The sequence below is a fragment of the Novosphingobium rosa NBRC 15208 genome, from assembly GCF_001598555.1.
Taxonomy (GTDB): Bacteria; Pseudomonadota; Alphaproteobacteria; order Sphingomonadales; family Sphingomonadaceae; genus Novosphingobium; species Novosphingobium rosa.
This window is the reverse complement of record NZ_BCZE01000031.1, coordinates 1-99,333: the sequence shown is the minus strand read 5'-3', so window position 1 is coordinate 99,333 and position 99,333 is coordinate 1. Positions and strand designations below refer to the sequence as shown.

Genomic DNA, 99,333 nt, shown 5'->3' with positions numbered 1-99,333 from the left:
AAGGTCAAGGGGCTGGGGCGGGGAAACCTGCCCCGGCGTCACCTAAGCGGCGATCGCGCCTTCCACCGCCGGAACCGGGCGGGCCATGGGAAACAGTGGCGTGTTGAGCCGCAGCGCCAGCAGGGCCACCACCACCAGCAAGGCCTGCAGGCCGAAGATCGCCATCAGCTCCTTGGGATAGCCCCATGATCCGCTGTCGGCGAAATAGGGCTGCACGATCAGCACGCTGCCCAGCACCATCCCCATTTGCTGGCCCAATCGCAGCAGGGCCGAGGCCATGCCCGCATGCTGCACATGAACCCAGGCCACGGCCACCGGCCCCAGACAGCCCGAAGACATGCCGCCGCCAATCCCCGCCACCACGCAGCCGGGAATAGCCCAGAGCAGCGGCATGTCGCTGCTGCCCAGCACCGCCATCACGCAGGAGGCGCCAAAGGCCATCAGCAGCGCGCCCAGCGCCAGCACCCGCCGCCCATGCTGCACCAGAAAGCGGCGCCCCAGCAGGATCAGCCCGATCAGCACGCCGCAGCCAAAGGGCAGATACATCAGTCCGGCATGGAAGGCCGAATGGCCGCGCCCATGCTGCATGGCAAAGTTGAAGATCACCAGAAAGCTGCCATGGCCGGCGGCCAGCCCCACGGTCATCAGGGCGCCGGTCAGCAGATTGGAATAGCCGGTCAGTTCGGGCGAAAAGATCGCCTCGCGCGTTCTATCCGCCGCCAGCCACTGGCGGCAGGCCAGCCCCAGCATGACGGCCAGCGCCATAAAGCCGACGGGATAGTTGAAGCGGCTTTCCCGGCCCCAGCACATGAAGGCCATCATCAGGCAGGCCGCCGCGCCGGAGAGCAGCAGGGTGCCGATCACGCTGGCCGGGCGCCTGCCTTGCGCGGTGCCCTTCGGCAGGAAGGCCAAGCCGCACAGCAAGGCCGCCAGCCCGCCCGCCAGATCCATGGCGAAGACAGCGCGCCAGCCCAGCCCGCCTGCATCCGGCGAGATCAGTCCGCCGCCCAGCACCGGGCCCAGCATGGTGCCCATCGCCGCCGAAACGCCCAGATAAGGCAGCTTGCGCACCCGCTCGACCGGGGAGAACAGGATCTGCATGAAGGCCAGCATCTGGGGCGCGACCATGGCATTGCCGATGCCCTGACCCATACGCGCCGCAATCAACGAAACGATGCCCGGCGCCAGCATGCTCCATGCCGAACAGGTGGTGAAGATCGCCATGCCCAGCAGATAAATCAGCCGGTGCCCCCAGGTGTCCGCCAGATTGCCCGCCAGCAGCAAGGTCATGCCGAAACCGAAGGCATAGCCCGAAATCAGCCAGCGCACGGAAAGGGCATCGGCATGGAAATCGGCCTTGATGCTGGGGATGGCGACATTCATCAGCGAGGCGTTCAGCATTTCCATGAACATGGTCAGCACGATGGTGAACAGCATCAGCATCCGCGCACGCTCGGAGATGCCTGTCTGCATGGTCGCCTTTTCCTCCCCGCCTTTGTCGGCATGCACCGGTCTGCGCCGGAGTCCTTTCACGCACCATAGACGCGATGAGGCCCGGTGGCCATGCGCAAACTGCGCGGTTTTCTTGCCTTGAAGGGCAGGGCAGCCTTGTGCCGACGTTCAGGAAAGAGCCCACCGGCAAGACCCCGGGGAATGCGACTCCGACGCCGTGCTCGCCTCCTGTCTGGCCGGGGATGAGGCGGGCCATATGACCGGCGCCAGCCTGACCATCGACGGCGGCTATGCGCTGTGAGCGGAGCCTACAGTCCGCTTGCGGCGTTGTCGCCCAGCTGATCGGGGAAATGCTCGCTGGTGTTCTTTTGCCAGGTTGGATCGGCGCGGGGCGAGACTTCGATCAACCGCGCCTCCAGCCCGACATTCTGCATCGCATGAATGCCCAGCAGCGCCTCGAAGGCCTTGGCCTTGCCGATCCTGCTTTCAAGGATGGCCAGCGTTTCGGGCCGGGTGACATAGTCGGCGGCCTGCATCAAGGCGGCGTCACGCGTGCCGGCGATGATGATGATGCGGTTGCCGCCGACCCCGGCAAAGGAGCTGATCAGCGCATAATCCTCCCCTTCGGCATCGCTGTTGTCGAGATGGCTGCTGGCCATGTAATGGCGTCCGCTGCGCTGATCGATGATCTCGTCATAGCTGGCGCCCACGGCAAAGCGCGAATGATCGAACACCGCGTCGCGCAGACTGCCCAGACCGCTGAGATAGCCCAGATAGACCAGCCCGTTGCTTTTCAGCACGCCGACATCCAGCCGTGATGTCGGCACCACCGTCACCATCCCCATGCCATTCCTGCCGAAGCGCAGCATCGGTGTCACAGAGCGGATCGCGGCGCCCACGCCCAAAGGCAGATAGCTGAGGCCCAGATCGGTGTAATTGCGCCGGTTCGGCTCATCCATCGCCTTGAATGTGTCGAGATCGCGCGGGGAATTGACATCGAACTCACGGATAAGCCGTGAAACGTCGCCCTCCGGTTTGCTCTCGCCGAAGATGTAGTAATCCCCCACGACAATGGCCGCGCGACGGCTATGCGCAAACAGGGGCTGCCACAGGGCGGAATTCTGGATGTCGCGCAAATGGCCGGGATCGTCCTGCCAGCGGCCGATCTGCCAGCCCGCGGCCAGCGTCACCAGCGGGGCGAGGAGGGCCGCCGCCAGCCACAACCTCCTGCGGCGCGGCGCGGCAGGGGGCCCGGAGGGTTCGGTGTTTGGCGCGATGGCCGTTTCAGGCGCGGGCGGCGCGGCTTCCGGCATGGCCAGCGGTTCGAGCGCCAGCAGATAGCCGCCCTTCGGCAGGATGAGCCGCGAAGGCTGATCCTTGCCCGGCCCGGCATAGAACTCGTCCAGCTTGCGGCGCAGGCGATGGACATAGACCCGCACCGAGGAATCCGCATCGCTTTCACCGCCGGACCGGGCGAAGACGGCCTCGGCGATCTCGATCTCCTTGGGCGCGCGGCCGCTGCGGGCCCGGGCCAGCAGGAAGCGCAGCAATTGCTCCAACACATGCGATCGGCCCAACCCCTCGGCGGCGAGCACGAGGGCGACCTGTTCGTCAAGAGCAGCAGAAGAGGTGGAGGGTTCGATCATCGTCTCTGCGCGAGTTGACGGCATATCAGCCGTTTCAGCACTGTAACATTATCTGTAACGTCGCCTCAACCGTAAAGAACTGGGTCTGTGGCCAGAGATTTGGGCAGGTAGGGGCAGGTTCATAAAGAAGATCGCAGGGAGATCGATGTGTTCGTTTCGAAGGTGGGGGCAAGAAGGCTTCTGATATCAACCGTACTTGCCGCCGGAGCGATTGCCACGCCTGCTTTTGCCGCATCCGATGCGGCGGATGCCGATGCGAACGGCGGGCATCCCACGATCGTCGTCACGGCCTCGCGTCAGGATCTGCTGGGCAAGGCGTCCACCGCCAGCGAGGGCACGGTGACACGCGCCGAGGCCGAACTGCGCCCCATCTACCGCCCCGGTCAGCTGTTCGAGGCAGTGCCGGGACTCGTCGTCACCATCCATTCGGGCGAGGGCAAGGCGCAGCAATATCTGATCCGCGGCTATAATCTGGATCATGGCACCGATTTCGCCAGCTTTGTCGATGATATGCCCGTCAACCGCCCCACCAATGCCCATGGGCAGGGCTATTCCGATCTCAACTTCCTGATGCCGCAGATCGTGGCGGGCATCGATTACACCAAGGGGCCCTATACCGCCGGGATCGGTGACTTTGGCTCGGTGGCCTCGGCGCATACAAGGCTGCTCGATGAGATGCCCGCGCAACTCGCGGTGACCATCGGCACCGATGGCTATCAGGAGCTGTTCGGCGGCGGCACCGTCCATTTCAGGAACGGCGGCAAGCTGCTGGCGGCCGTCGATCTGGGCCATTACGATGGCCCGTGGCAGCCCAAACAGAACTTCAGGAAGATCAACGCCGCGCTGCGCTATTCGCAAGGCAGCGCCACCGATGGCTTCAGCCTGACGGGCCTCTATTACAAAAGCGGCGGCGGGCTCATCACCGACCAGCCTGAACGCGCCATCGAACAAGGCGTGATCGGGCGTTATGGCACGCTCGATCCCACCGATCACAGCTTGTCGGAGCGTTTCAGCGTCTCGGGTCATCTGGAGAAGGGGTTGGGCAGCGGCCAGCTTTCGGTCAGTCTTTACGCCATCCATTCCACCATGACGCTGTGGAACAACTTCACCCATGATCTGCTCGATCCGGTCAATGGCGATCAGGAAGAGCAGGATGAGCGCCGCACCACGCTGGGCGGTGCGGCCAGCTATAAGGTCAAAAACGATCTGGGCGGGATCAGCCTCGAGACCGTGGTGGGCCTCAACGCCCGCTATGACGGCGCTTTTGTCGACCGCAAGCATACGCTGCGGCGCACCACCATCCTGCCCTACTGCAACGCGCAGGACGATGACGGCAACATCACCAGTTTCAGCGCGGTGAACGGCAATTGCACCGCCGATCACGTGCGGCTGCTCGATCTGGCGCCCTATGTTCAGGAGACGGTGCGCTTCACGCCATGGCTGCGCGCGGTGGTGGGCCTGCGCGAGGAATATTACCACGCCACCGACCGCAGCGATATGGATGGCGTCCATTATGCCGGTCAGCAGTGGCTGGCCCAGCCCAAGGCCAATCTGATCCTGGGGCCTTTCGCCAAGACCGAGTTTTACGCCAGCTGGGGCAAGGGGTTTCATTCCAACGATGTGCGCGGCGTGTTCGGCACGGTCGCTGCCGAGGGCGTTCAGGCCAGCGGCGTGGCGACGCCCATGCTGGCCTCGACCACCGGTGTCGAGCTGGGCATGCGCAGCAATCTGATCCCCAGGGTTCAGCTGCAGCTGGCGGTGTTCCAGCAGGATTTCGGTTCGGAACTGACCTACAATGCCGATACCGGTCAGGATGAGGCAGGCGCCCCCAGCCGCCGTCAGGGCATCGAGGTAGGCGGGCAGTATCATCCTTTCAAATGGCTGGAATTGAACGCGGATCTTGCCTTTTCCAAGCCGCGCTATCACACGAAGGATCTGGCCGCCTATGGGCTGGACCAGCCCTATATCGCCGATGCGCCCAATTTCATCTATTCGCTGGGCGTGCTGGTCAATGGGCTGGGGCCGATCTCGGGCGCGCTGCAATGGCGGCGGCTGGGCACCCATTCGCTGAGCGATGGCGAGAAATATCCGCAGGATGGCGGCTACAGTGAGTGGAACCTCGATGTGTCCTATGCGCTGCCGGCCGGGCTGAAGTTCACCGCCAGCATCTTCAATCTGCTGGGCAGCAAGGATGCGGCGGCGGATTATTACTACACCAGCCGCCTGCCGGGCGAACCCGCCGAGGGCATCACCGGATTCCAGACCCATCCGCTTGAGCCGCGCTCCGCCCGTTTTACGCTGTCCAAGACTTTCTGAAGAAGCCTGAAGCGCCCCGGGCGGGATCATCGCCCGGGGCGCTTCGTCAGGCGCTCAGGAAGGCCGCGATGCTGGCGGCAATCTCTCGGGCATGGGTTTCCAGCGCGAAATGCCCGGTATCGAGCAGATGCACCTGCGCATCGGGCAGATCCCGCCTGAAGGCCAGCGCGCCAGCAGGCACGAAGATGGGATCGTTCTTGCCCCAGATCGCCAGCAGGCGCGGCTGATGCTGCCGGAAATAGCGCTGGAAATCGGGGTAGAGCGCGGCGTTGGTGCGATAGTCACGGAACAGGTCGAGCATGATCTCATCAACGCCGGGGCGCTGGGTGTAAAAGGCGTCCAGCGTCCAGCCATCGGGGGAGATCAGGCTGGGATCCGGCACGCCATGGACGTATTGCCGGCGGATGCCTTCCGTGCCCAGTTCTGCGCGCAGGGCTTCGCGGTTGGCCGGGCTGGGATCGCGCCAATAGCGCTGGATCGGTTCCCACACCGCGCCGAAACCGTCATCATAGGCATTGCCGTTCTGCGAGATGATCGCGATGATGCGTTCCGGATGGCTCAGCGCCATGCGCAGACCGGTGGGCGCGCCATAGTCGAAAATATAGATGGCGAAGCGCTGCAGGCCGATCACTTCGGTAAAACGCTCGATCTTTTGGGCAATCGTAGCAAAGCTGTAGTGAAAGCTGCCCTGCGCCGGAGAGGCTGAGCCACCAAACCCGGGCAGATCGGGCGCCACCAGATGAAAGCGGTCCGCCAGCAGGGGGATCAGATCACGGAACATATGGCTGGCGCTGGGGAAGCCATGCAGCAGCAGGATGGTCGGCCTGGCGGGGTCGCCCGCCTCGCGGTAGACAATGTCGAAGCCATCGACATCGACGGATCGATAGGTTGGATGATGGTCCATGCTCTCTCTCCTTGGGATCGGGCCGGTTGCGGGCGCGGGGGTGGCCTGCGCCAGCGCGGGGGCCGCCAGCAGGGCGGCGGTGAGGCTGCGCCGGGTCAGAGTGTATCCGGTCATGGCGGCTCCTTTCTCGAAAAGCTGTGGCTGCCGTGCGGCGCCATGCCTGAGAGGTAGCTCTTGTTCAGAAAATCTATAATATGGTGATTATGGCGATCATCCTTCCAGTTTATGAAAGTGTGCCATGGACCGTTTCGAAGCGATGTCCGTTCTGATCGAGGTGGTGGAGCAGGGCAGCCTGTCAGCCGCCGGGCGGGCGCTGCGCATGCCGCTGCCCACGGTGAGCCGCAAGATCAGCGATCTGGAGACCATGCTGGGCGCCAGGCTGCTGATCCGCAGCACAAGGCGGCTCACGCTGACCGATGCCGGCGAAACCTATGTTGCGGCGGCGCGGCGTCTGCTCGACGATCTGCGCGCCGCCGAGCAGGAGGCTGCCGGGGAGATGCTGGCCCCGCGCGGCGATCTGGTGGTGACCGCGCCGGTGATGTTCGGGCGGCTGCATGTGCTGCCGGTGGTGACGGCGTTTCTGGGGCTCTATCCGCAGATCAATGTCAGCCTGATGCTGGGTGACCGCAATCTGACCTTCGGCGACGATCCGGTGGATATGGCGGTGCGCATCGGCGCTCTGGCGGACAGCAGTCTGGTGGCCACGAAACTCGGCACGATGCGCAGTCTGGTCTGCGGTAGCCCGCGCCTGTTCGCGCGCCATCCCCGGCCAGCGCGCCCCGCCGACATCGCGGGCCTGCCCTGCATCCTCAATGATACGGCGATGAACCGGGGTGGCTGGGCCTTCCGCCTGCCCGAGACCGGCGCGACGCTGAATGTGGATTGCCACCCCCGCCTGCGCGTCTCGACCGCCGAGGCGGCGATGGAGGCCGCAAGGGAGGGGCTGGGGCTGGTGCGACTGTTCCACTATCAGGTGGCCGATGCGCTGGCCGATGGATCGCTGGAGGCGGTGCTGGAGGATTTCGAAACACCCCCCGTGCCCGTTCATGTCGTGCATGCGCCGCGCGGGCGGCTGCCGCTGAAGATGCGCTGCTTTATGGATCACGCCGTGCCGCGGTTGCGGCGGCGGCTGGCGCAGGCGTGAGCCCGGGCCGCCGCTTCCTGCCCGGGCGGAACGGGGCGAAGAGCGATGCGATCTATTCGACGGAAATATTTTCCAATACGAAATCGATGAAGCTGCGCACCGAGGGCAGCATGCCGCGAGGGCGCGCGTAGATCAGGAACATGCTGTATTCGGGCGCGTGCCAGTCAGGCAGAACCCGAACGAGGTCTCCATTGGCAAGCAGGGTTTTCACCAAGGGAGCAGGTAGAAGAGCGACACCAATCCCCTGTTTCGCGGCGCTCAGCTGGATTTGCAGATCGGTTGTGACCAGCCTCGGGTTGAGCTGTAAGCGATGCGTGGACTCCTCATCGTTGATGATGCTCCAGCGCGCTTGCTCATCCTGCATATCCGCCTGCCGGGCGATGACAGGCAGGCCTGCAAGGTCTTCCGGACTGTCCGGCGCGCCGAATTCGCCCAGCAATCCGGGTTTGGCGACCAGCAAACGCCTGATGCGCCCGATTTCCCGCGCGACAAGACTGGTTGAATCCGGAACATGGGATTGCGCGGTGATGATCGCGTCAAAGCCCTCTTCAAAAGGATGAAGGAGGCGGTCGGTCGCTTCGACGACGACGGAGACCTTGGGGTGGGCCTCCATGTAATGGGGCAGGATGGGGGCGAGGTAATTCTGTGCCACGACGACCGGGCATCCGACCCGAATGGTGCCTGTCGGTTCCTTGGAGAAGGCCAGCGCGCTGTCATAGGCGATGCGGGCGCCGTCCAGCATGACGAGGCACCCTTCATAGAAGCTTTTGCCGGCTTCGGTCAGCGTGATGCTGCGGGTGGAGCGTTGCAGCAAACGGATGCCGAGCCGCTCTTCGAGCTGGGCGACATGGCGGCTGAGGCGCCCTTTATCGACACCCGTGGCGCGGGTTGCCGCTGTAAACCCACCATGTTGCACGACAGCGGCAAAGAAGGCGAAGTCGTTCATATCCATCATGGGTCGTCTCGGGCCGTTGCTGGTTGGTCGCCGCCCTTGCGTCATCTTCTGGAGAAGGCTCGGGCGGGTCTGTTTGAGAGCGCGCGGGAGTCCCGCAACGCTTCCTGCCCGGCTGTATAGGAGGGGGCCGTCTGTCGGGATACCCTTGCGAAGGTGGGGGCCCCGCGCGCCACGCCTGACCGTGCGCTGAATGCAGCATGCGCGTGGCCGGCCTGCTGCGCTGTCGATGTCGCAATAACCAAATTCGCGGTCGGCGGCTGATCACAGCCGCCGACCGCGAGGTTCCGCGCTCCATACGGGGGGATGGGGACGGAGCGCGGGAGGGACGCTTTGAAGCGTTAGAAGCGGTAGGAAACGCCCAGCAGAACCTGATGGCGATCAAACTTGCCGTTGCCTTCGCTCAGATCGGTGTAGCGGTATTCGACGCGGGCCGAGACCTTCTGGGTCAGCTTGCGCTCCACGCCGCCGCCCAGCAGCCAGCCGTTGCGGTCGGTCGAGGTGTGGATCGCCGGGCCGACATCGGTGCCATAGAGGCCGTTGCTGTAGCCGCCACGGACATAGACCAGCGTCTTGGGCTGCACCAGATAACCGGCGCGCAGCGAGAGATCGACAGAGCGCTTGGGGTTGATGCTGGCAACGCCATTGCCGAAGCGCGAGTCGATGGGGAAGTTCAGTTCAGCCTGAGCGCCAACCACGATGCGGGGGGCCACTTCCTTGTCATAACCCGTGTAGACGCCGAGCGTGCCGGTGTCCGACTTCTGGGTCAGCGGGGTGATGGAAATGGCGTTGTTGGGGTTGCGAACGCTGTTCTGTTCCCAACCGCCCTGCACGCCGACGAAGGGGCCGGTCCAGCCATTGTCGGTGCTCTGGGCATGAGCGGCGGGGGCGACAGCCAGAGTCAGAGCTGCGGCGGCGCTATAGATGGCAGTTTTCATTCTATTCCTCCTGACACCCGCTGTCTGTTCTTCGCGCCGACGCTCAAGATTTTTTAACGGGGGGTCAAAAAAACCTTGAAACCATCGTGCTTTGGCAGCGGGTGTGAGGGCCAGATGGACCTCTGGGGGAGGAATGATAAGTCGGTATACCTAATATGCATTGTTGTTGAAATGCAGCTAATCCACCCCTTGAATTTGACAGTTTGATGACCAAGAGGCTGGCGCGCGCCTTCAGCCCTGCGCGGGCGGCACGCGCAGGGTGGTGGTCAGCGTCTGGGCGCTGCTGCCGCCGACGAACATACGGTAATCACCGCATTCCAGGCGCCAGTGAGCGCCATCGCGCCAGCGCAGGCTGTCCAGCGGCACGCTGAAACGCACCACCTTCATCTCGCCGGGTGCCAGCGCCACACGGGCGAAGCCCCTGAGTTGCTTCACGGCGCGCTGCGCTTCCACGCCCGGGGCGCCGATGTAGCATTGCGCCACCTCCTCGCCCGGCAGCGCGCCGGTGTTGGTGACGGCGGCGGTGACCTCGATGCTCCGCGCACCCAGCCTTGCGGTGATCGCGCGATAGTCGAAGCTGGTGTAGGACAGGCCGTGGCCGAAGGCATAGCGCGGGGTGTTTCCGTCGCGCTCCAGCTTGGTGTAGCCGTGCCACAGGTCATAGGTGATTTCGTCGGCGTCGCGGTCGAAGAAGGGATAGTGCTCGGTGTCGCGCGCTACCGAGAAGGGCAGCTTGCCCGAGGGGTTGACCAGACCCAGCAGCACCTGCGCCAAAGCGGTGCCGCCTTCCATCCCGGCGTAGAAGCTCATCAGGATGGCGTTCACCTCCTCGCGCCATTCCTCGACCATCACCGCCGAGCCGGCCACGATCGACACCACCACCGGCTTGCCGGAAGCGACGGCGGCGCGGATCAGCGCCACCTGATCCTCGGGCAGGTCCAGCGAAACGCGGTCGCCGCCGATCGGCACGGGCGAGAGGCTGGGGCGGCCCGGCACCTTCTTCTGGTCGGCGCCAAGGGCGATGTCGCCCATGATGTATTCGCCTTCCTCCTTGGCGGTGTAGCCCACCACCACCAGCGCCACATCGGCCTGAGCGGCCACGGCGGTGGCCTTCGCCAGATCCGACTCATCGGCGTGGGTGATGGCCTCCTCGCCCAGCAGGCGCTGCAGGCCCTGCAACGGCGTGACGACATAGGAGGGGCGCACGCGGCTGGAGCCGTTGTCGCCGGTGTTCTCCATCGCGGCAAGGCGGCCCAGCACGGCGATCTTCGCCGTTTTGGCCAGCGGCAGCGTGCCGTCGTTTTCCAGCAGCACGGCGCATTTCTGCGCGGCTTCCAGCGCGAGGGCGCGGTGCGCTTCGCTGGCGATCAGATCGGGGCCATAGGCGGGCAGGGGATCTTGGCGGGCGGCAAAGCGCAATTGCGTGCGCAGGATACGGCGGCAGGCGCGGTCGATCACCTCGGGTTCGACAGTGCCGTCCTCCACGGCGGCGACCAGCTTTTCGCCGAAGACCAGCGGTTCGGGGTTCTCGATATCCAGACCCGCCGAAGCGCCATAGACCTTGTGGACACCGCGCACCCAGTCGGAATGGACGAAGCCTTCGAACTTCCATTCATCGCGCAGAATATCGGTCAGCAGCACGCGGTCCTGCCCCGTGAATTCGCCATTGACCTTGTTGTAGGCGCTCATCACCGAGGCGATGCCCGCATCGAGGCAATGTTTGAAATGCGGCAGATAGACTTCATGAAGCGCGCGCTCATCGGCCTTCACATTGACCTTGAAGCGGGCGTTCTCCATCGAATTCAGCGCGAAATGCTTGACCGTGCCGATCACATTATGCGTCTGGATGCCGGTGCCCATGGCCGCGCCCATCACGCCGAGGTGATAGGAGTCCTCGCCATAGGTTTCCTGAGCGCGGCCCCAGGCCGGGTGGCGCAGCAGATTGATGCAGACCGCGCCGGAGAAATTGCAGCCCTGCGCGCGCGCTTCCACGCCCATCGCCTCGCCGATGCGCAGTTCCAGATCGGCGTCGAAGGTGGCGCCGCGCGCCATGGTGCAGGGGAAGCAGGTGGAGTTGCCGCGCGTCACACCGCGCGGGCCATCGGTGAACCACAGGGGCGAGAGGCCAAGGCGCTCATTGCCGCCGCCCGCGCGATAGGGGCGGGCGCCCCACACGCGGTCATCCTCCTGCAGGGCCTGAAAGAAGCCGGTGCCGGACATCATGGCGACTTTTTCTTCCAGCGACATCTGCGCGATCAGGGATTCGACCTGCGCCTCGATGCCCGCCTGCCCGTTGCCTGCCTGCGGCGCATCTGCGTGGGCGCTGGTGGTGGAGCCGGTCATTCTCAATCCCCTCGAATCGTGCGTGCAGGGCCTGCGGGCCTCTGATCTTTCGTGATTAGCGCTAAACCAAACTTTGCGCCCTGTCGAGAGGGGCGTTTGCATGCTGATCTTGCAGGAAATCGTCGAAATCCCCGAAAAGTGGCGGAGGGCCGTTACGGGTTATGCCGCAGTGCAGCGCATTTTCCGGCCTTGACAGCGTCCCGGAAAAGCGCGAAATGCGGCTCAACGGTATAGCGCTAATCCACGTTGGATGCGAAAAGCGAAACCGAAAAGCACAGTTTAGAGGCCTTGGGAGAGGCTTATGGGATTGGCCTGAAGGCCGCCGTCATTCTCTTCCAATGCCTCCCAGGGAGGTATAGTCGCATGAAGAATCGGGTCGTCTCCAGCCATCTGGCCTGCGTTGCCAGCGTCTTGGCCATGGTCGCCGCCGCTCCGGCGCTGGCCCAAACCGCGCCCGCGGCCGAGCCTGCCGCCGCTGCCGCCGAGCCCGCCCCCGGCGATATCGTGGTCACCGCCAACAAGCGGTCCGAGCGCCTCGTCGCCGTCCCCGTCGCCGTCACCGCCGTGTCGAGCCAGACGCTCAGCCGCCTGCAGATCAACGACACCGCCAGCCTGACGCGCGCCGTGCCCTCGCTCAGCTTCCAGGCGGGCAATGGCCCGGGCAACTCCAGCTTCCGCATTCGCGGCGTCGGCACGCAGCTCTTCAGCTATGGCGTGGAATCGGCCGTGGCCGTGGTGGTCGATGGCGTGGTCGCGCCCCGTCAGGTGCAGGGCTTTGCCGATCTTGCCGATATGGAGCGCATCGAAGTGCTGCGCGGGCCGCAGGGCACGCTGTTCGGCAAGAACGCCACGGCTGGCGTCATCAACATCGTCACCGAAGCGCCCAGCAACCATCTGACCGGCCATTTCGACGCCACTGTGGCTGAAAAGGGCGAGTATCGCGTCAAGGGTTCGGTCTCCGGCCCGATCACCGACAATCTCAAGGCGCGCGTCAGCGGCTATTACAACGATGTCGGCGGCTTCATCTACAATGCCAACACTGGCAAGATGACCAATGGGTACAAGAGCTGGGGCGTGCGCGGCAAGCTGCAGTGGGATGCCACCAGCAACCTGACCTTCAAGCTGCTGGCCGATATTGCCAAGAACAACGCCGATTGCTGCTCGCGCGTGCCGGTCTCGATCACCACGCCTGCGGTGCAGACGCTGCTGGGCGGCATCAATGCCACGCCCACCAACCGCACCGTATCGAATGACGATCAGAGCTTCTTCAAGACGAACACCAACATCGTCTCGCTGCAGGGCGACCTGAATCTGGGCGCGGCCACGATCACCTCGATCACCGCCTTCCAGCGCTTCACCGACACCGACCAGTTCGAGCCCGATCAGATCGCCTCGATCCCCAATCGTTATGTCGGCGCCTCGGCCTATTCGGCGTGGAACAACAACCTGAACCATGTCGCCTACAGCAATTGGTCGCAGGAACTGCGCATCGGTTCGAACGGCAACAGCGACTTCACCTATGTCGCCGGTGTGTTCTACAATCACATCAACCTCAACCGTCAGCAGTCGCGCACGCGCTATACCTGCTCGGCGGGGGCTTCGATCGGTTCGCCCTGCACCGGCACCTCGGTGTCGCAGTCGGCGGGCATGCAGGGTTCCTATGCGGGTGACAACATCGCCGGTTTCGGCCAGATCGACTGGCGCGCCATCGGCAAGCTGCATGTCATCGCAGGCCTGCGCGAGCAGTATGAAACCCAGAGCGTGACGGGCCGCAACTATGGCGCCCTGACCAGCACCGATGTGACCTTCCCCGGCTCGGTGATCTCCAGCGGCACCACCCACCGCAGCGGCAGCGCGCTGACCGGCAAGGCCGGCCTGCGTTACGAGTTCAACCGCAATCTGCAGGCCTATGGCAGCTACACCCGTGGCTACAAGGCCTTCGCGCTGGACATCGACATCGGCACCAACTTCGCCACCCAGACGGGGCTCGCGCCCGAGCATGTCAACGCTTACGAGCTGGGCCTGAAATGGCAGGCGCCCGGCGGCAAGTTCGACATCAACACCGCCCTGTTCCGCAGCGATTTCACCAATCTGCAGGTGCAGGCGCTGGTGACCGACGTTGTGAACAACTCCTTCAACACCGTGCTGGCCAATGCGGGCAAGTCGCGCTCGCAGGGCTTCGAGGTCGAGGCCAATTTCCGCCCCGACGATCACTTCTCGCTGGCCGCCAACTTCACCTATCTGGACGCCACGATCGACGTGCCCGGCCAGACCTGCGGCATCCAGCAGCAGACGGGGCTGACGACCTATACCGCCAACTTCCCCAGCAACACCTGCTACATCAAGCGCACCGGCACCACCAATTCGGGCGCGATCATCGATGTCGTGGGCGGCCAGCTGCCCGCCACGCCGAAGTATCGCGTGGGCTTCACGCCGCGCTGGGAGCATGAGATCGGCAATCTGACCGGCTCGATCATGATGCCGATCAACTATCAGAGCGCCACCAGCCTGTCGCTGAACCAGGATCCTCTGCTGACGCAGAAGGCCTATACGCTGGTTGACCTGACCCTGGGCCTGACCGGACCGGACAAGCGCTGGAACGTCAGCTTCTTCATCCGCAACCTGTTCAACCAGAACTACTACAGCCAGCTGAACCACGGCACCATTCTGGCCACCACCACCAATGCGACCGACCTGTGGGCCAACGTCAACAAGGACTCGCGCCGTTACGTGGGCGGCACGATCGGTTACCGCTTCTGATGATACGGGGTTCTTCCCTGCCCCGTATCTCTTCCTCGCGCGCCGGGCTCCCTCGCCCGGCGCGTGTTTGGCTTTCGGCTGCGCTGATGGCGCTGGGTCTGCCTGTGGCGCATGGCGCGCAGGCGGCGTCCGCGACGGTGAAGGCCGATCCGGCACCGGCCAAACCGCGCATCATCGTGCTGAGCGACATCGGCAATGAGCCCGATGATTCCGAAAGCCTTGTGCGCTTTCTGCTCTACACCAACGAATTCGATGTCGAGGCCCTGATCGCCACCACCTCGACATGGCAGCGCGACAAGGTGCGGCCCGATCTGATGCTGGAACGCATCGCGGGCTATGCTCAGGTGCGCGACAATCTGAACCATCACGCCCAAGGCTACCCCACCGCCGAAGCGCTACGCGCGAAAGTGATCGCGGGCGCGCCGCTCTATGGCATGGCGGGCGTGGGGCAGGGGCATGACACCGACGCCTCGCGCGCGATCATCGCCGCCGCCGACAAGCCCGATGCCCGCCCGGTCTGGGTGCTGTGCTGGGGCGGAGCGGTCGATCTGGCGCAGGCGCTGTGGTCGGTGCGCGCCACCCGCAGCCCGGAGCAGGTGAAGCAGTTTGTCGCCAAGCTGCGCGTCTATTCCATCTCCGATCAGGACGATGCCGGGCCATGGGCGCGGCATGAATTTCCGCAGCTGTTCTGGATCGCCAGCATCCATGGCTGGGGCCAGTACAATATGGCGGCATGGTCGGGCATTTCCGGAGACCGCCGCACCGCCGAACGCTGGCCCGACCGCGAGACCGTGCAAGACCCATGGCTCTCGGCCAACATCCGGCGCGGGCCTTTGGGCAGCCTCTATCCGCTGCCTGCCTTTATCATGGAGGGCGACACGCCCGCCTTCCTCTATCTGATTCCCAACGGTCTCTCCGATCCCGGGCATCCGGAATGGGGTTCTTGGGGCGGGCGCTATATGGTGCAGTCGCCGGGCATGGGCTTGCACGCCGACACCAAGGATATCTTCGAGCGTGACGGCACGCTGTTTTCGGGCAATCAGGCGACGGTCTATCGCTGGCGCCGCGCCTTCCAGAACGACTTTGCCGCGCGCATCGGCTGGACGCTGACGCCCGATCCCAAGCAGGCCAACCATGCGCCACAGGCCGTGGCACAAGGGCAGGCGGGGCGCGGCGTGCTGCACCTGACCGCCAAAAGCGGCGAGACCATCATGCTGGACGCCAGCGCCTCGCGCGATCCCGATGGCAACCCCATCCACGCCCATTGGTGGCAATATCGCGAGGTCGGCGGCATTCCGCCCCAGCCTCCCGTCACCTTTGCGCAGGCCGATGCCCTGACCACGCAGGCCACCATGCCCGGCGTGACCAAACCGGCCACGCTGCACATCATTCTGGAGGTGTCCGACAATGGCACTCCCGCGCTCACCAGCTATCGCCGCCTTATCGTGGATGTTCAGCCCTGAACGCTCTACGGTGATGCCACTCAACCTTACAGGAAGCCTTGATGTCCGAACCTGTTTCCGCTCCTGAAAAGCCCTGGCCCTCGCCGGGGCGTGCCTGGTGGGTGGCCATCGTGCTGATGCTGGCCAACACGCTGGCCTTTGTCGACCGGCAGGCGCTGGCGTTGCTGGTGCAGCCGATCAAGAAGGATCTGGCCATTTCGGACACGGCGATCAGCCTGCTCTATGGCCTGTCCTTCACGCTGTTCTATGTCGCGGTGGGCCTGCCCATCGCGCGCATCGCCGACCGCTCGAACCGCCGCAACATCGTGGCGGGCGCGATTCTGGTGTGGAGCGTGGCGACCAGCCTTTGCGGTTTCGCGCGCAGCTTCACCAGCCTGTTTGCCGCCCGCATCGGCGTGGGCGCGGGCGAGGGCGGGCTGACCCCCGCCGCCTATTCGCTGCTTTCGGACTATTTCCCCAAGAGCCGCCTGCCGCTGGCCATGGGCATCTATCAGATCGGCATCTATCTGGGCAGCGCCTCGGCGCTGGTGATCGGCGGGGTGATCTTTGCGCATCTGCCCCCGGGCGGTACGGTGATGGTGCCGCTGGCGGGCGCGATGAAGGGCTGGCAGCTGGTCTTCCTGCTGCTGGGCATCCCCGGCCTGCTGCTGACGCTGGTGACGCTGACTCTGCGCGAACCGGCCCGTCGCGGCGAAGCGAATGACACCACCGCCGCGCAGGACAGCGTGCCGCTTTCGCAGTTTTTCGCGCATGTCGGTGCGCGGGCCAAGGCCTATATCGGGATCATGCTGGGCTTTGCGCTGATGGTGCTGGTGGGCAATGGCACGGCGGTGTGGATCCCCGCGTTCCTTGAGCGCTCCTATGGCTGGACGACGGCGCAGGTGGGCAGTCTCTATGGCCCGGTGGTCTTTGTCTGCGGCACGTCGGGCGCGCTGGCGGGCGGTCTGGTGGCCAGCTGGCTGCGCAAGCGCGGGCTGGCGCATGGCAATCTTCAGGCCTCGATGATCGGCTTTGTCGCTTTGGTGCCCGTCACAATCGCCTTCCCGCTGATGCCCACGGCGGGCATGGCGCTGGTGCTGATCGGGCTGATGAATTTTCTGGCCGGTTTCAACTTTGGCGGCGGTCTGGCCACCCTGCAGGAGCTGACCCCGAACCGCATGCGCGCGCTGATGTCGGCGGCCTATATGCTCACGATCAATCTGATCGGTGCGGCGCTTGGTCCCACGGCGATTGCGCTGGTGACCGACTATGTGTTCCACGATCCCAAGGCGCTGCATTACGCGATCTCGATCGTCTGCGCCGTGGCCTCGCCGCTGTCGGTGGTGCTGCTGTGGATGGGGATGAAGGATTATCGCCGGATCATCGCGCTTTAATCAAAGCAATGAAGCGTGAACCGGCTCGGCCAGGAGGTTTCCGCCTCCCGGCCGAACGCGTTTTCAGGCGCTTTCGCGCAGGACGATCGTATAAGGCACCCATTGCGACAGGGGCGCCTTGGCGGTCCCTTCATCCTCGCGATGGCGCTGGATCAGCCAGTCGGTGGCCTGCGCCGCCATCAGATCGACATCCTGACGCACGGTGGTCAGCGGTGGCCAGATCTTCACCGCGATGGGCGCATCGTCGAACCCCGCCACGGCCACATGCTGCGGGATGCTCAGCCCCCGGCGATGGGCGCTCAGGATCACGCCCGCGGCCATATCGTCATTGCTGGCGAAGATGGCATCGGGCGGCTCGGGCAGGTCGAGCAGGGCAGAGCCCGCGCTCAGCCCCGATTCAAAGCTGAAATCGCCCATGGCGATCAGCGCCGGATCGATGCCGATCCCGCGCGCCGCCAGCGCCGCGCCATAGCCCTCGAAACGCGCCTTGCTGCCCGAGTGGATCGAGGCGCCCATCACAAAGCCGATGCGCTTGTAACCACGGTCGAGCAGATGCTCGGTCATGGCCTGCGCCGCCGCCTTTTCATCGACGCCCACCGTGTCCATGTCGGCCAGCCCCCGCCCGCAGGCGATGGCCGCCATCGGCACATTCAGCTTGGCCAGCGCCGCGCTGCCCGAAAGCAGCTCATTGTAGGGCGGGGCGAAAAGGATCGCATTCGCTCCGCTGCGCACCAGTCCGGAAACGGCTTCCATGGCGGCGCTGGCGGAAAGATCGTCGCATTTGCGGATGATGATCTGCACCCCGGCCCGCGCGGCGGCATTCAGCGCGCCCACCAGCATGGCGGAAAGGAAGGCATTCTGCGCGTTGCGATAGACGATGCCGATCCGCGTGCTGCGCGCCGAAGCCAGCGAGCGCGCGGCGGCATTGGGCACATAGCCCAGCTCTTCCACCGCCTTCATCACGGCGGCGTGGGTCGCCTCGCGCACGGGCTTGGTGCCGTTGAGCACATGCGATACCGTCATCGGCGAGACGCCCGCCGCATCGGCCACCGAGGAAATGGTGACCGCCTGCCGGGAGCGGCGTGAGGAACGCGTTACTGTGGTCATCCGTTGTCCTGTGTTGTCACGGTTTCTGGGGCGGTTTTCGCGTCACCTCCAGCGCTAAATGAACGGGGCGGGGGGTGGCAAGAGTTGTTCTGGTATAGCGCTACAATTTTTTGGTTGCGCGGGGGGCGTGGTTGCTCCACATGAAGCTGCGCGCAGCCCGTAAGAGCTTGCCCCGAGTCAAAGAGATTAGAGGATCGACGAGATGGCCCCTTCCAACGATCGGCCCAACGACCAGAGGTCGCAACTCGAAGCGCTTTATGCGGAGATGGCGCCCGCCAATCTGACGCCCTTGTGGGAACTGCTGGCTGGCCTCGTCAAGCCGCAGCCCAACTCGCCTGCCCATGTTCATCGCTGGAACTACGATCAGGCGCGCGACTATCTGATGCGCGCGGGCGATCTGATCAGCGCCGAGCAGGCCGAGCGCCGCGTGCTGATCCTCGAGAATCCCGGCCTTGAAGGCCAGTCGGCCATCGTGCCCAGCCTCTATGCCGGGCTCCAGCTGATCCTCCCCGGCGAGATCGCCCCCTGCCACCGCCACAGCCAGTGCGCCCTGCGCTTCGTGATGGAGGGCGACGGCGCCTTCACCGCGCTCGATGGCGAAAAGGCGATCATGCGCCAGTACGATCTGGTGCTCACCCCCGGCGGCCAGTGGCACGATCACGGCAACACCACCGACCGGCCGATGATCTGGCTCGACGGCCTCGACATTCCCACCGTCCGCCTGTTCGACGCGCAATTCGCCGAACATTTCGACGGGAAAGCCTTCCCTGAAAGCGCGCCCGCCGGCGATACGCAGGCCCGCTATGGCCACAACATGCGCCCGATGCGCGGCACGGCGGCGGATCGTCGCCCCGCGCATCAGCCCTTGTTCCACTATCCCTATGCCCAGTGGCGCCCGGCGCTGGACGCCATGGCCAAGTCGGCCGAGGTCGATCCCCATGTCGGCCATGCGCTGGAGTTCACCAATCCGGCCGATGGCGGCTCGATCATGCCGACGATCTCGGCCCATGTCCGCCTGATCCCGGCCGGCTTCGAGACCAAGGCCCGCCGCTCCAGCGATGGCACGATCTTCGTCGTCTGCGAAGGCATGGGCACGGTCATCATCGATGGCGAGGAAATCCAGCTCCTCGAACGCGACACGTTCTGCGTGCCTTCGTGGAAGGAAGTGCGTTTCTCTGCCGACACCGATCTCGTGCTGTTTGCCTATTCCGACAAAGCTGCCCAAGAAAAGCTCAACCTCTACCGCGAATGGAACGCCTGATATGACCCTCTTCACGCTGCCCGCCCCGATTGTGGCCAAGACCTCCGACGGGAACGAGTTCCCCGTGCGCCGCCTGTTCTGCATCGGCCGCAACTACGCCGCCCATGCCCGCGAAATGGGCAAGGATCCCACGCGCGAGGCGCCCTTCTTCTTCACGAAGTGGGCCGAGACGGTCGTGCCCAGTGGCACCACCATCGCCTATCCTTCGGAAACCTCGAACTTCCACTTCGAGGCCGAGCTGGTTCTGGCCGTGGGCAAGGGCGGCCGCAACATCGCCGAAGAGAACGCCGCCGATCACATCTACGGCTATGCCACGGGTCTGGACATGACGCGCCGCGATCTGCAGCTCGAAGCGCGCGACAAGGGCCGCCCCTGGAGCACCGGCAAGAATGTCGAGCAGTCCAGCCCGCTCGGCCTGATCCACCCGCAGAGCGAGACGGGCGTGCTGGAAAGCGGCAGCATCAAGCTGACGGTCAATGGCGACACCAAGCAGGACGCCGATCTGGCCGATCTGATCTGGGACGTGAAGGAAGTGATCGCTTACGTCTCGCGCTTCTACCGTCTGGAGCCGGGCGATCTGATCTACACCGGCACGCCTGCCGGCGTGGGCGCGGTGGTGTCGGGCGACGTCATCAACGTCTCGATCGCGGGTCTCACCGACTGCACCGTCACCGTTGGCCCGGTGGCAAATGACTGACTCTGGGACTAAGCTGCACGGCTTTTTCCGTTCGGGCGCATCCTACCGGGTGCGCGTCGCGCTGGCGTTGAAGGGCATCGACTATGACGGTGCCTTTTACCGCCTGCGTGCGGGCGAGCAGCGCGCTCCGGCCTATCTGGCGCTCAACCCGCAGGGGCTGGTGCCCGCGCTGGAGATCGACGGCGTGGTGCTGACCCAGAGTCTGGCCATCTGCGAGTATCTCGACGAGACGCATGACGGCCCGAAGCTGCTGCCGGAAGACGCCGTGATGCGCGCCCGCGTGCGCGCGGCGGCGCAGGTCATCGCTTGCGACACCCATCCGATCCAGAATCTGAAAATTCTGGGCCGGATCAAGGCGCTGGGTCATGACGAGAACGCCTGGGCCGCGCAGGTGATCGAGGAAGGCTTCGACGCTTATGACGCACTGATCGCGCCCTATGCTGGCCAGTTCAGCTTTGGCGACACGGTGTCTCTGGCTGACATCTGCCTGATCCCGCAGCTGGTCAATGCGCGCCGTTTTGGTGTCGTTGTCCAGCGCTGGCCGCGGCTGCTGGCGGTGGAAGCGGCCTGCCTTGCGCATCCCGCCTTCATCGCCGCCAATCCGGCCACGCAGCCGGACGCCGAGTAACAACACAAGGATAGCGCCCATGAGTTTTGATCGTCGAACACTCATGGGCGGTGCCGGTGGTGCGCTGCTGGCCTCGCTGCTGCCGCACGTGGCGCGCGCGGTCACGGGATCGCGCCCCAATCTGATCCTCTTCTTCCCCGACGAGCTGCGCGCCGATGCGCTGGCCTGCTATGGCAATCCCGTCACGCGCACCCCCAACTTCGATCGTCTGGCCAAATCGGGCACGCGCTTTGCCAATGCCCATGTGCAGTATCCGGTCTGCGCCGCCTCGCGCTGCTCGATGCTGACGGGGCTGCCCACCAGCGCCACGGGCCATCGCGGCTTCTCCTATCTGATCCAGCCGACCGAGCCCAACCTCTTCGCCCTGCTGCGTCAGTCCGGCTATGACACCTTCTTCTTCGGCAAGAACGATGTGCTGGCCCCCGAAACCTTCGCCACCAGCCTGACCGCCTGGGCCGATCCGCCGGCACCGGGCGCGGCGGCTGGCGACCATGCGCCCGGCGCGCGGGCCGGGGCGACCAGCAGCACCGTCACCATGCTGCTCCCCCCGATGGGAGACCGCCGCGCCACCAGCGATTACGGCATCATCCAGCGCGCCATCGAGATCATCGAGCGCAAGGAGAGCGACAAGCCCTTCTGCCTGTTCCTGCCGATCTTCCAGCCGCATCCGCCCTATCGCGCGCCCGCCGATTTTCAGGCGATGTACAAGCCGGACGATATCCCCGCCCCGATCCCGCCGGGCCTGCCGAACAAGCCCGCCTATCATGAGGCGATCCGCAAGGCCTATGGCCTCGACAAGGCCGGGCCGGAGGTGTTCCGCCAGGTGCGCGCCACCTATTACGGGCAGGTCTCCTACACCGACTGGCTGCTGGGCGAGTTGCTCGATGCGCTGGACCGCACCGGGCGCAACAAGGATACGGCGGTTTTCGTCGGCTCCGACCATGGCGATTACGCGGGCGATTACGGGCTGGTCGAGAAATGGCACGGCGGGCTGGAAAGCTGCCTGACCCATGTGCCGCTGATCGGCCGCGTGCCCGGCGCGCCCGAGGGCATGGTCGCGCAGGATATGGTCGAGCTTTACGATATTCTGCCCAGCTTCCTGAACCTTGCGGGCACCGCGCCGCATCATACCCAGTTCGGGCGCAGCCTTCTGCCGCAGATCCACGGTGGCCCCGGCGATCATAACCGCGCGGCCTTCACCGAGGCAGGCCTTGGCATCTACGAACCGCAGGCTTTCGACAATCCCACCGGCGGGCTCTATCGCTACAAGTCGCAGCTGCCCGCGCAGCATCCCGAACTGGTCGCCCGCGCCGCCAGCGTGCGCACGCAGCGTCACACCTATATCCACCGCCCGCAAGGCGTCAGCGAACTGTATGACCGCATCGCCGATCCGGGCGAGACGCGCAATCTGATCGGCACGCGCGCGCTGGCCAAGGATCAGGCGGCGCTGGAGGACCGGCTGCTCAACTGGTACATCAACACCAGCGGCGTGCCTCTGGACACGCGCAACAGCCGCGATGTGCCCAACTTCAGCCCGCCGCAAGCGCCGGTGGCCACGCCGGATGCAGTGCAGGCTGTCCTGGATTCATGAACTAGCCCAGCTTCAGGCCCAGTTCCGCCAGCAATTGCGCGGCCTGCTCACGCGAGATGGTCGCGCCGCGAAACAGCGCGGCATCGACAAGGCGCAGGCCGCCCAAATCCGCCCCGCGCAGGTCGGCCTTGTCGAAACGCGCGCCGGTCAGCATGGCGTCGCGCAGGCTGGATTGCTCGAAACTGGCGTCGCGGAAATCGGCCTTGCGCAGATCGGCCTGACTGAAATCCATCCGCTGCAACCGCTGCTTGCGAAAGCTTAGCCCCGCCAGCTTGGCGCCGGACATCAGCACCTCCTCGCACTGCAGATCGATGATCCGCGCGTCGGTCAGGTCTGCTCCGGTCAGCTTGCTGCCGGTGATCCGGGTGCCGGTCAGCCGTGCATGGCGAAAGTTGGCATTGTTGACATCGCAGGAGCGGATCACGGCATCGCTCAGATCGGCGCTCAGCAGGCTGGCAAAACCCGCGCGGCAGGAAAGCCACTGCGTGCGCTCCAGATTGGCCTTGGTCAGATTGGCGCGGCGCAGGCTGCACCGCTCGAACCGCCATCCGGCCAGATCGAGGTCGGACAGATCGGCCTCGTCCAGATCGCATTCGACACACTGAACCGCCCCAGCGCCGATCAGCGCCTGCACATCCGCACGGGTCAGCGTCAGGCCGGAAAGCGTGCGGGCGAAGGAGAGGCTGGCTGTCATCCCGCCTGACTAGGTCATCTTCCGGGCGCAGGTAAAGCCTCACGACAGAGCCCCGTGCATTTCTACAAGTCTTTCTGTCGCAAGGCCGTATAACAGGCTTCCCCGCCGATCGCAGAGGCTGCGTGACCATGAACCTGCTGCCGATGCTTCTTGCCCTGACCGCCGCCGCGCCGGGGGCTGTCTCGTCCAGCGATATCGCTGCTTCGGGCCCCAGGGGCGACCTCAAGGGCACGCTGGTGACGGTGGCGGGCAGTACGCAACCCCCGGTGCTGATCCTGCCCGGCTCCGGCCCGACGGATCGTGACGGCAACAGTCCGCTGGGCCTCAAGGGCTCGACCTATCGCCTGCTGGCCGAAGGGCTGGCGCAACAGGGGATCCCCAGCACCCGCATCGACAAGCGCGGCAGCTTCGCCAGCGCGGGCGCGGTGGCGGACCGCAGTGAGCTGACCCTGCCGGGTTACGTGCAGGACACCAGAGCCTGGATCGCGGCGACGCGCGCGAAAACCGGGGCCACCTGCGTCTGGCTGCTGGGGCATAGCGAGGGCGGGCTGGTCGCGCTGCAGACCGCGGCGGACAGCCCCAAGGATATCTGCGGGCTGATTTTGGTCTCCACCGCCGGGCGCCCGCTGGAGCAGGTGCTCAAGCAGCAATTGCGCGCCAACCCCGCCAACGCCCCCCTGCTGCCCGATGCCGACCGCGCCATCGACACGCTGTCCGCCGGGCGGCGCGTGGACCCTGCCACGCTGCCGCCACCTCTGGCGGGGCTGTTCCGATCCGAGGTGCAGCCCCTCTGGATCAGCGAACTGGCGGTCGACCCGATTGCGTTGATCGGCAGGCTGAAGCTGCCGGTGCTGATCATGCAGGGCGAGAAGGATCTGCAGGTCAGCGTGGAGGATGCCCGGCGGTTGAAGGAAGGCCAGCCCGCTGCGCGGCTGACGCTGTTGCCCGATGCCAATCATGTCCTCAAATCCGTGGCGAGCGAGGAACGCAGCGCCAACTTTGCCACCTACGCGGATCCCAACCTGCCTTTGGCCCCCCATATCGTAGAGGGGATCGCGGCTTTCATCACCGCCAAACGGTAAGGGGATTGTCCATCCATGCGTCAGGGGGGATCATGACCGGACTTGTTATTCTTGCCTTTTTCGCGGCGGTCTGGGGAGCAGCCGGGCTGTCGCAACTCGGCTTTGCCGCCGTCTGGTTTGCGTTGCCGGTGGCGATCTCGGTCTTGCTGCTGCTGGCGGCGCGCTTCGGTTCCGGGCCTCTGCAGGCCTATCCCGACCCGCAAAAGGTCAACCGGCTGGTTGGCGCCTGGAGCGGGATCGAGGGTGTCGCCATCCTGATCGGCACCAATCTGGTGGCCAATCTGGGCCATCCCGAATGGGTGATGGCGACGGTCAGCCTGATCGTCGGCCTGCATTTCCTGCCGCTGGCGCACGGCTTTCCCCAGCCGCTCTATTATGGCACCGGGCTGGGGCTGATCGCGCTGGCGCTGGCGGGCTTTGCCGCGCCCGGACGGGTCAGCCCCGGCGTGGTCGGGGTGATCGCGGCCCTGCTGATCTGGGCGACGATCGCCGCCTTGCTGAGCCGCTCAGCGCGCGCCCAGCGTGGCAAAATAGGCGCAGAACATGTCGGCCAGGGCTGAGGCGTAGCGCGTGATCTCCTCCTCGCTGCGGGGCTGCTCGGAATAGCTGCTGCCCACGCCGGAGAAGGTGCGCTGGATCAGATCCGAGACCAGCTCCCGCTCGGCCTGCGGCTTGTCCGGCAGGGTTTCATCGATGAACTGCTGGAACAGCCGCGCTCCCTCGGCGCGGGCCTCGCCGGTTTCCGGGGCGTCGCGGTAGAGCGGCGCGGCATCGGCCAGCGCCAGCCGCACCTCGGCCTCGTCGCATTCGGACTGGATGAAGGCATGGACCATCGCGCGCAGCCGCGCTTCGAGCGGCTTGCTGCGGTCATTCAGAATGCCGGACAGCATGGCGGTGTTGCGCCGCCATTCCTCGGCCTGCACGCGGAAGAGGATCGCGGCCTTGTTGGGGAAATACTGGTAGATCGAGCCGACGCTGACCCCGGCCCGCTCCGCGACTCTGGCGGTGGTGAAACGCTGCGCGCCCTCCTTGCGCAAAACCTGAACAGCAGCGTCCAGAACCGCCGAAACAAGATCGGTGGAGCGGGCCTGTCTGGGTGATTTGCGCGCGGAAATCCGGGGTTTCGGGATGTCGGCCATAGCTCTTCCAGCCAATGCGATTAGCGAAGCTGACGAAGTAGTCGTATTTTTCGGGCTCCACAACCAACCCCTGCCATCAACCTTGCGAGAGACCCGATGACCACTCTGAACACCGCCCCCGTCGCCCCTCTGCTCGACCGCCTGTTCGCGGTGAACGATGCCGCCGATCCGGCCTCCGATCCCGCGCTGGCGGCCTATTGGAGCAGCCTTGATCCGCAGCAGCGCAGCGCGCTGATGCAGACCCGCACCGGCTATGTCGATTTCTACGCCCGCATGAAGGACATCCCGCTGGCCGTCTCGCGTGAGACCGGCAATCTGCTGTACATGCTGGCCCGTGTCAGTGGTGCGCGCAGCATCGTGGAGTTCGGCACCTCCTTTGGCCTTTCCACGCTGTGCCTTGCCGCGGCGCTGCGCGACAATGGCGGCGGGCGGCTCATCACCAGCGAGTTCGAGCCCTCCAAGGTGGCCCGCGCCCGCCAGCATCTGGCCGAGGGCGGCCTTGCCGATCTGGTCGAATGCCGCGAGGGCGATGCGCTGGAAACGCTGTCGCGCGACCTGCCCGCCACGGTCGACCTGCTGCTGCTCGACGGGGCCAAGGGGCTCTATCCCGATATCCTTGCCCTGATCGAGCCGCATCTGCGCCCCGGCGCGGTGATCCTGGCCGACAATGCCGATCACTGCCCGGCCTATCTGGAGCGTGTGCGCGGCGGTGAGGGCTATCTTTCGCTGCCCTTCTCCGATGAGGTGGAGTTCTCGATCCGGCTGGGCTGATCCGGCGATTGCCGGGTTCCGGCAGCGGCATCCCAAATTGGAAGGCTATCTTGCAAGATTAACTTGCAAGATAGCCTTCCAATGTCTAAGTCATCCCTATGCCAGACCATGAGTCCCCCTCACTCGATTCTGTCGTCGCCGATCTCACCGTCGCGGTGGGCGGGCTGATCCGCCGCCTGCGCGCCGAGGTGCGGGCCAGCGATCTCAACCTGTCCGAAGCCGGCGTCATCGCCCGGCTGGAGCGCGAGGGACCGCTGACCACCGCCGCTCTGGCCCGCGCCGAGGCGATGACGCCGCAGTCGATGGGCACGCTGGTCCTTCAGCTCGAACGCCGGGAACTGGTGCGGCGAGAGGCCCATCCCACCGATGGGCGGCAGATGCTGGTGGCCCTGACACCGGCCGGTCTTGCCGCGCGCCACCGCCAGCAGGCCGCCAAACGCGCATGGCTGGCCGCGGCCATGCGGCGGCTGGAACCTGCCGAAATAGAGCGTCTGCATCATGCGATTCCCCTGATCCGCCGCCTCGGTGAGGATTGATCCCCCAACCACGGAGCCCCCCATGACCGTGACCACCCTCGATCCCAAAACCGCCCTGATCGTCATTGATTTGCAGAAGGGCATCGTCACCTTGCCTTGCGCGCATCCGATGGCGGATGTGGTGGCCCAATCCGCCACGCTGCTTGCCGCCTTCCGCCAGCGCGATCTGCCGGTGGTGCTGGTCAATGTGACGGGCCTTGCGCCGGGCCGCGCCGAACACAGCATGGGCGCCTTTGCCTTCCCGCCCGATTTCGCCGATCTCGTGCCCGAGCTGGACCGGCAGCCGCAGGATATTCTGATCACCAAGCGGACCTGGGGCGCCTTCACCAACACCGCTCTGGAAGCGGAGCTGCGCGCGCGGGGCGTGACCCAGCTGGTGCTTTGCGGCGTGGCCACCACCGCAGGCGTGGAATCCACCGCGCGTTTCGCCCATGAGCTGGGCTTCAACGTCACGCTGGCCACCGACGCCATGACCGATATGAGCCTTGAGGCTCATGAGAACAGTCTGGCGCGCATCTTCCCGCGCCTTGGCGAAAGCGGCACGGTGGCGCAGATCATCGCCCTGCTCGAGGCGCGAGGCTGAATTCATGGCCTCTGCCGTCAGCGAAGCACCGGAAAAGCTTGATCCTTCGGTTTATAAAATCTGCTTTGTGGCGGTGTTCGGGCCGTTGCTCTCGCAGGTGGACGCCACCATCGTCAATGTCTCGCTGTCGGGGCTGGCGAGCGAGCTGCATGCCTCGCTCTCGACCATCCAGTGGGTGACCAGCGCTTATCTGCTGGCGCTGACGCTGGTGCTGCCGCTCAATGGCTGGCTGCTCGAAAGGATCGGCGCGAAGCGGCTGTTCCTGATCTGCCTGACGAGTTTTACGATCTCCTCGGCCCTGTGCGGGTTGGCGTGGTCGGCGGGATCGCTGATTGCGTTTCGCGCCTTTCAGGGGATCAGCGGCGGGCTGATGGCGCCCATGGCGCAGATGCTGGTGGCGCGCGCGGCGGGCAGGAACATGAGCCGGGTGGTGGGCTATATGTCGCTGCCGGTGCTGTTCGCGCCCATCGCCGGGCCGATGCTGGCGGGGGTGATCCTGCAATATGCCACATGGCGCTGGCTGTTTCTGGTGAATGTGCCGGTGGGCCTGCTGGCGCTGGTGCTGACCTTCGCCATCCTGCCTGAGGATCGGCAGGATCTGCGCCCCCGTGGGCTGGACTGGAGCGGTCTGGCGCTGCTTTCTCCCGGGCTGGTGCTGTTTCTGTTGGGCACGCAGGGTATCGCCGGGGCCATCGGGCGGCTGGAGGTGGTGGCCGCCGCGGCGCTGATCGCCCTGTTCCTGTGGCATGCACGCGATAAGGGCGATGCCGCGCTGGTTGATCTGAAATTGTTCGGGAGCCGCGTGTTTCGCACCTCGGCGATCACGCAGTTTCTTTCCAACGGGGCGCTGTTTGCCGGGCAGATGCTGGTGCCGGTGTTTCTGGTCGATGCCTGCCGTCGCGCGCCCACCGAGATGGGCTGGATGCTGGCCCCGCTGGGCCTTGGCATGATGGTCAGCAGTCTGGCGATGAGCACGCTGACCCGGCGCCTGGGCACGCGGCGGCTGGTGCGCAGCGGCACGGCGCTGGCCACGCTCTCGACGCTCGCCTTCGTCTGGCTGGCGTGGCGGTGGGGGGAGGGGCATGGCCTCGATCTGCATGTGCTGTTGCCCGCGCTGTTTCTGCGCGGCATGGGGCAGGGCTCGGTTGGGTTGCCCACCATGTCTGCGGCCTACACCGCCATCGACAAGCGCGAGCTGGCCATGGCGACCACCTCGATCAACATCGTCCAGCGCATCGGCGGCCCGACCATGACCACGCTTTGCGCCACGCTGCTGGCGTGGCGGCTGGAGGCTGACGGGCAGGCGGGGGTTCATGCCGGGCTCAACGCCTATGGCTGGGCCTTTGCCACTCTGGCGCTGATGCATGGGCTGATCTGGCTGGTGGCGCGGCGTCTGCCCGCAGGATTTGACGGCAATCCGAAGCGTTAACAACAAGGGATGCAACGATGACGATGCTGCACGCAATCGCATGGTTCTTCGGCGGCGCGACGCTGACCAATGCCATGCCGCATCTGATCTCGGGCCTGATGGGCCGGGCGTTTCAGTCACCCTTCGCCAGCCCGCCGGGCGAGGGCCTGTCCTCAGCGACGGTCAATGTGCTGTGGGGGTTCACCAATCTGGCGATGGCCTATGGGCTGCTGTGCCATGTCGGCAGCTTCGATCTGCGCCAGCCGCTGGACGCTTTGGTCTGCGGGCTGGGCGGACTGGCGCTCGGCCTGTTCACGGCCCGTCATTTCGGGCGCTTTCATGGCGGCGATCTGCGCTGACCAGTTCTGGCGCTTGCCGGATGAACAGATCCAGCACGCCATCGCCGAGCCGGATCGTGCCTTGCGGTCTTGTGGTGCCGGGCAAGGTGCGGATGGCCCCGGCCCTGGTGGCCAGCGCGGCGGCATCGGCGAAATGCCGCGCTGATGCGGGCTCCTGAACCAGCGACGCGATCAGCCCCGCCGTGCTGGCCTGCAGCGCCTGGCCCCATAGCGCCATCGCATCGAGCCATGGCCCGCTCTGGGTGAGGAAGCCCGCGTCGTTGACATGCGCGCGGATGATCGCCGGGGCGGCGGCGATGCTGTCTGCCTCCGCCGCCAGGGCGCGCAAGGCGGTCAGGCTCTCGCCCGCTGCGCCATGGGCCAGCCTGTCGCGCACAAGGTCCAGCTTTTGCTTGAGCAGGGGGGCCTGCGGTTGCCATGGCAGCGCGCCGAAGGTGGGCGCCAGATGTTCGAGGTCGAACAGCAGCAGCAGGGCATCGGTGGTCGCCGCGTGATCGCCGCTCAGCATGCGGGCGGCGAAAGGCAGCGTGCGCTCCGGGTCATAGTCGCGGTCGTTCCAGGCGAAGGCGGCGCTGCCGGTGACGGCGATGCGGCTGGGCGCCTCCTGATTCATCGGATTGGCGAGGATGCCGCTCAGCGCATCGGCCAGACCCGCAGCCCGCCCGGCATAGGGGGCCAGCAGCAGTCGGCCGGTCGATTCAGGATAGTCGTTGACGGGGTAATTGTCCCACAGCAGCGGCTTGCGGCCGAAGGCCCTGGCGGCGGCCTTGGCATCGCGCAGGGCGATGGCGGCGGGCACCACATCGGTGCCGGTCCATTGCACCAGCACGCGCGGATCGATGGCGTGCAGCGCGGCCTTGTAGGGCGTTTCGACCGCGTCGTAATATTCGGTCGGCACCACCATCAGCGTGGCTTGCGGATCGCGCGTGGTCAGCCATTGCATCGTGTCGTTGACCAGCGCCGCCTGAGCGCGGCCCGCCGCCTCCTTGCCCGGCGGGCCGAAGGCGGCGGCATCGCCGGGGCAGTTCCATGTGGCATAGGCGATATCGTCGAAGGCGATCAGGAAGGAGCGCAAGCCCAGCGCCTGAAACCCCTCGATCTTGCGGCGCAGCGCGGCGACATCCGCCGGATCGCTGTAGCAGATCGTGGGCCCGGGAGAGATGGCATAGGTGAAGCGTACATGCTGGCGCCTTGCCGCGTCGATCAGCAGCTCCAGCTCGGCCAGCCTGTCCGCAGGATAGGGGGTGCGCCAGTTGGTGCGGGCATAGGGATCGTCCTTGGGGCTGTAGATATAGGTGTTGGCCTTGAGACGGCCCAGAAAGGCGATATGCGCGAGGCGGTCCGCGCTGGACCATGGGGCGCCATAGAAACCCTCGATCGTGCCGCGCACCGGCATGCGCGGGCGGTCGGTGATGGAGAGGGCGGGCATGGTGCCGCGCGCGGCGATCTGCGTGAAGGTCTGGGCGGCGTAATAGAGGCCGTCCGCGTCGGCTCCGGCCAGGACGATCAGCGGCGAACCGCCCGCAGCCGTGCTGGCCAGCGCATAACCTTCCTGCCCGGTGACCGGGGCGCCGCCAGTCTCGGCCAGCGCCTTGGCGGTGGTGGCGTCGCCGGCCAGACCGAGGACGATGGTGGTGTCTTTGCGCCTGGCGGGCAGATGGCGGGCGATGCGGATATGGGTGACGCCCAAAGCGGCGAGGCTTTCGCGCGCAAGGCGAATGGTTTCGGGATCGCTGTCGCGCTGGATGACCATGGTCGCGTTGGGTCCGATGGGCAGCAGGCCGCCGGTGAGGTGCATCGCCATTGGTTGCGGCATGATCTGGGGCAGCGTGGCGACCGGCTGGGCTTGCGCCGCCCCCGCAATGCCAAGGGCCAGAAGCGCGGCGTAACGAACAGGCGCATAACGGACAGGCATGGGTTTCACGCGCGCGGGTCTCCTGCTGCGATGACGGCGAGAATAGGGGCGCGACAAGCGTCATGACCAGAGGGCAATTAAAAAATAAAATTGTTTGATTTAATCGCTCGACCGCGTAGGGAGGCCCTGTCGAGCTTCGCGGCTTTCCCGTGCGGACTGGCGCTGATTTCAAGAACACCGAAGAGAGGCATGATGAGGCGTATCGCTGGCGTCGAACTGGGCGGCACCAAATGCATCGTGGTTCTGGCCGATGAGCAAGGGCGGATCGCCGCGCGCGACACGATCCCCACCCTCGATCCGGCAGGGACTCTGGCGGGGATCGAAGCCGTGCTGGACGGCTGGTGGCATGATGGTGGTTTCGAGGCGCTGGGCATCGCCTCCTTCGGGCCGCTGGATCTGGATCGCGCCTCGCTTACCTATGGCAACATCACCAGCACGGCCAAGCCCGGCTGGCGCGATACGCCGGTCGCCGGGCGGCTGGCCGCGCGCTATGGCGTGCCGCTGGCCTTCGACACCGATGTGAACGGCGCCGCCTTTGCCGAGCGCCGCTGGGGCGCGGGGCAGGGTTTCGACGATCTGGCCTATGTTACCGTGGGCACGGGTGTTGGCGTCGGGCTGATCGTCAATGGGCGGACCACGCGCGGCCTTGGCCATTGCGAGGCAGGGCATATGCGGGTGGCGCGCCTGCCGGGGGCGATGTGGCCCGGCCATTGCCCCTATCACGGTGATTGCGTGGAAGGTCTGGCCGCCGGCCCGGCCATCGCGGCCTGTGCCGGGCGGGATGGCGCCACCCTGTCCGACGAGGATCCGGTGTGGGAGCAGGTGGTCGAGGCGCTGGCCCAGATGAGCCAGGCGCTGGTCTCGATCGCCGGGCCGCGCCGCATTCTGTTCGGTGGCGGGGTGATCGTGTCGCGGCCTGTGCTGATCGCGCGAATCGAGGCGCGTTTGCGGTCGTTGATCGGCGATTACCTCAAGCTGCCGGAGGCGGATTTCGTGATGGCGCCGGGGCTGGGCGCGCTGGCGGGGCCGCTTGGCCCGATCGCTTTGGCGCTGGATGTGATGGGCGAAGATCGCCTTTAAGTTATTTGAAATCAAATAGATAATTCGGCGGTGCGGAGATGTTTTGCCTGTTGTGACGGGTTTCGCACAGGCCGTTTCTTTAATAAAGAAAATTGACGAATTTAACTTGTGAAGCGCGCCGCTTTCGACTTATGAAAATGAAATGCGGAAAACCGATGGCTGGGCAGATGGTGCCAGCTGCGAAAAAAGGGGGATTTCAATGAGGCTTGTCACCACCAAGACGATCATGCGTGTGGCGCTGGCGGCGTCCACCATGCTGGCCACACCGGCCCTGGCCCAGCAGGCGGAAGGCGCGGCCCAGCCCGCTCCGGCCGCTGCGCCCGAACCTGCCGCCGCGCCCGCTCCCGAGGCCGGCCGCGACATCATCGTGACCGGATCGCGCATCACCAGCAGCGGCTTCAGCGCGCCGACACCGACCCAGGTGCTCAATTCCGAGGCGATCGCCAAGAACGCCCAGCCCAATATCTTCACCACCATCGCCCAGCTGCCCTCGCTGACCGGCAGCACTGGCGCGACGGTCGGCGCGAACGGCACCTCGACCGGCGTGCAGGGCCTTTCCACGCTCTCGCTGCGCGGCCTTCAGCCGATCCGCACGCTGACGCTGATCGACGGCCAGCGTGTCGTGGGCGCCAATGTGACGGGCGTGGCCGATGTCAGCCTGTTCCCGCAGCTGCTGATCGAGCGTGTCGATGTGGTGACCGGCGGCGCTTCGGCCTCCTATGGGTCGGACGCGGTGGGCGGCGTGGTCAACTTCGTGACCAACACCCGCTTCAAGGGCTTCAAGGCCAATGTGCAGGGCGGCATCAGCCAGTATGGCGACGATGGCAATTACACGGTGCAGATGGCCGTGGGCAAATCCTTCTTGGCAGATCGTCTGCATGTCATCCTGAGCGGCGAATACAGCCATGAGGGCGGCATCCCCTCGGCAGGTTACGGTGTGGGCAACGATCCCAACGGCAGCGGCCCCAACGGCCGCGACTGGCTGGTGGCGCGCAACCTCATCAACCGCGGCATCACCAATGACGGCCTGCCGCAGTATCTCGACCGCAACTTCACCCAGACCTATCAATCCTCGCTCTATGGCCTGATCACCGCCGGGCCGCTGCAGGGCACGGCCTTCGACAAGAACGGCAATCCCTATCAGTTCCAGTATGGCTCCAACGGCGTGCCCTCGAAGGCGGCCAATGGCGCGGTGATCGGCTGCTACAATGGCCTGTGTCAGGGCGGCGACCGTTCGGGCAATGTGGCCAATGGCAATGCGCTGATGTCCTCGCTGACGCGCGCCAATGGCTATGGCCGCATCGGCTTCGACATTGACAGCAACAATGAGATCTACACCACCGTCAACGTCGCCCGCGTGACGACGGGCAATGTGCCCAACCCCGGCTCGGCGCAGTTCGGCAATCTGACGCTGCAATGCTCGAACCCCTACGTGCCCGCCGCCATTCAGGCCGCCTGCGCCACCAACGGCATCACCAGCTTCAGCTATGGTGTCGACAACGCGATCTTCCCCAACTTCATCAACGTCCACACCAAGCGCGACCAGTATCGCTTCGTGCTGGGCGCCAAGGGCATGATCCCGGTGCTGGGCACCGACTGGCACTATGACGGCTATTACGAGAACGGCACCGAGATCACCGACATCCGCGTGCACGACATTCCGCTGATGCCGCGCTACAATGCGGCGATCCAGGCGGTGCGCGGCGCCAATGGCACGATCACCTGCGCCAATCCGGTTGCGGTGGCGAGCGGATGCCAGCCCATCAACATCATCGGCGGCGCCACCCCCAGCACGGCGGCGCTCAACTATGTCGAGCCGCTGAACGGGCCGTTCCAGCACACGCGCCAGCGTCAGGATGTGGTCAGCTTCGCGGTCAATGGCGAGCCGCTGCGCCTGCCCGCGGGACCGCTCTCGGTGGCCTTCGGTGGTGAATTCCGCCATGAATACTACAAGGTCAGCGCCGATCCCTATGGCAATGGCGTCAGCGATGGTTCGTCCTACACCGCCGATTATCCTTCGGACCCACTGCTCAATCCGCTGGGCGGCAACTGGTATGCTGGCAACTATCACAATGGCAGCGGCGCCTACAGCGTCTATGAAGGCTTTCTGGAGCTGAACGCGCCGCTGTTCAACTCGCAGGCGGCGGGCAAGGCCAACCTCAACATGGCTGGCCGCATGACGCATTACACCACCTCGGGCACGGTCTATACGTGGAAGATCGGCGGCACCTGGAACACGCCGCTCGACGGCATCCGCCTGCGCGCCGTCACCTCGCGCGACATTCGCGCGCCCAATCTGAGCGAGCTTTACGCCGCGCCCGTCACCAGCAACCGCACGGGCACGACCAACCCCTTCAACAACACCTCGCTCACCGTGCTGCAGACCACCACGGGCAACCCGAACCTGAAGCCCGAAGTGGCGAGCAACACCGAGGCGGGCATCGTGCTGTCGCATCCCTCGTGGGCGCCGCATCTGAACCTGTCGTTCGATTACTACCGCATCAAGATCAAGAGCGCGATCTCGGCTCTGGACGCGCAGACGCAGATCAACCTGTGCTATGGCGGCGTTGCCACCACCTGCGGCACGTTCAATCTCAATGATCCGAACAATGCCTATGTGACGGTGCAGCCCTTCAACCTGTCGTCCATCTTCACCGACGGTTTCGACATCGAGGGCAGCTATCAGTTCGACATGTCGGGCCTGAAGCTGCCGGGCAAGGTCACGCTGCGCGGTCTGGCCACCCATGTGCGCAACTTCATCACCAACACCGGCCTGCCGGGCACCATCCCGATCCAGCTGGCGGGCGTGAATCTGGGCCAGAATGCGGTGCCCAAGTGGAAGCTGCTGATGGTGGAAGACTACAGCACCGACAGGTTCAGCTTCACCCTGCAGCAGCGCTGGTTCAGCGCCGGTGTTCTGGCGAATGAATACATCGTCTGCCAGAGCAACTGCCCGGTTTCGACCGTCAACCATCCGACGATCGACCGCAACTATCTGCCGGGCGCGCTCTATGTCGATCTGAGCACATCCTACAAGATCACGAAGAACATTCAGGCCTATGTGAAGGTCGACAATCTGTTCAACAAGGATGCGGCCACCGTGCCAAGCGATATCACCAATCCCGGCCTTTATGATGTGATCGGCCGGATGTATCGCTTCGGCATTCGCGCCACCTTCTAAAGCCTCCTCCCCCCCGAGGGCCCTGGTTCCGCGCGCAATGCCCTTTCGCGCGGGACCGGGGTTTTATTGTGCCTGCTCGACCTTGCCTTTAAGGACATGCCCATGCTGCCGCTGTTGCTGATGGTTGCCGATGCCTCCGCCGCCTCTCAGGCGATCGATCAGACGATCGCCACGATGACGCTGGAGGAGAAGGCAGCCCAGCTCGGCAATGCCGCCCCGGCGCTGCCCAGGGCCGATCTGCCCGCCTATGACTATTGGAGCGAGGGACTGCACGGCTTCGCGCGCGATGGCGTCGCCACCGTCTTCCCGCAGGCCATGGCGCTGGCGGCGACATGGGATGTCGATCTGCTGCACAAGGTGGGCGATGTCGTCTCGACCGAGGCGCGGGCGCATTACAATGCCAAGCCGCGCGACGCTGACCGGCGGCGCTTTGGCGGACTGCATATCTGGTCGCCCAATGTGAACATCTTCCGCGATCCGCGCTGGGGGCGCGGGCAGGAAACCTATGGCGAAGACCCTTATCTGACCGGGCGGCTGGGCATCGCTTTTGTGCAGGGCATTCAGGGGCCCGATCCGGCGCATCCCAAGGCGATTGCCACCCCCAAGCATTTTGCCGCCCACTCCGGGCCGGAGGCGGGGCGCAACAGCTTCGATGTCGATGTTTCGCCGCGTGATCTGGCCGAAACCTATTCGCCCGCCTTCCGCGCGACGTTGACGCAAGGGCAGGCGCTTTCGACGATGTGCGCCTACAATTCGCTGAACGGTACGCCCGCCTGTGCGTCTTCCGCCCTTCTCAACGACAAGGCGCGGGGCGACTGGGGCTTCAAGGGCATGGTCGTCTCGGACTGCGATGCGGTGGGCTATATCGCCACCTTCCATCACTATCGGCTCGACGCGAAAGGGGCGGCGGCGGCGGCGCTGAAGGCGGGCACCGATCTCGATTGCGGGCCAACTTACGATGCGCTGCCCGCAGCCGTGCGTGAAGGGCTGGTGCCGGAAAGCGCGCTGGATCAGGCGCTGCGGCGGGTGTTCGCCTCGCGCGCGGCGCTGGGGATCGCTTTCGGGCAGCGCAGCCCGTGGGACAAGATCAAGCCTTCGCAGAACGACGCGCCGCAGCATCGCGCTCTGGCTGAGCAGGCGGCGGAAAAGGCGCTGGTGCTGCTGACCAACAAGGACCGCCTGCCGCTGAAGACGGGAACGCGCATCGCGGTGATCGGGCCGAATGCGGATTCGCTCGATACTCTGGAGTCCAATTACCACGGCACGGCGGCAGCTCCGGTGACCCCGCTGGAGGGCATTCGCACGCGTTTCGGGGCCGCGCAGGTGCGTTATGCGCAGGGTAGCGCTCTGGCCGAGGGCGTGCCGGTGCCCGTGCCCGAAACAGCGCTTTCAGCCAACGGCAAGCCCGGCCTGCAGGGCGCCTATTTCGCCAGCACGGAGATGAGCGGCACGCCGCTGCTGACGCGGCAGGACCGCAAGATCGATTTCGACTGGGATCGCGCGCCGCCCGTCAAAGGTCTTGGCGAGCAGGACTACGCTGTGCGCTGGACGGGGCAGATCACGCCGCCGGCCGCCGGGCGCTATACGCTGCGCATCGATGTGCCGCGCTGCTTCGATTGCGAGGGGCATGATCCCTTCACCCTGTGGATCGACGGCAAACCGGTCATCACCGATGGGGGCAGCGACGATGGCGTGGAAACCGTCCTCGATTTCGCCGACGCCCGCCCGCGCGACATCCGCATCGACTACATTCACAAGAGCGAGGATGGCGGCATCGGCCTGCGCTGGGTCGCCCCGCTTGCCGCGCAGCAGGCCGAGGCGGTGGCGGCGGCCAGGGACGCCGATGTGGTGGTGGCCTTCACCGGCCTGTCGCCCACGCTGGAGGGCGAGGCGCTGCGGCTCGAGGTGCCCGGCTTCGTCGGCGGGGACCGCACCGCCATCGAGCTGCCCGCGCCGCAAAAGGCCCTGCTGGAGGCTCTGGCGGGCACCGGCAAGCCGCTGGTGGTGGTGCAGATGACAGGTTCCGCCATCGCCGATCCCTGGAGCAAGGACCATGCCGACGCCGTGGTTGCGGCGTGGTATCCGGGCCAGTCGGGCGGCACGGCGATTGCGCGGATGCTGGCGGGCGATGTCAATCCGGGCGGACGTTTGCCGGTGACCTTCTACGCCGCCACGCGCGATATGCCCGCTTATATCGACTACAGCATGAAGAACCGCACCTACCGCTTCTTCACCGGCAAGCCGCTGTACCCCTTCGGCCATGGGCTGAGCTACACCAGCTTCACCTATGCAGCGGGTGATGCGGCGGGACTGAGCGTTGCGGCGGGGCAGCCACTGACCGTCTCCGTGGATGTCGCCAACAGCGGCCAGCGGGCCGGGGACGAGGTGGTGCAGGCCTATCTCGCGCCGACGGCGCCCCAGCCCGAAGGGCGGACCGTGCCGGTGTTGCAGCGCCAGCTCGTCGGCTTTTCGCGCATCAGCCTCAAGCCGGGCGAGACGCGCAAGGTGAGCTTTACCGTCGATCCACGCAGCCTCTCGCTGGTGGAACTGGATGGTACCCGGGCGATCGTGCCCGGGCGCTATCGCCTGTTTCTGGGCGGTGGGCAGCCGGGGGATGCTGGCGGCGTGTGGCGCGATGTGACGATTACCGGTGCGCGGACGGTGTTGGCGAAGTAATGATCTGGCGCCCGCCCATATCAAGTGGGCGGGCGTGACCAGTTTGTTCGCGAGACCTGTAACTTGATCGGTGTGCTCGATGTGAGCGCCAATGCTCAGCAGGCTGAGGCTTCGCCGACATCAGAATGGCTCGGCAAACTCTTGCAGCCAGCTTTTTTCCAATGTCTTGTGGTATCGATAAAACGATAGGGCGGCGGCCGGAATCAGCAAGACCGAGTACCAGGCGGGTGAGGAATACAGTTCCCAAAGCATGGCGATTGCGAAGGGCAAGGCCGATGGTTCGGCGTGCTTGGTCATTGCTGGACGCGGGCGCTCGGGTAAAATTTGGCGCTGAAATATAATAATTTATTCAAATATATAGTACACAATCGGCATTGCGGGCCATTTTTTAAAATATAGTGAGAAGTATCTTCCCGAAGTTCATAGCGCTTCCGCGAAGTATCTTCCCGAAGTTCATAGCGCTTCCGCGAAGTATCTTGCGATAACGGGCGCATCGAGCTCATTGTCTAACGCTGAATCAGTAGCCTGACGTAGACAATAAAGGGATTGCAAAGGGCAGTGGCCCTTTGGCCGCCGGAGGCAAAAGACCTTAATCCTTCTGCCTCCGGGGCCTTGTTTTAGCTCGCTACCACTGTAACTTCGCTAACGCGCGCGGGATCGGCAATCTCGAAGCCGAGCGTTTCAGCTGTGGCATCCGGTGTGGCGTCCACCGACTTGCCCGCCTGCGTCACCTTCGCGCTGCCATGCCAGTCATGCACGATGATCGCTACGCGCTGCCACCATGGCTTGAAGCTGCCCTCGCGCTTGTCGAACAGGATGTGCAGGCCACGGCTGTCACGCGTGCAGCGGATGGTCTGGCGCAGGAAGGCGCCCCGCGTGAAGCCCAGCGAATGGCCGTCGTCGAGGTAGAGGTTTCCGCTGCAGTTATCGCCGGGATAGATATGCAGCTCCAGCGGGCCCTTGGGCGTTTCGGCAAGGCTCTGTACCAAAGGCTGGCGCGGCAGGATGGTGCCTGCGCGGACATAGACCGGCAGGCTGTCGAGGCGGGGCGTTTCGGTGAGCAACAGGGCGTCGCCGTCGCGCTGGTCGGGGGAGGGATGGCCCGTCACGCGCTTGCCGCTCCACAGGTCGAACCAGCCGCCCGCGGGCAGGCAGACGTCGTAGCTCTGGGGCGATTCCATCTTGGGCGGCGGGGCGACCAGCAGGCTGCGGCCCACGGTGAAGGCCATGCTCTGATCGCAGCCGCGCGCGGTGAGCAGGCCGGGGTAGTCGTAGAAGGTCGGGCGCATCAGCGGGTCGCCGCTGCGGGCGTTGAGATCGGCCAGAGCGTAGAAATAGGGCATCAGCCGGTAGCGCTCTTCCACGAAGCGGCGGCGGATGGCGAGGTGATCGGGCCCATCGACCCAGGGCTCGGCGCGGGGGGCGCCCTGCGCGCTGTGATCGCGGAAGATGGGCGTGAAGGCGCCGATCTCGAACCAGCGCGTCAGCAGATCGGCGCTGGGGCCGCCGGTGAAGCCGCCGACATCCGCGCCCGCCCAGCTAAAGCCCGAAAGGCCCAGATTGATCAGCTGATGCACAGAAAGCCGCAGGTGATCCCAGGTCGAGCTGTTGTCGCCCGTCCAGGTCACCGCATAGCGCTGGCCGCCCGCGTAGGTGGCGCGGGTCATCACGAAGGCGCGTTCATCGGGGCGCAGTTTGCGCAGGCCATCATAGGTGGCGCGGGTGTTCTGCATGCCGAAGACATTGTGGATCTCGGCATGGGTGGCGTCGCGCGGGGCGAAATCGTCGCTGGCGATATGGTGCACCGTGTCGAGCGGCATGGTCTTGGTCGGCGTTTCGAAGACAGCCGGTTCGTTCATGTCGTTCCAGAAACCGGCGATGCCGTCTGCGGTGAAGCCCTTGTAGAGGGTGCCCCACCAGTCGCGTGCGCCCTTGTCGGTGAAATCGGGGAAGACCGCCGGGCCGGGCCAGACCGGGCCGACAAAGGTGGAGCCATCGGGATTGCGGACGAAATGCTTGCCCGCCATACCGCTGTCATAAGGCGCGTAACCCTGATTGGCGGCCCGCGCGATATGCAGATCGGTGATGGCGATCAGATTGATGCCGTCGCGCTTCAGCTCTCCGGTCAGCCCCGCCAGATCGGGGAAGGTTTTGGTGTTGACGGTGAAGGGCCGGTTGCGGTCCTGATAATCGATGTCGAGCCACATGGCGTCGGTCGGCACTTTTTCGGCGCGCAGGCGGGCGGCGATCTGGCGCACTTCATCCGCGCTCATGTAGCTGTAGCGCGACTGCTGATAGCCCAGCGCCCAGAGCGGCGGCAGCGGCGCGCGACCGGTCAGATCGGTGTAGCGGCGCACCACCTCGGCGGTGCTGGGGCCGGCGATCAGGTAATAGTCGATGGGGCCATCGGGCGCGCTGATGATGGTGCTGTCGGCGTCGACATGGCCGAAATCGAAGGCGGCGCGGAAGGTGTTGTCCAGCAGCAGGCCATAGCTGCCGCCCGGCCCTCCGGCGGCAATGAAGAAGGGGATCGACTTGTAGATCGGGTCGCGCGTGCTGGAGAAGGCGACATCGGTGTTCCAGTCGACATAGGTCTGGCCGCGCCGGTCGAGATCGGCCCCGGTCTTGTCGCCCAGCGCGAAGATATGTTCGGAGATCGGCAGCTGCTTGCGCAGGGTGAAGCCGGTGCCGTGGAGCGTCAGCGGATCGATGGTGTCTTGCGAGATCACCTTGCCGCTGAGATCCTCGACGGTCAGGCGGCCGTCTGCCAGCCGGACGCGGATCTGCGCGGTGGTGAAGCCATCCTCGGTGGGGTGAACGGCAACGCTGGCCTTGCGCATGGCGGCGGGCACGGCCCAGCTGGCATCCTCGGGGAAGCGGCCATCCCGGGCGATGCGGATGCGCACAATCTGGTCCGTGAGGGCGGTGACGCGCAGCAGTGCTGTGCCGATGCGCATTTCGGCTCCATCGCGCTGCGGGCTGACGGCGGCAGCGGATGAGGGCGCTGCCATGGCGGGAAAGGCGGGCAGCAGGACAAGGTGGGCGGCCATCAAAAGCTTTGTGCAACGGCGCATTGCGCTTCCTCTCCATTTAATAAATAAAATTGTCTAAAGAAGTCTTGCGGCCCGGTGTCAACCTGCGGCAGGGTAGGCGCGAGAGAGAAACAGGGGAAGCGGAATGAACGGGATCAAGGCCCTTGCGGCATGTCTGATCGCAGGGGTGGCGGCAGGGCCGGTGATGGCGCAGCAGATCGACTGGCCCTCCTCGCGCATCGCCCATCCCAAGCGGGCCGAGATCGGGCCGTATAACGCCGTCTTCCTGAGCGGTTCGGACGGCATCGAGCATCCCGCCCAGGGCTATGGCGCTGACGAACATTTGCCCGATGCCGCGCAATGGACGCTGCGGGTCTGGGTCAAGCCCTCCGCCTTGCCCAAGGGGCGGGCCCCTGTGGCGGGGATCGGCAAGGGTGAGGATCTGCGTAGCTTAGCGCTGGAGGATGGGAAGCCGGTGTTCGCCGCTGGCGGCGCAATCATCCGGGCCGCGCAGCCGGTGACGGCGGGAAGCTGGCACCTGCTGGTCGCAAGTGGAGATGGGGAGGTGGTGCGCTTCTCCGTCGATGGCGCGCCTGCCGGATCGGCCAAAGCACGGCTTGTGACCCCGACCGGGCTTGTCGTCCTGGGCGCGCGTGAACCGGGTGCGCCGGGTTTTGCGGGCCATATCGCCGGCTTCGCTTTCATGCCCAACTTGCCCGGCGCGGGCGATCTGGCGCTAACCCCGCCTGACGAAGCGCTGATCCGCTTCGAGGATGCCAGCCCCAGCTGGCCGCTTCAGGTCAAGACGAATTACGGTCTGGCGATCCCGCAGCCTGTCTGGGAGTTGCCGAAGAGCAAGGCGCCTTTCCCAGTCCCGGTCGCCAAGCCGCTGCACGATGCTCCCGCGCTGGAGGCAAAAGGCGAGGGGCGTTACGCCGTCAACGGCTGGCGACTGATCGAGGCGCCGCGCCTGCAGGCCGATGGCGCCACGATTTCCCGCACGGGTTTCGATGCGAAAACATGGCATGCCGCCACCGTGCCGGGCACCGTGCTGACCACGCTGGTCGATCGCGGCGTCTATCCCGACCCCACCATCGGCCTCAACAATATGGCGATTCCCGAAAGCCTGTCGCGGCAGGATTACTGGTATCGCAGCGAATTCATCCTGCCCGCCCTGCCGGACAAGCGGCTGACGCTCACCTTCGGCGGCGTGAACTATGCCGCGCAGGTCTGGGTGAATGGCGTGGCGGTGGGCGATGTGAAGGGCGCCTTTATCCGGGGCCGCTTCGATGTGACGCAACTGCTCAAGCCCGGCGCGAACAGCATCGCCGTGCTGGTCTCGCCCCCGCCGCATCCCGGCATCGCGCATGAGCAGTCTCTGGCGGGCGGTCGCGGCGACAATGGCGGCGCCCTGATGAGCGATGGTCCCACCTTCAGCGCCAGCGAGGGCTGGGACTGGATTCCCGGCGTGCGCGATCGCAACACCGGCCTGTGGCAAGGCGTGGAACTGGCGGCAACCGGCGTGGTGACGCTTGGCGATCCCGCCGTGTCCACCCGCCTGCCGCGCGCCGATAACTCCATCGCGGAAGTTTCCATTGAAGTGCCGGTGGTCAACCATGGCTCGGCGGCAGTCACCACCACGGTGCGGGCAAGTTTCGATGATGTGGCGGTGGAGCGCTCCATCACCGTGCCAGCGGGTGGCACAGCGACTGTCAACTTCGATCCCAAAAGCTTCCCCCAACTGGCGGTCGCTCATCCGCGTCTGTGGTGGCCCAATGGTTATGGCGATCCGGTGCTGCACAGATTGCATCTGACCGCCTCGGCCGATCATGCGCCGTCCGATACGCGCGATCTCGATTTCGGCATGCGCAGCGTGACCTATGAGCTGGCCTCGCTGGATAGCGAGGGCACGCTGCGCCGTGTGCTGGTCGACAGCGATCTGGCCCATCGCCTCGGCACGCCGGTGATCGATGAGCGCCATGCCGCGCTCCGCAAGGTGCGCGGGGGCTGGGCCAATTCGCTGATGCCGGGGGCGGAGAATTCGCCTGCGGTCAAAACCCTGCCCGACGATCCGCTCGGCACGCAGCTGGTGCTGCGCGTCAATGGCGTGCGGATTGCCGCGCGCGGCGGCAATTGGGGCATGGACGATATGATGAAGCGCGTCGCCCCCGAGCGGCTCGCGCCCTATTTCCGCCTGCACCGCGAGGCGGGGATGAACATCATCCGCAACTGGATGGGCCAGAGCACTGAAGAGGCCTTCTATGCGCTCGCCGACAAAAACGGTCTGATGGTGCTCAACGATTTCTGGGAATCGACGCAGGACGGCGATGCCGAGGCGCAGGATGTGCCGCTCTTCGTTGCCAATGCGCGCGATGTGGTACGGCGCTATCGCACGCATCCTTCCATCGTGCTGTGGTTCGGGCGCAATGAGGGTGTGCCCCAGCCCGCACTGCAGAATGCCTTGCAGGAGATGGTCTGGCAGGAGGATGGCACGCGGCTCTACAAGGGCAATTCGCGGATCATCAATCTGGCGGGTTCGGGCCCCTATGAATGGCATAGGCCGGAGGATTATTTCACCTCCTATCCGCGCGGTTTCGCCGTGGAGGTCGGCACCGCCAGCTTCCCCACGCTGGAGGCCTGGCAGCGCACCGTGCCTGCCCCTGCCGACCGCTGGCCGGTCAGCGATGCCTGGGTCTATCACGACTGGCATCAGGAGCGCGGCGTTTCCATGGCCAGCTTCACGCAGGCGCTTGAAAACGAGTTCGGCCCGGCGAAGGATCTGAAGGATTTCGAGCGCAAGGCGCAGATGCTCAACTACGAATCCCACCGCGCCATTTTCGAGGGCTTTAACGCCGGGCTGTGGACTCGTAACAGCGCGCGCATGCTGTGGATGACGCATCCGGCCTGGCCCTCGGCGGATTTCCAGATCTATTCCTCGGATTACGACACGCATGCCGCCTTCTACGGGACGAAAAAGGGCGCTGAGCCGGTCCATATCCAGATGAACCAGCCGGGCCATCAGCTGGTGATGGTCAACACCACGCTGGCGGCGGTGAAGGGCGTGCGGATGCGCGCGTTTGTGACCGATCTCTCCGGCGCCACGCTGCTGACGCGCGAGGCGACAGTGAATGTCGGCGCCAATGCGACCGTCGAGGCCCTGACGCTGCCGCTCGATGCGGTGCTGGCCAAGGGGCCGGTGCTGGTGCGGCTGGAAGCGTTCGCCAGCGATGGCAAAAAGCTGTCGGAGAATTTCTATTGGCAGGCGGCTAGGCCCGAAGACCTTCGGGCGCTGAGCGCGATGCCTCAGGTGACGCTCAAGGCCGGCGCTCAGGCGGAAACACCCACCGATGGCGAGCAGGTGGAGACCATCACGCTGGCCAACACGGGCCGGACGCCCGCGCTTCAGGCCAAGCTCACCCTGTTCGACGCGAAGGGCGAGCAGATCCTGCCCGCCTATTTCAGCGACAATTACCTCTCGCTGCTGCCCGGCGAAACGCGCCGCGTGACGGTGCGCTACCCGCAGCAACGTGGCACGGCAACGGTGCGGCTGCGTGGCTGGAACATCGCCGATGGTGAGGTGAAATAAGGGTGGAGCCCGCGCCGGTCAGGCGCGGGCCTCACACCACCAGCGAAAGGCCGTAGGTCAGCAACAGGCCGACCATCGAGATCAGCGTCTCGCAGACGGTCCAGCTGCGGATCGTATCGGCCACGCTCATGCCGAAATATTCCTTCAGCAGCCAAAAGCCGCCATCGTTCACATGGCTGAACACCACCGATCCCGCGCCGGTGGCCAGCACCAGCAACTCGGGCCGCACGCCGGGGCTGGCGGCGGCCAGCGGCGCGACGATGCCCGCCGCCGTCGCCATGGAGACCGTCGCCGAACCGGTGGCGACACGCATCAGCGCGGCGATCAGCCATGCCAACACCAGCACTGGCACATGCGCTCCGGCCACCGCCTGCACGATGGCGCCGGAAATCCCGCTCTCGGTCAAGACCTTACCGAAGCCCGCGCCCACGCCGACCACCAGCGTGATCATCGCCGTGGGCCCAAGGCAGTCATTGGTAAAGCTGCGGATCGCCTCCGCCGACATGCCGCGCGCCAGCCCTAGCGTCCAATAGCTGACCAGCACGGCGGCCAGCAGCGCCACCACCGGCGTGCCGACAAAGCGCAGCGATGCATCCAGAGACGAACCCGGCGTGGCCACGGCGGCGGCCAGACTGCCCGCCATCATCAGCAGCACCGGCAGCAGCAGCGTGGCCAAGGTGATCCCAAAGCCGGGCGGTGTGGGCTTGTCATGCAATGCGGCAGGCTCGGCGCCCACGGGTTGCAAGGGAGACAGGCGCGGCACCACCCATTTGGCATAGACCGGCCCGGCAATGGCGGCGGTGGGAATGCCCACGATCAGCGCATACAGCACCGTCAGCCCCACATCGGCGTGATAGGCCTGCGCGGCCAGCATGGCGGCGGGGTGAGGCGGCACCATCGCATGGACCACCGACAGCCCCGCCGCCATGGGCAGGCCGACCCTCATCGGATGCGCGTCCAGCCGTCGCGCCACCGTGAAGACGATCGGCACCAGCAGCACAAAGCCGACCTCGAAAAACACCGGCAGGCCGACGATCAGCGCCACGCTCATCATCGCCCAATCGGCGCGGCGCGGCCCGAAAAAGCCGATGACCGTATCGGCGATGCGCTCGGCACCGCCGGATTCGACCATCATCTTGCCCAGGATCGTGCCCAGCCCGACGACCAGCGCGATATGGCCAAGCGCCCCGCCCACACCGGTCTCGAAGATTTTCACGATGCCGGTGGGGGGTATCCCGGCGGCCAGCGCCAAAGCCAGCGAGACCAGCACCAGCGCGATAAACGGGCTGAGCCGGACGCGCACGATCAGCAAAATCAGCGCGGCGATCGCCATGATCGCCTCGGCAAAGAGCAGGCCGCCGCTGTGCATTTACGCGGGCTTCTTATAGGCGACGCAATCGACCTCGACCTTGCAGTCGACGACCATCTGCGAGACCACGCAGGCGCGCGCCGGAGGATTGGCGCCGAAATACTCCTTGAACACGCGGTTGAACGACATGAAATCGCGCGCGTCATCCAGCCACACGCCGCAGCGCACGACATGCTCGGGCCCGTATCCGGCCTCTTCCAGAATGGCGAGAACGTTGCGGATCGCCTGATGCGACTGGGCGATGATGCCGCCATCGATCACCTCGCCGTTCACCATCGGCACCTGACCCGAAACATAGAGCCAGCCATCGGCTTCCACCGCGCGGGAAAAGGGCAGGTGCTGGCCACCGGTGCCGCTGCCGCCTTCGACGCCATAGCGCTTGAGATCTGAGGTCATTCAGGAAATCCTTTCGTGATGGGCCGGAGTGGTCCGGTGAAGCATGGTGCCGCCGCGCGCGCCGGTGAGGCCTTGCGCGGTCAGCGTGGGGGTGCCGTTGACCCAGACGCCCAGAATGCCTGCGGCGGGCTGGGCAGGATCGTCATAGGTGGCGGTGTCGGCGATTTTGGCTGCGTCGAACAGCACGAGATCGGCGGCGTAACCCTCGCGGATATAGCCGCGCTTGCGCAGGCCGAAGCGGTCAGCGGGAAGTCCGGTCATCTTGCGGATGGCGACCTCCAGCGGGAAGAGGCCGCGCTCGCGGGCGTAATGGCCCAGCACGCGGGGGAAGCTGCCCCACAGGCGCGGATGCGGGCGCGGGTCGCAGGGCAGGCCGTCCGAGCCCACCATCGTCAGGCGGTGGGCGAGGATGGCGTCGACATCGCTCTCCGTCATGCAATGATAGACCGCGCCGGCCGGTTGCAGCTTTGCCGCCGCCTCGCGCAGGTTGACGCCCCAATCGGCGGCGATGTCGGAGAGCATGCGCCCGGCTTGCGTGGGGTCGCCTTCGGACCAGGTGATTTTGATCGGGGTTTCGGGCACGACCTGTTTCAGATCCAGCGTCGAGGAGCTGGCGGTGTAGGGGTAGCAATCGCAGCCGACCGGGTGATCTGCGGCGGCCTTCTCCATCATGGCGAGGATTTCGCCGCTGCGGCCGTATTGCGGCGCTCCGGCGCATTTGAGGTGCGAGACGATAACGGGGGCTTCTGCATGCCGCCCGATGGTGAAGGCTTCCTCCAGCGCCTGGGTGATGGCGCCCGCCTCGCTGCGCAGATGGGTGCAATAGAGCGCGCCGGTGTCGCGCAGGGCTTCGCTGAGCGCCATCACCTCCTGCGTGGAGGCGGCATTGGCGTTGCCATAGGCGAGGCCGGTGGAAAGCCCGAAGGCTCCGGCGGCGAGGGCCTGCTCCAGATCATGGCGCATGGCGGCGCATTCGGCCTGTGAGGCGTCGCGGTCCAGCCGGTCGAGATGGCGGGCGCGCAGCACCGTATGGCCGACCAGTGCGATCACATTGGTGGCGGGCTGGGCCGCTTCGACAGCTCTGGCGTAGGCGGCAAAATCGGCATGACGGAATTGCGCGGGATCGCCCAGCAGGACCATCGGATCGGGCAGCTCGTCCACCGCGCTGAAATCCGCATGCGCGCTGATGCCGCAATTGCCGACGACCACGGTGGTGACGCCCTGGGTGATTTTGGCGGCCATCTGCGGCGCGGCGATCACGATGAGATCGTCATGGGTATGGGCATCGATAAAGCCCGGCGCCAGCGCGAGGCCGCGTCCGTCGATGGCATGGGCCGGGGCATGGGTGGCGGGTTGAGCGATGGCGTGGATGCGCCCGTCCCGCAGGGTAACATCGGCGGGGAAAGGTTGCGTGCCGGTGCCATCGTAAACCGTGACGTCTGCGATGATGGTCTCTGTCATATTTATCCTCGCCGCGGCACTTTCTTGCTGGCCTTGTCACCGCATCGATGAATAATGTAAACAAATTTCTTTAAGAGGGAGTCCCTGCCGTGAGCGACCATCACTTTGAACTCGACAAGGGCGTGGGGCCCGCCGGCCAGGCGGGGTGGAACCTGCTGGCGGGCGAGGTGCCTTTCCCCGCCGCCGTGCTGAGCGAGAGCCGCATCGCCCACAATCTGGGGTGGATGCGCGCCTTTATCGAGACCTATAGGCTGCATCTGGCGCCGCATGGCAAGACGACGATGGCCCCCCGCCTGTTCCAGCGCCAGATCGAGGCGGGGGCCTGGGGCATCACCGTGGCGACCAGCCAGCAGGCGCGGGTGGCTGCCGCGCATGGCGTCCGCCGCATCCTGATCGCGAATCAGGTGGTGGGGGATGCGAACATCGCCGCGATTCTCGACCTGCTGGCCGATCCTGAACAGCAGGTGTTGTGCATCGTGGATTCGCCCGATTGTGTGGCGATGTTGGGGCAGGCCTGCCAGGCGCGGGGCGTGACGCTGGATGTGCTGATCGAACTCGCGCCGGAACCGGATCAGCCCGGTTATCGTACCGGCGTGCGCGATGAGGCAGGGCTGGCCAAGGTGCTAGCCGCGCTGGATCAGTGGCAGGGTTCACTGCGCCTCGCTGGTGTCGAGTTCTACGAAGGCGTGCTGCCGGATGAAGCCCAAATCCGTCGTTTTGTGCGCCGCGCCGTCGCGGTGACGGAGCGTTTGATCGGCGAAGGCCGGTTTGAGGGCACGCCGATCCTCTCCGGCGCGGGTTCGGCCTGGTATGATGTGGTGGCGGAAGAAACCGCTGAACTGGCCAAAACGGGCAGGGCGCAGATCGTGCTGCGCCCCGGCTGCTACATCAGCCATGACGATGGGCTTTACCGCATCGCGCAGGAGCAGATCCTCAAGCGCAACCCCGTCGCGCCGACGTTTGGCGAGGCATTGCAACCCGCGCTGCGCATCTGGGCGGTGGTGCAGTCGCTGCCCGATCCCGCACGCGCGGTGGTGGCGATGGGCAAGCGCGATGTGGCCTTCGATGCGGGGATGCCTCGGCCCGCAACGCTCTTCCGCAAAGGGCGCGATGAAAAGCCCGCAGCCGCGCCAACCCATTGGGAGGTGACGGGCATGATGGATCAGCACGCTTACCTGACCATCGCGCCCGGCGATGACATTGCGGTGGGAGACATCATCGCCTTTGACATCTCGCACCCCTGCCTCACCTTCGACAAATGGCGCAAGCTGCTGGTCGTCGGCGACGATTATCGCTGCATCGAGGTGATCGACACTTTCTTCTGACGTCCTTTGGGATCATGCGCCAAGGCGCATGATCCGGGCGGCACCGGCCCGCTCCCCCGCCCGGCCACCCACAGGATACTGCCAATGCGTGACCGGGCGGGAAAGCGGGCCGGTGCCTTGACCTCAGGCCCTGGGTGCGGAAGGCGGGCGATCCGCCTTGGCCGCGCCGAAGCGCGAGGGTTTCTCGCCCATGGTGAACTCCAGCGTGCCGCCCTGCGCCAGATCGCTGTGGGCGATCCAGTTCTTCGTCCAGGGCTTGCCGTTCCAGCGCACCGACTGCACGTAAACCCGGTCCGGGCCGTTGTTGATGGCGTTGACCGTCAGCAGCTTGCCCTCGCCAAGGCGCATCTGCGCGCTGTCGAACAGGGGCGAGCCCAGCACATAGATGCCCGTCGTCGGATCGACCGGATAGAAGCCCAGCGCGGAGAGGATGAACCACGCGCTCATCTGTCCGCAATCGTCGTTGCCGATCACGCCGTCGGGGTCGTCCTTGTACATCTCGGCGCAGAGGCGGCGCACCATCGCCTGCGTCTTCCACGGCGCGCCCACATAAGCATAGAGGTAGGCGGCATGCTGGTCCGGCTCATTGCCATGGGCATACTGGCCGACCAGACCCGCGATGTCCGGGGGCGCATTGTGCGGCAGGGTGGAGGGCGCGTTGAAGAGGGCGTCGATCTTTGCCTCATAGGCCGCCTCGCCGCCGAAATGGGCGATGATGCCATAGATGTCGTGCTGGTTGAGGAAGGTGGCCTGCCAGCCATTGGCCTCGGTGTAATCGCGCCAGTGCGGTTCGGGCATATGGCCCAGCTGGATCGGGTCATAGGGCGCCCACCAGCTGCCATCGGCAAAGCGCGGGCGGGCAAAGCCGATCTTCGGATCGATCACGTTGCGCCAGTTGCCACTGCGCTTGCGCAGGGCCGCCGCATCCTCATGCGCGCCCGCCGCTTCGGCCAGAATTGCCATGGCATGGTCGTCATAGGCGTATTCCTGCGTGCGGCTGACCGATTCCTTGATCTTGTCCGCCGGAATATAGCCCAGCTTCATATAGTGATCGCGGCCCAGCGTGGCGCGGGTGTCTTTCATGGTCAGATCGAAGGCATGGCGGCGGATGTTGGGCCATGCGGCGGCGTAATCGGCCGGGATGCCCTTCACCTTCGCCTCGGCCAGCACCACCACGGCATGGGTGCCGTTCATGCAGCCGGTTTCGACACCCTGCAGCGGCCATGTCGGCGGGCCATAGGGGCTTTGCTGGGTCTGGCGGATCAGATCGTGGACGAAGCGCTGCGCCATCTCCGGGCGGATCAGCGTCATCAGCGGATGCAGCGCGCGATAGGTGTCCCACAGCGAATAGGCGCTGTAGGCGCGCTCGCCCGCTGCCAGCGTGTGGACCTGCTGGTCGAGGCCCATAAAACGCCCGTCGACATCGCTGAACAAGGTCGGCCCCATCAACGTGTGATAGAGCGCGCTGGCGAGAATGGTGCGCTGCGCCGCCGTCCCGCCGCTAACGCGGACGGCATCCAGATCCTGCGCCCAGATGCGGCGCGCATTGGTGCAGGCCTGATCGAAGCCCCAGCCCGGCGCCTCGGTCAGAGCGGCGCGGGCGCCCGCGACATCGACCGCCGAAATGCCCGTCTTGATGAGGATCGGCGCGCTGCCTGCCTCGTTGAAGAACAGCGCGACCTTCAGCTTGTGGCCCGCCACGCCCTGCGCCCCGGCAGCGGCAGGCGCGTCATTGTCGCCGAAGAACTGCACGCGGTCGGGCTTGCGGGAAAGCTGCATGGCGAAATGGATGCGCCGCCCCTCGGCCCAGCGGAAGACCTGACGGCTGCCGGTCAGCGTGCCATCGGCATCCAGCGCCAGAGAGGCGTCCTCGATGCGGATCGGCTCATCGGCGCTCTCCTGCTTGCAATGGGCGAAGTCGATCAGGATGTGGGCCGGGCCCGCCGGGAAGGTGTAGCGGTGCTGGCCGGTGCGCTCGGTGGCGGTGAGCTCGGCGATCACGCCGCTCTCCAGCTTGACTCGGTAATAGCCCGGCTCGGCATGTTCGTCGCTGTAGCGCTGGCGATAGCCTTCGGAGGGGTTCGCCGTGGTGCCCGGCACCAGCTTGAGCGGTCCCCGTGTGGGCACCACCAGCACATCGAGCATATCGCCAATCCCCGTGCCCGAGAGATGCGTATGCGAAAAGCCCATGATCGAGCGGTCGGACTGGTGATAGCCCGAACAGGCATCCCAACCCGCATTGTTGGTGTCGGGCGAAAGCTGGACCATGCCGAAGGGCAGCGTGGCGCCCGGGAAGGTGTGGCCATGCCCGCCGCTGCCCACGAAGAGATCGGGCGCGGTGGCGGCAGGCGCCTGCGCGTTGGCGGCAAAGGGCAGGGCAGTGGCAAGCGGAGCGAGGGTGGAGCCGACAAGCAGCTCGCGGCGGGTGGCGCGGATCAAGCGGGGATCTCCTGTGGGAAGGTTTCGGCAAGCAGGGCGGGGCGGCGGCGTTCAAGGTCGAGGACTAGTTCGCCGAACAGCCCGTTGGCCCATGAGAACCAGGGGCGCGAGAAGGTGTTGGGATCGTTCCTGTCGAAGCTTTCATGGATGAAGCCGGTGCCCGCGTGGGAGGCTTTCAGCCAGCGCAGGCACTGGCGGATCTCGTTGTCGTCGTCGGTGGTCATGGCGCGCACGATGATCGACATCGGCCAGATCATGCCGAGTCCCTTGTGAGGCCCCCCGATCCCCTGCGCGGCGCTGCCGCTGAAGAAATAGGGGTTGCGCGGGCTCCAGGCGAGGGCGCGGGTCCGCAGATAGAGCGGATCGTCGCGCCGCGCCGCGCCCAGCAGGGGGAGCGAGGAGAGGCTCGGCACATTGGCGTCGTCCATAAAGAGGGCATTGCCGAAGCCGTCGGTCTCGAAGGCCCAGACCTGCTGGCCGGTGCCGTCATCCATTCGGCCATGAGCCACCAGCGCGGCATCGACCTCATCGGCCAGCGCGGTGCAGGCGGCAGCGGCGGCGGTGTCGGACCGCGCTTCGGTGTGGACCTGCGCCAGCATGCGCAGCGCCGAAACGGCAAAGAGGTTCGATGGGATCAGGAAGGGCAGGGTGCAGGCGTCATCCGAAGGGCGGAACATCGAATGGATCAGCCCGACCTTGCGGCTCGGCGCGCCGAGGCCTTTCAGCATCAGCGTCTCGGTGGCGTGGCGGTTGACACGCTCGAAGCGGTAGGGGCCGTCATTGTCCTTGCGCTGCTGCTCGCGCATGGTGGTCACGGCGCGGGCCATGGCCTGCGACCACAGCGCATCGAAGGGCGAGGCGTCGCGCGTGGCGGTCCAATAGGCATGGGCCAGCCGCATGGGATAGCACAGCGAGTCCAGCTCCCATTTGCGCTCCGCCACGCCCGGTTTCATCTCGGTGAGATCGGTGGCGGCGCCGAAATTCGACATCGCCGTGGGGTCCGCCGTGAAGGCATTGGCATAGGGGTCGATCAGGATGCAGCGCGCCTGCCGCCGGATCGCGCCCTGAAACAGGCGTCGCAGATCGGCGTCGTAAGGCGTGAGATGCACATAGGTCTGCAACTGCGCCGAGCTGTCGCGCAGCCACATGGCGTCCAGATCGCCGGTGATGACGAAACTGTCGGGCTGGCCATCGACCATGCCGGTGCGCACGGTGGTGTCGAGCGTGTTGGGATAGCAATTCTCGAACATCCAGCCCAATTCGGGGTCGGCGATCTTGCCGCGCACACGCAGGATCTCCTGCTCGACCGCGCGCGAGACGAAGCTGCGTTTGCCGGGCGCCGGGCGGCGGCTGATCAGCGGCGCCGCCGCACGCGCAAAGGAGGCCCCGGCAAAAGGCGCAAGGGCCCCGGCCAGAAGCATGGCGCGGCGGGACAGGGCCAGGGATGGGGCAAGTGTCATCGGGCGGAACCGATGCAGGGGGGAACCGACACGGTCTCTCCTTCAAGCTTGTTTTTGTCTCTTGTGGGGCACGCTACGGCGAGGCGGTGCGGCGATCAAGAGTAATTAAAAAATTTATTTTAATTAAATTTGCGATTGGCAAGCGCAGGGTGCATCGGCAATGCAGAGAAGGTGGGATATGTGATTGAAGCAGATCGAGCCTTGGGCAACCATTCGGACCTTTTGCACCGGGAGGATGCGCGATGAGCAGCGAACCATCGCGCGATGGGCGCGGCGCGCGCCTTGCCGTCTCGCTCTCGGGCACCAATCTGGCGCGGGCGAGCGATTATAACCAGCGCGTCGTGCTCCAGGCGATCCGCACCAGCGCCGAAACCACCCGCACCGAATTGGCCCGCACCACCGGCCTGACCGCGCCGACCATCGCCAACATCACGCGCCGCCTGATCGACGAGGGGTTGGTGAAAGAAATCGGCCGCCTGCAGGGCCCGCGCGGCCAGCCCGCGATCCGGCTCAAGATCGACGCCTTGGGTTGCATCGCCATCGGCCTCAACATCGACCGCGATCACCTGACGCTGGTGGCGCTCGATCTGGCGGGCGAGGTGCGCAGCCGGATCACCCGCGACATGGCCTTCGCCCTGCCCGAGGATGTCGTGGCCTTCGTGCGCGATGGGCTGGAGCCGCTGCTGCAGGACGCCGGCGTCGGGCGCGACAGGGTGCTGGGCGTGGGCGTGGCGCTGCCCGACGATCTGGGCGCGATCACTCTGCCGGGCCGCCCGCATGACTATGACCGCTGGGCGCAGCTTTCCCTGCACAAGCTTCTGGAACCCGTTCTGCCCTGGCCGGTGCTGATCGACAATGACGCCGCCGCCGCCGCTCTGGGCGAGGCGCAGTCGGGCATCGGGCTGACGCTGCCCAGCTTCTTCTATATCTTCATCAGCTCCGGCCTTGGCGGGGGGCTGCTGATCGACCGCCATTATGTCGAGGGCGCCAATCGCCGCAGCGCCGAGCTGGGCCTGTTGCCCGATCCCACCAGTGATGCGCCCGGCGCGGTGGTGCAGGATATCGTCTCGCTGTCCGCGCTGATGCAGTATCTGGCGAAAGCGGGGGTGTATGTTTCCGGCCCTTCGGCCATCGATGAAGGCGATCCGGCCACGGCGGCAGTGCTGGAGCAATGGGTGGAGGACGCCACGCGGGCTCTCACCGCGCCGCTGATCAACATCAACTGCCTGATCGATCCCCATGCCATCATCATCGGTGGGCGTTTGCCCGAATCGCTGGCGCAGGCGCTGGCGCTGCGCCTGACCGACAGGCTGGCGCAGATCAGGCTGCCTGCCACCGCTCCGATCCTGCGCGCCGCCATGGCGGGCGATGCGGCGGCGATCGGCGCGGCGATTCTGCCGTTCCTCGATCAGCTGCTGCCCTCCGATGCCACGCTGATGCAGGTGGGCCGCAGCTGAGCCTGCGCCGGGGACCATTGCGGCCCCCGGCATGGCGTGGTGACCAGATCCGCACCCGCAGCATCATGCTGTAGGAGCGCGGATCGCCATAGATCAGCCCATCATAGAAGCCATATTGGCGATAATAGGTCTTGTCGGTCAGATTGTTGACATTGGCCGAGAGCTGGATTGCCTTGGTCACCTGATAGCGCGCCATCAGATTGACCAGCGTGTAGCCGCCCACCGTCAGATTGCCGCCGACATTGCGGACGGAATCCACCCCGCGCGCGTTGCTGGCGCGGATCCAGGTGATCCTCAGGCGCGTCGAGCGCTTCGCGCCAAGGCAGGAGGAACCGGCGCGGCTGCATTTCGCGGGCTGGACTCTGGACACGAAACGCAATCTTCTGCTGGGTAACGTGAACAGCGATCCCATCGTGCTGGGCGGGGTGGATGTGGTGACCCTGCGCAGCATGTTGGGTGAGCCCTATCGCACGCTGAGCCGCGACCATCTCTCGCAGCGCATCTATGGCCGCGAGCACGATCCCGCCGATCGCGCCATCGATATGAGCATCAGCCGCCTGCGCCTGCTGGCCGCGCCGGGCTTTGCGCCGCACCTGTCTGACGCGCTGCCGCGGGAAGTGAGGGATTCGCGGGATCGCGCAAGGATCGCGCCGCTGCCTGCAAAATCTGGTCGACAATGCGCTGCGCTATGCGGGCAGGGCGCAGATCCATGGCTCGGGCGACGAGCATCGCTCGCAAGATTGCGCAGGCGCAGGGTGGCGCACTGTCTCTGGCCAACCGTCCCGAGGGTGGGTTGAGCGCAGAGCTTGTCCTGCCGCGCTGAAGCCTATCCTGAAACCGTGCCGATCCGCGCCAGAAATGCCGAGAGGTGCCGGTTGAACGCGGCGGGGGCCTCCAGATAGGGCAGGTGGCCCGCGTCCATCACCGTCAGCTCACCGTCGCGCAGTCCGGCGAGGATGTCTGCGGGGCAGTAGCTCGGGATAAAATCGTCCTTGCTGCCTTTCACCACCAACACCGGGCAGGCGATGTCGGCTAGATCCGGGCGCTGATCCCAGTCGATCTGTTCGCGAAAGATGCGCCGGATGTGCAAAGGATCAATCCGCTCGAGCGAGCGGTGGAAACCGCGAACAATGGCCGGATAGGCTTCGACCGCCATCAGATGCAGCAGGCGGTCCGCCCAGCGCTGCGGGCCATCCTTTTCAAGCAGCAGATCATAGAGCGACAGCCTTTTGGCGCGATCCGCTGGTTCGAGGTGGAGGAAGGCGTTGACGATGACCATGCCGCTGACGCGCTCGGGATGGAGCGCGGCAAAGGCGATCCCGGCTCGCGCGCCCTTGGAGAGCCCGCAAAGCACCGCTTGTTGAACGCCGGCATGATCCAGCATCGCCGCGATGGCGCGCGGATAGTCGGCGAAAGCCACGGTTCGCCCGCCTGACAGGCCATGACCGGGCATATCGAGCGAGAGCACCCGATGCGTGCGCGACAGAAAATGGCGCTGATGCAACCAGTTTTCGGTATTGCCGCCAAGGCCATGCAGCAAGACGATGGCCGGTCCGCTGCCCTCATCCTGATAATGGATCGCGTGGCCGTTCCACTCAAAGATCATGCTTTTGGTCCTGCGGATCGATGATGCCGGGCAGGCGCGCCAGCATGCGTTCAAACACCCCCGGATCGCCGATACCGCGCGCCAGCACCAGCGCGCCTTGCAGGGCGATCAGCACCTCCTCGGCGCGAAGCGCGGCCTGCTCCTCAGACGCCCCGGCCTGACACGCCACATCCTTCAACGCGGCAAGCAGGCGGTGGAAGGTGCTGGCGATGGCCGCGCCGCAGACGCCCTGCGCGCCGCGCGGCGGGGAGAGCATGTTGAGCAGGCAGGATTCCCGCCCACTGGCATAAACGCCATCCATCACGCGAACGAAGGCGGCCATTTTGCGCTCGGGCGTGCCGTCTCCGGCCAGGATGGGGAAGAGGTGCGTGTCCAGCGCTTGCGCCACCTGCTGCAGCACCTCCTGCGCCATCTGTTCCTTGCCACGCGGAAAACGGTGATAGAGGCTGGATTTCTTCAGCCCCGTCTCCTCGGAGATCGCGCTGAGCGATGCGCCCTCATAGCCGACATCCTTGAATGTCCGCGCCAGCCGCTCCAGCAGCACATCATCCTCGACCTTGCGTATTTGTGGCATCACGGAACCTCCGCCTGCCATATAGTCCGAACGATCGGTACATTTCAAGCTTGACGTGAGCTTGGCGTTTCCGCATTTATGAACTGTACCGATCGTTCGGTATGATTCGGAAAAGGAAACCACCTCATGGCTCGTCTCAATGTCGTCACCCCGCAAACCGCCACCCCCGCGCAGCAGGAGATCCTCGACAACACCGCAGGCAAGTTCGGCAAGCATCCCATCCTGCTTTCGGTGCTGACCAACTCCACCGCGACGATGAACAGCTATCTCGCCCTGTTCCAGAACCTGACCGAGGGCCGCTTCAGCAAGCAGCTGGCGCGCAAGATCGGCCTGGCCATCGGTGAGGAAAACGGCTGCGAATATTGCATCTCGCTGCTGGCCGCGATCGCCAAGCTTCAGAAGCTGACCGATGAGGACATCGATCTGGCCCGTCGTGGCAAGTCAACCGACCCCAAGGAACAGGCGCTGCTCGATTTCGTGCTGCTGCTGGTGCGCCACAAGGGCGATCTGACCGATGCCGAGGTGCAGGCGGTGAAAGATGCCGGCTGGAGCGATGAGGATGTGACGGAGGTCTTCGGCCATCTCGTGCTCAACTTCATGACCAATTATCTCTGGAAGGTGTCGCGCAACGACGTCGACTTCCCGATCCTGCGCCTGTTCGACCAGAGCAAGATCGCGCGCGGCGGCCATCCCTTCAAGCAGGTCGCCTGAGCCGATGGCGGGCCGGGCGCGGCATCAGCGCCGCGCCCGTTCCTGCCGCTGCGCCGGAAGCGTCATGATCGGCGGCGCCGGGCTGATCAGCTGCAAGGGAGCGCCCAGCAGCAGATGGGCGGCAAGGTCGGCCGTGGCAGGCTCGGCGGCGGCATTGGCCAGAACCACCACACCGTGCCGCCGCCCCGGCTCCACGATGATCGAGCTGCGAAAACCGCCCGTGCCGCCGTCATGGAACAGCAAGGGCTCGCCTGCCGGAGATTGGCCGATCACCCAGCCCAGACCTGCCCGGTTCCGGCCATCGCCGATGGGGTGGGGGGAGGCGGTGGCCAGTTGCATCGCAGGGGCGATCACCGAGGCGGGGTCCATCACCGCCTGCATGAACATTGCCATATCCTGCGCCGTGGAGCGGATCGCCCCGGCCCCGGCGAGCGCCGTAAACCTCCAGGGGCTGGCCGGGCGCATGGCGGCGTCATAGCCCGGCGCGAAACGCGTCTGCTGGTCGGGTGACAGGGTGATCGCCGTGTCATGCAGCCCCAGCGGCCCGGTGATGCGCCGGGCGAGCAGCGACGGATAATCGGTCTGCGCGGCGCGGGCCAGCAAGGAACCGAGCAGGCCGAAGCCGAGATTGGAGTATTCGTACCGCATGCCCGGATCGCGTGGCAGGCGATAGCGGGCCAGGAAATCGAGCAGCAGCGCTTCGCCGTAATCCGCATAGGGGTCTTCGGGATGGCTGAAGGGCATGTTGTCGGGCAGGCGGGGCAGGCCGGAGAGATGCATGGCCAGATCGCGCAAGGTGATCTGCCGCCCATGGCGCTGCGGCATGCTGGCGCCGGGCGGCAGCCAGGCCTGCGCGGGATCGTCGAGTCCGACTTCGCCCTTCAGCGCCATATCGGCGAGGATCAGCGCGGTGAACAGCTTGGTCAGCGAGCCGATCTCGAACAGCGTGCGGGCGGAGAAAGGGGGAGCTTGCCCTGCGGGGCCGCGCCCGAGGATGCGCTGGCCTTTGGTGTCGAGCAGGGCGATGGCGATGCCCTCACCAGCGCGCCCGGCGATGCGCGCGTCGATCAGCGCCTTGAGCTGCGCGTCGGACAGTGAATCGTCAGGCACGGGCGTGATCCCCTGAGCATAGGCCGAGAGCGGAGTGGACAGGGGCAGCATCGCCAGCCACGACAGCATCGCCCGTCGAGAAGTGTGAATCATGGCCCGGCCCGCTTCGAGTGTCGCGCCCTGCGTTGGCATGAAGCGGTGGCGGGGATCAAGCAGTCTGTCAGGCCGTAGCGCGTACCGCCGGAAACAGAGGGACAGACCGGACAGCCGATCCCGGTGCGGATGGTGGCGGTCAGCGCGCCGAGGACCGTGGCGCCGCTTTGTCTTTGATCCAAAGCAGTGATGGGATTGAATTGTTTTTCCGACAGAAAAATACATATAAAAAGCATATTATAAAATATGCCTGAAACTTTCCATGTATCGCCGAATAGCTGATATAGCCTTGCGCGATCTACTGCAGCTTACCTGCCTCCCATAACATCGCCGCACCGGGAAAGGCACGGTCACAACGACTGGCCTCCGGGGGAGGACTTCACAATGACATCGATGAAGATGGGCTGTGCCCTGAGCGCGCTGGCGTTCGGGCTGATGGCGGCTGCTCCGTTGCGGGCTCAGGAGACGCCGGTCGATCAGGCAAGGCCCGATGCGCCGCCTGCCGCGCCGCTGCCCGATACCGGCAATCACAGCGATGCACCCGATGACGGCAAGGTCTCGCTGCATGACATTGTGGTGACCGCCATGAAATTCCGCACCAATCTGCAAAAGACCGTGGGCACGATCACCGCCGTCGATGGCGACCGGATGGTCAAGGAAGGCAAGACCACGCTGGCCGAAGTGCTGCGCGATACGCCGGGCGTGCAACTGATGGGCACGGGCGCTTCGGGGCAGGGCTTTTTCGTTTCGATCCGCGGCGTGGGCTTCGCGCCGGTCTTCGGGCAGGATTCCCCGGTCACGGTCAGCCTCAATGGCGTGTTCCAGCAGCGCGCCCAGTCCACCCGCGCCCTGTTCTATGACATCGCCCGGGTCGAGGTGGTCAAGGGCCCCGATTCCACGCTGAATGGCCGCAATGCCGAGGGCGGATCGGTGACGATCATCTCCAATGACCCCAGCCACAAGCTGGAGTTCGGCACCACGCTGGAAACCGGCAATTACGGGCTGGTGGCGGGGCAGGCGATGGTCAACATTCCCATCACCCAAACCATCGCCCTGCGCGGCGCTTTCTCGGGCGAAAGGCGGCATGGTTACCTGTCGAACGGCGGCAGTGACAGCCATGTGCTGGGCGGTCGCGGGCGCCTGCTGTGGGAGCCGAGCAACGATGTCAAGATCATCCTGACAGCCGATTACGCGGCGCAGACCGGTCTTGGCCAGCAGCAATCCTCCAGCGGGTTGATCGATCTGACCAGCCCGATCCGTTTTCCGCTGGGCTATTGGACCTCGCCCAATCCCTCGACGGGCTTTCGTACCTTCAAAAACGGCAATTACTATGCCGATATCACCGCCAATCTTGGTTTCGCCCAGCTCTATCTTCAGCCGACTTACAACAAATCGCGCTATCAGCTGGAATCGAACACTTTCAGCATCGCGACCTATATGACCCGCCTGTCTCAGGCGACGGACTCCGGTTACGCCAATCCGAACGGCATCGCCACCGCGCTGGCCTCCACCAATGGCAAGGAAATCTCGCGTCAGGACCAGAAGACGCTGGAGCTGCGCCTGTCGTCCAATCCCGGCGCGCGGATCAAATGGATGGTCGGCGGCTATTATCTGGAAAACAAGGAGGATACCGGCGTCAATCAGCAGAGCGGCACCGGCTACACCACGCTCGCGCGCACCACGGTGCTGTCCGCCACCGCTGTTCCGGCCACCAGCGTGGTGGATGCGGGCATCGCTCCGCCCGCCTTTTACAGCAGCTCCAGCCCGCATCGCGAGGTGCGCGATTTCGCCGGTTTCGGCCAGATCACCTATCCCGTCACCGATCGCTTCCGCGTGACGGCGGGGCTGCGCTACACCACCGAGCGCAAGATCCGCAACGATCAGGTCGGCAATCAATGCGTCGCCAATGCGATCCAGACCAGCACCTGCGCCACCTCCGGCAGCAGCACGCTGAACGGCACGCCGATCAACACCACGCTGTATTACCTGCTGGACAATGGGGTGGCGGGCACCACCACCAACAATGGCTTGTGGAGCGCCGCCACCCCTACGGGCAACCGTGTGTTCTTCTCGGTGCCTGCCGGGAAAATGACCAACAGCCGTCTGGATTACAAGATTTCGGCGCAATATGATCTTTCGCCGACATCGAATGTCTATGCGCTGGTGTCCACCGGTTTCAAGAGCGGCGGCTTCATCAACATTCCTTCCGCCAGCACAGGTCTTCTCAACCCCGGATTCACCAACACCTTCAAGCCGGAAAGTCTGACCTCCTACGAGATCGGAACCAAGAATGATTTGCTCAACCACCACTGGCGCCTGAATGTCAGCGCCTATTACTACGATTACCGCGATTACCAGTTCAGCTATGCCGCGCAGGTTTTCAGCCCCACCGCCAATCTGGGCTATACCACGCGCACCATCGATCCGGATTACACCACCACCACCACCGCCAATGCGGCGCGGGCGCGCACCTTCGGCATGGATCTGGAAAGCACGCTGATCCTGTCCGAGCATGACCGTTTCACCATGAATGTCTCCTACCTCAATGCCCGCTTCCGCACGGTCAATCTGGCGGGCGGCACGGCGGCGACGCTGATGCTGGGGCAGCAGTTGAAGGGTTTCGCCCTGCCGCGCTCACCCAACTGGACGATCTCGCCGGGCTATTCGCATGTCTTCGAGGTCGGCGGGCAGGGGCGCCGCCTGGGCAATGTTGTCGCCTCGGTCGATGGCCATTTCGAGACCGAGAGCAATCTGGCCATACCCTCCAACAGCGATGTGCTGAAGGCCGGATGGTTCCGCCAGCCCGCCTTTATGAAGGTGAACGCCACGCTGGCCTTCAACCCGGCCAAGGGCACTTGGGGGCTGACCGCCTATGTGCGCAACATCGGCAATGTCGGCACGCTGCAGAGCATCACCGTGCCCACCGGCTACACCAATACGGTGCCGATCTTCGGCACGTACAATCTCACCAACGTCAATTTCGAAGCCGCCGATCCGCGCACCTATGGCGTGACGTTCACCGCCAAGTTCTGACGGCAATCACGGGGCGGGTGCGATCAGGCTCCGCCCCGCCCGCCATCGGCATAGCTCTTATACAGCCTGCATCGTTGGAAGCGGCTGAGCCGGTCTGATACCTCCGACCATGATTTTTAAGGGAGAACGAGCCATGATGCCTGCAACCCGTCGCCTGCTCGCCGCGACCGCTTTCGCCCTTGCCGCTGCCCTTGCCGCTGCGCCGGGTTGGGCGCAAACCGGCGTCAATGCCTTCAAGGGGCCGATCACCACGACCGCAATCGGCGGCGGGCTCTATCAGCTTTCCGCCGGGTCCAACGCCGTGCTGGCGGTTGGCGCCGATGGCGCGATTCTGATCGACAGCCTGTTCAACGATCCGGCGAAACTGGTCGCATCGGTGGAGGCGGTGACGCCCAGACCGGTCAAGCTGCTGGTGAACACCCATGCCCATCTCGATCACACGGCGGGCAATGCCATCTATGCGGGCAAGGGGGCGCGGATCGTCTCCACCAGCCTGGCAGCCGGAGCGATGCAACAGCCCTTCACCGGCGGCGACGGCACGCAGCGTCCACCCATCGACAAGGCGGGCTGGCCGACCACGACCTATGACAAGGTGACGACCCTTTCGATCCCGGGCCAGAGCCTGCGCTTTATCCCGGTGCGCAACGCTCATGGCGAGGGGGATGCGATGGTCTTTTTCCCCAAGGCGAATGTGCTGGTGCTGGGCGATCTGCATCACAGCCACGAATATCCGGTGTGGGATGCCGTCACGGGCTGCAAATGCGGCTCCTATGAGGGCAATCTGCAGGTCTACCGCCAGGCGCTCAAGCTGGCCGATGCCCGCACCAAAATCGTGCCGGGCCATGGCGGGCTGACCAACAAGGCGGAGGTGACGGCCTATGTCGCGATGCTGGAAAGGGTGCGCGGTCAGGTCAAGGCGCTGATCGCCCGGGGCAAGAGCAAGGACGAGGTGGTGGCCGCCAAGCTGCTGGCCGATGACCACAGCCCTCAGCCTGGCGGTCCGGACAATCGCGACAATTTCATCGCGACGCTCTACACCGCGCTGCAGACTGGCGTGGGGGCCTGACCGGCGCAGGCTAGCTTCTCTCCGACGATTTGCGGGAGGGCTGATATTCACCATACGGTAGTAGCGGGGCGGGGGCGCGCTTGACATAAGTTTGCCCATAAATCGGGGCCATCCATATCAACGGGCTCCCATACACAATCCTTTGGGGGAAGAATGCCATGCCTGTGGGGCGCAGCCATCTGTTAACGTCGAGCATCCTTGCGGTTCTGGCCCTGCCTGTGCAGGCCTTGGCGGCGGACGGGGATGCACAGGAGGCCGTTTCGCCGCCTGCGGCCTCGGCGCCCGCAGCGCCGGAAGCGACCGGCATCGCCGATATCATCGTCACCGCCGAACGCCGCGTCAGCTCGACTCAGAAGACGGCGCTCAACATCACCGCGCTGGGCGCCGAGCAGCTGGCCGCAGGCGGCGTGCGCGACAGCCGTACCATGCTGGATTCGGTGCCGGGGCTGAAGCTGACCGTGGCCAATCCCAACGCCTATATCGGGCTTTACGGTCTGGCGAGCGGTTCGGGCTCGCAATATTCCGATGCGGTGATGGCCTTCAACTATGGCGGCGTGCCGCTGGCGCGCCAGACCTCGGCCACCAGCTCCTATTACGATCTCGAGCGTGTCGAGGTGCTGAAAGGCCCGCAGGGCACGCTCTATGGCCGTAACGCCACGGTCGGCGCGCTCAACCTCATTCCCGCCCGCCCCAAGGACAAGCTGGAGGGCGGCGGATCGCTGACTTTGGGCAATTACGGCACGATCAACACCACCGGCTATCTCAACACGCCGGTGACCGACACGCTGGATGCGCGCGTGGCCTTCCAGACCACGCATCATGACGGCTATTTCACCAATGGCTATGACGATGCCAACAATTACGGTGGCCGCGCCAGCCTGTTGTGGAAGCCCGATCCCAAGCTTTCGGTGCTGCTGTTCGCCGATGCCTATTTCAACCGCGCGAAGGGGCCCTACAGCACCTGGCGCTATTACATGAGCTCCACCCAGCAGTGGATCGATCCCAAGAACCCATGGTTCGGTCTGGGCGCCGCGGGCAGCTGCTCCAACCAGCTGCTGTGCCCCTCTTTCGCCGCGACCTCGGTGGGCGGGGTCAATGCGGTCAGCAATCCGCTGGGCTTCACCAACACCGGGCCGACCGGCTATGGCAGCACCTCGGTCTATGGCGCGGACGGGCATAACAATGCCGATCAGATCATCCTCTCCAGCGAGGTCAATTACGCCATGCCCTGGGCGAACCTCACGGTTCAACCCGCCTATGTGCACACCAAGATCGACTACAACACCTATTCCAACGGTCTGCTGTTCTCCAACCTGACCTATGCCGATCAGTTCTCGCTGGAGGCGCGGCTGTCCTCGGCGGGCAGCGGGCCGTTCCGCTGGACGCTGGGCGGCTTCTATTTCAACGAGAAGCAGAACGCTTTTCAGAACAATCTGCAAAGCAGCGGCTATGCCCTGCTGGTCACGCCCAATCTGAAGGATGCCAATCTGGCCGCCTTCGCCGATGCGACCTATTCCTTCACCGAGCATCTGCGCCTGAACGGCGGCCTGCGCTTCACCCATGAGGTCAAGAGCCAGGACGGCTACACCACCGCCAGCGGTCTTGCCGCCAGCGATGTCAGCACGATCACCGGGGCGGGCGGCACGTGCTATACCGGGGCGACACCGGCGGCGCCGGTGCTGTTCCAGGGCAAATATTACTTCCCCAGCAATTTCTGCGTGGTGGCCAATGGCGGCCATTACAGCGACAACAACACCAGCTGGAAGGTGGGGCTGGAGTTTGATCCGCGCCCGGGCTCGCTGCTGTATGCCACGGTGCGCACCGGTTTTCGCGCGGGCGGTTTCACCGTGGGCACGCAGAACAACTACAAGCCCGAGCATCTGACAGCCTATGAAATCGGCTCCAAGAACCGGTTCATGAACGGCAAGCTGCAGATCAATGCCTCGGGCTTCTACTGGCGCTACCAGGATCAGCAGGTCAGCCAGCTGCAGCTCTATTATCTCAACGGCATCGCCATCGGCCAGACCAGCTATCCCTCCAACTTCAACGGCAATCTCTATGGCGCCGAAGTGGATGCGCAGGCGCTGGTCACGCGTGACGACCATATCGGTGTCGATGTGCTGTGGACCAAGGGCAAGTATGACACCACGCCGCCGGTCGCCACGGTCAACACCTCGGTGCTGGTGCCGCAGTACAATCTGCCGCGCAACAATCTGCCCGCCTGGACGATCAGCGGCAATTACGACCACACCTTCCGCATGAGCAGCGGCGCGCGCTTCGTGGCGGCCGCCCATGTCCATTACGAAAGCCGCGCGGTGCTGCGCATCATCGATCCCGCGCTGCTGACCCCGGGCGACATCCGCAACGCCTATGCCAAGCTGGATCTGGATGTGACCTGGCATGCCCCCAACGACCGGATCAGCGTGCAGGCCTTCGTCCAGAACCTGACCAACAAGGCGGTGGTGGGCGTGGGCTCGGGCGGGCAGACGGCGCTGGGCACCTTCTTCCGCCCCGTCAGCGATGTGGCCAATGCCCGCTCCGCCACGCTGGACCCGCCGCGCACCTTCGGCGTGCGCCTGACCGGAAAATTCTGACCGGAGACCGTTCATGCTCAAGATGTTTGAACTGCTGCGCCGTCGCGACGGCGTGGATCATGACGCGTGCCTTGCCGGGCTGACACAGGCCGCCGCCGCGCTGGCCGGAGCGCCGGGCGTGCCGGGCTATACGGTGCAGGAGGCCCTGCCGCTGCCCGCCCGCAAGGACATTGTGCAGCTGGAGATTCCGGCGGATGTCGATGCCTTTGTGGAAATCTGGTGTCAGGATGAAGCGGCTTACGCGGCCTTGCTCGCCAGCCCGGCAGGCCAGAGCTGGCGGCAGGGCCGCGCGGCGGTGGTGGGCGCGGCCAAAACGCTGGTGATCGAGGAGCGGGCGATCATGCCGGTGCCGGCCGCTCGGCCGCCCGCGCGCAACAATGCCTTTCTCACGCGCCACGCGCGCTTTGCCGACAAGCAGGCCTTTCTCGACGAATGGTTGGTGGGCCATGGCGATATGTGCCTTGCGGTGCCCTATCTGCGCGGTTTCGTGCCTTGCGTCGTGCAGGGGGAACTGCCCCAGCAAGACGTCGCCGAACTGGCGATGGCGCAGGTGGAAGGCATCGCTCAGGCCTATTTCGACACGCCCGAGGAAGAGATGCTGATGATCCAGACCCCGCAGGCAAAGGCATGGTTCGCCCATGGCGCCACCACCTTCGGGCTTATCAAGGCGTTTGGCGCGCGCGAAACCGCTGCCAAGATCCCCGAGCAGGTGGCCTGATGTTCAAGACCACCGGCTTGCAGATCCGCCGCGACGGGCTGACCCATCGCCACTATGTCGACCACTGGCTGAATGTGCATGCGCCTCTGTCGCAGGCGGTCGAGGGCTTGCGCGGCTATGTCACCAATGAGGTGGTGCTGGCCGGGCGCGCGGTGGGGATCGGCGTGAGCCATCCCGGCTTCGGCGCCGATCTGGATGGCATTGCCCAGTTGCATGTCGAGACGGAGGATGGCGTCGCCCGCATGGCGGCCACGCCCGAGGGCGAGCGCTGGTTCACCGATGGCCCCAATTTCGTGGGCCTGCGCACCGGCTTTCTGGTCGAGGAGCATGTGGTGCGCCCGCCCGGTGTCGGCGCGGCGCGGCCCGCCTTCAAGGCAATCTGCTTCGCGCGGGGCGGCGAGGTGGTCGATGCGCTGGCCGATGCGGCGGTGCCCGGCGCCCTGGTGCGCTCACGCGTGGTGGAGGTGACCGGATCGACCAACCTGCCCGGCTTCGAGGTGCCCGAGATCGACCGGGTGATCGAGCTCTGGGATCACACCGGCGAGGGCGCCACGGCGGCGGGGCAAAGGCTGCATGATGCGCTGGCCGTGGTGGGCGGTCTGGTGGGCGTGGTCATCACGCATGAGCGGGTGATCCAGCAGCCTGATCAATGAGCCAGCCCATGCGCCACTCCGAATTCACCCGCCCCGCTCTGGGAGCAGGCTTTGCCTGTCTGGTGGGCATGTCGGTGGGGCCCACGCCCATGGTCTCGGCGGTGGCGGGGCTGTTCATGAAGCCTCTGGCCGCCGAATTCGGTCTCAGCCGCGCGGGGGTTTCGGCCATTCTGCTGATGTCGCCGGTCGGGGTGGGGCTGCTTTCGCCCTTCGGCGGGCGGCTGCTGGACCGCTATGGCGTGCGGCCGGTGCTGTTGCCGGTGGTGATGCTCTTCGCTCTGGCCAATGCGGCGATGATGCTGGTGAGCCAGCTTTGGCACTATATCGCGCTGGCGGCCTGCATTTCGGCCTGCGTGGCGGTGCATTGCTACTCCTCCTACACCAAGGTTCTGGCGCAGTGGTTCGTGGCGCGGCGCGGACTGGTCACGGGGCTGACCATCGCCTGCGGCTCTGGGCTGGGGGCGGCGATCACGCCTCAGCTGGTGCAGCCCCTGATCGCGGCGCATGGCTGGCGCATGGCCTATCTGGGCATGGCCGGGGCGGTGACGGTCTGGGCGCTGCCGATCCTGTTCCTGTTGCTGCGCGAGCGCGGCGCGCAGACGCCCGGCGAAAGCGCGCCCGTGCATCAGGGCGCGACGCCTGCTCAGGCCATGTGCACCGGCATTTTCTGGAAGCTGGCGGCGGCGATGGTCTGCGCGCCCTTCGCCATTGTGGGCACGGTGGGTCATCTCTTCCCCCTGCTGACCGAGCGCGGGGTGAGCGGCGCGACGGCAGCGTCCTGCGTTTCGCTGATCTATGTCGGCGGGATGATCGGGCAGCTTAGCGCCGGTTATGTGCTGGATCGCGTCGCCTCACCGCGCATCGTGCTGCCCTTTTTCGGCGGGGCTCTGGCGGGCGTGATGCTGCTGCATGTGTGGCGTGCGCCCGGCGCGATGATGCCGGGAGCGGTGCTGCTGGGGCTGGGGCAGGGCGCGGAAATGAGCATCCTCTCCTATTTGGTGGCCCGCTATTTCGGTCTGGCGCATTATGGCGCGATCTATGGCAGGCTGTTCGGCTTCGCCAATCTGGGGATCGCCGGGGGCCTGCTGGGGATGGGCCTGCTGCATGACCGCACCGGCGGCTATCAGGGCATCGGCCCGGTCTTCGCCGCGGCCTTGTGCGTGGCGCTGGCCGCCTTCGCCAGCCTGCCATCCTATCGCTTTGCGCGCCGCGATCCAGTCATCCCCGCCAAGGCATAGGTGAGTTACCGGCAGGCGCGCTACCGCGCCTTGCCGCCCTGCTTATGGTGATGTGCATGATGAACTCTTCTCCGCAGATCGCGCCCCATCCCGCCGTGGCCCGCCCCGGGCAGGGGCGTCTGATTTCGATCCTGGCCCTGCTGACCTCCTTCGGCCCGCTGGCCACCGACACCTATCTCTCGGCGCTGCCTGACATCCGCTTCAGCCTGAAGGCCAGCGCCTCCGCCACGGCGGCGACGCTCTCGGTCTTCTTCTTCGGGCTGGCGGCGGGGCAACTGGTCTACGGCCCGCTCAGCGACCGCTTCGGACGGCGAGGCCCGCTGCTGGCGGGCACCGGCGTCTTCACGCTGGCCAGCCTTTGCATCGCGCTGGTGCCAGACATTCAGGGCATGATCGCGCTGCGCCTGATCCAGTCGCTGGGCGGCGCCTGTGGCCTGACGCTGGCCCGTGCCGTGGTGCGCGACCTCTATGACGCGGGCGATCTCGCCCGCGCCTTCGCCGCCCTGACGCTGATCGGCATGATCGCGCCCCTGATCGCCCCCTTGCTGGGCACGGCCATCATCATGGTGGCCGGGTGGCGTGCGGTCTTCGCGATGCTGACCCTGATGGGGCTGGCCACTCTGGCCGCGATCTGTTTCGGCTTGCCCGAAACCCTGCCCCCCGAGCGCCGCCACCGCGACATCACCGCCGCCAGCATCCTCGAGGCTTTCACGCGCCTGCTGAGCCATGCGCGCTTTACGCTGGCCTCGCTGATTTCGGGCTCGGCGGCGGGCACGCTCTTTGCCTTCATCACCGGATCGCCCGGCGCTTTCATGAGCGGCTTCGGCCTCGACAAGCCCCATTACACCGCCCTCTTCAGTGCAGTGACGGTGGCCATGCTGGTGGGCGGCGCGATCAACCGCCGCCTTGCCGGGCGCTACGACTCGACCCGGCTGCTCACCTTCGGCCTGAGCATGAATGCCGCGCTGGGGATGGCCATGCTGGGCGCGCCGCTGCTGGGGGCGTGGGGCGTGGGTCTGTGTCTGGGCGGGATGGTGCTGATGCTGGGCTTTATCCTGCCGAACAGCGCCACCGTCGCTCTGGCCCGTCTGCAGCGCGATGCGGGTAGCGCATCCTCCCTGTTGGGGGTGGTGCAGTTCGGCTGCGGGTTTCTGGTGTCCAGCGCGGTGGCCTGGGGGCAGAATGGAACGGCGTGGCCGATGGCGCTTGCCATGGCGTTTTGCGGGGCGTGGGGGAGGATGTGTTGGTGGTTGTGGGGCAAGGCAGAAGAGAAGGAATAAAGCGAGGGGAACGTTTTTGTTGGCCGCATCTCTCAAGAAAGATGCTTCGTGCCTTCGCGCGCCGATAAGGTTTCCCGAAGACATGGCAGTGGCGCCGAAAGGTAGCGCTTAACCTCTCCACCTGCGCAGCTTAGGGCGCCGCAGGCATGAAATTCCGGAGAGCCGCACCATCATTTATTGTCTGCGGCGCGGCAAATTGAGTGCAAGGCCGAACCCGATGCGCAACGTAGACATTCATGGGAGCGCGAGGGTGTAACACCCTCGCACCTAAAACTTTTCTTCTAAACCGGCATCGGCTTTCCAAGGAATCCCTCGAACCGACCCTCAGGATCGTGCCGCTTTTTCAAAGCCTCATACTTGGCCCACGCCTCATCGGTGAAATAGCGCTGCGGATGGTGCAGCATGTTTTCGTCATTGAGCTGCCCGCCCAGTGACAGGTCGGCCAGTTCCTTCATCCGCGTGGGGGGCCAAGCCTCCATCAGCTCGTCCTGGGCCGGGTCGGTCCATAGCGTGTAGGTGCCGACATAGATCGGCCCCTGCATCGAGAGCGCCATATCCTTGGGGAAGGGCTTGCAGGGCCCCCATGCGAACCAGAAGGTATGCGTATGCGGCGTGGGCTGTTCGAGGAACACCTTGCGCAGGCGCGGCACCAGCTTTTCGGTGGGCGTGTCGGTGTACATGTTGTCGGCGGCGAAGCGCATGCCGGCCGGGTCGGCCTTGAAGCCGCTCTGATAGCGGTCTTCCAGCGTGGTGGGCGCTTTTTCCACCTTGAAATCGGCCTTGTCGCGGTGCGGGACGCTGTCCAGCAGGGCCAGCGCCTCATCGGCCTGCGCCTCGTCATCGGTCAGCGCCAGCGCGGCGATGGAGATGCGCGGGGGGCAGGGCTCGCCGGTATCGCGCTTGTTGGAGGTGGTGGTCATCACCAGTTCGAGATGGGGCGGCACCCTGGGCACGATGTTGCAGGCCCAGGTCATCACATCGTCGAAGACGGCGGCGGCATCGTCAAAGCTGTAGACGGTGGCCTTCCACACCTTGGGGCGGGGGCGGGCCTGCAGCTGCATGCGGGTGATGACGCCGAAGAAACCCGCGCCGCCGCCGCGTGCGGCCCAGTAGAAATCTGTGTTCTGGGTGGGATCGGCACGGATCAGCTCGCCATCCGCCGTCACGATATCGATGGCCAGCACATGGCGCGCGCCATTGCCCCACAGGCGCGAATTCCAGCCGAAGCCGCCATTCATGCAGAAGCCGCCGATCCCCGGCGAGGGGTGATGCGCGGTGGGCACGATCAGATCGTAGGGCGCCAGCTGCTGGTTGATGACCGAGCCGATGACGCCGGGATTGACCCAGAGCGTCTGCGCTTTTTCGTCGATGGTGACCTCCTGCATGCGGCCCATGTCGATCAGCAGGCAGTCGTCGCGGATATGCGCCGAGGCCCAGCTGTGCCCACCCGAGCGCGTGGTGACCTTCAGCCCATGTTCTTTGGCGAATTTGACGGCGGCGATCACGTCCTTGTCATTGGTGGGCTGGACGATGACCTGCGGAAAGCGCTTGGGCTTGTTGGCGCGATAGCAGGTGGCGCCGCGCGCGGTTTCATAGGCCTCGTCGCCGCGCCAATAGACCTTGCCCTGCACCGCATTGTTGAGCGCCAGCTTGGTGCTGTCACTCAGCGGTTCGCCCTTGCCGTTGCAGGCCACCAGCAGCGAGCCGGTGGCCATGGCGACCCCCGTTCCGGCCAGGGTTTTGAGGGCGGTGCGGCGTTTCATCCCGCGATCGGGCCTGTCAGGCAGAGTCATCGTCTTCTCCCGTTTGTGTATATTCTCTATAGCGATAATTTTCTGGACCGGAAGTGCAATCTGCCCTAGGAAATTGGCGGTATCCTCACGAAAACGCGGGGAATTTCGGGAAAAGGAAAAGCTGATATGCCTGCAATCGGCAAGCTGGCGATGAGTGGAGGATTTCTGGCACTGGCAGGCGCGCTCGCCGTGCCCATGGCGCGTGCGGATGGCTCCTTCGCGCAGCAGGAACGTGACCCCTATCTGGCGATGAACAAGCAGCTGGTGGCGCATGGTTGCCACTTTTGCCACGGCGCGGATTATGCGCGGGTCGGCCCGGCGATGCGGGACATTGCCACCGCCTACGCGCCCAATGGCGCGGCGGGGGTGCAGCAGGTGAAGGATGCCATCGTGAAGGGCGCCAAGGGCCATTGGGGCCCGGCGGTGATGCCGGCCCAGACTCAGGTCAAGCCCGGCGATCTCGATCAGCTGGTCAACACCATCATGGCGACGAAGGATATCAAGGCGAAGTAATCACCGCCGCGTTGCACGAAAAATCCCGGTGCCGCGAGATGCGACACCGGGACAGTCGCCCGGAACGGTGGTGGACCGGTCAGAACGTCGTGCGCACGCCGATCTTGTAGGACCGGCCAAGGATATCGTAATTGAGGTTGCGGCTGCCGCTGGTCACCGCCACCACGGCGTAAAGCGGCGGCGAACGGTCGAACACATTGTTGACCACGCCGAAGATCTGGAAATTCTTCCCCACGCCCACATGCCATGACAGGTTGGTGTAGACCATGCCGGGCAGGCGGTTGTTGTTGATCGAATTGGCGTTGGTGTTGACGTAACCTGCGTCGGTGGGATCCACCAGCGTGGCGCCATTGGTGGTGCCGCCGGTCAGCGTATAGGCGCTGAGCGTGTCATACTTTACGCCGGTGAAGCCGCGCAGCTGCAAATCGATGCCCGACTTGCCCAGCACATAGCTGAGCGTCGCCGTGGCGGACCACTTGGGCACGCCTTGTGCCGAACCGGCGGTCTCGAAGGGCTGCGGGCGGATCAGCGTGAGGAACTGCTGCAGGTGGATGGCGTAATTGGCCGATCCATGCAGTTCGAAATGGCCGGGGATGCCAAGGTCCGGCACGCGATAGGCGGCGTCGAAGTCGATCCCCTCGGATTTCAGCTCGTTGAGATTGTAGGTCAGATTGCCTGCCGAGGTGATGCCGTTGCCGCCCGCGATGGTGTTGAAGGTGATGCCCGGGCAGGTGGTGGCCCCACCGGCGATGGCGGTGGCGCAGACGCTCTGGGTCTGGGCGGCGGAGAGGCGGGTGATCGCGCCATTGATGCGGATGTTGTAGTAATCCACGGCGAGGCGCAGCCCCCGCAGCGGTCCGCTGGTCAGCGCCAGCGTGGCGCCCCCGGTGAAGGTGTTGGCCTTTTCCGGCTTGAGCGCGGTGTTGCCCGCAGCATAGATGTTGCTGGTGCCCGTCACGCCATAGCCGAAGGTGCCGGGAATGTTGTTGGTGGTGGAGGTGGGCAGCGCTCCGCCCAGGAAATACAGCTCGTTGAGATTGGGCGCGCGGATATCGCGTGACCATGTGGCGCGCAGGCGCAGGCCCTTGGCGGGCTCCCACACGCCGCCCGCCTTCCAGGTGGTGACCGCGCCCGAAAGCGAATAGTCGGTGCGGCGCACCGCGCCATCCACGCTCACCGATTTGGCGAAGGGCAGGTCTTTCGCCAGCGGCACGCCGACTTCCAGAAAGCCCTCCTTCACCGTCTGCTGCCCGCCATAGGTGGTGAAATTGCCCACCGAATAGATGCTGGCATTGCCCAGCGCATCGCTGGTGACGGTCAGCTTGTCCTTGCGCCATTCGCCGCCCAGCGCCACCGAGACATCGCCCGCCCACAAGGTCACCGGCGTGCCAGACAGGCTGGCGGAGACGACATCCTTGGTGATCGTCGTATCCTGATGCTGATTGTTGTAGATATAGTTCAGCGCGGCGGCGCTGTTGTTGGTGCCAAAGGGGTTGAACGCCACGCAGCTCTTGCCGGTGGTGCTTTCATAAAGGTTGAGCTGGCTGATCAGCAGCGCCGACAGGTTGGGATTGCTGGACGTGCCGTTGCAGCCATAGACCGCCTTGTAGAGCGCCGAGGTCACCAGGCCGGTGGTGTTGAAATCCTGATGCGTCCAGCCGTGCTGGCCATAGACATCGACCTTCCACTTGCCGAAGCCGCCTTTGATCCCGCCGACCATGTCATGCATGTCCAGGTTCTGCCACGTCAGGTTGCCGCCGCCATTCTCGGTCATGATGCGGCCCACCGAGACATTGGTGCCCGTATACAGCGCGCGCACCGAAGCGGGCAGGCTGCTGGTGGGCACCTGAAAGGCCGTCAGATAGCTGGAGGTGAGCTGCGCGGGCAGGCTGGTATGGGCATAGTTCAGCTCGGCATAGGCTTGCCAGCTGTCGGTGATGTCGTAGGCTGCGCGGCCATAGGCGACGATCCGCGAATTCTTGTTCTGCAGCTGGAAGAAGCTGTAGGGGCTGTAGCCCTGATTGGCGGTGGAGCCGGTCATCTGCGCGCTGGTGCCGCTGCCGAAAACGGTGCCCTGGTTGAACACCGAAGCATTGCCCGCCGGATCGAAGGTGTAGAGGTTGCCGTTGCTGGCCCGCGTGGTGATCAGCCCGCCCGCCGTGACATTGGCCAGCTCCACCCCGCTGGCGAAGACCTGCGCGGGCAGGCCCAGCGCGCTGCGCTGCGCCGCCGATGTGGCGAGCAGCCCCTGCTCCTGGCTGTAGCGGCTGTAGATGTTGCCCACGCCCAGCGTGCTGCCCCAGTCGAAACCGGCGATGATATGGCCGCGCCCTTCGGCGAAACCGGTGCCGCCCGCCAGATTGATGCCGAATTGCTGGCCATCGCCGCGCTCGGTCAACCCGCTCTGCACGCTGGCGGTGATGCCCTTCATATGGTCCTTCAGGATGAAGTTGACCACGCCCGCCACCGCATCCGAACCATAGGCCGCCGAGGCGCCGCCCGTCACCACATCCACCCGCTCGATCAGGCCGACGGGGATCATGTTGGTGTCGAAGGAGCCGGTCGCCACCGTGCCGACATGGCGATGCCCGTTGACCAGCGTGAGCGTGCGCACATCGCCCAGCCCGCGCAGATCGGTCAGCGACTGCACGCCCGATTGCTGATCGGCCACGCGCCCGCTGCCCGCCGCCGAGCGGCTGACGCGCATGGCGGGCATTTCATTGATGACATCGGAGATCTGCACCGGTGCGCGCTGCTTGATCTGCTCGGCGGTGACCGTCTGCACCGGGGTGGGCGAGGTGAAATTGGGGTTGGTCAGGCGCGAACCCGTCACGATGATCTCGGGGATCGAGGGATCGCTTTTGCCGGGGGCCTGCGCCGGATCGGCGGGCGCCTCATGGGCCTGGGCCAGCGTGGGCATGATGGTGGCTGCGGCGGTGGTCGCCAGCAGAAGCCTGCGGATCATTGTCATGTCATCTCCCCATGAGTGCGGTGCGCCCCTGTTTGCGGGCGCACTCTGATTGTTGGTTGGCTTCGTATCGCTTGGGGCCGGGGCGTCAGAGCACCGAGCCTGCCGTTGCTTCGGCTTCCGCCGCGCAGCCTTCCGCCGGGGCGCTGCCTTGAGCCGCCACATGGGCGACCTCCTGCTGGGCGGCGGCAAGATCGGTGCGGAATTCCGCTTCGGCGCGGGCGCGGGCCAGCAGAGGCCCGGCCAGATCGCGCCCGGCCATCACCTCGCTGACGCTGGCGAAACCGCAGATGGCGGCGCTGTCACCATAAGAGCGGGCGCGGGCCATCAGCGCATCGCCGCGGGCGGGCAGGGCCTCGCCAAGGATTAGGCCGATGGTCCAGGCCCAGGCCGACTGGATCGAGGGTGTGTTCCCGGCCATCGTCAGCGCCTTGTCGGTCAGGCAGACGGCGCCCTTGTCACGCTGATAGGGGCGCTGGGCCTCCTGCGGGGCGATGCGGGTCAGGGTGATCATATCGGTGCGATAGCGCGAGAGCAGCTTGACCAGACGAGGCGCATTCTCCGCGCTCAGCGTGGTCCCGGCGGCGCAGGCGAAGGCCTTGAGCACGCCCTTGCCCGCATCGGCCTGCGCCTGCGTCCAGCGCGGCGTGCCTTCCAGCTTGCGGGTCTGCTGGAAAAAGGCGCGGTCGGCGCTGTCGCGGGGGGAGCCGGGGGCCGGGCGGGGGGCCAGTTGCTCGCGATGCAGCCCGCTCTGTGCCAGATAGGCTCGGTATTCCGGCGGCAGGCCGGGCGGCGATCCGTTGGGAGCCTGCGCATGGGCCCCTCCCGCCGCGGCGCCGAGGGCGATTGCCGCCAGCCCGATGCAAGCGATCCCACCGGTGTTGAAAACTGTGCCCAAGCGTCCCCTCGCCCGCATGGCGAACCCCTCCCAGCTGTTGTGATGCCTTGCGCGCCCGGCCGACGAGACGGCCTTTTGTCGCGTTACAGGGCTCTTAGGCTGGAACGGGCGGGTTGAGGTCGCCCGTTTGTGGTGATTCAGCTATGCCCAGATTGGAATGGCATGAATTATCTATCTGGTTATCAAATATAAATTTACATTTTTCGTGCCGCAGCGATCCGTCGCGCCCATTTCCTCCGCCGGGTTGATGGCTATAGCTAGGCTGGCAATCCGCCGTGTCGGGCAACGTTTCCGGCATGCATCGAGGGAGAGAGGGAATGACGTCACGCATTGGTCGATCGGTCGGCCTGTTGAGCCTGGCCGCCATAAACGCGCTGATGCCCGCCGCCAGCCATGCCGCCGCTGCCGAAAACTGCACCGTGCCGGTGGCCGAACGCGCCGTGGCCTTGAACGAGATCCAGAATCTGGTAGGCCGCTATGACCATTTGGGTACATTGCGCGGTGAAGGCACGCTGGCCAATCTCTTCGCGCTCAACACCGAGGGCGTCAGCTGGCTGACGCCGGGCGGCCCCGTCGGCATCGCCGCGATGAAGGCCCGTTTCGAAGACCCTGACGAGGACCGCCGCCCCGGCATCCTGCATATGCATTCGATGTTCTCGCCGATCATCGAGATCGCCGGGGACGGCAAGACGGCCAAGGGCGTGTGGGACAGTTTCGGCCCCAGCATTCAGGGCCCTGACGACATCGGCAGCTGGCTCTGGGTGAAATATGCCGTCGATTTCACCAAGGAAGAGGGCAAGTGGAAGATCTGGCACCTGCGGGTCTATCCGGTGTTCAACACCAAATTCTCCACCCCGATCACCCAGACCGCGCGCGAGATGAACGCCAAGCAGGGCGGCCCCGGCGTGGCCGGCGTGTCCGGGCGTGACAGCGCGCGCGCCGGGCCGAACGCCGGTCAGGCCCGACCGGGCTATGTGATGCCCGGCAAGATCTGGCGCTATGATGGCAAGTCCTCGCCACAGGGGCCCTTCATCCCCGAACCCTACTGCCACTTCGACCCCGCCACGGCCTATACGGCGGACAAGTAAGGGCCATGCCGCGCGCTTTTCTTGACCAGACCTTGCGTGGGCTGATGCTGGCGGCGGGGCTTGCCCTTGCCGCTGGTTCCGCCGCTGCGCAGGATGCGGGCGCGCGGCAGGGCTTTATGGTCAACGATCGGGTCAGCCTGCGCTATGCTTTGGCCGGGCCGGTCTCCGGCCCTCCGGTGGTGCTGCTCCATGAAATGGGCATGACGCTGGAGGGCTGGGACGATGTGGCGCCCGATCTGGCGCGCGACCACCGGGTGCTGCGCTACGATCTGCGCGGCTTCGGCCTGTCCGAGCGGATCGATGGCGCGGTCGGCATCGAGGATGAGGTCGAGGATCTGCGCGATCTGCTCGATGCCTCGGGTTTGCGCGGGCCGGTGGTGCTGGTCGGCGGCGCGGTGGGCGGAGCGATTGCGCTGCGTTTCGCCGCGCGCTGGCCCGAACGGGTGCGCGGGGTGATGGCGCTTTCGCCCGCCGTGGGCGTGCCGCCAGAGGCGCGTGCGGCAACGCTGGCGCAGGCGGCGCGGATCGAGCGCACCGGTATGCGGGCCCTGCTGGGCGACATGCGTGACATCTATCCCGACGCGATCCGCCACGATGCCGCGCGGCTGGACCGGTTCAGGGCCTTGCAGCTCTCCGCCGATCCGGTGTCGCTGGCCGCCACCTTGCGGATGATCGCCACCACCGATTTCGCCCCCATCGTGGCGGCCGTGCGCTGCCCGGTGCTGGTGGCGGGCGCGGCGCTCTATCCCGCGCGTCCGCTGGCCCAGGGCGAGGCGCTGGCGCGGCATATGGCGCAAGGCCGCTTTATCGCGCTGGAGACCGGCCATTTCATGGCGATCCAGTCACCCGAGTTGCTGCTGCCCGCCCTGCGCGGCTTTCTGGCGCAGGTGGAGCGGTGAGCGCCCTGTGCACCGGTTTCGCGCATGGCTGACATACGTTTTGCGTGACTGGTGATTGGCACCGGCGCGCGTGATGCACTGATCCGCGACGCCGAGTGGAAGGCGCCGGGTCCAAAGGAGAAGGAATGATGACACGCAAGCTGGCCGTCGCGATGGCGGCTGTTCTGGCCGCCACGGCGGCGGTGCCCGATGCGGCGATGGCGCATCATTCGGCGGCGGCCTTCGACCGGTCCAAGCCGCTGGTGGTGGGCGGCACGCTCAAGGTGTTCGACTGGACCAACCCGCACACCTGGATCACGCTGGTGGTGCCCGATGGCAAGGGCGGGAATGAGGAATGGCGGCTGGAAGGCCCCTCGATCTCGATCCTGGCGCGCAATGGCTGGAAACGGGATTCGATCCAGCCGGGCGAGAAGATCCGCCTGCTGGTCGCCCCCAACCGCGATGGCAGCAAGGGCGGCGAATTCCTGACCGTGAAGAAGGCCGATGGCACGACGCTGAAATTCGGCATCGTGTAACCGCGGCCCGACATCCGGCGTTGCACGACGCCGGGCGCCTTGCGGCCCGGGGGGACCGCAAGGCGCGACAAGATGAAGGGCAGACGGAAGGGTCCGCTGCCCGATCCATGAGGAGAGAGCCGATGCCGTTTCATCCGAAACGACACGAAAGGCTGGCCGCGCTGATGATCGCCGGGGGGCTGTGGTGCCTGCCGCTGGCGGCGCTGGCGCAGGTCAGTTCCGCCAGCGACGCCGACATTCAGGATGCGCCGCCGCAGTTCAAGTCCAGCCTGTCGAACGGGCGGATCAAGCCCGATGCCAGCGAGTTGACGCGCCAAAACATCCAGGGCGCGCCGCCATCGAAGGATCCGCGCGATTTCAATGGCATGTATAATTTCCTGCGTGATCCCGGCGGCCCTCCCGGCACGCCGGCGGGCGGCGGCAAGCCGGGCGGGCCGGGTGGTCCTGCCGGTGGCGGCGGGAAGCCCGGTGGCCCGGGCGGTCCTCCGGGGGGCGGCAAGCCCACCAATCTGGGGGCGGGCGCCTGTGTGGTGACCGGTTTCGGCGCTCTGACCAGCTATTCGACCACGGTCCTCATGAACCCGCGCGAGGTGATGTTCCTGATGGAGGAAAATCACGTTCTGCGCTGGGCGACCTTCGCCGACCGGCACAGGCCGGACGCGAAGCCCTCCTACACCGGCGATTCCATCGCGCGCTGGGATGGCGACACGCTGGTGATCGACACCACGCAGGTGGCCACGCGCGGCAAGCCGGGCACCGACCATTATGTCGAAAAGGCCACCAAGCTGCCCGATGGCAACATCGCCATCCAGCGCTTCAAGGCGGATGACAGCGGCACGCTGCAGCCGGTGGAGAAGATCACGCTGCGCTGGCGGCCCGACCTCCATTACGTGGAGGACATTTGCGAGGACTTCGGCGAGGCATTCGGGATTGGATATCAATGATGGGACGCGGACGAATGAAAGCCGCTCTGGCGGTGCTGATGGCGGTTCCGGCGGCGCTGCAGGCAGCGCCCGACAGCAGCCATGACTGGCTCAACGGCACATGGCGCGCTCAGGGCGATGGCGTGCTGCGCAGCACGGATGGCAAGCCGCTGCCGCTGACCCCCAAAGCCGCCGCCGCATGGGCCAGGGTGAAACCGGGCTTTCTGGCGGGCGACCCCAAGGTCGATCCCGCGCGGCGCTGCAAGCCGCCCGGCGAACCGCGGCTGATGGCCGATCCGGGCACGCCCTTCTCGGCGATCGTCACCGGGCCGCGCGTGCTGTTCGCCTATCAGTGGAACCGGCTGGTGCGCATGGTGGAGATGGAAGCCCCGCGCGAGGTGATCGGCCCGACCTATTTCGGCCAGAATGCGGGCCGGTGGGAGGGCGACACGCTGGTCGTCGATGTGCAGGGGCTGCATGAGGGCGTGGCGCTCGACAGGTCCGGCCTGCCCCATGGCGACAAGCTGCGCATCACCGAGCGGTTCCGCGCGCTGGACAAGGACCGGATGGAGATGGTGGCGCAGTTCACCGATCCCGACACCTTCACCCGCCCCTGGACGGCACGTCTGGTGTTCCAGCGCCAGCCGGGGCTGACCGTGGCCGAGGACATCTGCCTCGACCGCGAGCATCTGGTGGGCAAGCTGGTCGATCCCGACAAGGCGAAAGCGAAATAAGGGGCATGGGCCGGGGCCGGTCGGGACCAACCCGACCGGCCCTTTCCTGTCAGGCGTGCTGCAGGAAGGTCAGCACTGCCCGGTTGAAGGCTTCGGGTTCTTCCCAATAGGCCGAATGGCCTGCCCTGGGGATCACAGCGTAATGGCTGCGCGGCGCATGGCGCCCGGCCTCGCGTTGCAGGGCTGGCGGCACGAAGAGATCGGCATCCCCCGTCACCCACAGCACCGGCATGGAGAGGCGGCGGACATCCTGCCATGTCACGCCCTGCGCGGGCGGAGCGCCCAGCGGGGCGGTGCGGGCATGCGCTTCCAGATCGGCCCAGCGCTGCGTGCCTTGCGGGTTGGCGGCGCGATATTCGGGGCCAAGTTCGCGCATGGCGGCAGGCAGTTGGCCAAAAGGCGCCGGGCGCAGGCTTTCGGCCCAGTCCTTGAAGGCGGGCTCGGCGATGCCGGAAATGCTGTTGGCCATGGTCAGGCTGCGCAGGCGCGCGCCATGGGCCACGGCGAACTGTATCGCGATGCCGCCCCCCGCCGCCGAGCCCAGCAGATGGAAGCGGCCCAGCTGCAGCGCCTGCGCGATGGCCAGAATATCGGCATTGGTGCCGGGGTCCGCGCCGGTCACGATGGTGCGCGCATGCTCCCGGCGCGACCAGGCCACCACGCGATACCCGGCGCGCGCAAAGGCGGCCTGCTGATGCTCCCACACCAGCGCGCTGCCGGTGACCGGGTGGGCCAGCAGCAGCGCCGGGCCATGGCCACCGGTATCGGTGACATAGAGCCGGGCACCCGGGGCATCGACCCTATGTTCGGTCAGGACGGGGGTGGCGGCCAGCGCGGGGATGGCCGCCGTCGCGATCCCGCCGCCCAGCCCGATCAGGGCCGCGCGGCGGGTGAGGGCGGCGCTGCTCACAGAAAGCCGATCCAGCGCCCGCAGATCACCACCCCGGTCCACAGGGTGAGCGACAGCGCCCCGGCGATGCGCGCGCCGGGCGGCGGCGGCAATTGCGTGTTCCACGCCGCCACCGAGCGATAGGCGCCGGCATGGAACACCAGCATGTTGCAGCCCGCCAGCGCCAGCAGCACGATCTTGCCCTGAAAGGCCCAGAGCCCGGCATAGCGCGTGGCCGCCGAGGCAAACATCAGCGATCCGGTGACCAGCGCCAGCACAAAGCAGGCCCAGGTCCACATCAGCGTCTCGCGGCTGAGGTCGAGCACCCCCTGATCGCGCCGGGCCACGCCCAGCAGGCGCAGATCGAGCATGGCGATGGTGCCCACCACCAGCACGATGGCGGCAACATGCACCACCTCGATCACGGGAAACAGAAAGGCCGATCCCGCAATGGCCTGGGCGACCGGGGTGGCTTCGATGGCGGCGAGCAAATCCTGCAGGGCCATGGCGCAAATCCTTCGTAAATCTGGATAAAGATCAGGCGTAGGCGATCCAGCGCCCGCAGGTGATGATGCCGAACCACAGCACCAGCGAGACGCTGGCGATCGCGCGCAGCTGCCCGCGCGTGGCGGACGGCAGCTGGTCGATGCGTTGGGCCTGCGTGCTTGCGGCGCTCCGCTGGATCAGCAGGGTCAGGATCACCACAGTGACCAGCATCGTCATCTTGTACCAGAAGAAGCGGTTGAGCAGTTCGCGCCCCGGTTCGCCCAGGATCAGCACCAGCCCCGAACACAGCAGCACTGGCAGGGCGCTCCACACCCAGGGGAGGTAACGGCGGGTCAGCCGCTCGAAGCTGTCGCCGCTGTGGGTGAAACCGGCGACGCGCATGTCGAGCATGACGATGCTGGCCATCACCACGGCAATCGCCAGAATATGGATCGACTGGGTGATGGGGATCAGCCAGTCGAGACTTTTGATCCCGGTGCTGATGGGGGTTGCCTCGATCCATGCAACAAGGTCGCGCATTGCGGCCATGAGTCTCTCCCGTCTTGTCCGGCCCGCTTTTGCGGCCTGCCTGAACGGCTGCCCGGATAGGTTGATGGGCGCAGCCGCCCGCTTGTTCGCCCCAAGGGATCGGCCCCAAAGGGCGGCGGAACAAGTCACCCTGACCGTTTAAGAGAAATACCCGAAACGGTAGAAGGCGGCGCCTGCGCCGCGTGCCATAAACCATCGCCGATGGGTTGAGACGGCAGATTGTGCCGCGTTGAGGATGGAGACGGCGCCGTCATGATCGGCCGCAGGGCACTCTGGTGCATGGTGGGATGTGTGGTGCTGGGCGGCGTGATGCTTGGCCGCCATGCGCATGAGGCCGGGCTGCGCCGCGATCTGCTGCGCGCCGATCCCGCCACCATCATGGGCGATCCCCGGCTGGCCGCCTATGCGCGGCAACGCGGCGGCGCGGTGTTCGCGCGGGCCTGCGCCTCCTGCCATGGGCCGGGCGGGCAGGGGAATATCGCGGGCGGTGTTCCCGATCTGCGCGATGGCGAGCATCTCTATGGCGAGGGGCGCATCGACGAGATCGAGCAGATCACGCGTTACGGCATTCGCTCGCACCATTCGCTGGGATGGAATCTGGCCTCCATGCCCGCCTATGCCAGCCCCCATCCCTCCGCCGACAAGGGCATCCATCCGCTGACCCCGGCGCAGACCGCCGATCTGGTGCAGTTCCTGCTGGGCATGGGCGGGCGCGCCACGGATGGCGCGGCGGTGGAGCGCGGCAAGGCGCTGTTTGCCGGGGCGGGGGGCTGCTATGATTGCCATGGCTCGGATGCGGGCGGCGACAGTTCGATCGGGGCGCCCTCGCTCTCCGATGCGGTCTGGCTTTATGGCGGCAGCCCGGCGCGGATCAGGGCCTCCATCGAACAGGGGCGCGCCGGGGTGAGCCCGGCCTTCCTTCACACGCTCGACCCCGCCGACATCCGCGCGGTGGCGGTCTTTACCTTCGGGCTTTCCAGACAGGATGGATCTCATGACGGAGGCTGAAACGCCCTGGCTGCCGGTGCGCTGGCGCCTCGCCTGGGCGCGCGAGAACACGCGCCGCTCGCTGACGCTGTGCGCTGCCGGGGCGGTGCTGGGGCTGGTGGTGGGGGGCTATGGGCTGTTCACCGCGCAGGGCACGCGCATCGCGGGCGTGCCGCCCGAGGATGTGGCGGTGGTCAATGGCGTGCCGGTGCTGCGGGTGGATTACGACAATCAGCTGCGCGCCCAGTTCAACGTCTCGCCCGAACAGGCCACGCCCGCGCAGCGCAAGACCGTGATCGAGGCGATGCTGCGCGAGGAACTCTATGTCCAGCGCGGGCTGGAGCTGGGTGTGCCCACCGACGATGTGGATGTGCGCGCCGCGCTGGTCAATGCGGTGGAGGAGGCGGCCACCGCCGATGTGCTGGCCTCCCGCCCCACCGAGGAGGAATTGCGCGCCTATTATCAGGCCAACCGCATGCGCTGGGCCAATGAGGGCACGATGCTGGTGGAGGATTATGTGGTGCCCGCCGGCAGCACGGCGGGCGTATTGCCTGCCGGGGCGGTGCGTCAGCCGGTGATGCGGGATGGTGAGGAATATTGGTTCGCCGCGCGGCTCCATCTGGGAGAGGCGCTGTTCAGGCTGGCGCAGGGCCTGCGCGATGGCGCGGTTTCGGCGCCGCTGCATATCGGCGAACAATGGCATATGCTGCGCATAGTGAGGAACCGCCCACCCGTGGCGCGCGCGCTGGACGAGGTGCGTGACAAGGTGCTGGCCGATTTCCAGAAGGACAAGGCCGCAAGGCTGGCCTCCGCCAATGACCGTTTCCTCAGGCGCCGGGCGGATATCCAGCTGGCCGGGGATGTGAAGTGATGCGCTGGCCGATCCCGAACTGGCTATGGCTGGTTCTGGTGCTGCTGGCCGCCCCGGCGCAGGCGCATACCCGCAGCGAGACGCATTCCAGCTGGTCGGTCGATGGCTCCAGCGTGCATCTCGATTTCACCGTGCCTCAGGCCGAGGCGGCGCGCCTGCCCAAGGGGCAAAGTCTGATCGCCTATCTGGTGCAGAATGTGGGGGTGAACGCCAGGGGTGTGCCCTGCGCGCTGGTCGGCCATGCGCGGCCGGTGTTCGCCGCGGCGGGCTATGCGCGGGTGGAGATGGCCTTTTCCTGCTCCTCGCTGGAGGAGATGACGCTCCATTCGGATGCCTTCTTCGATCTGGTGCCCACCCATGTCACCTACGCCCAGATTCAGGATGGCCATGGCGAGTTCTTCGAGCAGCTGTTCAACACCGAGCACCGCGACATCGCCATCAGCGGCAGCAATGCCGCCAACCGCCTGGAGAACGCCGATTTCCTTGCCTATATCGGCATGGGGGTGATGCATATCTTCACCGGCATCGATCATATGAGCTTCCTGCTGGGGCTGGTGCTGATCTCGCGGAAATTTCGCGATCTGTTGTTTGTCATCACCGGTTTCACGCTGGGCCATTCGCTGACCCTGGCGCTGGCGGTGACCGGGCTGGTGCGGCCCCATGCCGAATTCATCGATGCTCTGGTGGCGCTGACGATCATGATGATCGGCGCGGAAAACATCGCGGCGGCGACGCGGCGGCCGGAACTGATCGCCATCGTCACCGGCGGCGCGCTGCTGGCGATGGCTGCGCTGAAGCTGCTGGGCGTGGGGCTGCTGCCCGCCGCACTGCTGCTGGGGGCCGGGCTGTTCGCCGGGAATTACATCATCATCTCGGGCCATGTGCGCGATGCCGGGCGGTTGCGGATGGTGATCACGCTGGTCTTCGGCCTGATCCATGGCTTCGGCTTTGCCGCCGATCTGCTGGAAAGCCGCATCCCCACCGAAAAGCTGGTCAAGCTGCTCGTCGGCTTCAATCTGGGGGTGGAGATCGGGCAGGTCAGCGTCGTTTCGGCGGTGGTCGGTCTTGTCTGGCTGCTGCGGCACTATGGGCTGGCCTTGCCCAGACCCATCGTGGTGGATGTCACGGCCTCCATGCTGGTGGCGCTGGGCACCGGCTGGTTTATGTCGCGCAGCTTCTGAACGGGCAGGGGCGGGGTTCGCGCCCCGCCCCCCGCCATTCCTCACCGCCAGCCGGGCGGCAGCGGCGGCTTTTGCGCCCTCGGCCTGGCCGCATTCTCCGGCGAGGGGATCAGCGCGGCGATGCGTTCGTCACCCTTGGGGGGCACGCCCGGCGCGGGCACGCATTTGTCGCCATTGGTGGGGCAGGGCATCTTTTCGCCCGGCGCCGGGGTGGCCTGCGGGTTCACCCCATAGGTGATCGAGACGACATAGCGATCCGCCTCTTCCTTCACCTGCGCCACGGCATTGCGGCTGGCCTCGGCCATGATCCAGTCGGTGACGTTAATCGTGTCGCGCACCGCCTCGCGCTTGTAGCCGGGCGCATTGAGGTAGATCCATTCGCTCAGCGCATCGGGGAAGAAGATCTGCGAGGTCAGGCGCGTGCGCCCGTCGATATGGATCTTGAAATGGATATGCGCGGTGCGGCCGCGATACCAGCCGGGATAGATGGTGCGAAACACCACCATGCCTGCCGCATCGCTGGTCTGGGTGCCGCGCAGAAAGGTTTCGCCGGGGGTGGCGATGGTCAGATCGTCGCCCTGGTTGGGGAAGTCGGAATAGATGCCCTGCGCGTCGGCCTGCCAGCAATCGATCCGCGCGCCTGCAATCGGGCGGCATTGCGCATCGACGATCCGCACGCGCACCTCCAGCGGGATGCCCTTCTTGCCCTCGGTGATGTCGGCGCGGTGGATCGCCTTGTTCTCGTAATAGGGGCCATCGACGGTATCGGGGTGGAGGAAACACACCGTATCCTGCGGGATGGCCACGGAGGCCGCTTCGGCTTTGCGCGGAGCGGCCCGGGCCGCTGCCGCCGCGCCAGCCGAAACCAGGCCGGTGGCGATCATCGCCCGGCGCGAGAGACGTGTCGTCATGGGGTTGGAAACTCCTGTTGCGGGAAAACTCAGCCCCGCCGGGCCGGCCACATGCGCTTGAGCACCGGATCGCGGTCCAGCAGGTGGTGCTTGGCCACGGCGCCGACATGCACGAGCAGCAGCAGCGGCAGGAGCCAGCTGGCGCTCAAGCCATGCACGGTGACCAGCACATCATGCAGATGGTTCACCATCGGCTCGGGCAGGGCGGGGAAAATGGGAAAATGTGGCCAGGGGATCAGGCCGAAGATCGTGAGATGGTTCTTTTGCACCTTATGCGCGGAGAGCACCAGCCAGCCCGAAAAGGGGATCAGCACCATCAGGCCATACAGCGCCAGATGGCCCAGATGCGCGGCCATCACCTCCCAGCGCGCCATGCCGGGCGCTTCGGGCGGGGGGCGATGGGTGATGCGCCACAGGATGCGGCAGATCACCAGCACCAGCGCCGAAAGACCCAGCGAGACATGCAGCGGCAGCAGGGGCTTGGGGGGAAATTTCATGCCCGGAGTTGCCTCGGGAAAGGTCCAGCCGATCAGCACGTTGGCCAGCATGATCGCGGCCATCAGCCAGTGCAGGGCGATGGCCACGCGCGTGTAGCTTTGCTGCCTGGCCATGCTGTTCCTCCCGCCCTGATCCGCCGCTGCGGCTGCGTGGCCGTCCGGCTTGTTGTCATGACCATAATGGCATGTGGGGCGCGTGGCTTGATCCTTCCCGCGCATATCAGCTTGCCATTGGCGAGGATGTGTCATAAATTAGCGCAACAGAGAATAATTCGCGAGGGTCCGACCGAAAAAACCGGCGGATCAACTGTGTGTGGGAGAGAGAGATGGATTTCGAGCGGTGGAAACTGTTCCTCAAGGTCGCCGAAATGGGGAGCCTGTCCAAGGTCGCGGTGGTGATGAAACGGCGGCAGCCGGTGATCAGCCGCCATATCAACGCTCTGGAGATCGAATGCGGTTGCACGCTGTTCTATCGTACCGGGCGCGGCGTGGCGCTGACCGAGGTGGGCGAGGCGATCCTGCCGCGCGTGCAGACCATGGTCCGCGAATCCGAACAGATCATGATGGACATCAAGGGGCAGGCCGGTGTGCCGGTCGGTGCGGTGTCGGTCGGGTTGTTGCCCTCGGTGCGGATCGCGGCGGATTTCCTGGGTCTGGCCATGGACAAGTTCCCGCAGGTGACCCTGCATCTGACCGAGGCCGCCGCCGGGCAACTGGCCGAGCAGGTGGCGACCGGGCGCATCGATCTGGCGCTGGTGCTGCGTGAGCCGGGATCGCTGGGGCTGACCGACGAGGCCCTGCTGACCATGCCGCTCTGCGTGGTGGGCCCTCCGGGCGATCCGATCACCAGCCAGCGCGCGGTGTCGCTGGCGCAGATCGCGGGCCTGCCGCTGATTCAGGCCAAGCCGCCAAACGCCCTGCGCCTGCATATCGAGCAATCCGCCCGCCGCGCCGGGGTGCAGCTGACCTATGGGCCGCAGATCGATGCTCTGGCCACGCAGAAGCAGGTGATCGCGGGGGGCATGGGCTATACGATCACCACCCGCATGGCGGTGCGCGAGGAGGTGGCGCAGGGGCTGCTCTCTGCGGCCGACATCACCGAGCCGCGCATGGATCTGATGCTGGTGCTGGTCCGCTCCAACCAGCGGCCCGCCACGCTGGCGATCCGCAAGATCGCCCGCCTGCTGGCCGAGCTGGTGCGCAAGCTGCCGGATGCCTATATTGATGATTCCTCCCCCTCTTTCCTGCCGCTGACGATACAGTAACGGCAGCAGCATGGGTTGCGGCCGGGCCGCTCAAAGGCCGCATCGCGCCTTAGGCAGCCTTTGGGTGACACCTGATATACACCCTGGGCAACTGGCTCTGGCCGCACCGTTCGGTAAGGGTTCTTCATGAACCAAACGGGGGAGGGATGTCCTCCCCCACACGAACGGGAAGAGAATGCAGATGGGCAGCTCCATTCTGGTGGTGGGCGGCGGGATTGGCGGCATGGCTGCGGCGCTGGCGTTGCATCGGGCCGGTCAGGCCGTGGAACTGATCGAGGCCGATGCGACCTGGAACGCGCTGGGCGCCGGGCTGACGCTGAATGGAGGCGCCTTGCGCGCCTTTGCCGATCTGGGATTGCTGGAGGCGGTTGTCGCGGCGGGCTATGCCTCGGTCGGGCCGGTCAGGGCCTGCGATGAACAGGGCGTGGTGCTGGGGCAGGGCAGCAGCGATCCGCTGTTCGGGGAAGGCATCCCTAACATGGGCGGCATTCTGCGCCCGCGCCTGCATGAGGTGATGCGGCAGGCCATTGAGCAGGCCGGCATTCCCGTCACCACGGGCCTCTGCGCCGAGCGTTACGAAGAGATCGAGGGCGCGGTGCGCGTGCATACCAGCGATGGCGGCTGGCGCGATCACGCCTTCGTGGTGGCCGCCGACGGGCTGATGTCGCGCACGCGCGCGCAGCTCTTTCCCGATCTTGGGAAGCCGCGTTTCACCGGGCAGGGCTGCTGGCGCGCGGTGGTCTCGCGGCCCGAGGATGTGACGGCCACATGGGTCTATTCGGCGCAATATGCCAAGGCCGGTTTCAACCCCATTTCGCAGGATCTCATGTATGTCTACCTGCTGGAATCGGCGCCGGGCAATCCGTGGATCGAGGCTGCCGACTGGCTGCCCCTGCTCAAGGCCCGGCTGTCGCGCTTCGGCGGGCATTTCCGCGCCATCGTCGAGGAATTGAACGAGGACTCGCTCATCAACTACCGTCCTCTGGAGGTGATCCTGATGCCCAGACCATGGCACAAGGGCCGCGTGCTGCTGACCGGCGATGCCGCCCATGCCACCACGCCGCATGTCGGTTATGGCGCGGGCATGGCGATCGAGGATGCCGTGGTGCTGGGTCGCCTCGTCAATGAGCATGACGACATCGAGGCCCTCTTCACCGCCTTCACCGACCGGCGCTATGAGCGCTGCCGCGCCATTCTGGAAGGTTCGGTGGCGATCGGCCAGCTGGAACTGGACGATGCCCCCTTTGCCGAGCAGCGCGCCCTGAGCGTCAGTCTGGGCTCCATCCTGCGTGAGCCGATCTGATGGAAAAGCGCGAACTGTGGTTCCACCATGTCGGCGTCAGCGTGGCGGATATGGATGGCGCCATCGCATGGTGGCGCGAGATGCTGGGGTTTGACCTCATGCGCCGTTATCATCTGGCCAGCATTCCGGCGGAGATCGCCATTCTGGGCAATGGCGCGCTGCATGTCGAATTGCTGTGTCGCCCCGATGCCCGCCCCGCCGATCCCGAAAGGCGCATTCCCGACGATGATCTCAAAACGCTGGGCAACAAGCATGTCGCCTTCAGCGTGGCGGATGTGCGCGGCGTGATCGCCCGCCTGCGCGAGAAAGGCGTGGACGTGGTGTGGCTGAAGGAATTTCCCGATGGCCGCGCCGCCAGCTTCATCCGCGACAATGAGGGCAATCTGATCGAATTCGTGCAATGGGCCAAGGTTGAGCCGGCGAAGGCCTTCCTGCCCTGAAGCACCCCCAGAACCATAAGACCGGGAAGGATGATCGCCCATGCGAAGGCGCCTGCTGCTCTCTGCCCTGCTGCTGCCGCTTGCGGGAACCGCTGGCGCCCAGCCCGCCCCCCTGATCCTCTTCGATGCGCATGAACATCTCGTCTCGCAGGATGAGGCGCATTACCCGCGCATCGCCGGTGCCGTTGCGGCAGGACAGGCGCCGGGTGGTGCGCCGCCACCGGGGGCCGGGGTGATCGGCGGGCGCGCCACGCCCTTGCCCACGGCGGAGGCGGTGCTGGGCTGGTGGGGCACGGCGCATGTGGAGGCCGGGGCCGCAGTGCAAAAGCGCGGCACCTATGGTTTCGACAACAGCTATATCCTCGATTCCGCCGCGCTCCGGCCGGGGCAGTTCCGGGCTGTGGTGATGCTCGATCCCGTCGATCCGGCCACGCCGGGGCGTATCCGGGCGTTGGCGGGGCGGATCGCCGCCCTTCGTTTCTCGGGCGCGCTCGGGGCGGATGGCACATGGCCCTGGCTGAGTTCTCCTGCCGCCCATGCCAGTTGGGAGGCGGCGCAGGAAGCAGGCCTGCCCATCGAGCTGATGACCACGCCCCCCGGTTTCGATCCGGCCAGTCTGGCCGAGATCATGCGGCTGTCCGACGCATTCCCCCATCTGCGCATCGTGATCGACCATCTGGGTTGGCCGCCGGTGGTGAAGGGCGCGCGTTTCACTGGTTTCGACCATTCCACCTATGCCGCTTTGGCCGCGCACAAGCGGATCTTCTACAAATTCACCACCATCAACCATGACATTCTGGCCGAGGCGGGGGTGCCGGTCGATGGCTTCCTGCGCGCGGCGGTCGACCGGCTGGGCGCCGACCATATCATGTGGGGGTCCGACATGGGCAATTCGGCGGGCACCTATCCGCAATTCGTCGGCTGGGCGCTGCAGGCCACCGCCCTGCTGACCCCTGCTGAGCGCAAGGCGGTGCTGCATGATACGGGCGCGGCTTTCTTCAAGAGGTGAGCGGCTGCTCCGCCTCTCCCGGCAGGGCGAAGGCGACGCCCGGCACCGGCACGCGCGCCACATTCAGCACCATCGCCAGCAGGGTATAATAGCCGCAAAGCGCGGAAAGTTCGACGGCGCCGGTTTCGCTCAGCAGCGCCACCGTTTCGGCCCAGATGGCATCGGAGACGAAGCGTTCGGCATGCAACTGGGTGATGAAGCGCCAGATCACCGCTTCGTCTTCGGTCATAGGGGGCGTTTCTTCGCCTGCCAGCAGCACGGCCAGCGTGGCGCGGGCCACGCCCGCCTGATGCGCCAGCCGCGCATGGGCGTGCCACTCATAGGGCTGGCCCCAGAGCCGGGCGATCAGGCAGATCGCCCATTCGCGCAGCCGTTCGGGCACGCTGCAGCGATAGCGCAGAAAGGCGCCGAGCTGCTGGGTCAGGTCCATCAGTTCGGGGCTGCGCATCAGGGGGACGAAGGGGCCGCGCACCTCGCCGCGCGGGGAGGCGATCAGCGCGGCGGCGGCGGCGGCCTGTTGTGGCGTATAGCTTGCCGGATCCTGTCTGGGCAGGCGATCGGGCCCCTGAGGCCAGGCGAGCGGCGGAAAGAGATTTTGCATCGCATATTTCCAATTCTTGTGAGAGCGAATTTGACTTGCACCTCGGCTCCGCTTTAGGCGACGAGGTCTAGCGACGGAATGGATCGATGATGGCACGCAGGACAGCAACAGCCGCGCTCCCCGAGAGTGGCCCCGGAAACGGCCCGGAAACCGGTGACGCCGGGCGCAAGGTGGTGCGCAGCCGTGGGCGCCCCAGGGCGGGCTCGCAGGAGGCGGACACCAGCGTGGGGCGCGATGCGCTGATCGACGCGACCATCGCCTTGCTCAAGGACATGCCGCCCGCCGCGATCACGCCTGTGGTGGTGGCGCGCGCGATGGGGGTGCACCCCTCGCTGATCCGCTATTACTTCAAGAACCGCGCGACGCTGCTGGTGGCGGTGGCCGAAAAGATCACCCAGCAGTTCGCGCAGGACTTCGATCTCTACACGCAGGGCACCGGATCGCCCGACAGCCGTCTGGCCGGACGCATCCGCACCATGGTCGATCTCAACGCGACCTATCCCTTTTTCCACCAGCTCTTCGCCACGGAGATCGTGGGTAGCTCCGATCCGGCGGCGCGCGCCATCATCACACAGCTGACCAACCGCGGCATCGGCGCCTATGGCTCGATCCTGCGGGCGGGGCTGGGCGATGGCAGTCTGCGCGCGGCGGACCCCGGGCTGCTCTATGCGGCGGTCGTGGGCATGTCGGAGTTCTTCGTCTCGGCCCATCGCCAGATGGAGATCGCGCAGGGCATGCCGATCGACGAGCCCGAACTGCGTGAGGCCTACAAGAGCTTTATCTGCGATCTGGTGCTCAACGGCCTGCGCAACGGCGGCGAAGGGTAAGGCGCGGTTCATGCCGGAGTTCATGCCAGCGCGCGGAACACTCCGCGTCCGGCGCTCTGGAACCATGCGCCCTTTTCCAGCTCGGCCCGCCATGGGGTGGAGCGGGCAAAGGCGCGTTCCGGCGACTCCATCACCGACATATCGGCGAGTTCGTGGAAGGCCATGCTGGTCCATGCGGGCCCGCCGCTGTGGCTTTTGACCCGGTAGCGGCGGGCGCGCAGCCAGCCGGGGGCGCGCATCAGCAGGTCGATATGCTCCTGCTCGTACCAGCGTTCGAGTTCCGGCGTGACATCGTCGGGCGCGTTGAAGGCCACCAGCATGATGATGCCCCATTGGCCATTATAGGGGCCGGTGTCGCTGGCCAGATCCAGCTCGTAATGCGCCGCGCCCGGGGGGGCGGGTTGAGGGCCAATCTCGGGTGGGGCATAGCGGGCGGCATCGAAGGGCTCGATCACGCTGCGCAGCGGCCAGCCGCCGGAGCCCAACAGGGCCCCGGCTTGCGCATCGTCCAGCATGGCCGCCGAGGGGCAGCGGGTGAAACTGGCGTCGGCCATCAGGCGTTCGCCTCCGTTGGACGGTTGCGCCTGACGGCCTCCAGGTTGGTCGAGCCCTCGCCCATGTAGACACCGCGTTCCCAGCTGCGCTTGAGCGGGTCTGTCACGCCCACCTCGAACGTGCCGATGCCGTGGATCGTCATGCGCAGGGTCTCGCCATCCTGAATGAAGCCCAGCCCTTCATGGTTGGTGCCGCAGGCCACCACATCGCCGCTGTTCATCGTCATGATGGTGGTGATGAACTCCACGATTTCGGGCACGGTGTGCTCCATGTCGTCGGTCGAGTAATTGTGGCGCAGCTGGTCATCGTTCCAAAACTGCACCCACAGGTCGTTGGGATTTTCGATCTCGTCGGCCGTCACGATGCAGGGGCCGATGGGGGCGAAGGTGTCGAAGCTTTTGCCCATCCAGCTGTTGTTGCGCCAGGTGCGGCGGCCGCTTTCGCGCGCGGTCACGTCGATCAGGCAGGTGTAGCCGAAGATCGCCTTGCGCCAGTCCTCGCGCCGGACCATCTTGGCCGGGCCCTTGAAGACCAGCGCCAGTTCCGCCTCATGCATGAAGGCATAAGGCTCCTCGAATGCGGGCAGCAGCACGGTGTCGCCCGGCCCGATCACCGCGTCGGGGTTCTTCATGAACATGTTGAGCGGGCGCGCCTCGCGCTGGGCATGCTCCCAATAGTTGGCGATGCAGTTCACGATCTTGCCCGGGCGCGGCAGAGGCGCCAGCAGGCGCACCTCGGTCAGCGGGATCGCCGGGCCGGTCAGCGCTTCCAGCGCTGGGCGCAGGGTTTCGAAACCATCGATCAGCGCGGCCATCGTCTGCTGCGGGGTGGGGCCGTCATGGGCGACGCTGCTGGCGTCGATCACGCCCTGATCGGTCAGGATTCCGGCGTGAGCAGGCTCATCGCCCCGGGTAAAGAGTACCAGCTTCATGCAAACCTCCCTGCGTTTGATCGCGTGCCATAGGGCTGGGCGGGGCCGGGCGCTTCCCATCCAGATTGCATAAGAGAATTACGCCAAACGGGGGAGGGTGGCTGCTTTACAATTCGCGATGGCGCTAATAACCTTTGCTCAAAGCTGGCCGACTGGCCGCATCAAGTCTTCCGGGAGAGATTTCATGACTGACACGCCCGCCTATCGCAGCGTGCAACTTCTGATCGACGGCGCGTGGAGCGATGCCGCCGATGGCCGCACCCTGCCGGTGGTCAACCCCGCCGATGAGGGGCAGATCGGCACCGTCGCCCATGCCGGCATCGCCGATCTGGACCGCGCTCTGGCCGCTGCCGAAAAGGGGCTGGCCGTGTGGCGGCAGACCGCGCCGATGGCCCGCGCCAAGGTGCTGACCGGCGCCGCCCGCCTGCTGCGTGAGCGCAATGAGGACATCGCCACCCAGATGGTGCTGGAGCAGGGCAAGATGATCGGCGAGGCGCGTGGCGAGGTCGAGCGCGCCGCCGAGGCCTGCGACTGGATGGCGGGCGAGACGATGCGCATCACGGGCCGCATTCTGGAAGGCCGCGCCCCCAACATCACCAACCATGTGCTGCGCGAGCCGGTGGGCATCGTGGCGGCCTTCACGCCGTGGAATTTCCCGGTCAACCAGATCGTGCGCAAGGTGGCGGGCGCTCTGGCCGCCGGTTGCGCGCTGGTGGTGAAAGGGCCGGAAGAGGCGCCGGGCTCCTGCGCGGAGCTGGTGCGTGCTTTCGTCGACGCCGGCGCGCCTGCCGGTGTGGTCAATCTGGTCTATGGCACGCCTGCCGAGATCAGCGAATATCTCGTGCCGCATCCGCTGGTGCGCAAGATCAGCTTCACCGGCTCGACGGTGGTGGGCAAGCATCTGGCCGCGCTGGCCGGTCAGCATATGAAGCTGACCACCATGGAGCTGGGCGGCCATGCCCCGGTGCTGGTTTTCGCCGATGCCGATCCTGTCGCCACGGCCAGAGCGCTGGTAGGCAACAAGTTCCGCAACGCCGGGCAGAGCTGCGTCAACCCCACCCGTTTTCTGGTGGAGGACAGCGTGTTCGATGCTTTCGTCGGCGCTTTTGTTGAAGCCGCCAGCGCGCTCAAGCCGGGCGGCGGTCTGGACCCGGCCACCACCACCGGGCCCTTGGCCAACATCCGCCGCGTCGAAGCGATGGAGCGCCTGACTGCCGATGCCTTGGCCAAAGGCGCGAAGCTGCATTGCGGTGGCGAGCGCGTGGGCAACAAGGGCTTCTTCTTTGCGCCCACGGTCTTCACCGATGTGCCGCTGGACGCCGCGCTGATGAATGAGGAGCCCTTCGGCCCCGTCGCCATGATCAACCGCTGGTCGGATCGCGATGCGCTTTATGCCGAGGCCAACCGCCTGCCTTACGGCCTGTCTGCCTATGCCTTCACCACCAGCAGCGCGACCGCCAAAGAGGTCACCCAGCGCGTGGAAAGCGCGATGATCTCCTTCAACCACTTCGGCCTTGGCCATCCCGAAACGCCCTTCGGTGGCATGAAGGACAGCGGTTATGGCTTCGAGGGCGGAAGCGAGGCCATCGAGCCCTATCTGCAGACCCGCTTCATCACCAAGATGGATCTGTGACCATGGCCGGACGTCTGGACGGCAAGATCGCGCTGGTCACCGGCATTGGCGCGGGCATAGGCCAGGGCATCGCCCTGCGCTATGCCCGCGAGGGCGCCACGGTGGTGGGCTGCGACATTTCCGCTGAGTGGGCCGGCAAGACGGTGGCCGATGCCGCCGCGCAAGGCCTGACCATCGACAGCATGCATCCGGTGGACCTCACCAAACCCGCCGATGTGCAGCGCTGGGTCGATTATGCCGGTGAAACATATGGCCGGATCGACATTCTGGTCAATGCCGCCGCCATTCCGCCGCATATGGCCCCGGTCTCCATCATGGATTACGACAGCCAGTGGACGCCGACCATGGTGGGCGAGGTCGATCTGGTGTTCCTCGCCATCAAGGCGGCATGGCCGTGGATGACGAAAGTCGGCGGCGGATCGATCATCAACTTCGCCAGCGTCAATGCGATGCGCGGCTCGGTGAACACCGGCATGGTGGCGCATTGCGCGGGCAAGGCCGCCGTGATGGCGATGAGCCGCCAGATCGCCATCGAGGGCGGCCCGCACGGCATCCGCTGCAACACCATCGCCCCGGGCATGGTGCAGACCGCCGCCACCGCCAGCGCGGGCACCAGCAGCGGCGCTGTGGCCGAGCGTATTCTGCAGCGTCTGGTCATCAAGCGGCTGGGCGTGCCCGATGACATCGCCTGGGCGGCGGTGTTCCTTGGCTCGGATGAATCGACGTGGATCACGGGGGCGAATCTCCCCGTCGATGGCGGCGTGACGGCGGCCTGAGCGATGGTGCAATTGCCCCCGCCCCATGACGATCCGCATCCGCCACGGCGGTTGCAGGTTCCGGCGGGGGCCTGCGACGCGCATTGCCACCTCTTCGGCCCGTTCGACCGGTTTCCCACGCCCGAGGGCGCCAGCTACCAGCCCGCGCAGCTGCCGCTGGAGCGGTATCAGCGGCTGGCGGCGCGTTTGGGCCTGTCACGCGCGGTGTTCGTGCAGCCCGCCATTTATGGCGGCGACCATGGGGTGATGCTGGACGCCATCGCGCGTGGGCAGGGGGCCTATGCGGGCGTTGGCATTGTCAGCGCGGATCTGGATGATGCGGCGCTGATGGCGCTGCACCATGGCGGCTTGCGCGGCGCGCGATTCAACTTTGTGGGCCATTTGGGCGCGCGGCCTTCGCGTGAGGCCATTTTGCTCGTGGCCGAAAGGGTCGGTCCGCTGGGCTGGCATCTGGTGTTCCATGTCGACGGGGCGGCTCTGGCCGATCTGGCGGACTGGATCGCCGGGCTGAGCATTCCTGTGGTGATCGACCATATGGCGCGGCTCGATCTGACGGATGCTGCCGCCTGCACGCGGCTGCTCGATCTGGTGGCGCTGCCGCAGGTGTGGGTGAAAATCTCCGCCGCCGACCGGATGACGGGTGAGGGTGATCTGGAACAGGCTCTGCCCCTGATGGCGGCGTTGGCGCATAAGGCTCCGCAGCGCACGCTATGGGGCACCGACTGGCCGCATCCCAACATCCGCTGGATGCCCGATGATGGCGATCTGATCGATCTGCTGGCGCTGGCCGTGCCCGATGAGGCGGCCCGCAACGCCATTCTGGTCGACAATCCAGCCCGACTTTATTCCTTTTCGTAAGAAGGCAAGAGCATGTCTGAAACACAACGTCGCCCGGCCCGCCGGGTGGTCACGGGCCATGATGAACAGGGTAAATCCATCGTCCTGTCCGATGGCACGCCGCCCAACATTCGTGATCGCGGCACGCTGGTCGATTTTATCGAGATCTGGAACACGCAGACTGTTCCCGCGCGCATCACCGCCACCGAGCCCGAGCCGACCGATGGCGAGCTGGTCACCCCGCCGCCGGCCGGCGGCACCAAGATCCGCTTCAACGACTTCTTCCCCGGCCATATCGACCGCCTTCCCGAACGCGCCGATGGCCGCCACAAGATGATGCACCGCACCACCTCGGTGGATTACGGCATCGTGCTGGAGGGCGAGATCTGGATGATCCTCGATGACAGCGAGGTGCTGCTCACGCCCGGCACCGTCGTCATCCAGCGTGGCACCGATCATGCTTGGGAAAACCGCAGCGATGCGGTGTGCCGCATGGCCTTCATTCTGGTGTCGGGCGAGTTCGATCCCGAACTGCGCGCCACTTTGCCCCGGCATCTCGAATTGCGCACGGGCGCCGTGTTCAACGAGCCCATCAAGCCCTGACCACCGCAGGCGCCAGAACCCCATCAACGAGAGGATTGCACCCATGAGTTTCCCCCGCGAGCCCGGCAAGTTCTACCGCATGCCGGTGTTTTTCGGCCCCAACCCCTGCCCGCGCTGGGTGCCCGAGGGCGTTGTTCAGGATTTCGCGCGTGAGCCGGTGCGCTCCACTTTGGGCACGCGTTACCTCACCGATGCCAGGGCGCTCGAAGCCGTGCTGCCCGAAGGCTTCCGCCTGTGGGGCGAGCCGATCGTGACGGTCGAGGCCATCTATATGACCGGCTTTTCGTGGCTGGCCGGTGGCGGCTACAACATGTTCGATGTGAAAATCCCGGTGGTTTACGCCAGCAAGACCGAGGGCGATGTGCATGGCACGCTGCTGATGGCGCGCTGGGAAAGCCTGTCCGACCCGATCACCACGGGCCGCGAGGAGCTGGGCCACAACAAGCTGTTCTGCGATATCCCGGAAGTCAGCGATTTCAACGGTCGCCATCACACCTCCATGAGCTGGCGCGGCTTCCCCTTCGCCAAGCTGTGGGCCGAAGATCTGGTCGAGCAGGAGGCGCCCAAGGGCAATCCCGAGAACCGCGGCCTCCTCTCGTGGAAATACATCCCCGCCACGCCGCGCCCCGGGAAAAAATGGGGTGAGGAGGCCGATGCCAATTACGCCACGCTGACCCCTCCGGCCTGGAGCGGGGTGAAGACCACGCGCTATCTGGCCGGCAAGGGCGGCGTGGAATGGGCCCGCCCCAGCTTCGAGCAGCTGCCCACGCAATACACCGTGGTCAACGGCTTCGCCTCCTTCCCCATTCTGGAATCGCGCGGCGCCTATTACTTCTGGATGACAGGCGGCGCCTCGGGCGACGACACCTACCGGCTGGATTGATCGCCATGACCAAGCCCGGCGCTGTGCCTTCGCAATTGCCTCATCCTCGTCTGCTGGGCGGGGATGGGTGTCCCCTGCTGACGGTGGACATTCATGCCCATGCGATGTTCCCCGAAGTGGAGAAGCTCACCGCCGGGCGGCCTGAGCGCAGCGGTGAGGAAGCGTTCCGCCTCCGCACCATGGGGCAGGCCAGCGTGGATTATAACCGCAAGGTGATGATCCCCGACTGCTTCCCGCGCTTGACCCGGCTGGATAAGCGTCTGGCCGATATGGATGCGATGGGCGTGGATGTTCAGATCGTCAGCCCGTCACCCAATCAGTACCATTATTGGGCGCCCGGGGATCTGGCCGAAGAACTGGTGCGCATCCAGAACGAGGCGCTGGCGGATCTGGTCGGGCAAGCGCCGGATCGCTTGCTGGCCTTGGGCGCCATCGCCATGCAGCACCCCGCTCTGGCGGTGGAGCAACTGCGCCATTGCGTGAAGGATCTGGGCTTCAAGGGCGTGGAAATCAGCTCCGTCATCGATGGCGCGGACCTCTCCGACCGGCGTTTCGATCCCGTCTGGGCCGAGGCCGAGGCGCTGGGCGCGGTGGTGTTCATCCATCCGATGGGCTGTTCGCTCGATGAAAGGCTGGAGCCCGCCTATCTGTCCAACCATGTCGGGCAGCCGGTGGAGCATGCCGTCGCGCTCAGCCATCTGATCTTCGGCGGGGTGCTGGACCGGCATCGGGGCCTGAAAATCGTGGCGGCGCATGGTGGCGGCTACCTGCCCGCGCATATGGGCCGGGCCGATCATGCCTGGGCGCAGCGCTCCGATGCCTGCACCTGCTGCGACAAGCCATCCTCCTATCTGAAGCGGTTGCATTTCGACTCGCTGGTTTACGAGCCGCGCGATCTGGCGCTGCTGATCGAGCGGGTGGGCGTCAGCCTGGTGGTGATCGGCACCGATTACCCTTTCGATATGGGCCATTACGACATTCACGGTCTGATCGCCGCCGTTCCCGGCCTGAGCGATTCTGACCGCGCCGCTCTGCTGGGCGGCAACATTATGCGGCTGATGGGGATCAACCACGGCTGAACACGTCCGCAATGGACAGGGGGAGAGAACATGACCGAACAGTATGAAGCCAACCGCAGGACCATTCTGGGCGCGGTGGCAGGTGTCGCGGGGCTGGCCTATGCCGGCCCCGTTTTGGCGCAAGGCACAAGTGCGGCGGAGCAGACCCCGCGTCAGGCCTGGGCCACCAAGGACGGCGCGGTCAGGATCGGGCCCAATGCGGCGCCGGTGGCATCGGCGCTGGATATGCTGCTGATCGGCCAGGCATTCAGCCGCTATGGCATGGCGCATGACGAGGGGCTGGGGCCGGTGCTTGCCACCCTGTTTACCGCCGACGCCGTTGTTGAGGTGGCCGATGGCCATGGCAAGCCGTTCCAGACGGTGCGGGGCCATGATGCCGTGGTCGCCAATTTCGCCAACACCTTCGGCCAGCAGGGCGACCAGCGCCGCCATTGCTTCAGCAATGTGCTGGTCGAAGAGGCCAGCGAGACCAAGGCGCGCGCTCTGGCCTATGCGCTGGTCTCGGTGGCTTCGGGCGGGGGGCTTATTCTGGGCGCGGCGGTGATCTACACCGCCGATCTGCGCAAGGAGGGCGGGCTGTGGAAGTTCTCGCGCCTGTTTATCGGCATGGATGCCTATACCACGCCTAAACCCAAGGTTTGAGAAGGGAAAAGGGGGCCTCCGGCGGGCAAAGGGCTATAGCCCTTTGC

General features: G+C 65.6%; 83 protein-coding genes and 1 pseudogene. 52 read left to right on the top strand and 32 right to left on the bottom strand.

The features are described 5' to 3' along the window. Positions 1-42: 42 nt before the first annotated feature. Together SR3_RS13185 and SR3_RS13180 are read right to left on the bottom strand one after the other, a co-directional pair. Entirely contained in the window at positions 43-1,473 is a 1,431-nt protein-coding gene (locus tag SR3_RS13185) for an MFS transporter (protein WP_157098833.1), read from the bottom strand. A gap of 287 nt (positions 1,474-1,760) precedes the next feature. After that, a complete protein-coding gene (locus SR3_RS13180) occupies positions 1,761-3,122 on the bottom strand; it encodes a helix-turn-helix domain-containing protein (protein ID WP_157098832.1) in 1,362 nt (453 codons plus the stop codon). Between the two features lie 123 nt (positions 3,123-3,245). On the opposite strand from SR3_RS13180, the gene SR3_RS13175 reads away from it, so the two are divergent. Then, positions 3,246-5,414, top strand: coding sequence for a TonB-dependent receptor (locus SR3_RS13175; RefSeq protein WP_245653902.1), 2,169 nt, complete (start codon positions 3,246-3,248; stop codon positions 5,412-5,414). Between the two features lie 46 nt (positions 5,415-5,460). Here SR3_RS13175 and SR3_RS13170 read toward each other — a convergent pair whose 3' ends face one another. Further along, positions 5,461-6,432, bottom strand: a complete 972-nt coding sequence (locus tag SR3_RS13170) for an alpha/beta fold hydrolase (protein ID WP_084455516.1) — start codon at positions 6,430-6,432, stop codon at positions 5,461-5,463. Between the two features lie 124 nt (positions 6,433-6,556). Between SR3_RS13170 and SR3_RS13165 the strand changes: the two genes are divergently transcribed. Further along, positions 6,557-7,462, top strand: coding sequence for a LysR family transcriptional regulator (locus SR3_RS13165; RefSeq protein WP_068086567.1), 906 nt, complete (start codon positions 6,557-6,559; stop codon positions 7,460-7,462). Between the two features lie 52 nt (positions 7,463-7,514). Here the strand turns inward: SR3_RS13165 and SR3_RS13160 are convergent, their stop codons facing one another. The 3 genes from SR3_RS13160 to SR3_RS13150 all read right to left on the bottom strand — a co-directional run bounded on the left by SR3_RS13160 (position 7,515) and on the right by SR3_RS13150 (position 11,695). After that, positions 7,515-8,417 (bottom strand): LysR substrate-binding domain-containing protein, encoded by a 903-nt coding sequence (locus SR3_RS13160; protein WP_245653901.1) that lies wholly within the window; start codon positions 8,415-8,417, stop codon positions 7,515-7,517. 338 nt (positions 8,418-8,755) lie between these two features. Next, positions 8,756-9,352, bottom strand: a complete 597-nt coding sequence (locus SR3_RS13155) for an outer membrane protein (protein ID WP_068086564.1) — start codon at positions 9,350-9,352, stop codon at positions 8,756-8,758. Positions 9,353-9,583: 231 nt separating this feature from the next. Beyond that, positions 9,584-11,695 carry a beta-glucosidase gene (locus tag SR3_RS13150; RefSeq protein ID WP_068086561.1) on the bottom strand — a complete coding sequence of 704 codons (2,112 nt, stop codon included), beginning with the start codon at positions 11,693-11,695 and terminating at the stop codon, positions 9,584-9,586. Between the two features lie 363 nt (positions 11,696-12,058). Between SR3_RS13150 and SR3_RS13145 the strand changes: the two genes are divergently transcribed. The 3 genes from SR3_RS13145 to SR3_RS13135 all read left to right on the top strand — a co-directional run bounded on the left by SR3_RS13145 (position 12,059) and on the right by SR3_RS13135 (position 17,291). After that, positions 12,059-14,455 carry a TonB-dependent receptor gene (locus SR3_RS13145; protein WP_068086557.1) on the top strand — a complete coding sequence of 799 codons (2,397 nt, stop codon included), beginning with the start codon at positions 12,059-12,061 and terminating at the stop codon, positions 14,453-14,455. A gap of 86 nt (positions 14,456-14,541) precedes the next feature. After that, on the top strand, positions 14,542-15,918 hold the full coding sequence (locus SR3_RS13140) for a DUF1593 domain-containing protein (RefSeq protein ID WP_068086592.1): 1,377 nt from the start codon (positions 14,542-14,544) through the stop codon (positions 15,916-15,918). 41 nt (positions 15,919-15,959) lie between these two features. Continuing rightward, positions 15,960-17,291: a spinster family MFS transporter gene (locus tag SR3_RS13135; RefSeq protein ID WP_068086554.1), complete on the top strand. Its 1,332-nt coding sequence runs from the start codon at positions 15,960-15,962 to the stop codon at positions 17,289-17,291. A 63-nt stretch (positions 17,292-17,354) separates the two neighbouring features. On the opposite strand, the gene SR3_RS13130 is transcribed toward SR3_RS13135, so the two are convergent. Then, positions 17,355-18,398, bottom strand: a complete 1,044-nt coding sequence (locus SR3_RS13130) for a LacI family DNA-binding transcriptional regulator (RefSeq protein WP_068086551.1) — start codon at positions 18,396-18,398, stop codon at positions 17,355-17,357. Positions 18,399-18,600: 202 nt separating this feature from the next. Here SR3_RS13130 and gtdA point away from each other — a divergent pair, with 202 nt between their 5' ends. From gtdA to SR3_RS13110, 4 genes are read left to right on the top strand one after another with little or no spacing between them, the layout of a single operon-like run. After that, on the top strand, positions 18,601-19,659 hold the full coding sequence (gene gtdA / locus SR3_RS13125; protein WP_068086548.1) for a gentisate 1,2-dioxygenase: 1,059 nt from the start codon (positions 18,601-18,603) through the stop codon (positions 19,657-19,659). Between the two features lies 1 nt (position 19,660). After that, entirely contained in the window at positions 19,661-20,356 is a 696-nt protein-coding gene (locus SR3_RS13120) for a fumarylacetoacetate hydrolase family protein (RefSeq protein WP_068086544.1), read from the top strand. Continuing rightward, positions 20,349-20,984, top strand: coding sequence for a maleylacetoacetate isomerase (maiA, locus tag SR3_RS13115; RefSeq protein ID WP_068086541.1), 636 nt, complete (start codon positions 20,349-20,351; stop codon positions 20,982-20,984). The genes SR3_RS13120 and maiA overlap by 8 nt, the downstream gene beginning before the upstream one ends. Positions 20,985-21,003: 19 nt before the next feature. Further along, entirely contained in the window at positions 21,004-22,575 is a 1,572-nt protein-coding gene (locus SR3_RS13110) for a sulfatase-like hydrolase/transferase (RefSeq protein ID WP_068086539.1), read from the top strand. Between the two features lies 1 nt (position 22,576). On the opposite strand, the gene SR3_RS13105 is transcribed toward SR3_RS13110, so the two are convergent. Beyond that, positions 22,577-23,269, bottom strand: a complete 693-nt coding sequence (locus SR3_RS13105; protein WP_068086536.1) for a pentapeptide repeat-containing protein — start codon at positions 23,267-23,269, stop codon at positions 22,577-22,579. Positions 23,270-23,397: 128 nt separating this feature from the next. Between SR3_RS13105 and SR3_RS13100 the strand changes: the two genes are divergently transcribed. Then, positions 23,398-24,351 carry an alpha/beta hydrolase gene (locus SR3_RS13100; protein WP_218018820.1) on the top strand — a complete coding sequence of 318 codons (954 nt, stop codon included), beginning with the start codon at positions 23,398-23,400 and terminating at the stop codon, positions 24,349-24,351. Positions 24,352-24,383: 32 nt separating this feature from the next. Further along, positions 24,384-24,911, top strand: coding sequence for a hypothetical protein (locus tag SR3_RS13095; protein ID WP_068086533.1), 528 nt, complete (start codon positions 24,384-24,386; stop codon positions 24,909-24,911). On the opposite strand, the gene SR3_RS13090 is transcribed toward SR3_RS13095, so the two are convergent. Beyond that, positions 24,858-25,490, bottom strand: a complete 633-nt coding sequence (locus tag SR3_RS13090; protein ID WP_068086530.1) for a TetR family transcriptional regulator — start codon at positions 25,488-25,490, stop codon at positions 24,858-24,860. The two genes, SR3_RS13095 and SR3_RS13090, sit on opposite strands and share 54 nt — an antisense overlap. 96 nt (positions 25,491-25,586) lie before the next feature. Between SR3_RS13090 and SR3_RS13085 the strand changes: the two genes are divergently transcribed. The 5 genes from SR3_RS13085 (at position 25,587) to SR3_RS13065 (ending at position 29,147) form a co-directional block, all read left to right on the top strand. Then, positions 25,587-26,261 (top strand): O-methyltransferase, encoded by a 675-nt coding sequence (locus tag SR3_RS13085; RefSeq protein ID WP_068086527.1) that lies wholly within the window; start codon positions 25,587-25,589, stop codon positions 26,259-26,261. Between the two features lie 98 nt (positions 26,262-26,359). Next, positions 26,360-26,797, top strand: a complete 438-nt coding sequence (locus tag SR3_RS13080) for a MarR family winged helix-turn-helix transcriptional regulator (RefSeq protein WP_068086524.1) — start codon at positions 26,360-26,362, stop codon at positions 26,795-26,797. A gap of 22 nt (positions 26,798-26,819) precedes the next feature. Continuing rightward, entirely contained in the window at positions 26,820-27,380 is a 561-nt protein-coding gene (locus SR3_RS13075; RefSeq protein WP_068086521.1) for an isochorismatase family protein, read from the top strand. Positions 27,381-27,384: 4 nt separating this feature from the next. Further along, positions 27,385-28,809, top strand: a complete 1,425-nt coding sequence (locus tag SR3_RS13070) for a DHA2 family efflux MFS transporter permease subunit (RefSeq protein WP_068086518.1) — start codon at positions 27,385-27,387, stop codon at positions 28,807-28,809. Positions 28,810-28,826: 17 nt separating this feature from the next. Beyond that, a complete protein-coding gene (locus tag SR3_RS13065) occupies positions 28,827-29,147 on the top strand; it encodes a hypothetical protein (RefSeq protein WP_068086515.1) in 321 nt (106 codons plus the stop codon). Here SR3_RS13065 and SR3_RS13060 read toward each other — a convergent pair. Further along, positions 29,101-31,062, bottom strand: coding sequence for a beta-N-acetylhexosaminidase family protein (locus SR3_RS13060; protein WP_068086512.1), 1,962 nt, complete (start codon positions 31,060-31,062; stop codon positions 29,101-29,103). The genes SR3_RS13065 and SR3_RS13060 overlap by 47 nt on opposite strands. Positions 31,063-31,251: 189 nt before the next feature. On the opposite strand from SR3_RS13060, the gene SR3_RS13055 reads away from it, so the two are divergent. The 3 genes from SR3_RS13055 (at position 31,252) to SR3_RS13045 (ending at position 37,999) form a co-directional block, all read left to right on the top strand. Next, entirely contained in the window at positions 31,252-32,142 is an 891-nt protein-coding gene (locus tag SR3_RS13055; RefSeq protein ID WP_068086509.1) for an ROK family protein, read from the top strand. A 199-nt stretch (positions 32,143-32,341) separates the two neighbouring features. Next, a complete protein-coding gene (locus SR3_RS13050; protein ID WP_218018818.1) occupies positions 32,342-35,323 on the top strand; it encodes a TonB-dependent receptor plug domain-containing protein in 2,982 nt (993 codons plus the stop codon). A 102-nt stretch (positions 35,324-35,425) separates the two neighbouring features. Beyond that, complete coding sequence (locus SR3_RS13045; RefSeq protein WP_068086506.1) at positions 35,426-37,999, top strand: glycoside hydrolase family 3 C-terminal domain-containing protein; 2,574 nt, start codon at positions 35,426-35,428, stop codon at positions 37,997-37,999. A 120-nt stretch (positions 38,000-38,119) separates the two neighbouring features. Here SR3_RS13045 and SR3_RS31290 read toward each other — a convergent pair whose 3' ends face one another. Continuing rightward, positions 38,120-38,296, bottom strand: coding sequence for a hypothetical protein (locus SR3_RS31290; RefSeq protein WP_157098831.1), 177 nt, complete (start codon positions 38,294-38,296; stop codon positions 38,120-38,122). Positions 38,297-38,616: 320 nt separating this feature from the next. Further along, on the bottom strand, positions 38,617-41,049 hold the full coding sequence (locus tag SR3_RS13040) for a glycoside hydrolase family 31 protein (protein ID WP_245653900.1): 2,433 nt from the start codon (positions 41,047-41,049) through the stop codon (positions 38,617-38,619). Positions 41,050-41,176: 127 nt separating this feature from the next. Between SR3_RS13040 and SR3_RS13035 the strand changes: the two genes are divergently transcribed. Next, positions 41,177-44,617: a glycosyl hydrolase 2 galactose-binding domain-containing protein gene (locus SR3_RS13035; protein ID WP_084455513.1), complete on the top strand. Its 3,441-nt coding sequence runs from the start codon at positions 41,177-41,179 to the stop codon at positions 44,615-44,617. 31 nt (positions 44,618-44,648) lie between these two features. Here SR3_RS13035 and SR3_RS13030 read toward each other — a convergent pair whose 3' ends face one another. The 3 genes from SR3_RS13030 to SR3_RS13020 are packed head-to-tail and all read right to left on the bottom strand — an operon-like array spanning position 44,649 to position 47,843. After that, positions 44,649-45,986 (bottom strand): GntT/GntP/DsdX family permease, encoded by a 1,338-nt coding sequence (locus tag SR3_RS13030; RefSeq protein ID WP_068086500.1) that lies wholly within the window; start codon positions 45,984-45,986, stop codon positions 44,649-44,651. Then, complete coding sequence (locus SR3_RS13025; RefSeq protein ID WP_068086497.1) at positions 45,987-46,382, bottom strand: RidA family protein; 396 nt, start codon at positions 46,380-46,382, stop codon at positions 45,987-45,989. Next, complete coding sequence (locus tag SR3_RS13020; protein WP_068086494.1) at positions 46,383-47,843, bottom strand: N-acyl-D-amino-acid deacylase family protein; 1,461 nt, start codon at positions 47,841-47,843, stop codon at positions 46,383-46,385. An 89-nt stretch (positions 47,844-47,932) separates the two neighbouring features. Here SR3_RS13020 and SR3_RS13015 point away from each other — a divergent pair, with 89 nt between their 5' ends. Beyond that, positions 47,933-49,168 (top strand): amino acid deaminase, encoded by a 1,236-nt coding sequence (locus tag SR3_RS13015; RefSeq protein ID WP_157098830.1) that lies wholly within the window; start codon positions 47,933-47,935, stop codon positions 49,166-49,168. Positions 49,169-49,291: 123 nt separating this feature from the next. On the opposite strand, the gene SR3_RS13010 is transcribed toward SR3_RS13015, so the two are convergent. Continuing rightward, a complete protein-coding gene (locus SR3_RS13010; RefSeq protein ID WP_068086491.1) occupies positions 49,292-51,607 on the bottom strand; it encodes a GH92 family glycosyl hydrolase in 2,316 nt (771 codons plus the stop codon). Continuing rightward, complete coding sequence (locus SR3_RS13005) at positions 51,604-53,067, bottom strand: glycoside hydrolase family 125 protein (RefSeq protein WP_068086488.1); 1,464 nt, start codon at positions 53,065-53,067, stop codon at positions 51,604-51,606. The genes SR3_RS13010 and SR3_RS13005 overlap by 4 nt, the downstream gene beginning before the upstream one ends. Before the next feature lie 242 nt (positions 53,068-53,309). On the opposite strand from SR3_RS13005, the gene SR3_RS13000 reads away from it, so the two are divergent. Then, positions 53,310-54,524: an ROK family transcriptional regulator gene (locus SR3_RS13000; protein ID WP_068086485.1), complete on the top strand. Its 1,215-nt coding sequence runs from the start codon at positions 53,310-53,312 to the stop codon at positions 54,522-54,524. Positions 54,525-54,723: 199 nt separating this feature from the next. Here SR3_RS13000 and SR3_RS32805 read toward each other — a convergent pair. Further along, a pseudogene (locus SR3_RS32805) lies at positions 54,724-54,783 on the bottom strand (hypothetical protein); the annotation flags it as partial. 28 nt (positions 54,784-54,811) lie between these two features. On the opposite strand from SR3_RS32805, the gene SR3_RS32185 reads away from it, so the two are divergent. Beyond that, on the top strand, positions 54,812-55,321 hold the full coding sequence (locus SR3_RS32185) for a winged helix-turn-helix domain-containing protein (protein ID WP_218018817.1): 510 nt from the start codon (positions 54,812-54,814) through the stop codon (positions 55,319-55,321). Positions 55,322-55,350: 29 nt separating this feature from the next. Here the strand turns inward: SR3_RS32185 and SR3_RS12990 are convergent, their stop codons facing one another. After that, positions 55,351-56,130, bottom strand: coding sequence for an alpha/beta fold hydrolase (locus tag SR3_RS12990; protein WP_068086477.1), 780 nt, complete (start codon positions 56,128-56,130; stop codon positions 55,351-55,353). Beyond that, a complete protein-coding gene (locus tag SR3_RS12985; protein WP_169805631.1) occupies positions 56,120-56,704 on the bottom strand; it encodes a TetR/AcrR family transcriptional regulator in 585 nt (194 codons plus the stop codon). The genes SR3_RS12990 and SR3_RS12985 overlap by 11 nt, the downstream gene beginning before the upstream one ends. Before the next feature lie 126 nt (positions 56,705-56,830). Here SR3_RS12985 and SR3_RS12980 point away from each other — a divergent pair, with 126 nt between their 5' ends. Continuing rightward, a complete protein-coding gene (locus SR3_RS12980) occupies positions 56,831-57,415 on the top strand; it encodes a carboxymuconolactone decarboxylase family protein (RefSeq protein WP_068086471.1) in 585 nt (194 codons plus the stop codon). Positions 57,416-57,439: 24 nt separating this feature from the next. On the opposite strand, the gene SR3_RS12975 is transcribed toward SR3_RS12980, so the two are convergent. Beyond that, on the bottom strand, positions 57,440-58,618 hold the full coding sequence (locus SR3_RS12975) for a serine hydrolase domain-containing protein (protein ID WP_169805630.1): 1,179 nt from the start codon (positions 58,616-58,618) through the stop codon (positions 57,440-57,442). 384 nt (positions 58,619-59,002) lie between these two features. Here SR3_RS12975 and SR3_RS12970 point away from each other — a divergent pair, with 384 nt between their 5' ends. The 7 genes from SR3_RS12970 to SR3_RS12940 all read left to right on the top strand — a co-directional run bounded on the left by SR3_RS12970 (position 59,003) and on the right by SR3_RS12940 (position 69,200). After that, positions 59,003-61,651: a TonB-dependent receptor gene (locus SR3_RS12970; RefSeq protein WP_084455508.1), complete on the top strand. Its 2,649-nt coding sequence runs from the start codon at positions 59,003-59,005 to the stop codon at positions 61,649-61,651. Between the two features lie 133 nt (positions 61,652-61,784). Continuing rightward, positions 61,785-62,717: an MBL fold metallo-hydrolase gene (locus tag SR3_RS12965; protein WP_068086462.1), complete on the top strand. Its 933-nt coding sequence runs from the start codon at positions 61,785-61,787 to the stop codon at positions 62,715-62,717. A gap of 158 nt (positions 62,718-62,875) precedes the next feature. Further along, complete coding sequence (locus tag SR3_RS12960) at positions 62,876-65,311, top strand: TonB-dependent receptor (protein WP_068086459.1); 2,436 nt, start codon at positions 62,876-62,878, stop codon at positions 65,309-65,311. A 13-nt stretch (positions 65,312-65,324) separates the two neighbouring features. Then, positions 65,325-66,029, top strand: coding sequence for a hypothetical protein (locus tag SR3_RS12955; RefSeq protein WP_068086456.1), 705 nt, complete (start codon positions 65,325-65,327; stop codon positions 66,027-66,029). Beyond that, positions 66,029-66,682, top strand: coding sequence for an EthD domain-containing protein (locus tag SR3_RS12950; protein ID WP_068086453.1), 654 nt, complete (start codon positions 66,029-66,031; stop codon positions 66,680-66,682). The genes SR3_RS12955 and SR3_RS12950 overlap by 1 nt, the downstream gene beginning before the upstream one ends. A gap of 8 nt (positions 66,683-66,690) precedes the next feature. After that, a complete protein-coding gene (locus SR3_RS12945; RefSeq protein ID WP_169805629.1) occupies positions 66,691-67,920 on the top strand; it encodes an MFS transporter in 1,230 nt (409 codons plus the stop codon). Between the two features lie 56 nt (positions 67,921-67,976). Further along, on the top strand, positions 67,977-69,200 hold the full coding sequence (locus tag SR3_RS12940) for a multidrug effflux MFS transporter (protein WP_169805628.1): 1,224 nt from the start codon (positions 67,977-67,979) through the stop codon (positions 69,198-69,200). 281 nt (positions 69,201-69,481) lie between these two features. Here the strand turns inward: SR3_RS12940 and SR3_RS12935 are convergent, their stop codons facing one another. Continuing rightward, positions 69,482-70,993: an FAD-binding oxidoreductase gene (locus SR3_RS12935; protein ID WP_169805627.1), complete on the bottom strand. Its 1,512-nt coding sequence runs from the start codon at positions 70,991-70,993 to the stop codon at positions 69,482-69,484. A 126-nt stretch (positions 70,994-71,119) separates the two neighbouring features. On the opposite strand from SR3_RS12935, the gene SR3_RS31850 reads away from it, so the two are divergent. Beyond that, positions 71,120-71,506, top strand: a complete 387-nt coding sequence (locus tag SR3_RS31850) for a c-type cytochrome (RefSeq protein ID WP_068086435.1) — start codon at positions 71,120-71,122, stop codon at positions 71,504-71,506. Between the two features lie 79 nt (positions 71,507-71,585). Here the strand turns inward: SR3_RS31850 and SR3_RS12925 are convergent, their stop codons facing one another. Then, entirely contained in the window at positions 71,586-74,471 is a 2,886-nt protein-coding gene (locus SR3_RS12925) for a TonB-dependent receptor plug domain-containing protein (RefSeq protein WP_068086433.1), read from the bottom strand. A 91-nt stretch (positions 74,472-74,562) separates the two neighbouring features. Further along, complete coding sequence (locus tag SR3_RS12920) at positions 74,563-75,372, bottom strand: phosphatase PAP2 family protein (RefSeq protein WP_068086430.1); 810 nt, start codon at positions 75,370-75,372, stop codon at positions 74,563-74,565. A 317-nt stretch (positions 75,373-75,689) separates the two neighbouring features. Between SR3_RS12920 and SR3_RS12915 the strand changes: the two genes are divergently transcribed. From SR3_RS12915 to SR3_RS12895, 5 genes are all read left to right on the top strand, one after another. Next, positions 75,690-76,460 (top strand): nuclear transport factor 2 family protein, encoded by a 771-nt coding sequence (locus tag SR3_RS12915; protein WP_169805626.1) that lies wholly within the window; start codon positions 75,690-75,692, stop codon positions 76,458-76,460. A gap of 5 nt (positions 76,461-76,465) precedes the next feature. Then, complete coding sequence (locus SR3_RS12910; protein WP_068086425.1) at positions 76,466-77,359, top strand: alpha/beta fold hydrolase; 894 nt, start codon at positions 76,466-76,468, stop codon at positions 77,357-77,359. A gap of 125 nt (positions 77,360-77,484) precedes the next feature. Next, entirely contained in the window at positions 77,485-77,874 is a 390-nt protein-coding gene (locus SR3_RS12905; RefSeq protein WP_068086423.1) for a DUF6152 family protein, read from the top strand. A 122-nt stretch (positions 77,875-77,996) separates the two neighbouring features. Next, positions 77,997-78,818: a hypothetical protein gene (locus SR3_RS32140; protein ID WP_068086420.1), complete on the top strand. Its 822-nt coding sequence runs from the start codon at positions 77,997-77,999 to the stop codon at positions 78,816-78,818. Between the two features lie 14 nt (positions 78,819-78,832). Then, positions 78,833-79,531, top strand: a complete 699-nt coding sequence (locus tag SR3_RS12895) for a hypothetical protein (RefSeq protein WP_068086417.1) — start codon at positions 78,833-78,835, stop codon at positions 79,529-79,531. A gap of 49 nt (positions 79,532-79,580) precedes the next feature. On the opposite strand, the gene SR3_RS12890 is transcribed toward SR3_RS12895, so the two are convergent. Genes SR3_RS12890 through SR3_RS12880 form a run of 3 tightly spaced genes read right to left on the bottom strand, consistent with a single transcriptional unit; the run spans position 79,581 to position 81,455 of the window. Then, positions 79,581-80,441 carry an alpha/beta fold hydrolase gene (locus SR3_RS12890; protein WP_068086414.1) on the bottom strand — a complete coding sequence of 287 codons (861 nt, stop codon included), beginning with the start codon at positions 80,439-80,441 and terminating at the stop codon, positions 79,581-79,583. Continuing rightward, positions 80,438-80,926 (bottom strand): hypothetical protein, encoded by a 489-nt coding sequence (locus SR3_RS12885; RefSeq protein ID WP_068086411.1) that lies wholly within the window; start codon positions 80,924-80,926, stop codon positions 80,438-80,440. The genes SR3_RS12890 and SR3_RS12885 overlap by 4 nt, the downstream gene beginning before the upstream one ends. A gap of 31 nt (positions 80,927-80,957) precedes the next feature. After that, entirely contained in the window at positions 80,958-81,455 is a 498-nt protein-coding gene (locus SR3_RS12880) for a DUF6644 family protein (RefSeq protein WP_068086408.1), read from the bottom strand. A 252-nt stretch (positions 81,456-81,707) separates the two neighbouring features. On the opposite strand from SR3_RS12880, the gene SR3_RS12875 reads away from it, so the two are divergent. From SR3_RS12875 to SR3_RS12865, 3 genes are read left to right on the top strand one after another with little or no spacing between them, the layout of a single operon-like run. Beyond that, positions 81,708-82,463, top strand: a complete 756-nt coding sequence (locus SR3_RS12875; RefSeq protein WP_084455501.1) for a c-type cytochrome — start codon at positions 81,708-81,710, stop codon at positions 82,461-82,463. Next, positions 82,450-83,313 carry a peptidylprolyl isomerase gene (locus tag SR3_RS12870; RefSeq protein ID WP_068086403.1) on the top strand — a complete coding sequence of 288 codons (864 nt, stop codon included), beginning with the start codon at positions 82,450-82,452 and terminating at the stop codon, positions 83,311-83,313. Before SR3_RS12875 ends, SR3_RS12870 begins: the two co-directional genes overlap by 14 nt. Then, positions 83,313-84,494, top strand: coding sequence for a HupE/UreJ family protein (locus SR3_RS12865; protein WP_068086582.1), 1,182 nt, complete (start codon positions 83,313-83,315; stop codon positions 84,492-84,494). Before SR3_RS12870 ends, SR3_RS12865 begins: the two co-directional genes overlap by 1 nt. 41 nt (positions 84,495-84,535) lie before the next feature. Here SR3_RS12865 and SR3_RS12860 read toward each other — a convergent pair whose 3' ends face one another. Both SR3_RS12860 and SR3_RS12855 read right to left on the bottom strand, forming a co-directional pair. Beyond that, entirely contained in the window at positions 84,536-85,405 is an 870-nt protein-coding gene (locus tag SR3_RS12860) for a dioxygenase family protein (RefSeq protein ID WP_084455500.1), read from the bottom strand. A gap of 29 nt (positions 85,406-85,434) precedes the next feature. After that, positions 85,435-86,016: a cytochrome b gene (locus SR3_RS12855; RefSeq protein WP_169805625.1), complete on the bottom strand. Its 582-nt coding sequence runs from the start codon at positions 86,014-86,016 to the stop codon at positions 85,435-85,437. 212 nt (positions 86,017-86,228) lie between these two features. Here SR3_RS12855 and SR3_RS12850 point away from each other — a divergent pair, with 212 nt between their 5' ends. The 4 genes from SR3_RS12850 (at position 86,229) to SR3_RS12835 (ending at position 89,919) form a co-directional block, all read left to right on the top strand. Further along, positions 86,229-87,167 carry a LysR family transcriptional regulator gene (locus SR3_RS12850; protein ID WP_068086396.1) on the top strand — a complete coding sequence of 313 codons (939 nt, stop codon included), beginning with the start codon at positions 86,229-86,231 and terminating at the stop codon, positions 87,165-87,167. A gap of 181 nt (positions 87,168-87,348) precedes the next feature. Then, the gene (locus tag SR3_RS12845; RefSeq protein ID WP_068086579.1) at positions 87,349-88,470 is read left to right on the top strand and encodes an FAD-dependent monooxygenase; all 1,122 of its coding nucleotides are present in this window, start codon (positions 87,349-87,351) and stop codon (positions 88,468-88,470) included. Beyond that, positions 88,470-88,910: a VOC family protein gene (locus SR3_RS12840; RefSeq protein ID WP_068086394.1), complete on the top strand. Its 441-nt coding sequence runs from the start codon at positions 88,470-88,472 to the stop codon at positions 88,908-88,910. The genes SR3_RS12845 and SR3_RS12840 overlap by 1 nt, the downstream gene beginning before the upstream one ends. A 40-nt stretch (positions 88,911-88,950) precedes the next feature. Further along, on the top strand, positions 88,951-89,919 hold the full coding sequence (locus SR3_RS12835) for an amidohydrolase family protein (protein WP_068086391.1): 969 nt from the start codon (positions 88,951-88,953) through the stop codon (positions 89,917-89,919). Here the strand turns inward: SR3_RS12835 and SR3_RS12830 are convergent. Beyond that, positions 89,909-90,520: a carboxymuconolactone decarboxylase family protein gene (locus tag SR3_RS12830; RefSeq protein ID WP_068086388.1), complete on the bottom strand. Its 612-nt coding sequence runs from the start codon at positions 90,518-90,520 to the stop codon at positions 89,909-89,911. The two genes, SR3_RS12835 and SR3_RS12830, sit on opposite strands and share 11 nt — an antisense overlap. Before the next feature lie 86 nt (positions 90,521-90,606). Between SR3_RS12830 and SR3_RS12825 the strand changes: the two genes are divergently transcribed. After that, positions 90,607-91,347, top strand: coding sequence for a TetR/AcrR family transcriptional regulator (locus SR3_RS12825; protein ID WP_084455498.1), 741 nt, complete (start codon positions 90,607-90,609; stop codon positions 91,345-91,347). Between the two features lie 20 nt (positions 91,348-91,367). On the opposite strand, the gene SR3_RS12820 is transcribed toward SR3_RS12825, so the two are convergent. Together SR3_RS12820 and SR3_RS12815 are read right to left on the bottom strand one after the other, a co-directional pair. Continuing rightward, a complete protein-coding gene (locus tag SR3_RS12820) occupies positions 91,368-91,901 on the bottom strand; it encodes a hypothetical protein (protein ID WP_068086382.1) in 534 nt (177 codons plus the stop codon). Continuing rightward, entirely contained in the window at positions 91,901-92,833 is a 933-nt protein-coding gene (locus SR3_RS12815) for a fumarylacetoacetate hydrolase family protein (RefSeq protein ID WP_068086379.1), read from the bottom strand. The genes SR3_RS12820 and SR3_RS12815 overlap by 1 nt, the downstream gene beginning before the upstream one ends. Positions 92,834-93,017: 184 nt before the next feature. Here SR3_RS12815 and SR3_RS12810 point away from each other — a divergent pair, with 184 nt between their 5' ends. The 7 genes from SR3_RS12810 to SR3_RS12780 are packed head-to-tail and all read left to right on the top strand — an operon-like array spanning position 93,018 to position 99,286. After that, complete coding sequence (locus SR3_RS12810) at positions 93,018-94,466, top strand: NAD-dependent succinate-semialdehyde dehydrogenase (protein WP_068086376.1); 1,449 nt, start codon at positions 93,018-93,020, stop codon at positions 94,464-94,466. A gap of 2 nt (positions 94,467-94,468) precedes the next feature. Continuing rightward, positions 94,469-95,242 (top strand): SDR family NAD(P)-dependent oxidoreductase, encoded by a 774-nt coding sequence (locus SR3_RS12805; protein ID WP_068086373.1) that lies wholly within the window; start codon positions 94,469-94,471, stop codon positions 95,240-95,242. A gap of 3 nt (positions 95,243-95,245) precedes the next feature. Beyond that, positions 95,246-96,100 (top strand): amidohydrolase family protein, encoded by an 855-nt coding sequence (locus tag SR3_RS12800; RefSeq protein WP_084455496.1) that lies wholly within the window; start codon positions 95,246-95,248, stop codon positions 96,098-96,100. A gap of 12 nt (positions 96,101-96,112) precedes the next feature. Next, positions 96,113-96,682: a cupin domain-containing protein gene (locus SR3_RS12795; RefSeq protein WP_084455495.1), complete on the top strand. Its 570-nt coding sequence runs from the start codon at positions 96,113-96,115 to the stop codon at positions 96,680-96,682. 43 nt (positions 96,683-96,725) lie between these two features. Further along, on the top strand, positions 96,726-97,565 hold the full coding sequence (locus tag SR3_RS12790) for an acetoacetate decarboxylase family protein (RefSeq protein ID WP_068086366.1): 840 nt from the start codon (positions 96,726-96,728) through the stop codon (positions 97,563-97,565). A 5-nt stretch (positions 97,566-97,570) separates the two neighbouring features. Further along, entirely contained in the window at positions 97,571-98,644 is a 1,074-nt protein-coding gene (locus SR3_RS12785; protein ID WP_084455518.1) for an amidohydrolase family protein, read from the top strand. Between the two features lie 30 nt (positions 98,645-98,674). Continuing rightward, complete coding sequence (locus SR3_RS12780; protein WP_068086363.1) at positions 98,675-99,286, top strand: nuclear transport factor 2 family protein; 612 nt, start codon at positions 98,675-98,677, stop codon at positions 99,284-99,286. Positions 99,287-99,333 lie beyond the last annotated feature (47 nt).

Excerpts from the sequence above, each read along its gene's own strand:
- SR3_RS12780 (WP_068086363.1), top strand. The coding sequence starts at position 98,675 with ATGACCGAACAGTATGAAGCCAACCGCAGGACCATTCTGGGCGCGGTG.
- SR3_RS13110 (WP_068086539.1), top strand. The coding sequence starts at position 21,004 with ATGAGTTTTGATCGTCGAACACTCATGGGCGGTGCCGGTGGTGCGCTG.
- SR3_RS12865 (WP_068086582.1), top strand. The coding sequence starts at position 83,313 with ATGCGCTGGCCGATCCCGAACTGGCTATGGCTGGTTCTGGTGCTGCTG.
- SR3_RS31850 (WP_068086435.1), top strand. The coding sequence starts at position 71,120 with ATGCCTGCAATCGGCAAGCTGGCGATGAGTGGAGGATTTCTGGCACTG.
- SR3_RS12915 (WP_169805626.1), top strand. The coding sequence starts at position 75,690 with ATGACGTCACGCATTGGTCGATCGGTCGGCCTGTTGAGCCTGGCCGCC.
- SR3_RS13035 (WP_084455513.1), top strand. The coding sequence starts at position 41,177 with ATGAACGGGATCAAGGCCCTTGCGGCATGTCTGATCGCAGGGGTGGCG.
- SR3_RS13045 (WP_068086506.1), top strand. The coding sequence starts at position 35,426 with ATGCTGCCGCTGTTGCTGATGGTTGCCGATGCCTCCGCCGCCTCTCAG.
- SR3_RS13000 (WP_068086485.1), top strand. The coding sequence starts at position 53,310 with ATGAGCAGCGAACCATCGCGCGATGGGCGCGGCGCGCGCCTTGCCGTC.
- SR3_RS12955 (WP_068086456.1), top strand. The coding sequence starts at position 65,325 with ATGCTCAAGATGTTTGAACTGCTGCGCCGTCGCGACGGCGTGGATCAT.
- SR3_RS13170 (WP_084455516.1), bottom strand. The coding sequence starts at position 6,432 with ATGACCGGATACACTCTGACCCGGCGCAGCCTCACCGCCGCCCTGCTG.
- SR3_RS13060 (WP_068086512.1), bottom strand. The coding sequence starts at position 31,062 with ATGCCTGTCCGTTATGCGCCTGTTCGTTACGCCGCGCTTCTGGCCCTT.
- SR3_RS13155 (WP_068086564.1), bottom strand. The coding sequence starts at position 9,352 with ATGAAAACTGCCATCTATAGCGCCGCCGCAGCTCTGACTCTGGCTGTC.
- SR3_RS13180 (WP_157098832.1), bottom strand. The coding sequence starts at position 3,122 with ATGCCGTCAACTCGCGCAGAGACGATGATCGAACCCTCCACCTCTTCT.
- SR3_RS12830 (WP_068086388.1), bottom strand. The coding sequence starts at position 90,520 with ATGCAAAATCTCTTTCCGCCGCTCGCCTGGCCTCAGGGGCCCGATCGC.
- SR3_RS13025 (WP_068086497.1), bottom strand. The coding sequence starts at position 46,382 with ATGACCTCAGATCTCAAGCGCTATGGCGTCGAAGGCGGCAGCGGCACC.
- SR3_RS12975 (WP_169805630.1), bottom strand. The coding sequence starts at position 58,618 with ATGATTCACACTTCTCGACGGGCGATGCTGTCGTGGCTGGCGATGCTG.
- SR3_RS13105 (WP_068086536.1), bottom strand. The coding sequence starts at position 23,269 with ATGACAGCCAGCCTCTCCTTCGCCCGCACGCTTTCCGGCCTGACGCTG.
- SR3_RS13135 (WP_068086554.1), top strand. The coding sequence starts at position 15,960 with ATGTCCGAACCTGTTTCCGCTCCTGAAAAGCCCTGGCCCTCGCCGGGG.
- SR3_RS12845 (WP_068086579.1), top strand. The coding sequence starts at position 87,349 with ATGGGCAGCTCCATTCTGGTGGTGGGCGGCGGGATTGGCGGCATGGCT.
- SR3_RS12795 (WP_084455495.1), top strand. The coding sequence starts at position 96,113 with ATGTCTGAAACACAACGTCGCCCGGCCCGCCGGGTGGTCACGGGCCAT.
- SR3_RS13095 (WP_068086533.1), top strand. The coding sequence starts at position 24,384 with ATGACCGGACTTGTTATTCTTGCCTTTTTCGCGGCGGTCTGGGGAGCA.
- SR3_RS12785 (WP_084455518.1), top strand. The coding sequence starts at position 97,571 with ATGACCAAGCCCGGCGCTGTGCCTTCGCAATTGCCTCATCCTCGTCTG.
- SR3_RS13090 (WP_068086530.1), bottom strand. The coding sequence starts at position 25,490 with ATGGCCGACATCCCGAAACCCCGGATTTCCGCGCGCAAATCACCCAGA.
- SR3_RS13030 (WP_068086500.1), bottom strand. The coding sequence starts at position 45,986 with ATGCACAGCGGCGGCCTGCTCTTTGCCGAGGCGATCATGGCGATCGCC.
- SR3_RS13040 (WP_245653900.1), bottom strand. The coding sequence starts at position 41,049 with ATGGCCGCCCACCTTGTCCTGCTGCCCGCCTTTCCCGCCATGGCAGCG.
- SR3_RS12810 (WP_068086376.1), top strand. The coding sequence starts at position 93,018 with ATGACTGACACGCCCGCCTATCGCAGCGTGCAACTTCTGATCGACGGC.
- SR3_RS12855 (WP_169805625.1), bottom strand. The coding sequence starts at position 86,016 with ATGGCCAGGCAGCAAAGCTACACGCGCGTGGCCATCGCCCTGCACTGG.
- SR3_RS12850 (WP_068086396.1), top strand. The coding sequence starts at position 86,229 with ATGGATTTCGAGCGGTGGAAACTGTTCCTCAAGGTCGCCGAAATGGGG.
- SR3_RS12815 (WP_068086379.1), bottom strand. The coding sequence starts at position 92,833 with ATGAAGCTGGTACTCTTTACCCGGGGCGATGAGCCTGCTCACGCCGGA.
- SR3_RS13020 (WP_068086494.1), bottom strand. The coding sequence starts at position 47,843 with ATGACAGAGACCATCATCGCAGACGTCACGGTTTACGATGGCACCGGC.
- SR3_RS12870 (WP_068086403.1), top strand. The coding sequence starts at position 82,450 with ATGACGGAGGCTGAAACGCCCTGGCTGCCGGTGCGCTGGCGCCTCGCC.
- SR3_RS12880 (WP_068086408.1), bottom strand. The coding sequence starts at position 81,455 with ATGGCCGCAATGCGCGACCTTGTTGCATGGATCGAGGCAACCCCCATC.
- SR3_RS12925 (WP_068086433.1), bottom strand. The coding sequence starts at position 74,471 with ATGATCCGCAGGCTTCTGCTGGCGACCACCGCCGCAGCCACCATCATG.
- SR3_RS13165 (WP_068086567.1), top strand. The coding sequence starts at position 6,557 with ATGGACCGTTTCGAAGCGATGTCCGTTCTGATCGAGGTGGTGGAGCAG.
- SR3_RS13055 (WP_068086509.1), top strand. The coding sequence starts at position 31,252 with ATGATGAGGCGTATCGCTGGCGTCGAACTGGGCGGCACCAAATGCATC.
- SR3_RS31290 (WP_157098831.1), bottom strand. The coding sequence starts at position 38,296 with ATGACCAAGCACGCCGAACCATCGGCCTTGCCCTTCGCAATCGCCATG.
- SR3_RS12805 (WP_068086373.1), top strand. The coding sequence starts at position 94,469 with ATGGCCGGACGTCTGGACGGCAAGATCGCGCTGGTCACCGGCATTGGC.
- SR3_RS13160 (WP_245653901.1), bottom strand. The coding sequence starts at position 8,417 with ATGATGGATATGAACGACTTCGCCTTCTTTGCCGCTGTCGTGCAACAT.
- SR3_RS13100 (WP_218018820.1), top strand. The coding sequence starts at position 23,398 with ATGAACCTGCTGCCGATGCTTCTTGCCCTGACCGCCGCCGCGCCGGGG.
- SR3_RS13005 (WP_068086488.1), bottom strand. The coding sequence starts at position 53,067 with ATGACACTTGCCCCATCCCTGGCCCTGTCCCGCCGCGCCATGCTTCTG.
- SR3_RS12910 (WP_068086425.1), top strand. The coding sequence starts at position 76,466 with ATGCCGCGCGCTTTTCTTGACCAGACCTTGCGTGGGCTGATGCTGGCG.
- SR3_RS13150 (WP_068086561.1), bottom strand. The coding sequence starts at position 11,695 with ATGACCGGCTCCACCACCAGCGCCCACGCAGATGCGCCGCAGGCAGGC.
- SR3_RS12895 (WP_068086417.1), top strand. The coding sequence starts at position 78,833 with ATGAAAGCCGCTCTGGCGGTGCTGATGGCGGTTCCGGCGGCGCTGCAG.
- SR3_RS12860 (WP_084455500.1), bottom strand. The coding sequence starts at position 85,405 with ATGACGACACGTCTCTCGCGCCGGGCGATGATCGCCACCGGCCTGGTT.
- SR3_RS12990 (WP_068086477.1), bottom strand. The coding sequence starts at position 56,130 with ATGATCTTTGAGTGGAACGGCCACGCGATCCATTATCAGGATGAGGGC.
- SR3_RS32140 (WP_068086420.1), top strand. The coding sequence starts at position 77,997 with ATGCCGTTTCATCCGAAACGACACGAAAGGCTGGCCGCGCTGATGATC.
- gtdA (WP_068086548.1), top strand. The coding sequence starts at position 18,601 with ATGGCCCCTTCCAACGATCGGCCCAACGACCAGAGGTCGCAACTCGAA.
- SR3_RS12875 (WP_084455501.1), top strand. The coding sequence starts at position 81,708 with ATGATCGGCCGCAGGGCACTCTGGTGCATGGTGGGATGTGTGGTGCTG.
- SR3_RS12950 (WP_068086453.1), top strand. The coding sequence starts at position 66,029 with ATGTTCAAGACCACCGGCTTGCAGATCCGCCGCGACGGGCTGACCCAT.
- SR3_RS13145 (WP_068086557.1), top strand. The coding sequence starts at position 12,059 with ATGAAGAATCGGGTCGTCTCCAGCCATCTGGCCTGCGTTGCCAGCGTC.
- SR3_RS13130 (WP_068086551.1), bottom strand. The coding sequence starts at position 18,398 with ATGACCACAGTAACGCGTTCCTCACGCCGCTCCCGGCAGGCGGTCACC.
- SR3_RS12825 (WP_084455498.1), top strand. The coding sequence starts at position 90,607 with ATGATGGCACGCAGGACAGCAACAGCCGCGCTCCCCGAGAGTGGCCCC.
- SR3_RS12885 (WP_068086411.1), bottom strand. The coding sequence starts at position 80,926 with ATGGCCCTGCAGGATTTGCTCGCCGCCATCGAAGCCACCCCGGTCGCC.
- SR3_RS12985 (WP_169805631.1), bottom strand. The coding sequence starts at position 56,704 with ATGCCACAAATACGCAAGGTCGAGGATGATGTGCTGCTGGAGCGGCTG.
- SR3_RS12935 (WP_169805627.1), bottom strand. The coding sequence starts at position 70,993 with ATGACTCTGCCTGACAGGCCCGATCGCGGGATGAAACGCCGCACCGCC.
- SR3_RS12980 (WP_068086471.1), top strand. The coding sequence starts at position 56,831 with ATGGCTCGTCTCAATGTCGTCACCCCGCAAACCGCCACCCCCGCGCAG.
- SR3_RS12840 (WP_068086394.1), top strand. The coding sequence starts at position 88,470 with ATGGAAAAGCGCGAACTGTGGTTCCACCATGTCGGCGTCAGCGTGGCG.
- SR3_RS13050 (WP_218018818.1), top strand. The coding sequence starts at position 32,342 with ATGAGGCTTGTCACCACCAAGACGATCATGCGTGTGGCGCTGGCGGCG.
- SR3_RS12970 (WP_084455508.1), top strand. The coding sequence starts at position 59,003 with ATGACATCGATGAAGATGGGCTGTGCCCTGAGCGCGCTGGCGTTCGGG.
- SR3_RS13075 (WP_068086521.1), top strand. The coding sequence starts at position 26,820 with ATGACCGTGACCACCCTCGATCCCAAAACCGCCCTGATCGTCATTGAT.
- SR3_RS12945 (WP_169805629.1), top strand. The coding sequence starts at position 66,691 with ATGCGCCACTCCGAATTCACCCGCCCCGCTCTGGGAGCAGGCTTTGCC.
- SR3_RS12940 (WP_169805628.1), top strand. The coding sequence starts at position 67,977 with ATGATGAACTCTTCTCCGCAGATCGCGCCCCATCCCGCCGTGGCCCGC.
- SR3_RS12820 (WP_068086382.1), bottom strand. The coding sequence starts at position 91,901 with ATGGCCGACGCCAGTTTCACCCGCTGCCCCTCGGCGGCCATGCTGGAC.
- SR3_RS12905 (WP_068086423.1), top strand. The coding sequence starts at position 77,485 with ATGATGACACGCAAGCTGGCCGTCGCGATGGCGGCTGTTCTGGCCGCC.
- SR3_RS12835 (WP_068086391.1), top strand. The coding sequence starts at position 88,951 with ATGCGAAGGCGCCTGCTGCTCTCTGCCCTGCTGCTGCCGCTTGCGGGA.
- maiA (WP_068086541.1), top strand. The coding sequence starts at position 20,349 with ATGACTGACTCTGGGACTAAGCTGCACGGCTTTTTCCGTTCGGGCGCA.
- SR3_RS12960 (WP_068086459.1), top strand. The coding sequence starts at position 62,876 with ATGCCTGTGGGGCGCAGCCATCTGTTAACGTCGAGCATCCTTGCGGTT.
- SR3_RS12965 (WP_068086462.1), top strand. The coding sequence starts at position 61,785 with ATGATGCCTGCAACCCGTCGCCTGCTCGCCGCGACCGCTTTCGCCCTT.
- SR3_RS13070 (WP_068086518.1), top strand. The coding sequence starts at position 27,385 with ATGGCCTCTGCCGTCAGCGAAGCACCGGAAAAGCTTGATCCTTCGGTT.
- SR3_RS13185 (WP_157098833.1), bottom strand. The coding sequence starts at position 1,473 with ATGCAGACAGGCATCTCCGAGCGTGCGCGGATGCTGATGCTGTTCACC.
- SR3_RS12800 (WP_084455496.1), top strand. The coding sequence starts at position 95,246 with ATGGTGCAATTGCCCCCGCCCCATGACGATCCGCATCCGCCACGGCGG.
- SR3_RS13065 (WP_068086515.1), top strand. The coding sequence starts at position 28,827 with ATGACGATGCTGCACGCAATCGCATGGTTCTTCGGCGGCGCGACGCTG.
- SR3_RS13120 (WP_068086544.1), top strand. The coding sequence starts at position 19,661 with ATGACCCTCTTCACGCTGCCCGCCCCGATTGTGGCCAAGACCTCCGAC.
- SR3_RS12790 (WP_068086366.1), top strand. The coding sequence starts at position 96,726 with ATGAGTTTCCCCCGCGAGCCCGGCAAGTTCTACCGCATGCCGGTGTTT.
- SR3_RS13080 (WP_068086524.1), top strand. The coding sequence starts at position 26,360 with ATGCCAGACCATGAGTCCCCCTCACTCGATTCTGTCGTCGCCGATCTC.
- SR3_RS13085 (WP_068086527.1), top strand. The coding sequence starts at position 25,587 with ATGACCACTCTGAACACCGCCCCCGTCGCCCCTCTGCTCGACCGCCTG.
- SR3_RS13140 (WP_068086592.1), top strand. The coding sequence starts at position 14,542 with ATGGCGCTGGGTCTGCCTGTGGCGCATGGCGCGCAGGCGGCGTCCGCG.